Genomic DNA, 115,343 nt, shown 5'->3' with positions numbered 1-115,343 from the left:
AAGTGCTGGCGCCCCTGAACGTCGTCGGTGACAAGGAAGGCTGCCGGTTGGAAAACGGCGTTGTCTACACCCCCACCGGGTTCAAGGATGCGTTCGAGCAGGTGAAAGAGGGCGGCTGGCCCGGTCTGGACATGCCCGAAGAGTTCGGCGGCCAGAACATGCCTTACGTCATCGGCACTGCCGTGGGCGAGATGTTCTCGTCCGCCAACATGGCCTTCACTATGTACCAGGGCCTGACCCATGGTGCGGCCTCGGCCATTCTGGCGCACGGCAGCCAAGCCCAGAAGGAAACCTATCTGCCCAAGATGGTGTCCTGCGAATGGACCGGCACCATGAACCTGACCGAGCCGCATTGCGGCACGGACCTGGGCCTGATGCGCACCAAGGCCGAACCGCAAGACGACGGCAGCTACAAAATCTCCGGCCAGAAGATCTTTATCTCTGCCGGTGAGCACGACATGGCCGACAACATCATCCACCTGGTGCTGGCGAAAATCGTTGGCGGCCCCGAGGGGATCAAAGGCGTGTCGCTCTTCATCGTGCCCAAGTTCCTCGTGAACGAAGACGGCTCGCTGGGTGCCCGCAACGGTGTCGCTGTTGGCAACATCGAAGAGAAGATGGGCATTCACGGCAACTCCACCTGCGTGATGAACTATGACGGGGCCGTGGGCTACCTGATTGGCGAAGAGCACAAGGGGATGCGCGCCATGTTCACCATGATGAACGAAGCGCGTCTGGGTGTGGGCATGCAAGGCCTGTCCCAGGCCGAGGTCGCCTATCAGAACGCCGTTGAGTACGCCAACGACCGTCTGCAGGGGCGCGACGTGACAGGTGCCAAGGCCCCTGAAAAGCCCGCCGACCCGCTGATCGTGCACCCCGACATCCGCCGCTCGCTGATGGACCAGAAGTCCTTTGCCGAAGGCGCACGCGCGTTCATCCTGTGGGGCGCGACAATGATCGACGCCGCCCACCGGGCTGGTGACAAGGACGCCGACGGCCTCGTGTCGCTGCTGACCCCGATCATCAAGGGTTTCCTGACGGATGTTGGCTACGACAACACCATCAAGGCCCAGCAGGTTTATGGCGGTCATGGCTACATCGAGGAATGGGGCATGTCGCAATACACCCGCGACGCCCGCATCGCGATGATCTACGAAGGGGCCAACGGCGTGCAGGCGCTGGACCTCGTGGGCCGCAAGCTGGCGCAAGACGGTGGCAAGCATGTGATGGCGTTCTTTGATCTGGTCAAAGGCTTTATCAAGGACAACTCCGGTCAGGACGAGGCCTACGACAACGAGTTCCTGGAACCGCTGAAAGCAGCCTCCAAGGACCTGCAGGCCGCGGGCATGTACTTCATGCAGAACGGCATGACGAACCCGAATAACGCGCTGTCCGGGTCCTACGACTTCATGCATATGTTCGGCCATGTCTGCCTAGGCCTGATGTGGGCCAAGATGGGCAAGGCGTCGCGTGAGGCACTGGCGGGTGGAACGTCCGACCCGGAATTCTTTGAGACCAAGCTGGCAACGGGCCGCTACTACATGGCACGCCAACTGCCCGCCACAGCGTTGCACCTGACACGCATCCAGACCGGTGCCGACACTGTGATGGCGCTGGAAGCGGCAAACTTCTAAAGTTGGTAAGGCGGGGGTATCCCCCGCCTTACTTTTTTTGCAGGACCGCTTATGCCCAAACGCTTTCGCCTCACCCGCCGCTTTCCCGTCGCGATGACCGAAGACGGGTATCGCCGCCTCAAGCGGTTTGCCGCCGAAGCGGGTCTGGACGAGGGCGAGGCCCTGTCGTTCCTGTTCGAGAATTTCGATAGCGTGATGAACGAGGAAAACCTGACAGCCCGCCTGCGGCTGTTCAATTCCGAGTTGGAGGCGCGCAAAAGATAATGCAGGCCGTCACACGCTGGATCATTGGCCTTGGGCTGGTGCCGATGGCCTTGGTACTGCTCCACTTTGGAGCAACATGGGCTGTTGGCAAAGTAGCGGGATGCGGACGAGTTACGGCAGCTGCAGAACCCGATTGCTCAGTCTTGGGAGTTCAAGTCGGAGGTTTCGTGTACTCAGGAATTGCCTCAGGTTATTTTATGGGGCTCTCCTTTCTGTTGTTCGTTTTGAGTTTTGTGGTGTGTGTTGTGGCTTTTTTGTTCAATTCACTTCTGGGAGGAAACAAGTGAAAGATATGGCTGCCGGTCCGTCTACGTGGATGACCGAGGAACACCAGATGATCGCCGACATGACGGCGCAATTCATCACAAATGAGTGGGCGCCCCATTTCGAACGCTGGCGCAAGCAGGGCGAAATGGACCGCTCAACCTGGGCACAAGCGGGCGAGTTGGGCCTGCTCTGCCCGTCGATCCCTGAAGAATACGGTGGAGCCGGAGGCGACTTCGGCCACGAAGCCGCTATCCTTGTCGAAGCATCCCGCGCCAACCTGGCGGCCTGGGGCCACGGCATTCACTCCGGCATCGTCGCGCACTACGTTCTGGCATACGGTACCGAGGATCAGAAACAGCGCTGGCTGCCCAAGCTGGTGACGGGCGAGTTGGTCGGCGCGTTGGCAATGACCGAACCCTCCACCGGCTCTGACGTACAAGCAATCAAGACCCGCGCCATCAAAGACGGCAACGCCTACAAGCTGAACGGCTCCAAGACCTTCATCACTAATGGTCAGCACGCCAACCTGATCGTTGTCGCGGCCAAGACCGATCCGACCGAAGGCTCCAAAGGCGTGTCGCTGGTGGTGCTCGAAACCGACGGCGCCGAAGGGTTCCAGCGCGGCCGCAACCTCGACAAGATCGGTATGCACGCGTCGGACACATCCGAGCTGTTTTTCGACAACGTCGAGATCGCTCCCGAAAACATCCTTGGCGGCAGCGAAGGCCAGGGGTTCTACCAGCTGATGCAGCAACTCCCGCAGGAACGCATGGTCATCGCCTGTGCTGCTGTCGGAGCCATGGAAGGCGCGGTCGAGCGCACCCTAGCCTACTGCAAGGAACGCGAGGCCTTCGGCGGCAACCTCCTGCAATTCCAGAACACCCGCTTCAAACTGGCCGAGGCCAAGACCAAAACTATGGTCAGCCGGTCTTTCTTTGACGAATGCATGGCCGAACACATCCGCGGCGAGTTGACCGTAGATAAAGCCGCCATGTGCAAATACTGGACCACGGACACCCAAGCCTGGGTGCTGGACGAGTGCTTGCAACTCCATGGCGGCTACGGTTTCACCAACGATTACGACATCGGCGGCATGTGGACCGACGCGCGGGTACAACGCATCTATGGTGGCACCAATGAGATCATGAAAGAGCTGATTGCGAGGGCGTTTTGATGCGAAACGCATTGGCGCTTGCCGCCAGCCGGCCCTCCGGGGGCGGTTTACCTGGCGAAATGAAGGTGGGGTCCACCCTGCTTTCCGCGGGCGGCGTCCACCGAGGCCGGGAAAGCAGGGTTTCACTTCGCACATGGCTCAGCTCCGCAGCCTGCCATACCTTCTCATCTTCGGGGCATTAACCTTAATGTGGCGTAAACGGGATCATCTTCATTTCGCCAGATAAACCGCACGGGGGGTCCGGGGGGTGTGAAACCCACCGGTCTTGCCCTCCCAAATCTCAAGACCGGAAAGGCCCGCACCAATGACCCTCAAACTGCACTGCTTCGGCGAAAGCGGGAACTCCTACAAGGCAGCCCTCGCTCTGCAACTCTCCGGTCTCGATTGGGAGCCCGTCTTCGTTGATTTCTTCGGCGGCGCCGCGCGCACAGACGAATACCGCGCCCTCAACCCGATGGGCGAGGCGCCTTTGCTGGTGGATGGGGACCGCAAGATCAGCCAGTCGGGCGTCATCCAGAAATACGTCTCCGACAAGACCGGTAAATTCGGCGGTGAAGGTGACGACAAATACGAAGTGCTGCGCTGGGTCCTCTGGGACAACCACAAGCTCAGCTCCATGTGCGGCGTCACCCGGTTCCTGATGAACTTCTTGCCCGAAGACAAGCAACCCAAAGAGGTCATCGCCTTCAACCAGGGCCGTCTCAAGGCCGCCTACAACGTCCTCGACGCCCACCTCGAAGGTCGCGATTGGATCGTCGGCGACAGCCTGACCAATGCCGATTTGTCGTGCTGCGGCTACCTCTACTACCCCGAACCGTTCGGGTTCGACCGCGCCGACTGGCCCAATATCGACCGCTGGTTGACGAACATCTCGAACACGCCCGGCTGGAAGGCCCCGTACGACCTCATGCCCGGCTCGCCTGCCGACCGCGCGTAAGTTTACGTAAAGCGCCGCAACGTCACCCTTGATTAGACCATCCGGTCTACCCCACTTGAAGACAAAGACACGCCATTGGCAGGAGGACCAATCCGATGACCGAAGCCTATATCTACGACGCAATCCGCACCCCGCGCGGCAAGGGCCGCAAGGACGGTGCGCTGCACGAGGTGACCTCGCTGCGCCTTTCGACCCTGACCCTGAACGCCCTGAAAGAGCGCAACAACATCGATGGCCACGTGGTCGAGGATGTGATCTGGGGCAACGTCACCCAAGTCATGGAACAGGGCGGCAACCTCGCCCGGACCGCTGTTCTGGCCTCCGACCTTGATGAGGCCATCCCCGGCATCGCCATCAACCGCTTCTGCGCCTCCGGGCTTGAAGCCGTGAACATCGCCGCCAACCAAGTGCGCGGCGGGGCCGGTGACGGCTACATCGCCGGCGGGGTCGAAATGATGGGCCGTGTCGCCATGGGGTCCGACGGGGCGGCCATTGCTGCGGATCCTTCCATCGCCATGGAAAGCTACTTTGCCCCCCAAGGCATCGGCGCCGACCTGATCGCCACCGAATACGGGTTCTCCCGCGATGACGTCGATCAGTACTCGGTCGAAAGCCAGCGTCGCGCGAAAGAGGCTTGGGATGACAAGCGCTTTGCCAAGTCGATCATCCCGGTCATGGACCAGAACGGCCTCCCGATCCTGGATCATGACGAATACATGCGCCCGCAGACGGACATGCAGTCGCTGGGCAGCCTCAACGCAGCCTTTGAAGCCATGGGAAAGGTCATGCCCGGTTTCGACAAGGTCGCGCTGATGAAATACCCCCACCTCGAACGCATCAACCACGTGCACCACGCAGGCAACTCGTCGGGCATCGTTGACGGCGCCGCAGCCCTGCTGATCGGCAACGAGGAACTGGGCGAGAAGCTTGGCCTCAAGCCCCGCGCGCGCATCAAGTCCACCGCAAAGATCGGCACTGATCCCACCATCAACCTGACCGGCCCCGTGCCCGTCACCGAAAAGATCCTGCGCGACAACGGCATGAACATCGGTGACATAGACCTGTTCGAAGTGAACGAAGCCTTCGCCGCCGTCGTCCTACGCTTCCTGCAGGCATTCGACGTCGACCACGGCAAGGTGAACGTCAACGGCGGCGCCATCGCCATGGGCCACCCGCTGGGCGCCACCGGTGCCATGATCCTCGGCACGCTGCTGGACGAGATGGAGCGGACCGACAAGGAAACCGGTCTTGCCACACTCTGCGTCGCCTCCGGTATGGGTGCCGCCACAATCATCGAACGCGTGTAAGGGGAGAAGAGAACAATGGCTGACTTTACACTGACCAAAGACGCCGACGGCATCGCCACCATCACATGGGATGTCGAAGGCAAGACCATGAACGTCATGTCCCTCGAAGGGCTGGCGCAACTCAACGACCACATCGACGACGTGCTCGCCGATGACGCGGTCAAGGGCGTGGTGATCACCTCCGGCAAGGACACATTCGCCGGCGGCATGGACCTGAACCTGCTCGCCAAGATGAAGGAAGAGGCAGGCGACAACCCTGCCAAGGGCCTGTTCGAAGGCACGATGAAAATGCACGGTCTGCTGCGCAAGATCGAACGCGCGGGCATGGATCCCAAGACCAACAAGGGCGGCAAGCCGATTGCCGCCGCCCTGCCCGGCACCGCCGCTGGCATCGGTCTGGAGCTGCCGCTGGCCACGCACCGCACTTTCATCGCGGACAACCCGAAGGCCAAAGTCGGCCTGCCCGAAATCCTCGTCGGCATCTTCCCCGGTGCGGGTGGCACGACCCGTCTGGCGCGCAAGCTGGGCGCGATGGACGCCTCGCCCTTCCTGCTCGAAGGCAAGATGGTGTCGCCCGCCAAAGCCAAGGGCAAGCTGGTGGATGAAGTCGTCGCTGATCCCGTTGCCGCTGCCCGCGAATGGGTGCTGAACGCCACTGACGCGGACCTTGTGAAACCCTGGGACCAGAAGGGCTACAAAATGCCCGGCGGTGCCCCCTATCACCCTGCGGGCTTCATGACCTTTGTTGGTGCGGCCGCCATGGTGAACGGCAAGACCCAAGGCGTCTATCCCGCCGCCAAGGCGCTGCTGAGTGCCGTCTATGAAGGCGCGCTTGTGCCATTCGATACCGCGCTGAAGATCGAAGCGCGCTGGTTCACCAATGTCCTTTTGAACCCCTCGTCGGGTGCCATGATCCGATCGCTGTTCTTGAACAAGGAAGCGCTTGAAAAAGGGGCCGTGCGCCCCGCAGGCATCGAAGATCAGCGGGTCAAGAAACTTGGCGTGCTGGGTGCGGGCCTGATGGGCGCGGGCATTGCGCTTGTCTCCGCTCAGGCGGGCATGGAAGTGGTGCTGATCGACCGCGATCAGGAAAGCGCGGATCGGGGCAAGAACTACTCCGAGAAATATGTCGAAGGCGGCATCAAGCGCGGCAAGACCACGCAGGAAAAGGGCGACGCGCTCCTGTCCCGCATCACCGCCACGCCTGACTTGGACGCCCTCAAAGGCTGCGACCTGATCATCGAAGCCGTGTTCGAAGACCCCAAGGTCAAGGCCGAGATCACCCAAAAGGTCGAGGCGATCATCCCCGACGACTGCATCTTTGCCTCCAACACCTCGACCCTGCCGATCTCCGAACTGGCGAAGGCCAGCAAAAACCAGGACCAGTTCATCGGCATCCACTTCTTCTCGCCCGTCGAAAAGATGCTGTTGGTCGAGATCATCAAGGGCGCCAACACCGGCGACCGGGCCGTGGCCAAGGCGCTCGACTACGTGCGCCAGATCCGCAAAACGCCCATCGTGGTCAACGACGCGCGCTTCTTCTACGCCAACCGCTGCATCATCCCTTACATCAACGAAGGGACGCGGATGGTCACCGAAGGGGTCGAGCCTGCGCTGATCGAAAACGCCGCCAAGATGGTCGGCATGCCCTTGGGTCCGCTGCAATTGACGGATGAGACGGCCATCGATCTGGGTGCCAAGATCGCCCGCGCGACCAAGGCCGCCATGGGCGACGACTATCCCGACAGCCCCTCCGACGACCTGATTTTCTGGTTGGAAGAGCTGGGCCGCCTGGGCCGCAAGGCGAACGCAGGCTTCTATGACTACGATGAGAAGGGCAAACGTCAGGGCATCTGGCGCGGCGTGCACGACAAGTATCCGCTGCTCGACGAGCAGCCCGAACTGGGTGAGGTGCAACACCGCCTGCTGTTCTCCCAAGTCCTCGAAGCCGTTCGCGCGCTGGAAGAAGGCGTGCTGATGGACATCCGCGAAGGCGACGTGGGCGCGATCCTCGGCTGGGGCTTTGCCCCGTGGTCCGGTGGCCCGCTCAGCTGGCTCGACATCATCGGTGCACCCTACGCCGCCGAACGGTGCGACCAACTCGAAGCCAAATATGGCGAACGGTTCAAGTGCCCCGCCCTGCTGCGCGAGATGGCAGAGAAGAACCAGAGCTTCTATGGCCGCTTCGGTCCAAAGGAAGCCGCGGCAGCCTGATCGGCACCCAAAGGCAATCATTCAAGGGGCTGCGTTCTGCGCGGCCCCTTTTGCTTTGAAGCAATTGCTTCGAACGTTACCAACTCAATTTCAAACGGTACAAAAGAGCGTCCTCTGACGTACCATGGTCTCTTATGGCATCCGGTAGCACGCCGAACTGTACGTACCCCTGACGTTCGTAGAATGCGATCGCTCGGGTGTTTGCCGGGGCCACACTCAGTTCGATCTGCTCCACCCCACCCTCCTTCGCTTCGTCCAGAACGCCACGCATCATCGCCTGCGCCGCACCCGTACCCTGAAAGTCCGGGGTCACATAGAACGGCCCAAGCTCAGCGCGATGCCGCGTGCGCTCCATGCTTTGCGGGCGATACCCGCAAAAACCGATCAGAACATCCTCGTCGAACACCCCGCGCAGTCCGCCATAAGCCAGAACCTTGCTGGCGGTCTCGACAGTCATCGCGCGGCTTTCAGCCTCGGTCACCAAAAACCCACTGGGCGCGACAGCGGCACCTTCATGGCGCAGAGCAAGCCACGCCGCCGCATCTTCGATCCCAAGCTTGCGATATAAAAACAATGGTTTACGCCCCGGTTTATGCCGTGTGTCGCGACCATAGGACCTGTTTTGTCGCAGCGCACCGCACCGCTTGGCAAAGCGCCTGAACCAGCGAACATCGGCCTTCCTTGGCACGGCATGACAGCGTCTCATGGTTTCGCCTGTGGACGCGGTCGGACCCGCGGGCATACTGCAAACGCGACAATGGGGGAAGCATGCACATGGATCAGATCACGGCCGCCGGTTGCGTCTGCGGTGCCGTGCGCCTAGTGGCCACGGGACAGCCCGACAGGGTGGGCATCTGCCATTGCCTGGACTGCCGCAAGCACCACGGCGCCCTGTTCTTTGCCGCAGCCATCTTCCCACGCGAAGCCGTTGAAATCACGGGGGAAACGCTGGGTCATGCCGGGCGGCACACCTGCACCACCTGCGGTTCCTCCGTTTTTGCCATCAGCGATGGTGAGGTCGAAATCCACCTGGGTGCGCTCGACGAACCCGGGCAATTCACCCCAACCTACGAACTATGGACAATCCGCCGGGAACCCTGGCTACTCACCTTCCCCGGCATGACCCAATACGCGCGTGGGCGCGACACCTCGACATCGGAGAAGACATAATGGACCCGACCCTGCTCATCGCCTTCATCACCACGACATTGCTGTTCGTTGCAGCCCCCGGCCCCTCGGTGGCATTCGCCACCGCGCAGGGGCTGAAACACGGGCGTCGCGGTCTGTTCATCACGGTCGCCGGGGATGGACTGGGCACAATCGTTCACATCACCATTGCGGCCAGTTCACTGGCCACACTGCTGGCGCTGTCCGACGTAATCCTGCCGCCGTTGCAAATTGCAGGGGGGATCTTCATCGTCTGGATGGGACTGCAATCCTTTACCGCCATGCGCAATGGCACCACGTTTCGGGCAACAGCGGCAAACAAGGTGACGTTCTGGGCAGGCTTCTTTGCCTGCGTCTCGAACCCGAAAGCCATCGTGTTTTTCGTGGCGCTGTTTCCGGCCTTCATCTCGGCTGATCACAGCGTGTTGATGCAAACCCTGATCTACGGGGCGATCTTTCTTGTGCTCGATGCCCTGTCGATCATCGGTTACGCCTTGCTGACAATGCACACGGTCAACCGCGCGGCCTCACGCTGGCTCAACCCTCATGTGCTGACCGGGACCGGGCTGACGGGCGTGGGCCTGACAATGATTGTCAAAGGCTACCGGGCGCTGCCCGGCACCTGAGCCCCCCCGGATCAGGCCACAATCCCGTAGCGTGCGTCTTCGACCTTCATGCATTCGACCAGGAAAGCCGCATCGCGGGCCGGGATCACATCGTAGCCCGGCACCGCGGCGCACAGTTCATCAAGGTGCATCATATGCCGGGGGCAATGAACGAGAGCACCCCCTTCGGCATACACAACCTGTTCCCCGGCAAAAACCAGAGTGATGATTTCGATTTGCGTCCGCGGCGCCATGCGACGGACACCCCGATACCCTTCCAGCGACTTGGCCGACAGAACTGCAAACGGATCGCCAAAGGCATCGCAAGCTGCGTCACTTTCCACCAGCACACCCTGATCAGGCAACAGCTCAAGATCAGCGCTGTTGCCAAGTGTCCCCGCGGGGACAAGGACCGAATGATAGGCGGAAGGCACCGACGCATCTGCGGTCCAGAAAATGTCGCGCCGCACCTCGACCAGGGGCTGCAAACCTGCGTCGAATGTCAGAACCAGATCGCCCGCGGCCAACGCATCCACCGCCCGCCACCCCATCGACGTTGCCACCCGCGTGCCTGCCAACAGCCCCCGCGTTGTCATGACCCCACCATCCCAAGCTGCCGTCGATTCCGGCATACGGCGTGGCGCTTGCGTCTTTGCCCATCCAAACATCTTTTCCATCCCCATGGTGCGGCGCTGGCAGCGCGCCGGTTTTGTTCTGATGTCGCCAATTGCAGTGATTCCCAAGGCCAAGACGGGCCGCAATCTGGGCGGGAATGAGGCACTGTCGCCCCAAACGGCTCCAGTGACCCAGCCACTGCCTCGTTGTTTACAAATTAAGGACAGTTTTCAGCGCATGCGGGTAAATGGGGTGTCATTCGAAGGAATAACCGAATCTTTCGATGTCCTCGGCGCAAGCTTCGGCGACGGCATCACGTGCATCATCCGAGTAATAACCGCGGTAATCTGCAACCCTGTCCGATGCGTTGACGCGTGGGGGCAATTGCAGGCGAAACCCCAAGTGATCCCAAAGCGGTTCAGCATCCGCGTCAAAATGCTCAAGCCGTATGTAAAGATCGCAACGCTCCCGCCCGGCAGCATCGGTCATGTAGCGACGCGCCGGGTTTGCCTGCATCGACGACCGCGTATGGGACGCACAGGCAAAATCGCAAAACTCCATTTGACCGGCCAGCGCGACGGCAGGATGGTCAAAGCTCTGCTCCCGCAACCAATGATAATAGCTGACCATCCGATCCCAGGGATTGCGGACAAGGGTAAAGGCAAAAAGACCGTCAAGGCTGGGCACCAACCCCTCGATATCCGCCAGTGTTGAATGCTTCCACAAACGCCCGCGCGTCTTGACGCCCTCCAACCGCCGTCGCCGTTTCAAAGCCTTGGGCGTGTCGCCCAGCATGATGTCGTCCTTCATCGCCCGCGCCTCAAGCGCTTGGGCCATGGCCGTGCCTCCGGTCTTGGGGGCGTGGACAAAGATGTATTTGCGGCCAGTGCTCAGGATCATGACGCAAGCTTAGCCGCCCTTTCCCGGCTGCGCACTGCGATGATGAACCCGGCCGCCACGATCAATGCAATTCCGGCACCTTGCAGCCAAGTGACGGGCTGACCCAGCAATATCCAGCCAAAGAAAGGCCCGAAGATCATGATCGAGTATTCGAAGACTGCCACATGGCTGGCCTCGCCGATCTGGTAGGCGCGATTCAACAGGCCAACGCCCAGCACGGACCCAAACACCTGCACCAGCAGATAGGGCCATGCCGCGTCAATGGGCCAGACCCAACCGCGCGTCAGAAAGGCCATGCCTCCTGCGCCGACCGGAGGATCAAGAACGGTGATGAGCGCAAGCACGACCGTCCCGAGTGCGCCCTGCGCGACAAAGATACCGAACAGCAAAGTCAGCGTGCTTTCTCCATCGCACAGCGCCCGCGTCGCGACGACGCCCGAGGCGTAGAGGATCCCGCCCACCACTGGCAGCGCTGCGACCCACCCCAGGGTGCCCCCGGATGGGCCAAGGACAACGAGGATGCCCGCAAAGCCAACAGCCACGGCAATGATCCGCCATGGACCTATCCGCTGCCTGAGAACGAAGGCCGTCAGTAGCAGAACGAAGATAGGCGAGGTGAAAAGTCCCGCCAGTGCCATTGCGATGGGCATGAAGGCAAGCGCCCCGAAGTAGCAGAACATGCCGGTTGCGATAAGCATGGACCGAAACGCCACGGCGCCGACCCTGCGGGGACGCAAGGTCCCAAAGCCCAAGGCTGACAGGGCAAACACGATGGGGGCCGCGAGCAGCAGCCGCATGATCAGGAACTGCCACACCGAAATCGTCTCGGCAATCACGGCGACATAGATATCGATGGCACCGATCACGCACATTGCCCCCACCATGTTCAGCGCAGCGGCTGTCGGGTGGCGGCTCTGATATGTCGTCATGGGACTTTCCATTGCTTGCGCCCCTCGCCATAACGACGCAACATCGCTGCGCAAGACGATACGGGGAGGACCGATATGGGTTGGATGGCAGATGAAACAGGCCTCGGCAAGACGGCTGCGAACTATGTGCCCCTGACACCGCTGTCGCATCTGCGGCGGGCGGCTTCGGTCTTTGCGGACCGGGTGGCGGTGATCTATGGATCGCACCGCGTGACCTACGCGCAGTACTACGAGAGATGTACACGCCTTGCGTCCGCGCTGGTCTCCAAGGGCGTGGCCGCGGGCGATGTCGTGGCGACCCTGATTCCAAACCTGCCCGCCCAGGCAGAAGCACATTTCGGCGTGCCTGCATGCGGCGCCGTTCTGAACACGATCAACACCCGTCTCGACGTGGATACGGTTGCCTATATCTTTGATCATGGCGGCGCGAAGGTCGTGCTGGTGGATTCCCAGTTCCTGGAGCTGGCGGAGGCTGCATCACAGCAGATGGACGGCTCGGCGCCTGTTCTGATCGAATGCCCGGACCCCCATGCCGGGTTCCCCGCGTCGGGACGGCATCAGACCTATGAGGATCTGCTTGCAACGGGCGATCCTGCCTTTGGCTGGATCATGCCAGAGGACGAATGGGAGAGCCTTGCGCTCAACTATACCTCGGGCACAACCGGACGGCCCAAGGGTGTCGTCTATCATCACCGCGGAGCTTACCTGATGACCATGGGCACGGTCGTGTCATGGCGCATGGTTCTGCATCCGGTGTTCATGGCCATCGTACCCCTGTTTCATTGCAATGGCTGGAACCACACGTGGATGATGCCGATGCTGGGCGGCACCTTGGTGTGCTGCCGCGATGTGACGGCCACGGCCATCTACAATGCGATCCACTACGAAGGCGTGACCCATTTCGGCGGTGCACCCATTGTCCTGAACATGATCGTGAACGCGCTGGATGAAGATCGGAGGACCTTTGATCACGTGGTCGAGGTCTTTACAGCCGGTGCGCCCCCGGCCCCGGCCACGCTCGCCAAGATCGAGGCGTTAGGGTTCAACGTGACGCAAGTCTATGGCCTCACGGAAACCTATGGCCACGTGACGGAATGCCTGTGGAACAGTGATTGGGACGGAGCCGAGGACACGGCAGCGATCAAGGCCCGGCAGGGCGTGGCCTTTCCCATGATGGAGCATATCACGGTCATGGACGCCGATATGGCTCAGGTGCCGATGGATGGGGCCGCGCAGGGTGAGATCATGATCCGTGGGAACTCGGTCATGAAAGGGTATCTAAAAAACCCGGATGCGACGGCAGAGGCATTCGAGGGCGGGTATTTCCATTCGGGCGACATCGCGATCCAACATCCTGACGGCTACATCCAGATCGCGGATCGCGCCAAAGACATCATCATCTCGGGTGGGGAGAACATCAGTTCCGTCGAGGTGGAGGGTGTGCTGATGGGGCATCCGGACGTGAACCTTGCCGCTGTGGTGGCGAAACCGGATGACAAATGGGGCGAGGTGCCCTGTGCCTTTGTGGAATTGAAGCCCGGCACCAACCCGAGCGAGGCGGATTTGATCGCGTTTTCGCGTGAGACTTTGGCCGGGTTCAAAGCCCCGAAGCAGGTTGTGTTTCAGGAGTTGCCAAAGACCTCGACCGGGAAGATCCAGAAGTTCGAATTGCGGAAAACAGCTGCGGATTTGTGAGGGTTTTTGCACCAAATTGAGCGCGAACATCCGTCCCCGTGGGGTTTGTCCCCGCGGGGACAACCTGTTCTGCGGGTTTGCGCGATCTTTAGGGTTTTGTGATTTGCGCCTGTTTTCAAGGCCCTCACCCACCGAGCTGTTGTTTCAGTCAAATTTAACCAAGAAATTTCAAGCTGGCGGCCGAGAGGCCGCAGTCATTCAAAATGCCCTGCCCCTCTTGGTGGTTTGACCTTGTGCGCCCATGTAGGGTGAACGCTTAGGGGGACCTGCCATGAGCCTTGACGACCTGCCCGGACCTGAGGGCTACAGCATCGACGTTGAGCCACTGACGCACCCGGTGCGGATCTGGCACGACGACGTATTGCTGGCCGATACCACGCGCGCCCGCGCGATGTATGAGACACGGTTGCCTACGGCGATCTACGTTCCGCGTGAGGATATTCTGGTCGACCTTGGCCCCAAGACCGACCTGCAAACCTTCTGCCCGTTCAAGGGCACAGCGAGCTATCATAATGTTTTGCTGGAGAGCGAAACGATCCTGAACGGGGTGTGGAGTTATGTGTCCGCATTGCCCGAGAGCAAGGGTATTCAAGGCTATGTCGGCTTCATGCCCAATGCTGCCACGCGCGTCGAATTGGGCGAAAACCAGTTGCAGACCGAGCGCGATGGCAACATCACCGGGCCGCTGGTCGACTGGCTGATGCGCGAGGCGGGTACGCTGCCCGACCCGGAGGCTTTTACACGCGCCCTGGCCACCAAGATGCGTGAGAACGGGATCGCCGTATCACGCCTTGCCGTTCTGATCTGGTCGCTGCATCCAATGATTGCGGGCAAGAACTATATCTGGCGCGCAGATACGGATGACGTGCAGACCTTTGCCCCATCCTATGACATTCACAGCTATCCGGGCTTTGTGAACAGCCCATTGCAGCATGTGTCCAAGGGTCTGGGCGGCGTGCGACAGCGGTTGGGGGATACGGACGAGGCGTCACGCTTTCCCATTATGGACGATCTGCGGGCCGAGGGGGCGACCGATTATGTGGCCATGCCCCTGCCCTTTTCCGATGGGCGCACGAATGTGCTGACCCTGACCACGAACCACCCCGACGGTTTCACGACCGAGAACCTGGGGCTGGTGTTTGAATGTGCGACCGTCATCAGCCGGTACTACGAAGTGTTCATGCAGCGCGAGAATGCGCAGGCGCTGCTGGAGACTTACGTGGGCAAGCGGTCCGGCGCGCGGGTGCTGGGCGGAGAGATCCGGCGCGGCGATGGGGACGAGATCGATGCGGCGATCATGTTCTGTGACCTGCGTGGATCGACCCGGTTGGAGCAGGAGCTGCCGCGGGATGAGTATATTGCACTTCTGAACGCGTTTTTGGACATCACTTCGACCATCGTGGACGCGCATGGCGGCGAGGTTCTGAAATTCATTGGCGACGCTGTGCTGGCAGTCTTCCCCGCGGGTGAGGATGCGGCGACGGCCTGCGCCTCGGCCCTTGAGGCGGCGCGGGAGGTGGTTGCCAAGGTGGCAGAGGATGAGGTGACAGCGCAGACGTCTTGCGCCATCGGGATCGCCTTTGGTCGCGTCACTTATGGCAATATCGGGTCAAGCACGCGGTTGGATTTCACCGTGATCGGCCTGGCTGCCAATGTGGCAGCGCGCCTGTGCGATGCGGGCAAGCGCCAGGGCCACGCGATCATGGTCACGGACGAGGTGGCGGCGGGCCAGACCGGATTGTCCGATCTGGGCCCTTTGGAGTTGCGCGGTGTCAGCGCAGCGGTTCACGCGTTTGGCGATATGTCGTAAGGCGGAGGTGCCCTCCGCCCCGCCCGTCACCCCTTGGCGTAGCCGATGGTTTGCAGCGCGTCCTTGATCTCGTCCAGAATGGCGGGATCGTCGATGGTGGCAGGCATCTTGAAGTCCTGATTGTCCGCGATCTTGACCACTGTACCGCGCAAGATTTTCCCGGAGCGGGTTTTGGGCAAGCGATCCACGACCACCGCCTGTTTGAAGGCGGCCACTGGACCGATCTGGTCGCGCACCCGCTTCACGCATTCGCTGACGATCTCGTCATGCGCCCGGTTCACGCCGTTGGTCAGGCACAACAGACCGACAGGTGACTGCCCCTTGAGTTGGTCCGAGACGCCCACGACCGCGCACTCGGCCACATCCGGGTGGCCGGCCAGCACCTCTTCCATAGCACCGGTGGACAGGCGGTGGCCTGCGACGTTGATGACATCATCGGTGCGCGCCATGATGTAGAGGTAGCCGTCTTCGTCCATCATCCCCGCGTCACCCGTTTCGTAGTAACCGGGGAACGTGTGGAGGTAGGATTTGATGAACCGATCCTCTGCATTCCAGAGGGTCGGCAGAGTGCCTGGGGGCAGCGGCAGCTTGACCGCGATGGCGCCAAGTTCGCCGGGCGCGACGGGGTGCCCCGCATCATCCAGAATCTGTACATCATAACCAGGCATGGCGACGGTGGGTGAACCCACCTTGACCGGCAATGCTTCGAGCCCAGCGGGATTGCCCGCGATGGTGTAGCCGGTTTCGGTTTGCCACCAGTGATCGTAGACCGGAACGTCCAGCAGGTCCTTGGCCCATTCGATGGTGTCCGGGTCCGCCCGTTCACCTGCCAGATAGAGCGCGCGCAGGCAGCTGAGGTCGTATTTTGCGCGATATTCGCCTTTGGGATCCTCGCGCTTCACGGCCCGAATGGCGGTGGGGGCGGTGAAGAAGGATTTGACGTCATGTTCTTCGATCACGCGCCAGAAGGTGCCCGCATCGGGGGTGCCGATGGGCTTGCCCTCGAACACGATGGTGGTGTTGCCGTGGATCAGCGGGGCGTAGCAGATATAAGAGTGACCGACGACCCAGCCCACATCGGAGGCGGCCCAGAACACCTCGCCCGGGTTCATCTGGTAGATGTTCTTCATCGTCCAGTTCAGCGCCACGAGGTGGCCTGCCGTGGCCCGCACGACGCCCTTGGGCGCGCCGGTGGTGCCGGACGTGTAGAGGATATAGGCGGGATGGGTCCCGGCAACGGGTGTGCAGGGTGCGGGGTCTACCCCCTCTTGCACCGCATGCCAGTCGACATCGCGAGGGCCAAGGTCGCAAGGGCTTTGTTCGCGTTGCAGGATCACGCAGAAGTCGGGCGTATGGTCCGCCTCTTCGATCGCGCCGTCGAGCAGCGGTTTGTACGCAACGATCCGCCCCGGTTCGAGGCCACAAGAGGCGGCGATGATCGCCTTGGGGGTGCAATCGTCAATGCGCACAGCCAGTTCGTGGGCAGCAAAGCCACCGAACACAACCGAATGGACCGCCCCGATCCGTGCACATGCCAGCATGGCCACCAGCGCCTCGGCGACCATGGGCATGTAGATGATGACCCGATCCCCCACCGTGACGCCCTTGGCAGCCAGCGCACCGGCGAGCGACGCGACCTGCGTCCGCAGCTGGGCATAGGTTGTCTTGGATTTGGCCCCGGTGATTGGGCTGTCATAGATGATGGCCACCTGGTCGCCACGCCCCGCTTCGACATGCCGGTCGACGGCGTTCCAGCAGGTGTTCACTTGCGCGTCTGCAAACCAGTCATAGAGGTGTTCGCCGCGTTGGCTCAGCGCCTTGGTTGGGGCCTTGACCCAGTCGATGGCTTCCGCCGCCTGCATCCACCACCCCTCCGGGTCCGCTTTCCAACTGTCATACTCCGCCCGATAGCCCATGGCCCATACTCCTCCGTCATAGTCGCCTGCAGGGTTACGCGGCGACAACTGTCGGGGGCAAGGGCTGAGAGCGCCAACTGTGGCAGAATATCACGTGGACAGGCGCAAATATCAGTCGTTGCTGTCCATACGCTCGTAGGAAATGGCCGCGCGGCAATCGAGATCGTCGGTCGCGGAACAGCTGACACGTCGGGGGCCGTCGTAAATGACACGCTTGGTGAAGGTCCGGCCGTTCGCGGAATAGTCACGCGTCACAGCGCGGAGCGTATCGCCACGGTATTCGAACGTGCCCTCGCGTTCGGCAGTGATCTCGGTACAGGCCGCGGCTGTGAGCAGCATCAGAACGGAAGCAATCATTCGCATCAATGTCTCCTTTCGGAAGGGTGGCAGGTTGGGCGGCGTCAGGGTTCTCCGTCGCGGTCCCGGTTGACTGTGTCGATCAGTGCCGTGCGGCAGTCGCGTCTGTCACCGGTGATACAGGTCACGCGCTCGGCCCCCGAGATGATCGTGGTCCGAGAATAGGTGCTGCCATCGTCGTTCTGATAGACCCGCGTCACCGATGGGTATGTGCGCCCGAACTCGGTATAGGTGCCGCGGGTTTCGCTGACCACCTCGGCGCAGCCCGCAGCTGCCAATAGAGCCAGCACAAGAATTGCACGCATGATGATCACCCCGGTCTGTCCACTCGGATACAGATAGGGTGCAAGACGCCAAAATACACCTGCGGGTTGTGCCGATTTTTCAGGCTGGGTTGGCTATTCTTTAGCCGTAATGCGCCACCGGCGTGCCAGCCACGGCTGACATGTTCAACAATCCACGCGCCGTGATGGACGGCGACACGATATGGGCACGGTTGCCCATGCCCATCAGGATCGGGCCAACCTCCAACCCGCCCCCTTTCATCTTGAGAATGTTGCGGACACCCGAAGCAGCGTCGGCGTGGGCGAAGATCAGCACGTTGGCGGCCCCTTCCAACCGGCTGCCCGGGAACAGACGCTGGCGCAGCTCGGGATCAAGCGCCGTGTCGATGTTCATTTCGCCCTCGTAACAGAAATCATGGTTCTGTGCGTCGAGCATCCGGATCGCTTCGCGCAGGCGCCAGCCGGAGCCGTCGCCCTGGTTGCCGAACTGGCTTTGCGAGCAGAAGGCGATTTTCGGTTCGATGCCGAAGCGGCGCACGTGGCGCGCGGCACCGATGGCGATTTCTGCGATCTCGTCTGGATTGGGATGCAGATGCACCTGCGTATCCGCCACGAAAAGCGGCCCGTCTTCGAGGATCATCATGCTGAGCGCACCCACGGGGTGATAGGAGTCGCGGCCAAGCACGTGCTGCACGTAATTGAGATGCCAGCGGAATTCGCCGAACGTGCCGCAGATCATGCTATCGGCTTCCTCACGGTGGACCATGACCGCACCGATGGCAGTGGAATTGGTGCGCATGATGGCGCGGGCAAGATCGGGTGTGACGCCGCGACGGCACATGAGCTCGTGATAAGTGCCCCAATAGTCGCGGTAGCGCGGGTCATTCTCGGGGTTCACGAGGTCGACCGTATCGCCGATCTTGATCGTGAGGCCTGCGCGGGCAATCCGTGCCTCGATCACCTCTGGCCGCCCGATCAGAATTGGGCGTTCTGTCGTTTCCTCGACCATCGCCTGGGCGGCCCGCAGCACGCGTTCTTCTTCACCTTCTGCGAACACGATGCGGCGCGAGGTAACGCGGGCCGCTTCGAACACGGGGCGCATGAGAAGGGCGGATTTGAAAACAGACCCGTCAAGCGAGGTCTTGTAGGCATCGAGGTCCTCGATGGGTCTGGTGGCAACGCCCGTCTCCATCGCCGCTTTGGCAACGGCGGAACTGACGATGCCCACAAGGCGCGGGTCGAAGGGTTTGGGGATCAGGTAATCTACGCCGAAGTTGAGCTGTTCGCCCTGGTAGGCCGCTGCCGCCTCTGCGCTGGTGGTGGCGCGGGCGAGTGCCGCGATACCGTCGATGCAGGCCAGCTGCATCTCGTCATTGATCGTGGTGGCCCCCACGTCGAGCGCGCCGCGGAAGATGAAGGGGAAGCACAGGACGTTGTTGACCTGGTTGGGAAAATCGCTGCGGCCCGTGGCGATGATCGCGTCGGGGGCAACGCTGCGGGCATCTTCGGGCAGGATTTCGGGGGTTGGGTTGGCCAGGGCAAAAATGATGGGCTGTTTCGCCATTTTCTGGACGTGTTCGGGTTTCAGGACACCGGGGCCGGAGAGGCCAAGGAACAGGTCCGCGTCGTCGACCACGTCATCGAGCGTGCGCTTGTCGGTCTTTTGGGCAAAGGCGGCTTTGGCCGGGTTCATGTCTTCGGTCCGGCCTTCGTAGACGAGGCCGTGGATGTCGCAGAGCCAGATGTTTTTGCGTTTGACGCCCAGTTTCAGGAGCATGTTGAGGCAGGCAATACCCGCTGCACCGCCGCCTGTGCTGACGATCTTGATGTCTTCGAAGTTTTTACCGGCTACGTGCAGCGCGTTCTTGGCGGCCGCGCCCACAACGATGGCAGTGCCGTGCTGGTCGTCGTGAAAGACCGGAATGTTCATGCGCTCGCGGCACAGTTTTTCAACGACAAAGCATTCGGGCGCCTTGATATCTTCGAGGTTGATGGCGCCAAAGGTGGGTTCGAGCGCGCAGACAATGTCGGCGAGCTTTTCGGGGTCGCTTTCATTCACCTCGATATCGAAGCAGTCGATGGAGGCGAATTTCTTGAAGAGGACCGCCTTGCCCTCCATCACCGGTTTCGAGGCCAGAGCACCGATATTGCCGAGGCCCAGCACTGCTGAACCATTCGACACCACGGCCACGAGGTTGCCGCGTGCGGTGTAGCGGGCGGCGTTGGCGGCATCGTCCTTGATTTCCAGACAGGCCTCGGCCACGCCCGGGGAATAGGCGCGCGCGAGGTCGCGACCGTTTGCCATTGGCTTGGTCGCGCGGATTTCGAGTTTTCCGGGTTTGGGGAATTCGTGGTAGGCAAGTGCCGCGTCGCGCAGGTTCGGTGTATCGGACATGGAATCCCCTTGGGTGTTCGGATTTGGTTTAGCGTTAAACTATTTTTTCGAAGTCGCCAATTAACGTTTGGTCACGTCAAGCCATCGTGACCCAAATGAGCGCTGCGCGCACGACTTTTTTCAGGGGCTCTGCCCCCATTGCATTCGCAATTCCCCCGAAGTTTATTTGGCAAAGTGAAGGGGATTGAAATGGCTGAGATACGCGCCGAGATACGGTTGCCGACGCAGGAATTGCGGGATGACATTCCGTTTTTCACCAAAGTGTTGGGCATGCGGATGGACATGATCTATCCCGCTGATGATCCTTCGGTGGCCGTGTTTTCCGGTCATGGGCTGCGGGTGCGGATTGAAGCGGGCGCGCAAGAGCCGCCCGGGACGCTGCGCATTCTGACCGATGACCCGGACCGGTTTGCAGATGGTCAGCGCGTCCTGACAGCCCCCAATGGCACACGCGTCGAGATTGACAAGCTGAACCCGCCTTTGGTCATGCCCGAGACCGCGCACAGCTTTGTGGTGCGACGCCTGACCGATCAGGCCCCCTGGATCATCGGGCGAGCCGGTATGCACTATCGCGATCTGATCCCGGACCGGCTGGGCGGGTCTATCATTGCAAGCCACATCCGCATTCCCGATGGCGGGCCGGTGCCGGACATGGTGCACTATCATACCGTCGGGTTTCAGCTGATCTATTGTTATCGCGGCTGGGTGGACCTTGTGTACGAGGATCAGGGGGAGCCGTTTCGCTTGGCGGAGGGATGCTGTGTGATCCAGCCGCCCGAGATCCGGCACCGTGTGCTGTATGCGAGCGAAAATATCGAGGTGATCGAGATCGGTGTGCCTGCAGAGCATGTCACGACCATTGATCACGAAATGGAGCTTCCGAACGGTCCAGCGAACCCGGATCGGCGGTTCCAGGGACAGTCCTTTGTGCACCACAAGGTCGAGGATGCAGCGTGGGGGCCGTTTCGCCTACCAGGATTTGAGGCCTGCGACACTGGTATTGCAGCGGGCACCGTTGGTGTTGCTGGCGTTCAGGTGGCGCGGAAGGGACATGGCAACACTGCGTGGACCCGGCATGATAGCGACATCCTGTTCACCTTTGTGCTTGAAGGCGCGATGACCCTTGAGGGCGAAGGGCGCGGTCCGCAAGTGCTCGAGGCGGGGGATGCCTTTGTTATTCCACCGGATATGGCCACGCGGTACACCAACCTGTCTGATGACATCGAGTTGCTTGAGGTATCGTTGCCGGGGGCGTTCGGAACGCGCACCGACTAGGATGTCGTGTTTGGCGATGACGGGCTGTGTCTCGTGATCCTTGCCCATCTGAAAGCGGTAGCCAACGCTGGAACGCTTGGTTAGTGTCGGGGCTCCGATACGAGGATACATATGGACGAGTTGAAGCAGGCGGCGTTGGCCGTGCGAGAAAACGCACATGCGCCGTATTCGAATTTCAAGGTGGGTGCAGCCCTGCGTGCGGCAGATGGCACTGTGTTTGTGGGCTGCAATGTCGAGAATGTCGCCTATCCCGAGGGGACCTGTGCCGAGGCCGGAGCCATCGCGGCCATGGTGGCCGCCGGTCAGGGCAAAATCACCGAAGCCTATGTTGTTGCGGGCAGCCCGATGCCGGTCACGCCCTGCGGCGGATGCCGTCAGAAGCTGGCAGAATTCGGTTCGGGCGATGTGCGCGTGACCATGGCCACCACCGGAGGCGTGGAACAGGTCACCACGTTGGCCGAATTGCTGCCTGGCGCCTTTGTTGCCGCCCATATGGATGGCGATGCATGAGTGACGCACGATCCATCATTGCCAAACTTCGCCAACGTCAAACCCCATCGCGTGAGGAACTGAGCTGGTTTGCCGAAGGGCTGGCCGATGGCACAGTTACCGATGCGCAGGCCGGGGCTTTTGCCATGGCCGTCTGCTTGAACGGCCTGGGCGATGTGGGCCGGGTCGCGTTGACCATGGCGATGCGCGACAGTGGGCAGGTTCTGGACTGGGATCTGGATGGTCCTGTCCTAGACAAGCATTCGACGGGCGGAGTTGGCGATTGCGTGAGCCTTGTGCTGGCCCCTGCCCTTGCGGCCTGTGGGGCCTACGTTCCGATGATCTCGGGGCGCGGGTTGGGTCACACAGGCGGTACTTTGGACAAATTGGACGCCATCCCGGGCGTATCCACCGAGCTGAGCGAGCAGCGGTTGCGGGACGTGTTGACCAAGGCAGGTTGCGCCATCGTTGGTGCAACGGCCAAGGTCGCCCCTGCAGACAAACGTCTTTACGCGGTGCGCGATGTGACCGCCACGGTCGAAAGCATGGACCTGATCACCGCGTCCATTCTGTCGAAAAAACTCGCCGCTGGCCTTGATGGGCTTGTGCTGGACGTCAAGGTGGGGTCCGGCGCCTTTATGAAAGATGCGGAAGCTGCGCGCGCCCTTGCGGATGCGCTCGTGAAGACTGCCAATGCCGCCGGGTGCAAGACAACGGCGCTGATCACGGACATGTCGCAGCCCCTTGCCCCGGCCCTTGGCAACGCCCTTGAGGTGGCAGAGGCCATGCGCACCCTGACCGGCCCGGCACAGGGGCCGCTGGTCGAGATTTCAGCCGCGTTGGGTGGTGTACTTCTGACCAATGGCGGCTTGGCCAACGACGTGCAGGCGGGCGCAGATGCCATTGTCGCCGCTATTTCAGATGGGCGTGCGGCGGAACGGTTTGGGACCATGATCGCCGCGATGGGCGGACCGCTGCAGTTTGTCGAGAACTGGTCGAGGTTCCTGCCGGAAGCGACCGTCATTCGTGAAATCAACGCGCGGGCCCCGGGACATGTCTGCGCCATTGATGGCGAGGCGCTGGGATTGGCCGTTGTCGATCTAGGCGGTGGGCGCAAGGCCGAAGGGGACGTGATCAACCCGGCCGTTGGCCTGTCTGACGTGGCCCGGTTGGGCAGCAAACTGTCCAAGGGGCAGCCTCTGTGCGTCATCCATGCGGCGCGTCCGGCGGATGCGGATCGGGCCGAGGCTGCGGTGCGCAGGGCCATCACTATCGGCAGGCAAGCGCGGGATGTGCCGGACCTGATCGCAGAGCGGATCGGCTGATGCCGCGCGCGTTCCTCATCGTCATGGACTCCGTCGGGATTGGCGGGGCACCTGACGCGGCTGCATATTTCAATGGGGATGTGCCGGACGCGGGCGCCAATACGGTTGGTCATATTGCCGAAGCCTGTGCCGCAGGGCGTGCGGAAGATGGCCGCAGCGGACCGCTGGATGTGCCACATCTGCGGGCGCTTGGGTTGTTTGAGGCCGCCGCCCTTGCCAATGATCAAGATGGCACTGCGGGGCCTTGGGGTGCCGCGACAGAGGTGTCGCAGGGCAAGGATACGCCTTCGGGCCATTGGGAATTGGCGGGCGTGCCGGTGCCTTGGGAGTGGCACTACTTTCCTGACACACGCCCGGCCTTTCCGGACGAGGTGGTTGAGGCCGTTTGTGCTGCTGCCGGTGTTGACGGGATACTGGGCAATTGCCACGCGTCGGGCACTGCCATCATTGCCGAGCATGGTGCCGAACATATCCGATCTGGCAAACCGATCTGCTATACATCTGCCGACAGCGTGTTCCAGATTGCCGCACATGAAGAGCATTTCGGGCTGGACCGACTTTTGGACCTGTGCCAAGCCGTGGCGCCCGTACTGCATAAGATGCGCGTAGGCCGCGTGATTGCCCGCCCCTTTGTCGGTGTGGAGGGCGCATTTGAGCGAACGGTCAATCGTCGGGATTATGCCATCACACCGCCCGCCCCCATTCTGACGAATTGGGTGCAGGATGCGGGGCACCGGGTCTACGGCGTTGGGAAAGTTGGCGATATCTTTTCGATGCAGGGCTTTGACGAGGTGCGCAAGGGCGCGGATGCCGACCTGATGGGTCATTTGGCTGATCTGGTTGCCTCGGCTGAGGATGGCAGCCTGATCTTTGCGAACTTTGTCGAGTTCGACAGCCTGTATGGGCATCGCCGGGATGTTTCGGGGTATGCCCGTCATCTGGAGTGGTTTGATGCCGAGATTGGTCGTCTTCTGCCGCAATTGCGCGCGGATGACTTGCTGGTCCTGACGGCGGATCATGGCAACGACCCCACATGGGTGGGCACCGACCACACGCGCGAGCGGGTGCCTGTTCTGGTGCATGGCGGGGATGGCGCGCCGCTGGGGTTGATTGGCTTTCAGGATGTTGCGCATTTGGTGGCGCGGCACTTGGGTGTTTCACCGAAATGAGCGCCTGACGGCCCGCGCGATTTTCATGGCGCTGACGCGCGTTGGGGCGCTGCCCCAAACCCCGTGGTATTTCAGGTCAGAAGAAACTGGGGATTGTCGTTGCACGTTCGACACGGCAGAAGAGGGCATCATCAAGGAGCTGCCCCATGCCCGAACATCTGACCGTCGTTGATCACCCGCTTGTCCAGCACAAGCTGACCATCATGCGTGACAAGGGCACGCCGACGGCCGTGTTTCGGCAGCTTTTGCGGGAGATTTCGCAACTTCTTGCTTATGAGGTGACGCGCGGGCTGCCGATGACCACCAAGCGTATCGAGACCCCGATGCAGGCGATGGATGCACCGACGCTGGATGGCAAGAAGCTGGCCCTGATTTCGATCCTGCGGGCGGGCAATGGGTTGCTGGACGGGGTGCTGGAATTGATCCCATCGGCCCGGGTCGGGTTTGTGGGTCTTTACCGGGATGAAGAGACGCTGAAACCCGTCGAATACTATTTCAAGGTGCCGGAATCATTGGAAGATCGTCTGGTCATTGCGGTTGATCCGATGCTGGCCACGGGCAATTCATCCGCCGCGGCCATCGACAAGTTGAAAGAGGCCGGGGCGACCAATATCCGCTTTCTGTGCCTGTTGGCTGCCCCGGAAGGCATCGCACGCATGAAGGAAGCGCATCCGGACGTGCCCATCGTGACGGCTGCCGTCGATGATCAGTTGAACGACGTGGGATACATCGTTCCGGGACTTGGCGATGCAGGCGATCGCATGTTTGGCACCAAATAGCAGGTATCGCCGCTTTACTCACGCCGGGTGTTGAGGCATCGTATTTCCCATATCTTGTGGGGGATATAATGAAAGTAACTAGAATTGCAGCTTGGGCTGTTATCGCGGCGGCGTTGTCTATCGGGTTTGGCCACGCCCAATCCTTACGAAACGCGCAAGCTCCGGCCGAGTTTCCACCCGCGTCCTTTAAAGGGACACAATATGTCGACAGCCAGGGCTGTGTCTTTGTCCGTGCGGGCATTGATGGCAATGTAACTTGGGTCCCTCGGGTCAATCGACAGCGCCAGTTGATTTGCGGGCAAACACCCAGCCTGTCGTCCGCGGCTGCCGCTGCGGCGCGTGTCACGCCGAACCAATCGGCGGGGGCAGCACCAGAGCAGATTACAATCGCGCCTTCTGCCTCGGGCACGGCAACTGCAGTACAGTCAACACCGGCACCGCGCCCGACTGTGCGGACGACACAAGCCGCACCGGCAGCGCCCGCGCAACCAACCCGGCGGGTGATCGTGCGTCGGTCCGTACCTGCAGCAACGGCGCCTCAACAAGCTGCTACACGTACCGCAGCCCCCACCCGCGTGCAGGTGCCTGCGGCACAGAGGACCGTCCCGTCTGTCGCACAAGCCAGAGTGGTGCCGAACACGACTGTCCGTCGGGTACCGGTCGCATCAATCAACAATTCCGCGCAACCGAAAGCGGTTGATCCCGAAACACGGGTTGTTCCGCTTCACGTGTATGACAACCGGATTGCGCAGCGCCCCGCACCGATACCTGAGGGGTACCAACCAGTTTGGGAGGATGACCGCCTGAACCGGAGACGTGCGGAGCAGTCGTTGAATGGCATTGCGCAAACCCGACTTGCCTGGACACGCACTGTGCCACGGCGCCTGATCGATCGTCGCACTGGTCGTGATGTTACAGCGACCGTTCCACTCGTGTACCCATACGTGGATGTCGCAACGCAAGAGCGTGACCTTGGCACTGTGACCTTGGTGAAGCGCGACGGGCAGCTCATGAAACGGGTGCAGCGCAAGACGCGCAAAAAAGCGCGGCAACCTGTCATTTCAACGCGGTCCGCTGAAAAGCCCGTCGTGAAAACTGCCGCGCGTGCGGTCCCCAAGGCGTCGACGCAAGTTTTCAAAAGCCGGTATGTTCAAGTGGGAACGTATGGTGTGCCGGCCAATGCGAAGGCTGCGGCACAACGCATTGCACGGTCTGGTCTGCCTGCACGCATTGGCAAGCTCAAGCGCGGCGGCAAATCATATCAGGTTGTCCTGGCCGGACCGTTCGGGTCGTTTGCTGACCTGTCAAACGGGCTGACGCGCAGCCGGGCGTTGGGTTTTTCCGACGCCTTTGTCAGGAAGTAGTGGTCAGCTTTCACAGATCGCCTGCAGTTGAAGCCAATCCCGGTCCTGCATAATGGGGACCGGGTCTTGACCTGACATCGGGTCAGCTTCGATCAGCCGCAAGGTCGCCTCGCCCGAGATGTCGCGCGCCCGCGCGTACGGCGTGCTGCGAACCTCTGCTGCTGCAAAAGCTGGCAAAAGGGTTTCGGCTGGCATTTCAACAACGGCTTTGGCCAACTGGTCCTCCGCAAACGCTTCGAGCGCGCTGGATGGAAGCGATCCGGTTGTCAACAAGGTGCCCGTGGCGCGCGGACCAGCATGTTCCAGCAAGGCGCGCAGAGGTGGTGTTTCGGCGCTGCGTGTCTGTTCGACAAGGATGTACCCCGCCGCGACATCCGGTTCTTCGTAGTCTTCAACCAGCGTCCGGTTCACCAACACTGTACCACCGGGCAAGGCCAGTGCCTCTCGGACACCCGCTGGCAATACGACGACACGTGCCACCCCGGTGCGCCCTGCCAGCGCAACAAGACCGGGGCGTGCCTCGATACTTTTGCAGGGTTGACCGGACACGCGTTCGATCCGGGCCAGTAAGGCCGCACCGATCTCGGCCTCTTTGACCGGGGGGACCACACGCATGGCATGGTCCACCAGTGCGCCCGGCAACCAGAAAACCGCGAGTGCGGCCACGGCAGATACAGAAACCGCTGCGCCGACCCAACGCAGCCGGCCCTGCTTGGGCCGTGCGCGTGCAACGGCGCGGCGCAACGTATCAATGGCGTCGATCATCGCCGCCTCGTCCGCACCCAGTTCCAGAACTTCGTCCGGGTCTCCATCTGGATGAAAAGCCGCGCCTCCTTTGTCGGAGGCAGGTGCCTTTTCGACGGCAGCCAGTGACCAATGGGTGATGGCGCGATCATTCAGATCGGAGATGATCAAGGTTGCATCCCCAATGGACACGATAACTTCGCGCCGTTGCGCATCCGCCGTGTCACGCCACAGGCCCGTTGCTTCGAGCCGATCATATTTGCTGAGTGCTGTCATACCTGTACTTCGGCGGGCGGGTTCATTGCCTCTGTCTTTGGACGTCAGGATAACAGAGCCGTAGCCAAGCGCCAAGCGATCACAAAACGGTCGAAACCAAAAGCGTGATTTGACCGGATTGGTTACAACTGTCAGCGTAAAAAAACAGTTGAACAGGAAAGGCCGTATCATGCGATCACTCATTCTGAGCGCGCTTGCTGCGATGAGCTTACCGCTGGCGGGACATGCTGCGGAAGGCACACGTATTCAGGTGACAGGGGAGATTATTGACACCTGGTGTTATTACTCTGGTGTTATGGGCAGTCCCGATGCGGTGGTGGGGTCGGCACACCACACCTGCGCCTTGTGGTGCAGTGCGGGCGGTATCCCCGTTGGCCTGCTTGCCGAAGACGGCACCGTCTACATGGTGCTCAAGGTGGGTGAGGATGACCAGACGGCCGGTGGAGACACGACCCTCAAACTGGCGGCACATACCGTCGAGGCCGACGGCATGCTCTATGAGCGTGACGGCCTGAATTACCTTGTTGTGTCCGACGTGGTGTCCGACCTCGATATCACCAACCAGAACCACGACGACTATGGCAACGTGCCCCCTTTCTCGATCCCGGATCCGAACAAATGAAGAAACTGATTGCTCTTCTGGCCATGATGGCCAGCCCGCTCGCCGCGCAGGACTTCTCGGAAGGGTCCGAGGCGCGCAGTTGGAACCTGTATGCCGAAGTGCCGGCCAAGTTCGAAGCGACCGTCGTTGACCTTCTGTGCACCTTCACGGGCGATTGCCCTGCAGATTGCGGTGCGGGCAAGCGTCAGTTAGGCCTGTTGCGCACGGCCGATGACACGCTGATCCTGCCAATGAAAAACAGCCAGCCAGCCTTTACCGGCGCGGCGGTGGAACTGCAGCCCTTCTGCAACCAGACCATCACCGTGGACGGGCTGATGATTGATGACCCCGAGCTTGGGGCCAACAATGTCTATCTGGTGCAAACCATTGTGCCGCCGGGTGGTGGCGACAAGATCAAGGCGAACAAGTGGACCAAGAACTGGGCCGCCGAGCATCCCGAAGCGAAAGGTAAGGGACCGTGGTTCCGGCGGGATCCGCGCATCAAATCCATCATCGCTGAAGAAGGATATCTTGGCTTGGGAGTTGAACTCGATGAGGCCTGGATTGCGGACAACTTCTGAGGTGGTGCGCGCAGCTTTGATGGCAATCACGCTTGTGGCGGGGATGCCCGCCGCAAGCCAAAGCCCGTTTCCGGTGGATATTGGTGGGCCCTATGCGCTGTTGGATCAGAACGGCCAGACACGCACACAAGCTGATCCGGACGGCAAGCACCAGTTGTTGTTCTTTGGCTATGCCAATTGCCTGAACATCTGTTCAGCTGCCCTGCCGTTGATGGCGCAGGTGGTGGATGAGTTGGCCGCCGACGGGATCGATGTGACGCCGGTGATGATCACGGTCGCGCCGGATCAGGATCAGGTCGATACGATGGGCGCGCCGCTTGCGGAGATTCATCCGGATTTCATCGGTTTGACTGGTGAAGAGGATGCTTTGCAGGTGGCCTACGATGCCTTCAAGGTCGAGATTGAGCCGCTGTTCCAGGACCCGGAATACGGCTGGATCTACTCCCATGGCAGCTTCGTGCATCTTCTGGATGGCGATGGTGAGCTGTTAACCCTGTTGCCGCCCATTCTGGACGTGGCGCAGGCCACGAAAATCGCCAGAGGCTACATCACGCCACAGGGCTAATCAGTTGAACTGTTCGGAAATGAGCCGCTCTTCGAGCCCGTGACCGGGGTCGAAGAGGATGCGGTGCACGACAGTCGGCTCCGACTGAATTTCCACCGCGGCAATGTCGCGGAAAGACCGCGAGTCCGCCTCGGCCATGACCGGGCGCTTGTCGCCCTCGAGCACGTCAATTCTGACATTGGCCGTTTTTGGTAGCAATGCCCCCCGCCAGCGGCGTGGACGGAACGCGGCAACAGCAGTAAGGGCCAGCACGTCCGATCCGATGGGCAGGACAGGCCCGTGTGCTGAATAGTTGTAGGCGGTTGAACCTGCGGGCGTGGCCACCAACGCACCGTCACAAACCAGTTCGTCCATACGCAGGCGGCCATCCACTGTGATCCGCAACTTTGCAGCCTGCGGGCCCGCGCGCAGCATAGACACCTCGTTGATGGCAAGCGCATGATGACTTTTGCCTTCGGTATCCAAAGCCGTCATGGACAGCGGGTTCAATTCCGCTTCCTCGGCCGCTTCGAGGCGTGCTTCCAAATCGGTCTCGCCATACTCGTTCATCAGAAAGCCGATTGTCCCACGGTTCATGCCGTAGACAGGTACGTTCAAATGTTGTGAGGCGTGCAAGGTTTGCAACATGAACCCATCGCCGCCCAGCGCGACGATGACGTCCGCCGCTTCGGTGGACACATCACCATAGCGCCCGATCAATGTCGCCCGCGCTGTTTGCGCAACCGGCGCGCGGCTGGCCGCAAAGGCGATCTTGAGAGACATCGGTGTTTCCTATGGCGTTCGTTCTGCGCCGAAAGAACCATATCTTTTCGCGCCTTACCAGTACTGAGCGCGCTTTGTCGCTGGTAGTGCGCAAATGGTCGGGATACATCCTTTGCTCAAAGGGCCAGTTTCCGATAGGAAACGGCAAATCAAATCGACTCAGTCCACGCAGGAGAGTTCCCATGAATGCGCCCCACCGCACAGATGGTTTTTTCACCCAGAGCCTTGCCGATCGTGACCCCGAGCTGTTCGGCTCAATCCGCGATGAACTTGGTCGTCAACGGGACGAGATCGAACTGATCGCGTCAGAAAACATCGTGTCCGCCGCAGTGCTTGAGGCGCAGGGTTCGGTGATGACGAACAAATATGCCGAAGGCTATCCCGGACGCCGCTACTATGGTGGGTGCCAGTTCGTAGACGTGGCCGAGAACCTCGCCATCGAACGTGCCAAACAGCTTTTTGATTGCGGCTTTGCCAATGTGCAGCCGAATTCAGGTTCCCAAGCGAACCAGGGTGTGTTCCAGGCGCTGCTACAGCCCGGTGACACCATCCTTGGCATGTCGCTGGACGCCGGTGGTCACCTGACCCACGGTGCCCGCCCCAACCAGTCGGGCAAGTGGTTCAATGCCGTGCAATATGGCGTGCGTCGCGACACGCTGGACATCGACTATGACCAGATCGAAGCGCTGGCGCTTGAGCACAAGCCGCAGATGATCATTGCCGGTGGCTCGGCCATTCCGCGTGTCATCGACTTTGCACGCATTCGCGAGATTGCAGACAAGGTGGGCGCATATGTGCTGGCAGACGTTGCGCACTTTGCCGGTCTGATCGCGGCTGGAGAGTACCCTTCACCCTTCCCGCACGTGCATGTGGCGACGACCACCACGCACAAGACCCTGCGCGGCCCGCGCGGAGGCATGATCCTGACCAATGACGAGGCGCTGGCCAAGAAGTTCAACTCGGCCATCTTCCCCGGCATTCAGGGCGGCCCGCTGATGCACGTCATCGCCGCCAAGGCCGTTGCCTTTGGCGAGGCGCTGGACCCGTCCTTCAAAACCTACCAGCAGCAGGTGATTAAGAACGCGCAAGCGCTGGCTGATCAACTGCACAAGGGCGGTCTGGACACTGTCACCCACGGCACCGACACCCACGTGATGCTGGTGGACTTGCGCCCCAAGGGCGTCAAAGGCAACGCGACCGAGAAGGCCTTGGGCCGGGCGCATATCACCTGCAACAAGAACGGCGTGCCCTTCGATGACGAAAAGCCGACAATCACGTCTGGTATCCGCCTCGGGTCCCCCGCAGGCACCACGCGCGGGTTTGGCGAAACCGAGTTCCGTCAGATCGGTGACTGGATCATCGAGGTTGTTGATGGGCTGGCTGCAAACGGCGAGGATGGTAACGCGGCTGTTGAGGCCAAGGTGAAAGCAGAAGTGGCCGCGCTGTGCGCCCGCTTCCCACTTTATCCGAACCTATAAATCACAAAGCCCCCTGCATCGCGAGGGGGGCTTTCAAAACACGCTGTGCTCTCCGCGCTCGACAGTGGTTTCGCCGTTGATGACGGCGGCATAGTAGTCAAACAGTGTATCCTGACCGGTTGAAGGCGTCGCCGCGCGGTCGTAGCGGCCTGTTTCGGGGTCAAGTACAAGCATGGACTCCGTCGCGTAGTACAGCCCGATCCGTGCAAACTCAGCCTTTGCAGACAGCGATGGCACCAAGCGGCTTGCCGCGCCCAGTGCCCCTGCAATGCCGCGCATCATGCCAACCGGGAAATATTTGAACCTGGGCCTACGTCCAAGCAACGAGAACAGGTATTCGCCTTGCGCGTGCGGGGTCAGCGCTGGTCCGGGCCCACCGATGGGCAGGATATGGTTTCGTAGCCCCGGATCGGCGAGGCATGATACAAGGTATTCCCCTAGGTCCCGGTCACTGATTGGCGTACATGCCGTGAGTTCACCGTCCCCGAACAACAGGTACGGTTTGCCCCTCTGCAGCCGCGCGATCTGGCCGGAGAGTGACTTGAAATAGGCCGTCGGACGCACAATCGAAAAGGTCAGACCCGAGGCAACGAGCGCCTGTTCCGCCGCAAGCTTGGCATGTTGAAAGGCAAGGCGCGGCTTCTGCACACAGATCGCCGACAGCAGCACAAAATGCGCAACCCCTTCCGCCTTCGCCGCCTCGATTGCCCGGACTGTGGCGTGATGATCGATGGCCACGGCATCCTTGGGTGCACCGTTGCGAGATGCAAGACACGAAATCACCGCATCGAATGAGGCATTGGCGAATACGGTGCTGCGCAAGCCGTCGGAATCCGTGATATCTGCCTCAACAATCTCTGCGCCGTGCAGATTGATCTGCAGGTCCGTTGTACCAGAACCTGGTCGCACAACGCAGGTCACGTTATACCCGTTGCGCAGCAGTGCCACTGTGGTCGCGCGACCGATTGTACCGGTCGCCCCCAAAACGACTATGCGATGGTGTTGCTTGGTCAAATCCTGATTGTAATTCAAAGCCATGGCGGACAAAGCCTTGTCACACCCTGCTGCAAACATCCAGCATCGACTAAAGCCGACCGGTCCACCACATCCAGACAATCACTGCTGTGAACACCATCAGAATGTTGAAGGCGACAGCGGCTGCGATCCCCAGCCACATCCCCTTGCGACGGTCGGCCCGGTCTATCCCACTCAAAAAGCCGACAATCCGGTCTTCGGCCAAAGACAGCGCTGCGCCATCTACCTGCCGCATCAGGCGGGGGTGCGCTCCGAACGATTGTGCCGCGACGATCTTCTTCGCCTCGGCGTGCAGGCGTTTGGGCAATCGACGACCGGTGCGGCGCAGGGCAACCTCCAGCGACTTGGCGCGCACGCCAAATGCTGCGGCCAGTGCGCCCTGAACGCGGGCTGCGCGGGCCTGAATGCTGTCCTGCGTTTCCATACCGTTTTCTAACCTCGTGTCCCCCAGCGCTCAATCCCTCTGGTGGCGCCTGCCCAACATGGCTAAGTCTGCCCTTATGCTTAGCTATTCCGAACACGGCAACATCGATGGCACACCTGTCCTGATCGCCCACGGTCTGTATGGATCGGGCCGCAATTGGGGGGTGATTGCAAAGCGCCTATCTGACACGCGGCGCGTCATAACGGTGGACATGCGCAACCACGGGCAGAGCTTTTGGTCGGATGATCATGGCTATGCCGATATGGCGGGCGATTTGGCACAGGTGATTGACACGTTGGGTGGGCCGATGGATGTCGTTGGGCATTCCATGGGGGGCAAAGCCGCCATGATGCTGGCGCTGAACCGCCCAGACACTGTGCACAGGCTCGTGGTCGGCGATATTGCGCCGGTGGGCTATGGCCACAGCCAGATGCAATACATCGACGCAATGCGAGCTGTTGATCTAACCAAAGTCACTCGACGATCCGAGGCAAACGACCAACTTGCAGCCCTGGGAGTCGAGCCCGCTTTGTGCAGCTTTCTGACCCAATCGCTGGACGTGGCCGAAGCGCGGTGGCGCCTGAACCTGGATGCATTGGCAGAAAACATGCCTGCAATTCTTGATTTTCCCAAAATGAACACGTCGTTCGAGGGCCCCGCGCTCTTCCTCTCGGGCGGGGCAAGCGACTATGTCACGCGTGAACACCGGCCAATCATCCGCACCCTTTTTCCCAGAACGCGTTTCGTGAAGATACCCAATGCGGGGCATTGGCTGCACGCAGATGATCCACGCGCATTTGAAGGTACCGTGAGGGCGTATCTGGACGCAGAAGCGCCCTAACACTTGACGTAACCCCAACAGCCACCCCAATTTTAGTATCGGAGTGCTTTTTTTGGGGGAGTGCGATCATGTGGGACACACTGCTTGACCGTTTTCTGACAGGCATGATGGTGGAGGACCGTCTTAGCCTGACCTATCCGGATGGAACGACGCGGGACTATGGGCCAGACACCGGGGCATCGGCTCACCTTGAGATTTCCGATGAGGCAACCCTGCGCGCGCTGGTTCTGAATCCGGATCTGGGCCTTGGCGAAGGGTATATGGAAGAAAAAATCACGCCGAGGAACTGCACGCTGGATGACGCATTGACGCTTATCATCCGCAACCGGTTCAAGGGGACCATTCCGCCCTGGATGCTGATGGCCAATCGTGCCCGGTTTCACATGCGTCGTTTCATTCAAAACAATACGCCCAACACATCGCGCAAGAACGTCGCACATCACTATGACATTTCGGACGATCTGTACCGGCTCTTTCTGGATCAGGACATGCAGTATTCCTGTGCGTACTTCCGGGATGACGAGATGACACTGGAGCAGGCCCAAGCCGCAAAGAAGGCGCATATAGCGGGCAAACTGTGTCTGGAGCCGGGCATGCATGTGCTGGATATAGGGTGTGGCTGGGGCGGCATGGCGTTAACCCTTGCGCAGGACTATGGATGCCGCGTGACCGGTATCACCCTAAGCGAAAACCAGTTGGCAACCGCCCGGCAGCGGGCAGATGCAGCGGGGTTGTCGGATCGGATCGAATTCCGATTACAGGACTACCGACATACAAAGGGCACTTTTGATCGCATTGTATCGGTCGGGATGCTGGAACACGTCGGCGTCCCCAACTTCGATACGTATTTCGGCCGCGTGGCCGAATTGCTGGATCCTGATGGTGTGGCCTTGATCCACACGATTGGCCGGTCGGCGCCGCCGATCGCGCATTCATCATGGATCAACAAATACATCTTTCCCGGCGGCTATGTCCCCTCTCTTTCCGAGTTGGCGCCCGCGATGGAACGGTCAGGTCTGTGGCAGACCGATATTGAGGTTTGGCGCTTGCACTATGCCAAGACCATCCGACACTGGCGTGATCGTTTTGATGCACATCTGGACGAGATTACAGCGACCTATGATGAGCGCTTTGTCCGGATGTTCCGCTACTATCTGACGGTTTGCATTCTGGCCTTTGAGCATCAGATGCAGGGCGTTTATCACCTGCAATTGGCGCACAAGCGCGCGGCTGTACCGTTGACGCGAGACTATCTCTATGATGCTTCCGCCCCCATAGCGAGCGGGCGCCAACCGAAAAGAGTCTCTGCCTGACCGCAGATTCCGCATTCTGCATGCCTTGCCCCTCTTGCACCTTCTTGCGCCATCCCTATAACGCAGGACAATTTGCTCGCGCCCTGACGGTGCGGACTGAATCACTGCCGGGGGGCCAAGATGCCAAAGCGTACCGACATCAAGTCGATCATGATTATCGGCGCGGGTCCCATTGTGATTGGCCAAGCCTGCGAGTTTGACTACTCGGGCGCGCAGGCCTGCAAGGCGCTGCGGGAAGAAGGGTACCGGGTCATCCTGGTCAACTCGAACCCCGCGACCATCATGACCGACCCGGGCCTGGCCGACGCCACGTATATCGAGCCGATCACGCCCGAGGTGGTTGCCAAGATCATTGAGAAGGAACGCCCCGACGCATTACTGCCGACGATGGGTGGACAGACCGGCCTGAACACATCCCTTGCGCTTGAAGAAATGGGCGTGCTGGACAAGTTCGGCGTCGAGATGATCGGCGCCAAGCGCGATGCCATCGAGATGGCCGAAGACCGCAAATTGTTCCGCGAGGCGATGGACCGGCTGGGAATCGAGAATCCGCGCGCCACCATCGTGACGGCCCCCAAGGACGAGAATGGCAACAAGGACCTTGCTGCTGGTGTTGCCATTGCACTTGAGACACTGGAAGACATTGGTCTGCCTGCCATCATCCGCCCGGCCTTTACCCTTGGCGGCACGGGCGGCGGAGTTGCGTACAACCGCGACGACTATATGGCGATTTGTCACTCTGGCATGGACGCGTCGCCCGTGGGCCAGATCCTTGTGGACGAAAGCCTGCTGGGTTGGAAGGAATACGAGATGGAGGTGGTGCGTGACACCGCCGACAACGCCATCATCGTCTGTTCCATCGAAAACGTTGACCCGATGGGCGTGCACACCGGCGACAGCATCACCGTGGCCCCTGCCCTGACGCTGACGGACAAAGAATATCAGATCATGCGCAACCATTCGATCGCAGTGCTGCGCGAGATCGGTGTGGAAACGGGCGGGTCCAACGTACAGTGGGCGATCAACCCTGATGACGGGCGCATGGTGGTGATCGAGATGAACCCGCGTGTGTCGCGGTCTTCAGCGCTGGCTTCGAAGGCGACAGGCTTTCCGATTGCCAAGATCGCAGCCAAGCTGGCGGTTGGCTACACGCTGGATGAGTTGGACAATGACATCACCAAGGTCACGCCGGCCTCGTTCGAACCGACCATCGACTATGTCGTCACCAAAATCCCGAAATTCGCGTTCGAGAAATTCCCTGGTTCCGAGGCATCCCTGACCACAGCGATGAAATCCGTAGGCGAAGTGATGGCCATCGGTCGCACGTTCCATGAAAGCCTGCAAAAGGCGATGGCATCCATGGAATCCGGCCTGACCGGTCTGGACGACATCGATATCCCCGGCGCGCCAGACAAGGCCGCAGTGGTCAAGGCCATTTCGGCCCAGACTCCGGACCGGCTGCGCCTTATTGCGCAAGCCATGCGGCACGGGTTGAGCGATGACGACATCTTTGGTGCGACCAAGTTCGATCCATGGTTCCTGGCCCGTATTCGGGAAATCGTGGACACCGAAGACAAGGTCCGCAGTGCAGGCTTGCCCGCGACCGAAGAGGGGCTGCGTGCGCTCAAGATGATGGGCTTCACCGATGCGCGTTTGGGCCAGTTGACGGATAGCGACGAAGACCAGGTACGCCGCGTACGCGAGGATCTGGGTGTCCGCGCCGTTTTCAAACGGATTGACACCTGTGCTGCCGAATTCGAAGCCCAAACGCCTTATATGTACTCGACCTACGAAACGCCTGTCTTCGGCGAGGTTGAATGCGAGGCCCGCCCGTCGGACCGTAAGAAGGTCGTGATCCTTGGGGGTGGTCCAAACCGGATCGGTCAGGGGATCGAGTTTGACTATTGCTGCTGTCACGCCTGTTTTGCCCTGACGGCGGCGGGCTATGAAACCATCATGGTCAACTGCAATCCCGAAACGGTATCGACGGACTACGATACGTCGGATCGCCTCTATTTCGAGCCGCTGACCTTTGAGCATGTCATGGAAATCCTGCGGGTTGAGCAGGAGAATGGCCTGCTACACGGGGTGATCGTGCAATTCGGCGGGCAGACACCTTTGAAGCTGGCCAACGCACTGAATGAAGCTGGCATTCCGATCCTTGGGACGACGCCAGACGCCATCGATTTGGCCGAAGATCGCGAACGGTTCCAGGCACTTGTGAACGATCTTGGCTTGAAACAACCCAAGAACGGTATCGCGCATTCAGACGCCGAGGCGCTGGAGATTGCCGGTGAGATCGGGTTCCCGTTGGTGATCCGCCCATCCTATGTCCTGGGTGGGCGTGCGATGGAGATTGTGCGCGACCAGGCCAACCTTGAGCGCTATATTTCCGAAGCCGTGGTGGTTTCCGGTGATAGCCCTGTGTTGCTTGACAGCTACCTCGCAGGTGCCGTCGAGCTGGATGTAGACGCTCTGTGCGATGGCACAGACGTACATGTTGCTGGCATCATGCAGCACATTGAGGAAGCAGGCGTGCACTCCGGCGATAGCGCCTGTTCACTGCCCCCATACTCACTGTCTGCTGATGTCATTGCCGAGATTGAAATTCAGACACACGCACTGGCAAAGGCGCTGAATGTCGTAGGATTGATGAACGTCCAGTTTGCCATTCAGGGCAACGACATTTTCCTGATCGAGGTCAACCCGCGCGCCTCTCGGACCGTGCCGTTCGTGGCAAAGTCTACGGACAGTGCGATTGCGTCCATCGCGGCGCGTATCATGGCAGGTGAGCCGCTCTCGAATTTCCCGCAACGCCCCGCATATGATGCTGATGCAAGCTACGACAGTGTGCTTCCACTGGCAGATCCAATGACTTTGGCCGACCCGAATATGCCGTGGTTCTCGGTCAAGGAAGCTGTTCTGCCGTTTGCACGGTTCCCGGGCGTAGACACCATTCTGGGACCGGAAATGCGCTCGACCGGAGAGGTCATGGGATGGGATCGCACTTTTGCGCGCGCATTCCTCAAGGCACAGATGGGAGCGGGCATGGTTCTGCCAGATGCGGGATGCACGTTCATCTCCATCAAGGACATGGACAAGACGCCACAAATGCTGGAGGCTGCGCAGATCCTGCACGGGTTGGGTTTTACAACGGTTGCAACGCGCGGCACGGCAAGCTGGCTGGAAGAGAACGGTGTGCCTTGCGGTACGGTCAACAAGGTCTACGAAGGACGTCCTGACGTCACCGATATGATGAAAGACCATGGCATTCAGTTGGTCTTTAACACGACCGAGGGCGCACAGGCGGTTGAGGACAGCAAATCAATCCGGTCGATCGCTTTGTATGACAAGATTCCCTATTTCACGACGGCTGCCGGGGCCTATGCGGCGGCATTGGCGATCCGTGAACAGTCACAAGGAGATGTGGGGGTGAAAGCCCTGCAGGCATAGACCCTACAGGTCGAGAAACCGGTCAGAAATCTGATCAAGGTTGTTCAATATCGCGTCCCCTAGGACCGAGGCCAACTGCACGTCGCGCGGATCTATTGGACCACCCGAGGCCGCCGCGGACAGGATAGGTTGCAAGGTGTTCCACTTGGCAGCAACTTTTCCCAGCGTAATCTTGATGTGAATGTTTGGCGCAGCCTCCAGACCAGTCGCCCGGTCGCCGGACACCAGAGCGTCAAGGGACGCTTTGAAGTAGGCAATGCGCTCAATCATCGCGCGCTCAGCGCCTGCTGACGCCAGGCCCGTGAGGAACAGGCACAAATCCCGTTGAAAGGCCTGCGAAACGACACGCAGTTCGTGCAGTACTGCATAAGAGTTTTGGTACTTGCTTGCTACCTCGGAGGCCGCCCGATAGCGCATCTGACTGTAGCGGGATGCGAGCGTCGGGTTGGTCTTTATCAGCAAGGTCACGGGAACGGTGTGCCGATCCCCTGCAACAATCTGTTGTGCGGATTTTGTCAGGGTTGCAACCTCATCTACTAGGCCGATATCTGCGCCGGGTTGCGCGGCGATAGCTGACGACAAACTGTTGAGCTCCCTCACTGATGCAGCCACATCTTCCGCGTGCACGGGGGTTTGTGCCCCGACAAAGAGCAGACACACGGATTTGGTTATGCGGTGAACCAACACGGCCTGATCCGCCAAGCCACGGACGGTTGTTTGTTCCCCTGCCGCCGCGTGTGTCGCGCAACATGAGACGAGGATGGCTGTCAGAAGCAATTTCACCAAGGCTGTCACATCATTTTTAAACCATATTCAGTAGGCATCTAGATCATCGAGTTTAAGGTGGACTTAACTGCTCCAACTCTTGATCTTGTCCCCTTGCCCTGCGGTGCACATAAAGTATAACCCCCGCCATCAGGCCGCTGTAGCTCAGCTGGTAGAGCACGTCATTCGTAATGATGGGGTCGGGGGTTCGAGTCCCTTCAGCGGCACCAGGTACCTTCAAAAAACACTGTTTTTGCGCGTGGCGCTGTTGTTCACCTCAACAAGGCTGCTGCGAGAAAGAGCGTTAGGTTGGCGCCATCACTGCCATCCGGGTCGGCGACATCTGCTGTTTGTGGGATGACCGTAGCATCGCTCGGCCCCTCCCAATTTGGTTCAAGCCGTCCCAACCCGCCTTGTTCGACGAGATCGCGAACAAGCGAAAAGGCTGCGGCCGGACGATGGAGACGGATGAAATCCGAGGTCGGTAATCCCATGCCATCACGTTGGGCGATGCCCATGCGAGCCGCCATTGAGATCACCCGTTGCGCGCGCACCTTTGCACTATGGCCTTGCGCGATGGTCTGATCGACAGTCACGCTACGAGGCCCGCGGCCACCGCGCACATTCACGGCCAGCCGTGTGGTGTCCGGTAAGGCAGGCGTTGCAGCACCGGGGCTGGTTCTGGAGATCCCAATGCCCTGTCGGTTACCGGTGAAGAAGTGGGCACCTATGGCAAGATCACCACTGCCTTGGTTGATCACTGCAACATCGAAATCACCGGTAACGCCATTCGACCCGTCAAGCCCGATCAGCAGGTTCTCAACACCCGCATTGACCGCAAAGTCGTCGGCTCCGTTTGGTGCAAAGAAGATGCGGATTTCAGGCAGGTAGAGCCCGGTCCATGCTTCATCAAACCCGAATTGGGAGAGGATTTCCGGCGGCGTGTAGCCGTCCGACAGATCAAGGTAAGCTGAGCGAAATCCAAACCCGACAACGCGGCCCGGCCCTATGAAGGCGTGGCTTGGCTCCATCGTAACCAGCTCAGCTGCGGCCAGTGCACCCGGATCATCCAGACCCGTTGCACCGAGCGACACCAGACATACCTGCACCTGCGCGTTGGCATCTGATCCCTGTGTCACGCGCAGTTTGATCTTGGGCAGATGAAATACGACGCCCGTGCGTTTCGTGTGCGGAATCAGCAAACCATCTGACCGCATCTCTGCCGGTCGCAGGAAAGGTGGCCATAATTCGATCCCGGCTAGGATCAGATCCAGCGTGAACCCCGTATTGGGATAGTCCGACGGTGGTGGATGGATAGGCGGCGTGTCCAGCGCATCAAGAACATCACGCATCGGCTGAAAGTCAGCGTCACCCCCTGGAACTGTCGCGACCCCGTTCGCGATGATTGCGCCCGCGACGCGCGGTACGGTCATGAAAAACTCAACCCGAGTGTCCGTGATGTCGAGCCATGGTTCAGACCGATCAGGTTGGTTTCGAGGGTGCCCTTCCGCGTTTGCAGCGCCGGCAGTGAGCGTGCCTGTGGTGGGATCAAAGCTAGGGAGATCGACATCACCGGAAAACCGCGCCACGCTGCGAATGACGGTTCCCCCCGGCACCGTCGCCGTTTCGTAGCTTTCAACGTAGATGATGGAGAGGACTGCATGCCAAGTTGTCGCCTCGTCCCGAAGAATGTAGAGTCGGAACAAATCCACCCAAGCAAGATCGAAAGGCATTGGCCGAAGACCCTCGAAAAATATCTTTGTGAAAAGAGGCGATAAAAGAAATAAACCCACAAAATTTCAACTACTGATGGGTTTTTCTGTCAAACGCGATAAGCGTAGTTCCGCCGCCATCAAAGCGTCAATCGATCCGCCCACCGGGAAAACTATCCAGAGCCCGAGCACCTTTGCGTCAGCAGCATAACACCGATGGCTGACATCAATTTCGATCGGGTTTTGCAAACCCAAAATATCAGTTTTGCAGGAACTTAGACATGGCATGCGGTTGCCTCGACAGAGGGCATAAGGAGTTGCAGACAATTATTCGGCCTACCTGCACCAGAGTGGTATTCGAACCAAACGGCAAGTGCATTGCTATCGGAACGTGCCAACTAGGTAGTTTGTGAAGTTACCTGTCGACCATCCGATCCCCATCGCTACGAACGGCTTCAGTTCCCGCATCACGCGCACCAAGCCGAGAACGAACCGCCCAGATATCGCGGTCACAATGTGGCGTCTGCGCTATGCCTGAAGCATTGAAATAGCGGCGCGAACAGAGTCGGCCAAAGCAGGTTTAACCCGGTCATAACGTGAGCTTGGGACGGGAACTGATACTGCGAAAATGTCACCCGTCTGGTCCGCCACAGCAAATCCCATCGCGCAAATACCATCCGTGTGTTCGTTCTCATCACATGCCAGTTCACCCTCTCGGATAGCATCGATACCGTCGATGATGTCCGACAATGGCGGTGCATATGGGCCACGTGACCTATGTTCGGCGCGGATCAGGGCAAGCGCCCGCTCAGGGCGCATGCAAGCCAGCGCTGCGCGCCCATTGGCGGTCGTGGTCAGGGGAAAATACTCTCCGATCCGCGACACGGTGCGCAGGCGATGGCTGCCTTCGATTTGATCGACGAACAACATTTGTGCGCCTTCAAGAACTGCCAAATCAACCGTCTCGCCCGTTTCGTCCGACAGCCGTTCCATGACGGGGCGCAGGCGCGTCCGCATGTCCGATGACACCGCCTGGGCCAGGCTTTGAATTTCGCGGCCAAGCCTGATTCCTCCATCTCCACGCTCGGTGGATACAAATCCTTCAGTCACAAGCGCCGCAATAATGCGCTGTACCGTAGAGCGGGGCAGCTGAACCCGCTTGGCAATCTGGCCAAGGCTCAACCCGCCTGTCTCACGGCCCAACAAGCGCAGAATGTCAGCCGCACGCGAAATGACCTGAATACCCTGATTTTTCGACATCTTTTTACCTTGCAGCGAACTCTTGTATCGATTGCATTTTGACCAGACAGCAGCAAAACGCTTGTTTCCTATGTTCCGTCAAATCAAACGTTGACCGCTATGTGATACATACGCACCATAATACGGGACAGCAATACGAAGCTTTGGGAGGAGCCGATGGTCGTCAACATTCGCGGGATCGATTTCCAAGAAAACGACAACAACGACATGGGCCTCGAGTTCGTGAACCTGAGCCACCGGTATGGTTTCCAATGCCCAAACTGGCCGTATTTCAAAGATGTACAGATCGATCGCAAGCACTACATGGCGAAGTCCGGAGTGCTGAGCCAGACGATCACAACGACGATGCACGTCACCACTCACATCGACGCACCCGCCCATGTGGTCCAGGGAACCCCTTTCATTGATGAGGTGCCCCTGCCCCATTTCTTCGGCTCTGGCCTCGTTGTCAGCATCCCAAAGAAGAAATGGGAACAGATCACCGGTGATGATCTTGAAAAGGCTTGCGGCCACGCGATCCGTAGGAATGACGTGCTCATCATCAATACGGGCTGGCACAAGCAATACGAAGATGGTGATTACTTTGCTTACTGCCCTGGTCTTGTGCCATCTGCCGCCGATTGGATGGTTGAAAGGGGCGTAAAGGTCGTGGGCCACGATACGCAAGCCAACGATCACCCGTTGGCCACCGCGATCGGCCCACAGCGCAATGGCCCGATCCTGCCGCACCTTGAGAAAGAGTACCTCGAATGGTCTGGCGGCACTCCGTGGGAGGTTGATTTCCCGGAATGGGAACCCGTGCACCAGAAACTCTTTACCAATGGTATTCTGGGCATCGAGAACGTTGGCGGCGACCTTGACCGCGTTACAGGCAAGCGGGTCACCTTTGCTTTCTTCCCCTGGAACTGGGACCGAGGCGACGGTTGCATCATCCGCCTTGTTGCCATGATGGACAAATCCCAAGGTTATCGCATCGAGGCGGGCGAGGATTTCTGATGCTTGTAAAGCGCTTCGCCGATGCTCAACCCTATGACGCCCCAAACCATTGGGGTGTCACTGGCCTGCGCCTTCAGGGGTTCGAGGACGGTGGACCGGAAAACCAATGGGTCGGATATTCGCAGTTCCTTCCCGGCGGCGGTGCCGGGCCCGATGCGACGCCATTTGAAAAGATCTATGTCGTGCTGGATGGGGAAATGACCGTGACCGTTGACGGCGCGGACACAGTGCTTGGTCCCATGGACAGTTGCACGATCCCGCCAGGTGAAGTGCGCAAAATCGAAAACCGCAGCAATCACGTTTGCAAAATGCTTGTTGTGATCCCCTATCCCACTGGAGAACAGCCATGAGCCTCGACGATCCGCTGTCCTTCTTTGATGTCTCCGGCGAGGTCGCCCTGATCACTGGTGCCTCCGGTGCGTTTGGAGCAGTTGCGGCCCGTTGTTTGTCTGGCGCCGGTGCCAAGGTTGTTCTTGCCGCAGGAAATGCCGGCGCGATGGCAGACGTCGCAAACACGTGCACCGGAGACACCCACCAGATCAACGCACGCCCCGATACTGAAATCGCCTGCGACGCTTTGGTGTCAGAAACGGTCAAGACGTTCGGACGGTTGGACATTCTTGTTGTGGCCTCGGGCATGAACAAGGTGGCCAAGATCGCTGACATGGCCCCTGACACATTCGAAGGCGTCATGAACGCCAACGTCACCCAAAGCTGGCTGATGGCCCGCGCCGCAAGTGCGCAAATGCAGGCGCAGGGCGACGGTGGCAAGATCATCCTTATGTCTTCTGCCCGCGGCCTTTTGGGACACCCGGCGGGTTACACCGCCTACTGCGCTTCAAAGGCGGCAGTTGACGGGATCACCAAGGCATTGGGATGCGAACTCGGCCCAACCGGGATCACCGTAAACGCTATTGCGCCCACTGTCTTCCGATCCCCGCTCACGGCGTGGATGTTCGAAGACACCGACGATGCCAAAGCCGTGCGCGAAGGGTTCCTGACACGCGTGCCCAAGGGGCGCCTTGGCGAGCCAGAGGATCTGGCAGGACCGCTCCTGTTCCTGTCGTCCCGCGCCTCAGACTTCTACACCGGCCACATACTTTATGCCGATGGCGGCTACACGGCGGGGTGAGGCATGAATAAGAACCAACAAATTGCGGTGATCGGCGGAGGGTTGATGGGGCACGGAATTGCCCTGACCTTTGCGCGTGCAGGTCACTACGTCGCCGTACACGATCCGGCACAGGAAACGCTGCAAAGCCTGCCACAACGCGTGTCCGACAGCCTGCGGCTGCTAGATACATCCGACAATGACATCGCAAGGATGCTCAAACGGATCGAGCTGTGCGATGGGATCAAAGCAGCAGTGAGCGATGCAGCTGTCATCTTCGAAGCCGCACCCGAAAAGCTGGAATTGAAACAAGCGATTTTTGCCGAGGTCGAGGCACACGCGCCTCGCGACGCCATTCTCGCCTCGAACACGTCGGTTATCCAGATCACCAAGATCATGGAGCACCTTAAACTTCGCCAACGCGCGCTTGGCACCCATTGGTGGAACCCGCCTCACATGATCCCGCTGGTCGAGGTGGTAAAAACAGAATGGACTGATCCCGAAGTCGCGGACAAGATGATTGACCTGCTGGCGGACTCAGGCAAAACCCCAGCACTTGTCGAAAAGGACGTGCCCGGCTTTATCGGCAATCGGTTGCAACACGCGCTGTGGCGCGAGGCGATCAGCCTTGTTGAAAATGGGATCTGTTCTGCCAAGACTGTTGATGACGTGGTGAAAGCCAGTTTCGGCCGTCGTCTCGCTGTTCTTGGGCCGCTCGAAAACGCCGATCTTGTCGGGTTGGAACTCACTCAGGACATACACCGTCAAGTTCTGTTCGACCTCGATGCGCGGCCTGATCCGTCTCCCTTACTCCAAGCGCTGTTGGATGAAGATCGAACCGGTATGGCTTCGGGTTATGGGTTTCGCAAATGGACCCAAGACGATTTTGAACGGACGAAAACGCGAGTCGCACTTCACTTAAGCGCACTTGAAGGGATGTTACAAAACACTGCCGAGTCATAACGCAGAGTTATAAATGACCATTCAAATCGGATCAGGATCATCTTTTGCATGTGATAGGTCTGGAGAGCGAGACTGCGCCAAGCCATGCCAAAAATGGTCCGCGCAACCGGATCGGCGAATACCCGAACCGCATCTTTGGGAGGAAAAACATGAGAACTTATATCACACGCCGCCGTATGTTGGCTGGGCTGGGCGCGAGCGTTGCGGCCCCGGCAATCTTGCGTTCCACGCGGGCCTACGCTGCCAATCCGACCATAAAGGTGGGGTTCGTGACACCGTCTACTGGCCCGCTTGCCGGCTTCGCGGAAGCCGATGATTACATCCTCGAAGGTTTGCGTGCCCACTTCGCAAGTGGCGTGACCAACAACGGCAAGTCTTACAACATCGAGATCATCAAGAAGGACAGTCAGTCCAACCCCAACCGGGCCGCTGAAGTGGCCGCCGAACTGATCCTGTCGGATGAAGTGGACATCATCACCGCGGCCGCGACCCCTGACACAACGAACCCAGTGGCAGATCAGGCCGAGATCAATGAAGTGCCCTGCATCACGACAGACGCACCTTGGCAGCCCTATTTCTTTGGCCGTGGCGGCAACCCTGCGGAAGCTTTCCAATACACCTACCATTTCTTCTGGGGACTTGAGGATGTCATCGCCAATTTCACCAGCCTTTGGGACGGCAGCGGTGTTGCCAAGAAAGTGGGCGGCCTATTCCCGAATGACGCAGACGGTAACGCATGGGGTGACGCGGAACTGGGCCTGCCCAAACCACTTGCTGCACAAGGGTTCGAATTGGTTGATCCCGGTCGTTTCCAACCTCTGACGGACGATTTCTCGAACTACATCTCCGCCTTCAAGGATGCAGGCTGCGAAATCATCACCGGCGTGATGATCCCGCCGGATTTCGGCACCTTCTGGGCGCAAGCCGCACAACAGGGCTTCAACCCCAAGGTCGCGACCATCGGCAAGGCGCTGCTGTTCCCCTCGGCCATTGAGGCCTTGGGTGATCGCGGTATTGGTCTGACGACCGAAATCTGGTGGTCCCCAAACCACCCGTTCAACTCGTCTCTGACCGGCATTTCGGCAGGTGATCTGGCAAACGGTTTCACTGCTGCTACAGGCCGTCCGTGGACGCAGCCCATCGGCTTCAAGCACGCGCTGTTCGAAGTGGTGGCAGATGTCATCTCCCGGTCCGAGGACCTTGATGACTTCGAGGCCAACGCCGCCGCCATCGCGGGCACCAACATCTCGACCATCGTGGGCGACGTGAACTGGTCAAACGGCCCTGTGCCGAATGTGTCCAAAACACCGCTGGTGTCGGGGCAATGGCAGAAAGGAGGCGATGAAGTCGAGCTGGTCATCACAAACAACAGCCACGCACCACAGATTCCGGTGGGCGGCGACCTGCAACTCTTGGGCTAAAGCACCGCGATGTCTGCCCTTTTGTCTATTAGCGGCCTGCAAAAGTCGTTCGGCGCCGTCAAGGTCGCCGACGACTCAAGCTTCGAGATCGCCCAAGGCGACGCCGTGGGCATCCTTGGGCCCAATGGCGCGGGCAAGACATCGCTTTTCAATCTGATCACCGGCGCGCTCAGCCCTGATGCGGGCCGGATCATCTTTCAAGGGGCAGACATTACTGCCACCTCCGCTGCCAAACGCTGCAAGATTGGCATTGCCCGGTCCTTCCAGGTGCCCCAGCCCTTTGGCGGGATGACAGTCTATGAAAACGCGCTTGTCGGGGCTATGCAGGGCGCGGGCCTCTCGGGTCGCGAAGCTGAAAACCATGCGCTGCAGGTCCTGACGGACACTGGGCTTTTGCCAAAGGCAAACCAACGTGCAGGCACACTCACTCTGCTAGACCGCAAGCGGCTTGAGATGGCGCGTGCGTTGTCGGCGCAACCCAAACTCCTCCTTCTCGATGAGATCGCAGGTGGGCTGACAGAAGCCGAATGCACTGCGCTTATCGACACGATCAAGGCTGTACATGCCAAGGGCACTACAATCATCTGGATTGAACATGTGGTCCACGCGCTGCTGGCTGTGGTGAACCGGCTGATCGTGATCGACTTCGGCAAGAAGATCGCCGAGGGCGCACCGAAGGAGATTATGGACAGCCCAGAGGTCAAGGAAATCTATCTGGGAGTGGACCCTGATGTCTGACCCTATCCTGTCGCTCAGTGGCCTTGATGCGCACTACGGCGACTTCCAGGCGCTCTACGGCATAGACATGGATATCCACGCGGGCGAGGTCGTCGCGATCATCGGCGCCAATGGCGCGGGCAAGACCACGCTTATGCGCTCCATTTCCGGGCTGATGTCCAACGCGCCGGAACAGGTGCGGTTCAAGACCGAGGGCATAGGCACCCTACGCGCGGACGAGGTCGCCTATCGCGGCATTGCCTTGGTGCCCGAAGGACGCCAGCTGTTCCCATCACTCTCGGTCGAGGAAAACCTGCTGCTCGGTGGCAAGGTTGCCCGCCCCGGCCCATGGTCGCTCGGCAAGGTCTACGAGCTTTTCCCGGTTCTCAAGGAACGGCGCAGCCAAGCCTCAACATCCCTCTCGGGCGGTCAACAACAAATGGTCGCCATCGGCCGGGCCCTCATGGCCAACCCCGAAGTGATCCTGTTCGACGAAATCAGCCTCGGTCTCGCCCCCGTCATCATCAAAACGATCTATGACGCCCTGCCGGGCATCATCGGCGGCGGCATGACAGCGCTGGTGGTCGAACAGGATATCAGCAAAGCGCTCGAGGTCTCCTCTCGCGTGTTCTGCCTGCAAGAAGGGCGCGTGTCCCTGAGCGGGGCTACGGGTGACGTCACCCGAGACCAAATCACCGCCGCTTATTTCGGAGTTGCCGCATGATCGAGTGGATTGGCGTAATCGTACAGGGCGTTCTGCTGGGCGGTCTCTATGCCCTTTTCGCCGCCGGATTGTCGCTGATCTTTGGCGTGATGCGACTGGTGAACATCGCGCATGGAGATCTCATTATCCTCGCCGCCTATCTCGGGCTTAGCACCACAATGACATTCGGCGTCCACCCTTTTGCCGCCGCCCTTCTGGTGCTGCCCGTGATGGCGGTGATCGGTTACGTCTTGCAACGCGGCATCTTGAACCAGACGTTGGGGCCGGACATCCTGCCACCACTGCTGGTCACCTTTGGCTTGTCTGTGATTATCCAGAACGCGCTGCTTGAAGGCTATTCCGCCGATCCGCAGAAACTGTCCGCCGGGGCCATCGAGACGGCCAGCGTCAATCTGGGCAGCCTGACAGTTGGCATCCTGCCCCTGCTGACTTTTGCCATCGCTGTCGGCGTTATCGCCGGGCTGCAATGGATGTTCTACGCCACCGCCCTTGGTCGTGGTTTTCGCGCCGTGTCCGACAACCAGGACATCGCGCAATTGATGGGCCTGAACAAGGCGCATGTCTTTGGCCTCGCCATGGCGATGGCCCTTGCCGTCACCGGCATCGCGGGCATCCTGCTGGGCATCCGCACCAGCTTTGATCCTTCTATCGGCGGTGGGCGCCTGATCTTCGGGTTCGAAGCTGTGATAATCGGTGGCCTTGGGAACCTGTGGGGCACGCTCGCCGGCGGCGTGATCCTAGGCGTCGCCCAAACTATCGGGGCCAAGATCGATCCAGGCTGGCAAGTCCTCGCGGGTCACATCGCCTTCCTTGTCGTTTTGGCCGTGCGTCCGAACGGCTTGTTCCCACGGGTCCAGCACTGATGGGCATCCCAACCGTATACCGCGCTACCCGTGCCAGCCGCATCGCAATGATCGTTGCCGTGTTGGCCCTGATCGTCTTGGCTGCAGCCCCGTGGTGGGCGGGCCGCGCAGATCTGCGCCTGATGGGCGAGATTTTCCTCTACCTGTCCCTCGCCTGCCTGTGGAACCTGATGGCGGGCTACGCGGGTCTCGTGTCCGTCGGCCAGCAGGCGTTCGTGGGCTTTGGCGGCTACATGCTGTTCGCGTTGACGATCTTTGGCGGGTTGCATCCGATCACGGCGATCCTGATGGCCGGCATGCTGGCTGCCGTCCTGTCGGTCCCAATTGCAGCCCTCATCTTCCGACTTAAAGGCGCCTATTTTGCTATCGGCACTTGGGTGGTTGCCGAAGTTTTTCGCCTGACCTTCGCGCAGATCTCTGCGTTGGGCGGCGGGTCCGGAAGCTCCCTGCCGGTGGGCATCGTCCGTTCGCTAGCTGACGGGCGCTCGGCGCGCGAAGCGCTCAGCTACTGGCTCGCGCTGGGTGCCGCAATCCTCGTGATCACGGCTGTTTACCTATTCCTGCGTTCGCGTCGTGGTCTTGCGCTGACAGCCATCCGTGACAGTGAAGTGGCGGCCAGCGGCCTCGGCATCGACATCTGGCGCACGAAGCTGGAGGTTTATGTTGTCACATCCGCCTTCACAGCGATTATCGGTGGCCTCCTGTTTCTGCAAAAACTACGCATCTCGCCCGATGCAGCCTTCTCGGTCAACGACTGGACGGCCTTTGTCATCTTCATCGTCGTGATCGGCGGCATCGGCACGCTTGAGGGACCGATCATCGGCACGCTCCTGTTCTTCCTTTTGCGTGAAACACTGGCCGATTTCGGCACCATCTACTTGATGGTACTCGGCGCGGTCGCCATCGTGGTGATGCTGAAGGCACCCAAAGGCGTCTGGGGGCTGATCCGCGACCGTTACGATCTTGAGCTTTTTCCCCTGAGCTACCGCATCAAACTGAACGATCCAAAGGACACGTGACCATGGCCAAGCAAAAAACGATCATCACCTGCGCGGTCACTGGGGCCATTCACACCCCAACCATGTCCGACCACTTGCCCATCACACACAATGACATCGCGGAACAGGCCATTGCGGCGGCGGAAGCAGGTGCATCAATTCTGCACCTGCACACCCGCGACCCTGAAGATGGCCGCCCATCAGTTGAGCCAGAGCACTACGTGGGCATTCTCGGCCGTGTGAAGCAATCGACAGACGCGGTGTTGAACATCACCACCGGTGGTGCGCCGACCATGCTTATCAAGGATCGGATCAAGGCCGCGGTCCGATTCAGCCCCGAGATGTGCTCGCTCAACATGGGATCGATGAATTTTGCCTTTCACCCGTTGGCCGACCGCTACGACACGTGGAAGCACGATTGGGAGAAGGAATACATCGCGGGATCAGAAGCCAACATCTTCCGCAACACCTTTGCAGACATCAAGCAGGCAGCAACGGAACTGGCACCGCACGACATCAAGTTCGAACATGAGTGCTATGACGTCGGCCACCTGTACAATCTGAAATTCTGTATGGATATCGGCCTCTTCAAGGCACCAGTTTTCCTACAATTCGTGTTCGGCGTTCTGGGCGGCATCGGGCCCGAGGTTGATAACCTGATCTTCATGAAACGCACCGCCGACCGGCTCTTTGGCGACGACTACCGATGGTCGGTGCTCGGGGCTGGCGCTGCGCAGATGCCCCTTGCCACCACAGCCAGCCAAATGGGCGGCAATGTGCGGGTCGGGTTGGAAGACAGCCTGTTTATCACACGTGGACGGCTCGCGCAGTCGAATGCCGAACAAGTCACCAAAATCCGGCGTATCGTCGAAGACTTGGGCTGCGAGGTTGCAAGCCCAGATGAAGCCCGGGACATTCTGGACCTCAAAGGTGGCGATCGCGTCGCGTTCTAGGTCGTCTCATCATCGTCCAACAGGATGCGCTGGGCATCACCTTCGGGATCAGAATACTGATCGCTCTTCATCGTCCAGACGAAGGCCACCAGTGCACCAAGCCCAAGGATGAGCGAACACGGAACCAGGATAACAAGAACATTCATGGCTATGCCTTTGTTCTCAGAGCGTTCAAGGTAACAGTGATGGAACTGGTGGACATTGCAAGCGCTGCCATCAGCGGTGATGCGAAACCAGCAAGGGACAGCGGGATCGCCACAGCGTTGTAACAGGCCGCCAGCGCAAAATTCTCAAGAATGCGCCGCCTTGCACTGCGCGCGATGCCAATTGCCGCTGGAATACCGGACAGATGCTGACCCAAAAGGACAACATCTGCCGCGTTCTGACTGGCCTCCAAGGCAGTGCCCGGCGCAATGGACGCCCAAGCCCGCGTCAGGGCCAGCGTGTCGTTCAGGCCGTCGCCGACCATGACGACCTTGCGGCCTTCGGTCTGCAACTGCTCGATCAGGTCCTGCTTGGCCTCCGGGTCCACCTCGGCGTGCACATGGGTGACGCCCAATTCTGCAGCGACACGTGTCGCGTTCCGCTCGCTGTCACCGGTCAGCATATGCACATCAAAGCTCATCTCTCGAAGGCGCTCGACAGTATCGGCGGCATCCGTAAAAATTTGTTCACGCCTTTCAAGAGGGTAAATCATATCGCCGACTTGCAGGACGGTGCCCTGACCAGCTCCGATCCAGACGGCATTGCCAAAACGCACCGTCTGATCGTTCCAAAGCCCGGAAACGCCGTTGCCGCGGTGCTCGGATATGCCTTCAAGATCAGCGACCCTGACATCCTTTAGCAGAGGCAGAACGGAGCGGCTCAGTGGGTGTGCCGAAGCCTGCGCCAACGCTTTAAGTATCTCGCGTGCCTCAACCGGCATCTCTTGGGATGGTACAAGCGCTGCCGCAGACAGTGTGCCGGTCTTGTCAAAAACAACCGTATCCACCTCTGCCAAACGCTCCAGCGCCGTCTCGGATTTGACCAGCAAGCCCATGCGGAACAATCGCCCGGTTGCAACGGTCGCCACCGCCGGGACAGCAAGACCCAAGGCGCAGGGGCATGTGATAATCAGCGTGGCAATGGCGATCTTGAGGGCGTGATACATGTCACCCGTCGCCATGGACCAGCCTATGAATGCAGCAAAAGACAGACCATGGACGAGCGGTGCATAGACGCCCGCAGCCCGGTCGGCAAGGCTGGTATAGCGGCTTTTGGAGCTTTCGGCATGGGCCGCGATCTGGATCAGTCGGCGCAGGGTCGATCCCTTGGCGGCAACGGTTGTGCGCATTGTGACCGGGCCGGTCAGAACGATTTCTCCCGCCGTCAGGGCAGCACCACGCGCCACTGCAATCTCGTCACTTTCCCCAGTGAGCGCGCTGCGATCCACCTGCGCTGCATCGCTGTTCAGCACACCATCCACTGGCACGCGCGCCCCGGCAGCCAGCCAAAGCGTGTCACCCTCGGCCACATCATCGACAGGGACACTCACCCGGGTTTCACCGTCGATGCGCGTCACGCGCAAAGGTTCAAGTGCCGCGAGATCAGCGGCCGCCGAACGCGCAGCTTGCCGCATGCGCTTTTCCAGCACACGGCCACCAAGCAAGAAAAACGTCAGTGACAACGCCGCGTCGAAATACGCGTGCTCTCCACCCTGAGACGTCTCGTAAAGAGACAGGCCACAGGCCAGGATGATGGCAAGTGAAATCGGTACATCCATGTTCAGCCGCATGCCACGCAGGGCAGACACTGCCGAACGGAAGAACGGCTGCGCACAATAAATTGCGGCAGGCAATGAAATCGCTGCTGATATCCAGTGGAAGAAATCGCGCGTGGCATCGGTCGCGCCAGACCACACGGCCACCGACAGCAGCATGACATTCATCATCGCAAAACCGGCGATGCCAAGGCGCATGGTCAGTCCATCGTCTTGGCCGCGATTGCCAGCATCGCGGGCCTCGTGCGCCTCGAACCCGATATCGGTCAGGGCCTCGATCCATGGCGCGGGATCAATCCCCGGTTCCGCTGTGATTGCCACTCGCTTGCGGCTAAGGTTCACGCGCGCAGCCGCGATATCAGGGCGGGCATTCAGCAAGCCTTCAACCGATCGGATGCAGGCAACGCAGTGAACGCCCGGCACTATCAGCTCATGCGTCGGAAGACCCGCATCGCGGCCCACCGTTTCAGCGACCTCACCAGCGGCTATGCAGCCTGGGCAGGAGGCAACACTCATCGCTGCACCCGAAGGACAATACGCTGGCGGAAGTCTGTTCCGTCTGGCGCAACCGCAGTCAGACGCAGGTTCCAGTTTCCAGACGCCAGCTCGGGAATGTCAGCCACAAACCGGGCACCATCGTGGCGAAAGGTCGGAGTTAGATCTTCACCCACATGGGTGGCACGCCCCAGAGTCGCAGATGTGATCGTGGCAACCACTGGACCAATTTCATCATCAATGTGTAGAGCCAGTGTTCCGTCTTCCGCATCTGCCGACACCTGCCAGCCTAACGCTTCCTGAGCGGCACGGTCCTCTTCAAAGGCTTGGCTGACAACATAAGAATTCTTGGTCTCAAGCCCCGGAAAAGTGTGCACGGCCTGGAAAGCAAGCGTAAGGTTTACACTGATGATGATGGTAAACGCCGTCCCGAAGATGGCCAATACGTGCCAGCCGGTGAGTTCCTTGATCTGCATCCTTAGCCCTTTCCGTTGAAGATGGTGGCGACGCCTGCACGGTCGTCTGTTTCCACATCCTCGACCCACAAACGTAGATCGGTGGTTTCGGCATCAGCCGCTGCATCCTGCGGGCGGGCAATGACATAGACGCGCGCCTGCAGTGTTTCATTGGCGGGAACGGTGACGTGGTTGGCGACCGCCCCATCACTTTCGACATCGATGCGCAGGATCTCCTCTGATGTCAGCATGACCCGGAAGTCGCGATCCTCTGCCGTCAGGTTGCGAATACGCAAGGTGTAGGTGTTACGCACCGCTCCATCCGACAGTGTTACGAACTGCGGGTTGCGCACAGGTTCGACCGTCAGGTCGATGTCCGAACGAATGAACAAGGCATAGACCAGTGCCACACCGATCAGCGACCACATCGCTGTGTACAGGATGGTACGCGGGCGCAGCACATGCTGCCAGATCGGGCGCGGCTGCGCGCCCTGGGTTTCGGCCTCTTCATCCGACAGGGCCAGATAGTCAATCAAACCGCGTGGCTTGCCGATCCGCTCCATCACCTCGTCACAGGCGTCGATGCACAGCGCACAAGTGATGCACTCCATCTGCTGCCCGTCGCGGATGTCGATACCAGCAGGGCAAACGTTCACGCAGGCCATGCAGTCGATGCAATCGCCAAGCTGGTCCGCCCCTTCCGCCTTGATGTGTTTGCCGCGCGGCTCGCCCCGCCAGTGACGATAGGCAACGGTCAGCGTGTCATTGTCCATCATGGCCGCCTGGATGCGCGGCCAGGGGCACATGTAATTGCAGACCTGCTCGCGCATGAAGCCGCCAAAGACAAAGGTGGTCGCAGCGAGGATCAGAATGGTGGAATAGGCGACCAAGGGTGCGCTGAACGTCATTAAATCAGCAGCCAAGGTTGGAGCATCCGCGAAGTAAAAAACCCAGGCGCCACCTGTCGCCATTGCGATCAGGAACCACACTATCCATTTCGTGACGCGAAGGCGGACCTTGCGCAACGACCAGTCAGCGTTCCAGAGGCGGACACGGGCATTGCGATCGCCCTCAATCCAGCGCTCCACCAGAATGAAAAGGTCGGTCCACACGGTTTGAGGGCATGTATAACCGCACCAAACGCGGCCCAAAGCAGATGTGAAAAGGAACAGGCCAAGCCCAGCCATGATCAGCAGGCCCGCGACGAAGTAGAACTCGTGCGGCCAAATCTCGATCCAGAAGAAGTAAAAACGACGCCCGGCCAAATCGACAAGAACGGCCTGATCAGGAAGGTTCGGACCACGGTCCCAGCGGATCCATGGGGTCAGGTAGTAGATCGCAAGCGTCACGCCCATGATCCACCATTTGAGCGTACGGAACTTGCCTTTCACCCGACGGGGAAAGATCGGTTCACGCGCGACATAAAGAGACGGCGGAGAGGCCGGAGATTGTGTCATTGTCAATTGTCCTGTTCGTAGGTTCAAACTGCATGGCCCACACGGCCAACACCTTGATCTGGATCAAGCATGGGGAGAAATCCCGGTCCCCGCTTGGTACGAACAGGACAGAGACCGGGAGCGCCGCGTATCCCTCCTGGATGGGCCCGAGCCCGATACGCAGCATGGAGCGATACGGCGAGGGTTACTCGCCGCCGCCCAACTGGTGCAGATACAAGGTGACTGCCTTGATCTCTTCTTCGTCCAAACGCTGACCCCAAGCTGGCATCACACCAAAGCGTGAATAGGTCACCGTCTCGATCAGGGTTTCGCGATCCCCGCCATAAAGCCAAATCGCATCGTTCAGAGTAGGCGCGCCGAGTTCCCGGATGCCTTCACCGTTGTCGCCGTGACAAGCAGAGCACTGCTCTTGGAACCAAACCATGCCCTGTTCAGCCATGGCTGCATCATGGTCCTGGCCAGATAGGGACAGGACGTACTCAACGGTTTGGCCGATCTCCTCGTCTGACATGATGTCGCCGAACGCTGGCATCTCAGACCACCGCGCATCTGGGTCGGTCTCGTTCCGAATACCATGCCTCACGGTGTACTCAATGTCTTCCAGCGTGCCACCCCACAGCCAGGCATCATCCAGCAGGTTGGGATAGCCTGCCGCCTGAACGCCTGCAGCACCGGACCCATGGCACTGCGAACAATGAGCAAGAAAGACCGAAGCACCGCCTGCAACACCGAACCGGTGCGCAGGATCGTCAGGCGCAAGTGTCGCCAAATCCGCAGACGCCAGACGTTCAGTCAATTCCGCGTTCTGCGCATCCACTTCTGCAATCCGTTCGGCAACTTCTGCGCGCGTGGAGTATCCCAATAAGCCCGTCGTGGCCGAATTGATCAGCGGCCACGCAGGATAGGCAATGGTGTATGCCAACCCCCAGACAACCGTGCCGTAAAAGGTCCACAACCACCACCGCGGCAGCGGGTTGTTCAGTTCCTTGATGCCGTCCCATTCGTGTCCGGTGGTATCGGTCCCGGTGACATCATCAATTTCTTGTTTGTCAGCCATATTAGTCGGCCTCCGGTTCTTGCGCTGCAAGATGCGCATCAGTGTCGTTTCGCAGTGGAATACCGGCCGCCTCTTCATTGGCCGCACGCGCCGAGGGACGGAAGGCCCAAAGGCAGGCGGTGATGTAGAAGATCACCATCGCCAAAAGCACCCAGCTGTCAGCCAACTCTCGCAGGAAGGAATACGTGTCCATCAAAACCTCCTATCGGCTTGGATCAGGCGTGAAGGTCGAGAAATCGACCAAGGTGCCCAGCATCTGCAGGTAAGCAATCAGCGCATCCATCTCGGTCAGCTCAGGCTGGCCGTCAAAGTTGGACACGACCGCGCCGGGGTAGCGCTCGACCAGACCATCCCAATCGCCGTCGGGATCGGCCTGAACCCGAAAATCGTCGGCAGCGGCTGCGACCATCTCATCGGTATAGGGCACGCCCACAAAGCGGTGGGTCTTGACCAGATCCTCGATGTGCTCGCCATCTATCACCGCATCCGCGAGGAAGGCGTATTTCGGCATGATCGATTCAGGCACAACCGATTGCGGGTCCATCAGGTGATCGACATGCCACGCATCCGAGTACCGTCCACCCACACGGGCCAAATCGGGCCCGGTCCGCTTCGATCCCCATTGATGCGGATGATCGTACATCGATTCAGCCGCCAGGGAGTAGTGCCCGTAGCGTTCAACCTCGTCCCGCATGGGGCGGATCATCTGGCTGTGGCAGACATAGCAGCCTTCGCGAACGTAGATGTCTCGCCCGGCCAATTCCAGCGGGCTGTAGGGTCGCACCCCTTCCACCTCTTCAATCGTGTTTTCGAGGTAAAAAAGCGGTGCGATCTCCACAATGCCGCCGACCGATACAGTGAGCAGCGAGAAGACGAACAGAAGCGTCGGGCTGCGTTCCAGAACCTGGTGTCGCTTGAGAAAAGCCATGTTTCGGTCTCCCTTATGCGGCTTGTACAGGTTGAGCGGCAGCAACAGGTGCCGCGGGCGGGGCCACCCGGACGGGCTGGCCGCCCCGGATGGTCATCCACATGTTCCAGACCATGATGCAGGCACCGGTCAGGTACAGGACCCCACCCAATCCACGCACCACATACATCGGGAACTTCGCGCTCACGGTGTCGGCGAACGAGTTCACCAGGAACCCTTGGGCATCGACTTCGCGCCACATCAGGCCCTCCATGATGCCGGTCACCCACATCGATGCCGCGTAAAGCACGATACCGATGGTCGCGAGCCAGAAGTGCCAGTCGATGGCAGCCATCGAATACATCTGCTTGCGGCCCCACAGGCGCGGCGTCAGGAAGTAGAGCGCACCAAAGGTGATCATGCCGTTCCAGCCAAGTGCGCCGGAATGCACGTGACCAATGGTCCAGTCGGTATAGTGGCTGAGCGAGTTAACGGCCTTGATGGACATCATCGGTCCTTCGAAGGTGGACATGCCGTAGAAGGCCAGCGAAATCACCATCATCCGAATGATCGGATCAGTCCGCAACTTGTCCCATGCGCCTTGCAGCGTCATCAGGCCGTTGATCATGCCCCCCCAGCTCGGCATCCACAGGATGATTGAGAACACCATGCCCAAGGTCGATGCCCAGTCAGGCAATGCGGTGTAGTGCAAGTGGTGCGGACCCGCCCAGATGTACAGGAAGATCAGCGCCCAGAAGTGGATGATGGACAGCTTGTAGCTGTAGACCGGACGACCCGCCTGTTTCGGCACGAAGTAGTACATCATGCCCAGGAACCCGGCAGTCAGGAAGAAGCCCACTGCGTTGTGGCCATACCACCACTGCGTCATGGCATCCTGTACACCCGAGAAGACCTGCACGGACTTGGAGCCCAGCAGCGAAACCGGAATGCTCAGGTTGTTGACGATATGCAGCATCGCTACGGTGATGATGAAGGCGAGAAGGAACCAGTTGGCGACATAGATGTGCTTTTCTTGCCGCTTGAAGATCGTGCCCATGTAGACAACCAGAAACGCGACCCAAACGATGGTCAGCCAGATGTCCACATACCACTCAGGTTCGGCGTATTCCTTGGACTGCGTCGCCCCCAGCAGGTAGCCGGTCGCAGCCATCACGATGAACAGCTGGTAGCCCCAGAAAACGAACCAGGCGGTGTTACCGCCCCAGAGCCGTGCCCCGCAGGTGCGTTGAACGATGTAAAAGGACGACATGATGAGGGCGTTGCCCCCAAACGCAAAAATCACCGCAGAGGTGTGCAGTGGGCGTAGACGACCAAAATTTGTAAAAGGTTGGCCCCAATCAAAATTCAGGCCGGGAAAAGCAAGCTGAAAGGCGATGAACACCCCCGCCAGAAATCCGACGACACCCCAGAAGCCGGTGGCGATTACACCCGCACGAACAACGTTGTCCATGTAACCGGTGTCATCAACGACAGCGCGCGTTTCGCCGATCTGGCGCAATTGCCAGATGAACATGCCACCGGCGATCAACATGATCAGCGCGGCATGCAGTTTATAGGCCAGATCGTGGCCCCAATCCGCTGCAATTGCAGCGACCAGAGCAACCAGACCCAGCAAGATCAATTTAACATAGTCCCACATGGTTCGTCCTTCGCGGTTGCGTGCTGTCCCCGCGGGGACAACAGACCTGTTCGTATGTTGGCTGATTAGATGCGCCCGCGTCGGGCCGCGTTGATCTGGATCAAGAGAGGCCGATTTACCGAATTACATGCACCGCACACTTCGCGTGACGCGTGACCCACGCTGCTGTCGACCCCAGCAGGATATCGGACAAAGCAGGCTGGTGGGACGCAATGACGATCAGATCGACACCGTTTTGTTCGGCGTAGTCGGTGATACTGCGACCGGTTGCGCCTTCAATCACGGCGCTTTGCCCGTTTGGCAATTCACTGGCCATCATCTTCAACCGCGTTGCAATCCGCTCCCGATTGCCCGCCACCGTATCCGCCGGCACGTATTCAGCGGCGTACATGGGCAACTGTTCCATCACGTGCAGCAACGTTATGCGCGCGCCCTCAGATGCAAGATGCTTGGCGACGGCCACAGCCTGCGGATGATCGCGTCCCTCGCCGAACAAGACGGGGATCAGGATGTTGGAATACATGTGCAAGCCCTCCTTTGGCCTTTCGGTCAGAAGGGATAGCGAAGGCGTCGCACCGCCGCGTTGATTTGGATCAAGCCAACGTCAGATCAGGGGCCCACCATCTGAATCGTCACCGCTTTCCAGCAACAGCGTCTCAAGGTCAGGAATGCGCACACTCCGGTTGCCATCCAGCTCGATCACACCGTCCTTGCGCAAGCCGGTAAACTGGCGGCTGACTGTCTCGATAGTGAGGCCCAGAAAGTTTGCCATCGCCTCGCGGCTGATCGGCAATTCGATACGCGACAGGTCCCCCAGAACCCGTCCATCCGGGTGAACGGTGCGCTTGGCAATGAGCATAAGGAAACTTGCGATCTTCTCACGCGCTGTCTTGCGGCCTAACAAGAGCATCCAGTCGCGAGCGGCGTCCAGTTCATCCAAGGCCATCTCCAGCAACCGTTCTTGAACATGGGGAATACGGATCAACAACGCCTCAAAGGGCTTACGTTGGAAACAGCACAGCGTGACATCTGTCACAGCCGTAACATCATATTGCAACGTGTCGCGCCCGGGCCGGCCGATGAAGTCTGACGGCAGCAACAAGCCAACCAATTGGGTCCGACCATCTTCGATTGCGCGTTCCAGTGTTGCCGTACCTGCAACGACTGAAGCCACCACATCCAGCGCATCCCCTCGCATGGCGATCGTCTGGCCTGCGGCATATGTCTTATAAAACTTGATCTGGTTCAGCTGTTCCAGTTCGTCATCATCGCAACGCGCGCACACGGCGCGGTGACGGATCGGGCAGCTTGCACAGCTTTCCATGATGGGCAGCACTTTGTTCACCACACCCTCCGTTGATCTGTGTCAATGCGTGGTGCCGACAGATCACTCAGCTTAAGAGCATGAAACACGTATCAGACCTCCGCCGTCATGGGCTTTTTGACGCCAAGGTGCCACGCTTTACCAGCTACCCGCCCGCGAATTGGTTCAGCGATGCTGTCGGTGAGGAATGCGTGCGCACTTGGCAATCCACTGCTCCCGAGGATGCAGAGATTTCCCTTTATGTCCACATTCCCTTTTGCCGCAGACTTTGCTGGTTCTGCGCTTGTCGAACCCAAGGCACGAGAAACGATGCCCCGTTGGCACCGTATGTTGAGCGGATTTTAGCCGAGGCACAGTCGGCCCGTGACAGCTTCGCCAACAGGGTACGTCCAAGGCGCCTGCATCTGGGCGGCGGGACACCAACGATTCTGTCGTCTTCCCTGCTGGATCACCTGTTAACCGGTCTGAACGACATCTGGGAACTTGACCAACTTGAGGAATTTTCCGTCGAGGTGGACCCCACGGATGTTGGCCCAAAGCGGCTGGCGATGCTGAAAAAGCACGGCATGTCACGGGTCAGTCTGGGTATTCAGGATTTTGACCCTCAAGTGCAAAAAGCAATTGGTCGACATCAATCCCGCGACCTCACAGCCGACGTCGTTGAGCAACTCCGTGGTTTGGACATCAACGCACTGAATTTCGATCTGCTCTATGGTTTGCCCTTCCAGACAGAGAAGACGCTGTCGGCAACCCTCGAAGCAGCGCTGGAGATGGATCCCGGGCGGATTGCGCTTTTTGGATATGCCCACGTGCCTTGGATGTCCAAACGCCAATCATTGATACCCAGTGATGCACTGCCCAAACCTGAACAACGCCTTGCCCTGTTTGACCTGGCCCGCAGGACCCTTCTGGGCCAAGGCTATGTTCAGATCGGCATCGACCACTTCGCACGGCCTGACGATGCGTTGGCGCAAGCCTATTTCGACAAACGCCTGACACGTTCGTTCCAGGGATACACCGACGACAGGGCGCCCTACCTGATCGGGTTGGGCGCTTCGGCCATTTCAACCTATCCGCAGGGATTTGCGCAGAACATTCCAGTCACCGGCAAATACGCCGCGCAGGTCGAAGCGGGGCAATCCGCTTTGTGGCGTGGTTATGAATTGAGCGACACGGACCATCTGAAAGCCGATCTGGTCGAACAGCTGATGTGCTACCATACCGCAACACTGTCCGACGCGCAGTTGGCAGAGCAAATCATCCTGACCGCCATTCTGCACATTGTCGAACGCTTTGGCGACGCCGTGACCTGGAACGGCAGGACGCTCAGCATTGCGCGGTGGGCTCACCCACTGGTTCGGATGATCGCTGGCACTTTGACCACCGATCAGAACGAAAAATCCGATGATCGCACTTACAGCGCTGCAATCTGACGTTTAGTCGAATGTCAGGGCTTGCGGCACGCCTCCTTCATAGGAGGCTTGCGCCGCGTCGGCCATCACTTGTGCCTTGTATCCATCAACGCCACTTGGATTTGGCGAAGTACCAGCTGTAACGACCTCGACGAAATGCTGCATCTCTGCGGTATATGCGGCTGCGTACCGTTCAAGGAAGAACGGCTCGGTCGGGGCACGGGTGAAGCCCTGCGCGTCGGACACTTCAACGGTCGAGGTCAGAACGTTATCCGCCCGAAGCATCCCTCTTTCTCCATGCACTTCGATCCGCTGGTCATAGCCATAGGTCGCGCGACGGGAATTCGATATCTGGCAGAGCTTGCCCGATGCTGTGCGCAAGCTGACCATCGCAGTGTCCACATCCCCAGCCTGCCCAATTTCTGGGTCCACAAGGCACGAACCATGGGCAAAAATCTCCACCGGGTCTTCACCCAACATGAAGCGCGCCATATCAAGATCGTGGATCATCATATCGCGGAAGAGACCACCGGATGTCTTGATGTATCCGATGGGCGGCGGCGACGGGTCGCGCGACAGGATCGTCACCATCTCAACTTTCCCGATGCGGCCCTCATCGATTTGCCCTTTGAGGGTCCGGAAATTCGGGTCGAAACGGCGGTTGAAAGCGATGAAGAAAGGCACGCCGTGCTGCTCGACCACAGCAAGACAATCTCGAATGCGCCCCGCGTTCAGGTCGATGGGCTTTTCGCAGAAGATCGCCTTGCCCGCCCGCGCAGCCCCATGGATCAAGTCGTAATGCGTGGTCGTCGGTGTCCCGATCACCACCGCGTCGATGTCCGACGCCGCGAGAATGTCTTCGACCCCCATGACCTGAGCGCCGGTTCGCGCAGCAAGCGCATTGGCAGCTTCTGGCATGGCGTCGGCGACAGCGGCGACTTGGGCACCTTCCAGCCCCATCAGGCTGCGCGCATGGACCTGCCCAATACGGCCACAGCCCAAAAGTGCGATGTTAATCATGGGCTTAGCCTCTCATTGTCTGCAAGACGGTGCGCGTCGCTGCGACCACCGGATCATGCGTATCTTTCAAGATTTGCACACGATCGAACCGGTCGGGGTCTCTGTTCACGGCATCGCGGAGCGCGTTGCCAAAAGCTTGGCGCAGCTCAGTCCCGATATTGAACTTACAAATATTCGTTTGGGTCGCCAGCTTGCGGCGCTGTGCGGCGGGCACGCCAGACCCACCGTGAATAACCAAAGGCACATCGGTGACCGCCTGGATGGCCGCGATACGGTCCTCGTCCAAGCCGCCTGATTGATCGGTTTGCAAGTGCACGTTGCCAACCGAAATCGCCATGGCATCCACGCCCGTCTCGCGGGAGAATAACGCAGCCTCGTCCGGATCCGTGCCCGCCGAAGCCTCACCGTTGTCATAGCCGACGAACCCGATCTCACCTTCGCAGGAAATACCCGCCTTGTGTGCCATCTCGGCAATAGCCGCCGTCTCGGCAATGTTCTCGGCCAGCGGCTTGCGCGAGCCATCAAACATGAGCGACGTGAAGCCGCTATCGAGCGCCTCTTTGCACTCGTCGAAGGTGTACCCATGGTCAAGATGCGCCACGACTGGCACGCTTGCACCTTCGGCCAGATGCCGGAACATCTTGCCAAGCACCCGCAGTGGCGTGTGTTCCCGGCAGGACGGTCCGGCTTGCAGGATAACAGGGCATGCCTCCGCCTCCGCCGCCGCGACGTAGGCCCGCATGTCTTCCCAGCCCAGCGTGACCAGACCAGCCACAGCGTGGCCTTGGGCCTTGGCCGGGCCCAGCACCTCTGCCAGTGTTGCAAGGGTCATTTGAACTTCGCGATCATGTCCTTGATGCCTGGGATCGTCTCAATCTGGTAGGCATGGGTGGGTTGGAAATACTGCACCAGGCTGCGCTGGCTCAGACCACCGAGGATGGTAAAGTAATACATCTCGTAGCCCGGCAGCACCGCGCAGGGGTGGTATCCGTTGTCGAGGCAGATCGTGGAGCCATCCACGATGTGATAGGCGTCGCCCGCCGTATTGTCGTTCCGTTGCAGCATCTGCACGCCCGAGCCGTGGTTGGGACGGAAGCGGAAGTTGTAGGTCTCGTCGTGGCGCGTCTCAATGATCTCACCGCCTTCGGACCGGTCGGTGTCGTGCTTGTGGCTGGGGAAGCCGGACCAACCACCCTGCCCGACCGTGAACAGTTCGGACACCAGCAGGCGGCCGACCTTGTCATGGTATTTGGTGCCCAGGATATGCTTGATCTTGCGGTGCGTTTTGGTGTCGTCAGAGCCGTATTGCACCAGATCCAGTTCGTCATTGCGTACGGCAAAGGCGTCGAGCACCTTGTCGTATTTGGCACCCGCCACGAAAACCTCAGCCTCGTCCGAAGTGCACACCATCTCGGCCTTGGCCGCTGTGGGCACGTAGACGCCTTCGGGTTCGCCATCCCACACATCTACGCCGCGCCCGCCCAAGGCATCCGCCTTGAACCCTTCGACATTCACATCGACGGTGCCGGTCGCGGGCACGATGCATGTCTCGTAGCCGGGTACGGCATATTCAAATGCCTCGCCCTTTTTCAGCTTCACGATATTGAAGTAGTTGAGAGGGACAGTGGCATCGTCGGCATCCACGATCGGTTTGTTCTGGTTGTCGTAAGGCGCGATATGCATCGGCGTGCCTCCTTTTACGTTGGTGTCGGACCGGGATGGTTGGTCAGGAAATCATCAAGCAGGTCGGGGGTGGGCATCGCGGGCGCGCAACCCGGTTGCGAGACGGTGATTGAGGCGCAAGCCGACCCACGAAGGATTGCAGTTCTCAGATCGCGCCCATCGGCCATTCCGGTCATGAGACCCGCCATGAACGCGTCTCCTGCACCGTTTGGTTTGACCGCCGTAACCGGGTAGATGCCAGTGGCAATCTCTTCACCGCCCGCATAGGTGACAGCCCCGTTCTCACCCATCTTGTAGATCACGATTTCAGCAGTCGTCTCTGACAAGGCTCTGGCCTTGGCCAGTCCCTTGTCCATGCCGCCCGCCATGAATCCAAACTCTTCGTCATTGCCCACAATCATGTCCGAGGCTTCGGCTGCGCGGCTGAGAACATCGGCCGCAACCTCTGCTGAGGGCCAAGAGTACGGGCGGTAGTCAACGTCGAAGATGATCGGCAAGCCTGCCGTCTTGGCCAGGTCAAAGGCGCGGAAGGTGGCGGTCCGCGACGGCTCAGCCGCAAACACAGTCCCCGCAGTGATCAGTGCGCCAAACTTGGAGTAGTCCACTGCTTCGACATCTTGCATGGTCATCTGAAAATCAGCCGCGCCGTTGCGGTAGATGACGTTCCGGTGCCCCTCCAGCACGCTTTCATAGAAAGCCAGCGAGTTGCGGAACTCTCCACCCACACGCTGCACATGATCCGTGTTCACGCCGTAGTGCTGCAAGCGGTTCACACAGTAGCTGCCCACCGAGTCGTCTGACACCGATGTCACCAGAGCCGCCTTGCCTCCCAGCTTGCAGATGCCCGCGCCGATATTCGCCGCCGACCCCCCAAGATCCACGGTCAGGCGTTCCGCATCCTCGGCGCGCACACCAACATCTGTGAAGAAATCGATCCCTGCCCGGCCCACGATGACAAAGTCATTGGCCTTTATGCCCTCCAGAAGCCCGCTCACTTGATCCCCTCAGCATTCACAGCATCAGCATCATCCAGAATTTCCGGGTATTTGTAATTGAAACCCAGAAGCTGCCGCATCTCGGGGCTGGCTGCATCAAGGAAGGATTGTGGCAGAGCCCCCGGCATATCCTCCAGCGGTTTGACAAATTTCGGGATGTAATTGATCAGCAATGCGTTGCGGTCGTGATCGGCGTTGTTTGGCATGGCACAATGCCACGCCGCGCCAAAAAAGATCACTGTGTCCCCGGGCTCGCCCGTCATGCGAGCGCAGTTGTCGTAGAAATGGTCGCGATCCTCTGCCGTGGGATAGCGCATGTCCTTTTGCGACCCGGGCAGATAGGCGGTCGCGCCGCTTTCCTCGGTGAAGGGATCAAGCGCGATGGTCACCTGTGCGTTCATGGGAAAACTGGCGTTCAGGCCCATCGGATGCGTGTCGGGTTGGTGAAAATCCCAATAGGGAAAGTCAATATGGGGCTCTTGCCCCGGCCCACCCGGTAACAGGCGGTTCGCCGCAATCGACCCCATGATGAACTCTGACCCCAACCAGCGACGCAGCACCGCCATAATGACAGGGTGCGTGGCCATGTCCGAGAATACATCGCCCTTGGCCAGCAGGTTCCAGACACGGCGCTGCAGGTTGGCGCGGCCCTCCTCAATCGCCGCGCCTTGGAAGTGAGTGACCTTCTCACCCTCTCCGTTCGAATGCGCCATGATGCGCGCCCGCGCATCGGCGATCTGCTCAGGCAAGAACAGACCTTTGATGCGCACCGCGCCGGAACCATTCAGCAACTCTTCGCAAATCGCAACGGGATCAGCCGTTTCAGCCGTGAAGCTTTGCATCACACGCCCTTCCGCTGTTTCGGACGTGACGATTCCCAATCTTCATGGGCAGCAGCAACCTTTTCATTGTCTGTCACATGTGGCGTGCCCACTTCCCACCAGGCATGGCCCTCGGTAGTCCACCCCTCATAGGCGTCGACCTTCATGCAAATGACATAGGTCGTCTCGCTGGCCTTCGCCCGCTTGAACGCCTCGCCCAGTTCAGCAGGATTTTCAACTGTCTCGGCCGATGCTCCCATGCTGGCAGCATGTGCTTCAAAGTCCACGGCAAAGGCTTGCGGGATCGTCGGCGCATCACTCAGCAGGTTGTTGAAGCTCTCGTTGCCGGTGTTGTTCTGCAGCTTGTTGATGACCGCAAAGCCACCATTGTCGAGGACAAGCACAATCATCTTCTTCCGCGACAGAACCGACGAATAGATGTCCGAGTTCATCAGCAGGTATGACCCATCCCCAACAAAGGTGATCACATCCTGATCTGGCTCTCTCTCGGCCTGCGCAATCCGCGCGCCCCATGCCCCCGCAATCTCATAGCCCATACAGGAAAAGCCGAACTCCACATCCACGGTCCCGATGTCCAGGGTGCGCCAGTTGGCGGTCACTTCAGCAGGAAGCCCACCGGCTGCTGCGACCACCCGGTCGCGCCGATCACAGCTGGCATTCACGACGCCAATCGCCTGCGCGTAGGAATTGGGACGGTTCCCATGAGCTACGTTGTCCGCGACATAGGCGACCCATTTGCTACGCTCACCCTTGGCAAAGTCGACCCAACCGGATGGCGTCGTGTAACCCGTCATCGCCGCTCCCAGTGTATCAAGCCCCAGCTTGGCATCTCCTACGACGGGCAACGACCGATGTTTGCCCGCGTCATGCCGGCCGGCATTCAGACCGATGATTTGGGCATCAGGTGCAAAGGCGGTCCAGGATCCGGTTGTGAAGTCCTGCAACCGGCAGCCGACCGAGAGGATCACATCTGCTTTTTCGGCCACTGCATTGGCGCTGTCCGATCCCGTCACGCCAATGGGCCCGCAATTCAATGGATGCGTGTCGATCATGTTGGCACGGCCCGCGATGGTTTCGACCACAGGGATGTTGTGTGCCTCCGCAAAGGATGTAAGTTCTTCCACTGCCCGCGAATACTGCACGCCGCCGCCCGCGATGATCACGGGCCGCTTGGCTGCTTTCAGTGCCGCGGCGGCATCCGCCACCTCTGCGGCATCCGGGAACTGGCGCCGAATGCGGTGCACCTTTTCCTCGAACATCACGGTTGGGTAGTCATAGGCCCAGCCCTGCACATCCTGCGGCAACCCGAGGAAGGCTGGCCCACAATCGGCAGGGTCCAGCATCGTCGCAATCGCATTGGGCAGTGACTGGATGATCTGTGCGGGATGCGTGATGCGATCCCAGTATCGTGTGACAGCCTTGAACGCGTCATTCACCCCAAAGGTAGGATCGCCAAAATGCTCAAGCTGCTGCAGAACCGGATCCGGCAAGCGGGTGATAAACGTATCTCCGCAGAGCATCAGCATCGGAAGCCGGTTGGCATGAGCCAGGGCCGAGGCCGTAAGCAGGTTCGCCGTGCCAGGTCCGGCAGAGGCGGTGCAGAACATAAACCGCTGGCGCAACCACGTCTTGGCATAGCCTGCCGCCGCGAATCCCATGCTCTGCTCGTTCTGCCCGCGATACAGTGGCAGCACGTCCTTGTGGTCATAGAGCGCCTCGCCAAGGCACGTCACGTTGCCATGGCCAAAGATGCCAAAGCCACCACCACAAAGGCGCCATTCTTGCCCGTCGATCTCGATGTACTGTGCCGCAAGATAGCGGATGATCGCCTGCGCTGTCGTTAGACGCACCGTGTCGCTGCCCGCCATTCTATCCTCCCATGGCTGCGCGATTTCATTTATCGACGATTCTGTATTGACCCGTCTGTCGCAATGACGATACCGGTATTGCAACCGGTTGCAAACACTTTTTGGAGGGGCCCGGATGGCGGAGATCGGGATTGGCATTGTCGGCGGAGGCTATATGGGCAAAGCCCACGCGGTGGCGTTTGGCGCTGTAGCCGCAGTGTTCGACACCGCCTTGCGTCCAAGACTGGAAATGGTGTGCGCCACATCGCAAACGTCCGCTGAGAAGTACCGCGCGACCTATGGCTTCGCGCGCGCGACGGATGATTGGCGCGTGTTGGTCGATGATCCGAAAGTCGATGCCATCGTTATCGCTTCGCCTCAAGACACGCACCGCGACATTGCACTCGCAGCCTTTGCAGCGGGCAAGCCTGTTCTGTGCGAAAAACCGTTAGCTGAGACACCGGATCATGCACGCGAGATGGTCGCTGCCGCCAGGGCGGCGGGCGTCGCCAACATGGTGGGTTTCAACTACGCCAAGACACCGGCGACACAATATGCTCGTAAACTGGTGGCCGAGGGACGCATCGGGCAGGTCACGTCCTTCAGGGGCGAGATGACCGAAGATTTCTTTGCCGACCCAAACGACCCCGGCACGTGGCGGGCGCAGGGTGACGCCAATGGCTGCATGGGCGATCTGGCCCCCCACCCCATCAACTGCGCGCAGGCGCTCATGGGCCCGATTGAGGCGCTCTTTGCGCGGGTCGAAACTGTGCATCCCGAGCGGGGTGGCGTGCAGGTCACCAATGACGATCAGGCCTACCTGACCCTGCGCTTTGCCTCCGGCATCAACGGCAGCCTCTTCATCAGCCGCGTAGCAACTGGGCGCAAGATGGGCTACGCCTATGACATCTACGGCACGGGCGGTGCCATTCGCTTCGATGGCGAGGACCAGAACTCGCTCTGGCTCTACACCGCGGACGGGCCAGAGGCCGAGCGCGGATTTCGCAAGATCCTGACCGGCCCCGCGCATCCCGACTACCTGCCCTTCTGTCAGGGCCCCGGTCACGGCACCGGCTATCAGGACCAGATCATCATCGAAGCCAAGGACTTTCTGACGGCCATCCATACGGGCGATCCCGTCTGGCCCACATTCGAAGAAGGTCTGCGGGTCAATCAAGTTGTGGCTGCGGCCCTTGCGTCCTCTCGGAAAGAGGCCTGGGTCAACGTGGCGGATTTCTGAACAAAGGCAAACACCATGATCAAGATCGGCAATGCCCCCTGTTCCTGGGGCGTGGAATTTGCGGACGACCCGCGCAACCCCGCATGGCGCAAGGTACTGCAAGAGAACGCGGATGCAGGCTATACCGGGATCGAATTGGGGCCTGTTGGCTTCATGCCAGAAGACCCTGCCACCTTGGGCGACGCGCTTGAGGAGTTCGGGCAGGAATTGGTGGGCGGTGTTGTCTTCCGTCCCTTCCATGATCCGGATGCGTGGGATGACGTCATGGACGGCGCGGTGCGCACCTGCAAAGCGCTCAAGGCCCATGGCGCGCAGCATCTGGTGTTGATCGACAGCATCTCAGACCGCCGTGCCCCCACCGCGGGGCGCGCGGATGAGGCCGAGCAGATGGACAAGGCGGAGTGGACCGCCTTCCGTGACCGCATCGCGACAGTCGCCAAGATGGGGGCAGAGGAATACGGGCTGACGGTCGGCATGCACGCCCATGCAGCTGGGTTCATTGACTTTGAACCTGAGTTGGAGCGCCTGCTAGACGAGGTTGATGAGAGCATCCTGAAAATCTGCTTTGACACCGGGCACCACTCCTATGCGGGCTTTGACCCGGTGGCCTTCATGAAACGTCATATCGACCGCATCAGCTACATGCATTTCAAGGACATCGACCCGAAGGTGAAGGCCGACGTCATCACCAAACGCACCGGCTTTTACGACGCCTGCGGTCAGGGCATTTTCTGCAATTTAGGCGACGGGGATGTGGACTTCCCTGCGGCTAGGCAAGTGCTTTTGGACAACGGGTTCGACGGCTGGTGCACGGTTGAACAGGATTGCGACCCGGCGGGCGACACGTCACCAATCGACGACGCGAAACTGAACCGCGCCTATCTGCAATCCATCGGATTTGAAGGAGCCTGAGCCATGGCAAAGCTGCAATGGGGCATGATCGGCGGCGGTGAAGGCAGCCAGATCGGACCGGCTCACCGGCTCGGAGCCGGGCTGGACGGGCTTTTCGACTTCACCGCGGGCGCGCTCGATCACCGGCCTGAAGAAGGACGTGATTACGGCAAGCGTCTAGGCTTGGGCGACCGCGCCTACGGCTCGTGGCAAGAGATGTTGGAAGGCGAGCAAAAGCGCGACGACCGCATCGACCTTGTCACCGTCGCCACGCCCAACGCCACCCACTACGAGATCACCAAAGCCTTCCTCGAAGGCGGTTTCCACGTGCTCTGCGAAAAGCCGATGACCATGACCGTCGAGGAAGGGCAAGAGATCGTCGAAATCGCCCAGAAAACCGGCAACATCTGCGCCGTGAACTACGGCTACACCGGCTACTCCCTTGTCCGGCACATGCGGGCCATGATCGCACGCGGCGACATCGGCAAGGTGCGGCTGGTGGTTGCTGAATTCGCTCATGGTCACCATGCTGACGCGACGGACGCGGACAACCCCCGCGTCCGATGGCGCTATGACCCGGCACAGGCGGGGGTGTCCGCGCAGTTTGCCGATTGCGGCATCCATGCGCTGCACATGGCCTCCTTCGTCACAGGGCAAGACGTCGAGAAACTGAGCGCCGATACGGTGTCCTGCATCGACGTGCGCACGCTGGAAGATGACGCCATGGTCAACTTCCGCATGGACGGCGGGGCCGTTGGACGACTTTGGACCTCCTCCGTGGCCATCGGGCGCCAGCATGGGTTAGGCATTCAAGTCTTTGGGGAAACAGGCGGTCTGAGGTGGAGCCAGGAGCAACCAAACCAGCTTTACTATATGCCGCTGAATGAACGCCTGCGGGTGATCGAACGGGGCGAGGCGAACCTGTCACCAGAGGCAGATCGCACAACCCGTGTCACCATCGGCCATGCCGAGGGAATGCCGCTTGCGTTTGCCAATATCTATACCGATCTGGCCGAAGCAATCTGCGCACGCAAAGAGGGTCGGTTGATGGACCCGGCAGCGAACCTTTACCCGCGCGCTGAGGACGGGCTGCGGTCAATGGCTGCCGTGTTCGCGGTGGCTGAAAGTGGCAAGCAGGACGGCGCGTGGCTGGATGCGCGGCCACCGATGTTTCGATAGGCTGAACAGTCGGCATGCGGTTACCCCTGGGGTGACCGCAACACATTGCCTACCAAAGTGAATCTGTCTCCACCTCACAGTGGACACCGTGCCGGACCCAGTGCAGGCGATGCTTGGGCGCATGGAGAGATGCCTTAGCGGCGTAGCTTGTCTTTTGCCCGGTGATAAAGGTTCCGGTTGGCATCAACGAACTGTCTGATGAAGGGCGCAAACAAACGTCTTTCACGCCCCTTGAGATAAAAATACCCACTGACGGCGCCGATGATCGCCCCGATGCCATTTACAATAAGATCGCCCATCGTGTCGTCGAGGCCACTTTTCTGCATGTTGAGACCAAAGATCGAGTCCATCGCATACTCGAAAATCTCCCACAGACTGCCGACCGTCACGGCAAGGCAGAAGGACAGAAACGCGATGGCGACCGGCGGCGCAGCATAGCGATCACCTTCGAACAACATGAAAATGAACAAGAAACCAATCAAACCGAACCCGATGGCCGAGGACCCATGCAGAGCTAGGTCCCACCACCAGACACGCTCATAGAAGCCAAACGCCTCACCCATGAAAATGGAACCACTGATGAAGAGTGTCGTGGCAATCAGAAAGGGAAAAGGCACGGTAATGGAGTATCGGGAAGCCAGAAAAAGTGGTGCCATACAGAGCCCAAGCGTCAACAGAGCGACAAATGCCAGTTCCCAAAAGCCGACGACAAGAGCAACAAGGGACGCCGCAAGCAGGACACCCCATAGGATCAACAAGATAGGGTTTTGGTTTCTGAGCCGGTCCATGGGCCTATTCTTTTTCAAATATCACTACATACGTAAGCACCATGGCCGAGCTTAGCATCCCCCCGACACTGCGTTTTGCCAGTTATAATATTCGCAAGGCGCGCGGACTGGATGGCCAACGAAATCCGGGCCGCATCCTAGACGTTCTGAACGAGCTGGGCGCTGACGTCATAGCATTGCAGGAAGCTGACAGAAGGCTGGGCGATAGACCCGCAGCGTTGCCGTTCCGCATGATCGAGACAGACACCGACTTTGAGGTTCTGCCAACTGCGCAAAACGACGTCAGCCTAGGCTGGCACGGGAATGCCATTCTCTTACGCAAGGGGATTGAGGCGGCTGGTGTAAAACGGATCGACCTGCCCGGGCTCGAGCCGCGTGGTGCGGTCTATTTTGAAGTTGATCTCGGCCCCTTGTCGGTTGCCGTCATGGGTGCCCATCTTGGCCTCATGCGTCGGCACCGGCGGCTTCAACTCGAGAGATTGGCCACGCAAGTTCAGGACGTCGATGACGCGATTATCCTGGGCGATTTCAACGAATGGTCCGCCCGGAGGGGGCTAGAACCGTTGACGCCGAAATTTACCGTTCTAAGCCCCGGCCAGTCTTTTCACGCAGCACGTCCGGTCGCTGCGTTGGATCGCATCGCGCATTCCAGCGCCATCAAGGTAGCCGACGCGGGTGTCGACCAAGGGAAACTGGCAAAGCTCGCGTCGGATCACCTGCCCATCTGGGCAGATCTAATGCTGCCAAGGCCGTCGTTGTCCGCGAAGGCCTGACCGGGTAAGCCGCTTTGTACCCGACGCAATCGGCCAGACAGCCACTTCATCGGGTCGTTCGCTCAGTCAGGTCAAAACCGGGCGCAAGGTGCCACGCTCAACCACATGGCAATCGAAGGTCAGGGATTGTGCCACGGTTTCCGCGCCATCCAGCATCGCTTCGACCAGATCGACAGAAGTGCGAACGATGTCGTCAATCGGGTTGTGAATCGTCGTGAGGTCAATCAACTCCCACGCAGCCATTTCCATGTTGTTGAGGCCAAGGATACCGACGTCATCCGGAACAGACAGCCCAGCATCTTTGATCGCCGACAATGCGCCGATGGACAGCACATCGTCGCCACAGAAGTATGCCTCGGCTGGCCCCATGGAGAGAAGGCGCGCCATCTCATCCCTGCCCGCACTAAACGAGTAGGCAGCAGCATAGCTGACCGAAAGCGACATCTCGGGGTGGCGCCCCAGCTCCTCAACGAAACCGGTGTGGCGGTCGCGGGTTGAGGTGGCACTGAGGGGTCCGGCCAAGAACCCGACCCGCCTGTAACCGCGCCTGATCAACTCTCGCGCAGCGATCCGACCAGCCTCAATATTGTCGATGCCAAGTACGTTTATCTTCGGCGCGTCCGTGAGGCGGCCAAAGGAATGAACCACACGCATGCCCGCTTCGTGAAAGCTTTCAGCAAAGCTGACGGGCAGCGTAGAGGACGCCACGATCACCGCGTCCACAGAGTATTGCTGAAGAAGGCGGACAGAGTTCGACGGGTCGGTTTCGTCCGAAAGATTGACCAACAAAGGTCGCAGGCCGCGCTTCTGCAATTCGCGCGTAACGAGATCGAACACTTCCAAGAAGATCGGGTTGTGGAAGTTGTTGGAGATCACGCCGACCAGCTTGGTCCGGCCCGTTGTGAGGGATGAGGCCAGAGCATTGGGACTATAGCCCAACTCAGCCGCGGCCTTTTCAACCTTTTCCCGCGTTTTGCCACTGATCGACGCGCCAGGTGTGAAACAGCGGGACACAGCAGAGCGAGACACACCTGCCCGTTGGGCCACATCCTTAAGCGTCACAGCCATAGATCAGACCCTCGCACCGACTTGGTCGCCGTCCGGGCCGCACCCAAGGTCGCACACCTCTTCAGGCCGCGTCCTCGTACCCTTCCTGCGTCTTGGCGCCGGTGATGTAGGCGACCACGTCTTGGCCATCAGTGTCTTCCTTGCGTAGGTTCGCGCAAATGCGTCCGCGCCGGAAAACCACGATCCGGTCCACCAAGTCAAACACCTGCCGCATGTTGTGACTGACCAGGATCAGCGGTTCGCCCGCTTCTTTCAGCGTTCGGATGATGTTTTCAACCTGCGCCGTTTCCTGCACGCCCAGCGCCGCAGTTGGTTCATCCATGATGGTGAGCCGCGAGTGGAAGGTGGCCGTCCGCGCAATCGCTACGCATTGCCGCTGTCCACCAGACATGTTGCGGATGGTGTTGCGGATATTGGGAATTTTCACAGCCGTCTTTTCGAGCCCGTCCATCGTGGCTTGCCGCATCGCCTTGTAGTCGAGCAGGCGAAAAGGTCCGAGCCAATCCAGTTTGGTCTTTTCGCGACCTAGGAACAGATTGTCGGGTACGTCCAGGTCGTCCGCCAGGGCAAGCGTTTGGAACACTGTTTCAATGCCTGCCTTACGGGCATCAAGTGGGCCGTCGAATTCTACCGGTTCGCCGTAGAACAGAATATCACCCCGCGTGCGTTGTTCTACCCCGGTGATCTGGCGGACAAAGGTAGACTTGCCCGCTCCGTTGTCGCCCATGATCGCCACGTGCTCCCCCTTTTTCAGGGTGAAGTTCGCGTCGTTGAGTGCGTGCACCCCACCATAGTGTTTGGTAAGACTCCGCGTTTCGAGAACTATGTCGTCGTTCATGGTGCTTCCCCTCAACTTCGCGATGCCGCGCGTTCCTGCCGGACCTTGTCCAGCACGACCGCGCCAATGATGATCCCACCCATTGCCATTAACTGGTAGAAGGCGTCGAGCTTGATGTAAGTGAACCCTGACTGGATGACCCCGAACACCATGGCGCCCAGCACGGTGCCGATGATGGACCCACGCCCGCCCGTCAGGCTAACGCCGCCGATCACAGCCATGGCAATGGCGTAGAGTTCGTAGAAAATGCCCATGCCAGACTGCGCCGTCAGGTTCTTTGAACTCAGCACGATGGCAGCAAAGGCCGCAAGCATCGAAGCGATCATATAGACCATCACCTTGTGCCGTTTGACGTTGATGCCCGACATCCGAGCGGCATCCTCATTCGAGCCTATGGCGTAGGTGTGTTTGCCGTAGACGGTGTATTTCAGGATGAAATGGAACAGTATGGCCAATGCAATAAACAGATACACCGGCATCATACCCTTGCCGATCAGTGCGTAGCTCTCGGTGGGGAAAGACACCGGCTGCCCGCGTGTCCAAGCCTGTGCGATGCCACGGCAGATTAGGAACATACCCAGTGTCGCGATAAAGGGCGGGATGCGGGTGTACGCGATCAGACTGCCGTTTATGGCCCCGATAAAGGCCCCGAAACTGAGCCCGACAATCAATGGGATGATAAGCGGCAAGTCAAAGGCCCAGTCGCCAAACACCGCCTTGGGATTTGGACCGCCATTGACCAACTCTGTCTGTGCAAAGGACATCACGATCATAGCCGTTGCCCCGACAAGGGGGCCGGAGCTGAGGTCGATGCCGCCTGAGATGATCACTTGCGTCACCCCCAACGCGATGATCCCGATGATCGCAACTTGAAGAATGATGATGCGCAGCCGCGCTTCGTTGAAAATACTGTCGAAGCGGTCGCGTGTATCGAACAGAAAGCTTTGCCCGTTCATGTAGGGCAGCAACTGGCCCGCCGCCTCGAACGCGAAGATGATCAGGATCAGCGCAAAAAAGATATTGAGTTCGTTCGGCCAGGCGCGCTTTCTGGCGTCAAATGTCAGCCCGCCGGTGCCCTGCGTTGCGTCGGCCATGGATGCCTCCAGTTTGAGCGGTCCATCGGGCCGCTTCTTTTGTCAGGGTAAGTCTGTCAGGCGGCACATGAGTACCGCCTGACCTGTTCACTAGCTTAGTTCAGGAAATCGGACACGTTGTCAGGTGTGACCAGCTTGAAGGGGATGAAGACTGTTTTATCAACATCGTCTCCGGCCGCCAGTTTGATGGCCGTATCGATCGAGCCTGCGCCTTGACCAGCAAGATCTTGGAACACCGTTACGTCCATATCACCCGCCTGCATCGAAACCAGGGCGTCTGGGGTGGCGTCCACCCCGCCCACTTCAACGTCGTCCATCGAGATGCCCGAGGCTTTCATCGCCTGGATCGCGCCGATTGCCATTTCGTCGTTGTTGGCGAAAACAGCGTCAAACGGCTCGCCCGAAGAAATCCAGTTGGTCATCAAGTCTTGCGCCTGATCGCGCGACCAGTTTGCGGTTTGCTTGTCGATAAGGGTGATGAAGTTGCACATGTCCATACCCAGAACGTCCTCTACGTCCTTGGAACGCTGAACGGCGGCCTGGTTCGAAAGCTGGCCCATCAGCATGTATGCTGTTGCACCACCTGACTTACCTGCTGCGCGCAGGTTCTTGCAGATTTCAAAGGCCTTCAGCGTACCGGATTCGATCTCGTTCGACGCCACAAAAGCCTGGCCTTCGGGCAACGTGTCCATGTTAACGGGCTGACGGTTCACATAGACCATCGGCACACCTGCGGCTGCAGCGGCTTGGCTCATCGCCTCGGTCGCGTTGGTGTCGACCGCATTCACGATGATCGCATCCACGCCTGACGCAATGAAGTTGTTGATCTGATCAAGTTGGCGCGCAACGTCGTCCTGCGCGTCTTCCATGATCAGTTCAACACCGTCCAGCGTTTCAATATGATCGGTCATACCATTGCGCATAATCGTCAGGCCGTTATCGTCAAAACGGGCCACCGACACGCCAATGGTTTCGGCCATCGCCGTGCCACCCATCAGCATCGCCAGCGCGCCTACTGTCACAAATTTCTTCATGGTTTCCTCCCAAGTTGCGTGTCCGGATCACGCCATTTTTGCCGGACCGCCGACCGAAAACCGTCTCTCCTCGGACTGAGTCCCCGGCTGGCAACGACCGCGATGATAGGCGAGTCGCTGCATTTTGCAACCGGTTGCATTCAAAATTTGGATGAAGGGCAATCCCCGCAAATACGAGGCTAACCGCAACTGGTGGCAAGGATGCGGCTGATTTCTTTCAATGAACGCCCCGATTGGTCCACCCAGGCGTTCATTGCTTCCTGAACCGCCTTCATCGCCGATTTTGAGGTCGGCGGCTTGTCAATCACGCCTTCAGCGATCAAGCGCGCAGTGACATCGCGCGACAGAATGTAACCGTCCACGCCCATAAATCGGAGAAAGTATTGCCCTGTTGTTCCGCCCAGCCGCGATCCTTCTTTCTTGAGGAGATCCAAAAGGCCTGCAAAATCGTCTGAAGGCCAGTGGCCGACCATTTTGCCAAAGTTGCCATGGATCGTAGCTTGTTCCTGAATAAAGACAGCGTTCTGCTGTACAGACCGGATTTTTTGCGGGTAACGAATAATGGCTTTGTTTGCACAAAGCTCATCAAACCAATCCTCGCTCATCATGGCGCAGCGTCCCACATCGAAACCATAAAAAGCCTCTTCGAAGCCGGGCCACATACGCTCCACGACCTTCCAGTTGAACCCTGCCTGAAAAATGGAGCGTGTCATTTCGTCAAGCCAACGGTGATCAGGGATCTCCGATAGGACATCCGGTTCAACCGGCGGCTCAAAACCGGCAAACACAATATCTTCACTGCCTTTGCGATCTGCGCTGATGGCAAGAATGTCGTCCAGGGTGCGCATAAACCATCTCCTTTTTCATTGTGCAGCCCAAAGATAAACGCCGGTGCAAATTGCCGGGTAGACGTAATTCCGCTTTGGGGTGGTGCGCAAATGAATGCACTAGGCACACACCGCAGCCAGGCAGTTTGCGCGCGCAAAGTTTTTTTTCTATCGTTCATCTGACGTGAGTCCGACGCATTGTCTGGCAGGGCGTAGGACGGAGTGCGAAATGGGCGAACGCAAGATCAGGAACATGGAAGAGTTCGCCTCGGTCAGCGGCATCTCTCGTCCGACTGTGTCCAAGTACTTCAACGACCCGACCAGCGTTCGCGCATCCACGCGTGCACGGATTGAGGCGGCCATCGAACAATACGACTATCGCCCGAATATCTACGCGATGAATCAGAACCGGCAATTGACCAAGAATATCGGTATTGTTGTGCCATACCTTGCCGACCCGTTCTTTGGCGAGATCGTTCGTGTCATCGAAATGCGGTGTATCGAAGCTGGGTTTTCTCCCTCTCTTTTCAGCTCACACGGTGAGCCGGAGCAAGAAAAGGATATTCTGGATACGCTGCGGTCTCTCAAACCTGCTGGCGTGTTATTGGCGCCTCTCGGGCGACTATCGGACAAATCCGCGATCGAAACTTTTTGCCGCGATGTGCCTACGGTCTTGTTTGACAGCAACATTGATGGGATGGGCGAAGCATTTGTAGGGTCCGACAACTACAGCTTCGTTTCGCAAACCGTGGAATATCTAAGCCGAACAGGCGAACCGCCGTGCTTTTTTGAAATGAAGCACCCGGCCAACCCGAACGCAAACAAACGCCGTCGTGCCTATCTGGATATGATGGAACGACTGCAACTGGAGCCACATGTGATGCAGGTGGATGGCTCCGGCTGGGCGTTTGAAGAGATCGGACGCAAAGGAGCACATGATATTCTCAACAGGCAAGCGCTGCCCACCAACACGGTTCTGTGCAGCAATGATCGTCTGGCCATCGGATTTCTGTCGGCCTGTTTCGAGATCGGTTACAAGGTCGGACGCAGCACCGGTGACGACCTGCGCGTTGCGTCGCACGACGATCATCCGTTCTCACGTTACACCTGCCCGTCCCTTACGACAGCAGCGCATGATTACGGCAGCGTGTCGGGCCATGCGGTAGAGACATTGTTCCGTCTGATCGAATCAGGAGGACGGTTCCAAAGGCGGGAAGAAACGCTGTTCTCGGCGCGCTTGATCATGCGGGACTCTGCCTAAAGCCTTGGTTTCCAGCGCTTTGACTGAAATCTTTACGCGCGTAAAAAATAAATTGACGCGGCGATAAGTCTGCGGATAGCGTTTGCTGTGTAACATCCAATAATAGGGAGGAGTCGGATGTACTTGAAGAACGCACTGCGTGCGGCGACAGCATTGTCGCTTGTCACGGCAACGGGCGCACTGGCAGACGGCCATGCAAAGTCGCTCACCATCGCGATCGTGAACAACGGTCACATGATTAACATGCAGAAAGTTGCGGAAGCCTACACCGAAGAAACGGGCGTCGCACTTGAATGGGTTTCGCTGGAGGAGGGCGTGCTGCGCGAGCAGGTCACATCCGACACAGCAACCGGTGGCGGCCAGTACGACATCATCAACATTGGCATGCAGGAAGCACCAATCTGGGGTCAAGCCGGCTGGATCGAGCCGTTGGACTTCAGCGACGCATACGATGTCGATGACATCTTGCCCGCAATGCGCGAAGGCCTGAGCTACGACGGGCAGCTCTATGCCGCACCGTTCTATGGCGAAAGCTCGATGGTGATGTACCGCAAGGACCTGGCCGATGCGGCTGGCGTCACGATTGCGGACAACGACAGCTGGGAAAACGTGAAAGCTGCTGCTGCTGCGATGCACGACCCCGACAATGGCATCTACGGTGCATGTTTGCGCGGCAAGCCGGGTTGGGGCGATAACGCCGCCTTTATCACGACTGTTGCCAACTCGTTCGGCGCGCGCTGGTTCGACGCAGACTACAAACCGCAGCTCGACTCGCCCGAGTGGAACGCGGCTGTCAGCTTCTATGTTGACCTGCTCAGCAACTACGGCCCTCCCGGTTCGGAAGGCAACTCGTTCAACGAAATCCTCGCCCTCTATAACGAAGATAAGTGTGGCCTGTGGATCGACGCGACAATCGCGGCTTCTTTCCTAGAGAACCCGAATGTCGCTTACGCACAGTCGCCAAATGCCGGTAACCCGGTTGGTGCGAATTGGCTGTGGGCATGGGCGATGGCTGTACCCGCCGGAACTGAAAATGCAGAAGAGGCAAAAGCCTTCATCGAGTGGGCTACTTCCAAAGACTACGTGAAGGCCGTTGGCACCCACCCAGACTTCGGCTGGGACAAGGTTCCGACAGGTCAGCGCGCATCGACCTACGAGATCCCTGAATTCCAGGCCGTGGCGAAGTTTGCAGCAGCCGAGATGGCCGCAATCGACTCCGCCGCCCCCGGTGCAACCGATCTGAAGCCCTACGTTGGCGTCCAGTTCGTTGCGATCCCGGAATTCCCGGAAATCGGTAGCGCCTTTGGCCAAGAAATGTCGGCCGCACTGTCGGGCGCCAAGTCGGTCGAAGACGCATTGGCTGCGGCACAAGAAGTCGCAGACTCGGTCATGCGCGAAGCAGGTTACTACTAGGTCTTCCCAGACTTAGCGGGGGCCCGCCCAACCGGGCCCCCCAGCTAACCCGGCCTATGGTCCATCGGGGTTACTCAAGCCCCACAATCGCCTAGGCTGGCACTCGTAAATTGCAATCAACATCCAACGGAATCGCTGAACACGCGCGATGCTAGGGACTAGGGTTATGTCTGACAGAAAGCTTCCCCGCCTCCTTCAAACACCGGCTGTCGTGCTGTTGTTGATCTGGATGCTGGTTCCCCTGAGCTTAACGCTCTACTTCTCTTTCATCCGCTACGTTCTGAACAACCTGCGTCGGCCGGAGTGGACCACACCAAGCTTCAGCAACTGGCGTGGCTTCGGTAACTACGAATTTGTTCTGAATTCCAAGGACTTCCTGTTTGCAATTCAGAACAGCCTGCTGATCGTCGGAAGTATCTTGTTCCTGACCGTTATCCTGGGCGTGCTCATCGCCGTCATGATCAACCGGGCTTTTCCTGGCCAAGGGATTGTAAGGGTTCTGCTGATCTCGCCCTTCTTCGTAATGCCCGCCGTGAATGCCGTTTTGTGGATCAACATGATCCTTGATCCGGTACTGGGTTTGCAGGGTCTTGCCGTGAACGGCATCAATGACCTGATCGCGTCATTGCAAGGGGCACCGGGTATCGGCTGGTTCTTCTCACTATGGCCTGACGTTGCACCCATCTCTTTCCGGGCCACTCAGACATCGGCCTACGCTGTAATCATTATGGTGACGTGGCAGTGGACACCCTTTGCGGTCCTGATTTTCATGACCTCACTGCAATCCGAAGATCAGCAGCAGAAGGAGGCCGCCGTTCTTGATGGCGCTGGCGCGCTCTCTCAGTTTCGCTTTCTCACCCTGCCCCACCTTGCGCGGCCCATCGCAATCGTGGTGATGATCCAAGCAATTTTTCATCTGTCGCTTTACGCCGAGATCGAGATCGTAAGCCGCGGCAACGGCAACAAGAACCTGCCCTATCTGATTGGCGAGTTCGCCAACAACAACATCGGTGCGGCCAGCGCTACCGGTATCTTTGCCGTCATCCTTGCCAACATTGTTGCCATCTTCCTGCTGCGGATGATCGGCAAGACATTGATGGAGTAAATCCCATGGCCATTGTTGCAACCAGCACCAAATTCAGCATCTATGGACGGCCCGTTCTGGCCTGGATCGTGGGTCTGATCTTCTTCTTCCCGATCTTCTGGCTGGTACTCACAAGCTTCAAGACGGACGCGGACGCGGTGAAGCCCGAGTTCCTGATCTTCTTCACGCCGACGCTCGATAACTATCTAAACATGACAGAGAACTATGACTATTGGCGCTTTGCGACCAACTCGGTCATCACATCGGTCTTTGCTACAGTCTTTGCACTGGCCGTCGGCATTCCCTGTGCCTATGCCATGGCGTTCAATCCATCGCGGGCAACCAAAGACGTCCTGATGTGGATGCTGTCGACCAAGATGCTACCCGCCGCCGCGGTGCTGTATCCAATGACGTTCCTGACCAAGAGCTTGGGCCTGTTTGACACGCATTTCATGGTGATCGTAGTGCTGATGCTGATCAACCTGCCCATCGTGGTCTGGATGCTGTTCACCTACTTCAAGGAGATTCCCAAGGACATCATTGAAGCAGGCCAGATGGATGGTGTGAACACCTGGGGCGAGGTCAAGGAAATCCTGATCCCACTGGCTTGGGGTGGCATCGCCTCAACCGCGCTGCTTTGTTTCATCTTCTGCTGGAACGAAGCGTACTGGACGGTTCGCCTGACGACGACCGAGGCTGCCACCCTGTCCAAACTCATCGAAGGCAACCGCGCACCCGAAGGTCTGTTCTTCGGCCGGTTGTCTGCCGTATCCGCCGCCGCAGTTGGCCCGATCATCGTGCTGGGCTGGTTCTGTCAAAAACAACTGGTCCAAGGGCTCACCTTTGGCGCCGTGAAATAGGAACGCCCGCGCTCAAGTAGCAAAGCGGTAGCGCATGAGAGGAAAACCAATGGGACGTATCGTACTTGAAAACGTGACCAAGAGCTTTGGGGATGCCCAGGTGATCCCCCCCTTGGACCTGGCCATCGAGGATGGCGAGTTCGCGGTATTTGTTGGCCCCTCGGGCTGTGGCAAGTCTACACTCCTGCGCCTGATCGCGGGCTTGGAGGAGACGACATCGGGTAAGATCCAGATTGATGGCGAAGACGCAACGCAGGTGCCGCCATCAAAGCGCGGGCTGGCGATGGTGTTCCAGTCCTACGCCCTGTATCCGCACATGACAGTGCGCAAGAACATCGCCTTTCCCCTGCGGATGGCAAAGATGGACCAGGCCGAAATCGACAAGAAAGTCGAAGGGGCCGCCAAGATCCTGAACCTTGTTGATTATCTCGAGCAGAAGCCGGGGCAACTCTCTGGCGGGCAACGCCAGCGGGTTGCCATCGGCCGTGCCATCGTGCGTGAACCGGCGGCGTTCCTGTTTGATGAACCCCTGTCAAACCTGGATGCGGCGCTGCGCGTCGGTATGCGGTTGGAAATCTCAGAACTGCACAACCGTCTGAACACAACGATGATCTACGTGACCCACGACCAGGTCGAAGCCATGACCATGGCCGACAAGATCGTGGTACTGCGCGCAGGTAACATCGAACAGGTCGGCTCGCCGCTAGATCTCTATCATACTCCGCGCAACGTCTTTGTGGCCGGTTTCATCGGTTCGCCCAAGATGAACATTATCGATGGCCCCGAAGCGGAAAAACTGGGGGCGACCTCGATCGGGTTCCGGCCTGAACACACGGATGTCAGCACCACCGAAGGCAAGTGGAAAGGCCGGGTCGGCGTGGCCGAGCATCTGGGGTCCGACACGTTCATCCACGTGCACGACACCGGGCTCGCTGACATGATCACTGTGCGCATCGCCGGAGACATCGCGGTGACGCATGGCGATGACATCTATCTCACGCCGCAGATGGACAAGCTGCACAAGTTCGGCGCTGATGGATTGCGCATGGCATGACACGATTGGCGGGTAAATCGGCACTGATCACCGGGGCCGCGCGTGGCATTGGTCGCGCCTTTGCCGAAGCGTATTTGCGCGAGGGCGCGCGTGTGGTCATCGCCGATATCGACACCGAACGGGCGGCCGAAACGGCATCTCAACTGGGGAATGGTGCGTTTTCGGTACATTTGGACGTGACGGATCAGGCCAGCATTGATGCAGGCCTTGCCGCTGCTATCGAACATGTTGGTGTTATCGACATTCTGATCAACAACGCGGCCATCTTCTCTGCCGCTCCGATTACTGAAATCACGCGCGACGACTATCAGCGCGTGTTCGACATCAATGTCACGGGCACGTTATTCACTCTACAGGCCATAGCACGCCACATGATCGACACGGGGACCAAAGGGGCGATCATCAACATGGCAAGCCAGGCCGGGCGGCGGGGGGAACCTTTGGTTGCGGTTTACTGCGCGACCAAGGCCGCCGTTATCTCGCTGACCCAATCTGCCGGGCTGAACCTGATCCAGCACGGCATCAACGTGAACGCCATAGCGCCGGGTGTGGTGGATGGCGAACACTGGGATGGGGTCGATGCGTTCTTTGCCAAATACGAGGGCAAAGCACCGGGGCAAAAGAAGAAGGAAGTGGGCGACGCCGTTCCCTATGGCCGTATGGGGACAGCCAAGGATCTGACCGGCATGGCCGTGTTCCTTGCCAGCGACGAGGCCGAATACATCGTCGCCCAATGCTACAACGTTGATGGCGGACAATGGATGAGCTGATGGCAGATGGTTCAGAAAGACGGCACGCCGTACCACTCACGGACGCGGCGCTTGCAATGCTGCCCAGCGGCGTCCTGAGCCCGACATACGACCGGTCGATGCTGCGGCCCGGCATTGTCCACATAGGCGTTGGCAATTTTCATCGGGCGCACCAGGCGTGGTATCTGCACCGGCTCATGCAGGCCGGTTTAGCGCAGGACTGGGCAATCATTGGCGCAGGTGTGCGCCCAGGTGATGCTATCATGCGGGAAAAGCTGCTGGCGCAAGACTGTCTGACAACGTTGGTTGAGCTTGACCCAAGTGGGACCTCTGCCGAGGTGGTCGGATCCATGATCGACTTCCTGCCGGTTGAACCTGACAACGCCAATCTGATTGCGGCGATGTCCAACCCGAATGTCCGGATCGTCGCCATGACCGTCACCGAGGGTGGCTACTATGTCGATCCCAAGACTGGCGGACTCGACCTCACGCATCCGGACATCGTGCACGACGTTGCTCACCCGGATTCCCCCTGCACTGCGTTTGGCGCGATTGTTGCAGCGCTGTCAAAACGCAAGGCCGCCGGCCATGGGCCATTCACCAGCCAAAGTTGTGACAACCTTCAGGGGAATGGCGATATCCTTCGAACGATTGTCGTATCACTGGCCCGCGCAACGGACGAGGATTTGGCGGACTGGCTCGAAACCCATGCCACATTCCCCAACTCAATGGTGGATTGCATCGTGCCTGCCACTGGCGCTGACGAAATTGCGCTCGCCGCCCAGCTTGGTATCAATGACGCAGCGCCCGTGACCCATGAAAACTTCCGACAGTGGGTGATCGAAGATGCATTCTGTGCGGGTCGTCCGGAGTGGGACAAGGCTGGTGCCATCTTTACGGACCAGGTTCATGCATACGAAGCAATGAAGATCCGCATCCTTAACGCAGGTCATCAGGTGCTGGCCAATGCAGGTGAGTTGTTGGGACTGGCAACCATCGCCGATTGCATGGCCCACCCGACCCTGCGCAGGTTTTTCCGCAAGGTGCAGATGGACGAAATAGTGCCTCATGTCGCCGAAGTGCCCGGGTTTACGCCAGCGGCTTACGTTGACCTAATTGAACCGCGGTTTGCCAACAATGCCATCCGGGACACCACACGCCGCGTAGCCTTTGACGGCTCATCCCGCCACACCGGCTTTGTCTTGCCGATCCTACGGGATGCCATTCAGGCAAACGGCGCCATTGCCGGGCTCAGCCTTGTCGAGGCGCTTTGGGCCCGCATGTGCGCCGGCACACGCGAAGACGGAAGTGCAATTGAAAGCAATGATCCGCATTGGGAAACCCTGACCATTGCCGCCCAAAAGGCAAAGACCAACCCCCAAGCATGGCTGGCACAAACCCAATACTATCAGGAGCTGGCTCAGGTCCCCGATTTCAGCCAGCAGTTTGAGACATGGTTGCGCCTGATCTGGTCAGACGGGGTCGAGGCGGCGCTCAACGCATACACTGCGTAAAGCGCCTGACCGTTCCTATTTTAGCAAGGCCTGCGCCGCATCTGCGGTAAGCGGCTCGGGCCTTTCACAAGTGGTGGTCAGCGTAACCATTTCGCCGCGTTCCCCGGCCTCAAGGATCGAGGTCATCACATCCACGGCGTGCAGGGCCAGTTCTAGCGAGCAGCGATGTGGTCGATCCGCATTCATCGCCGCAGCCATGTCGGCCAGCCCGGCAGTGCGGTAATTGGCCTTTGCAACGCCGTTGTTTTCTTGATTGGGAATTCCGAATGGGTGCGTCTCCGTTTCAAGAGCGGTCGTCTCGCCCTCGGCACTCACGATCTCAACTTCCCCCGAAAACCAGTTGGGATCAGGCAGGAACATGCTGCCCGACGTTCCATAAAGCTCCATATGCCCATGCCGGTGCGCCCAAACATCCCACGACGTCGACAAAGTGATGCTTGCCCCGGAATGGAAGTCCAGCAATGCATGGATGTTGGTCGGTGTCTTGACCGGAATCACTTCGCCACGGCGCGGTTCGGACAGGATGGTTCTTGTGTCTGCAGGTGTTGTGGTCAGCGCACCGACCCGACGCACCGGACCAAGCAACTGGATCAGGTTGGTCACATAGTATGGGCCGATATCCAGCATTGGCCCGGCACCCGGCAGGAAGAAGAAGTCCGGGTTCGGATGCCAATGCTCCATCCCATGGCTCATCACATGTGCTGTGCCCGCGACCACATCCCCAATCTGGCCCGCATCCAATGCCGCTCGCGCCGTCTGATGAGCTCCGCCCAGGAATGTGTCCGGCGCAGAGCCGATGCGCAGGTTCTGCGCTGCTGCCAACGTACGAAGTTCCTCGCCCTGCGCTTGGGTCAGCACGATCGGCTTCTCTGAATAGGCGTGCTTACCTGCCTGCAGGATCGCACGCGTCACCTCGAAATGCGCGTCGGGGATTGTGAGGTTCACAACGATGTCGATGTCGTCCGCCGCCAAAAGATCCTCTACAGTGTGCGCGCGAACATCGAATGCTACTGCCTGCGCATTGGCCGCTTCGATGTTGAGGTCCGCAACCGCACGCACCTCCAGCCCTTTGAACAGGGGCGCGAGCGTCAGATAGGCGGTCGAGATGTTACCACATCCAATGATTCCAATGCCTTGCATCGAAGTCTCCCTTAAAATGTCTGTGTGGCGTCGAACGCACGTTGCGCAAAACGGCGGTGGTCGCTGGGGTTGTCGTGTTCCATCACGAAATGTCGCGTGCCTGCAGCTCGCAGCGATTGGAAGAGCGATGACCAATCCATGATCCCATGCCCCACATCGGCCCAGCCATCTTCGTCTTGGGCCTCACCGTCAGGCGCAATGTCTTTGAGATGCGCAATCGCGATCCGCGATCCGTACTTTGCAACGGGGATCATTGGATCGGCACCCGCGCGCACGGCCCATGCGACGTCATACTCAAACAACACGGTGGGCGCGCTTTCGAGGATCAGGTCCATTGGCAGCGGCCCGTCGGCAAGTGGTACGAATTCGAAATCATGGTTGTGATAGGCAAGTTTCAAACCGGACTTCGACAGCTCCTGCGCGACCGCAGCCAGCCGCTGCCCAAAGGCGCGCCACCCGTCAGCCGTAGTCGGGCGGTCATCCGGCTGAATGTATGGAATGACGATCGTTTCGATCCCGAAACGCGACGCGAGCTGCGCCACGGCACCGGGATCTTTTTCACACATATCAAGACCAACATGGCAACTGGGCATCGCCAGCCCGTGTGCTTGCAACCCACGTTCAAGCGCATCGACTCCTGCACTGTCCGCGAGTAACGCGCTGTAGCCTTCAACATGCGCATATCCGATCTCGGCCAGCATCTTGAGCGTATCCTCAAGCGGCGGAAACAGGCGGGAACTGTAGAGCTGGTAAGACAATGCGGTCATGTCGGTAGCCTTTCATATATGGTGAGTGGCGGAATGAAGATCACGGATTGTGAATTCCGTGGTGACGCTCGGGTCAGCCGGCGTGAACTCTATGGTGACAGGTCGGCCCGGCAGCAGATCAAAGGCGTTGTCGCTGAAACGTCCAGGCATGTCCGCCTCGACGGCAACGTACAGGGCAAGCGCGGCGGACGTCAGCGTGACGGCATATTGGCCGTCCTGTTCAGTAATTTCGGTCGAGATACTGGCGGGTCCGAGCTTATACGCCTTGTAAGGGCGCGCCGCGAAGTGATCGGATTGACGCGGCCTGTCATTCGCGGCCCAATCAAACATCAGTATCTCGTCATCGTTCAGAGCGGCTCGCGGAACAACAAGTGCTGAAATGGCGGTGTCGACGCAGGCTTCGACAGATGCTGTCCCTACGTTCCGCATCCGACCATCCATGGACACAGCAAAGGCTTCGACCTCTACCTGCGCGGCGTCGGGCTGATCGTTTACGACAAGCAGTTCCACACCGTCTGCGGTGGGAACGGCCGACACAATGACATCGGCATAGAAACGACGCGCGACGTGGTGCAGCAGTTTCCAACCCCCGCCGTGATCCAGACTGGACCACGAACACACAGGCCAGGTGTCATTCAGCTGCCAGTACAGTGCGCCCATGCAATGCGGCTTTAGGCTGCGCCAATGGGTTACTGCAGTCTTGATCGCGAGCGCCTGCTGGACCTGGCTGAGATAGACGAAGTTCTCGAAACCAACCGGAAAACGGAAATAGCGGAACATCGTCTCGGCAATCCGCGCGTTGCCGCCTGCGTTCTTCTGATGGCTCTCCATCACTGGGGCGGCAATGTTGAAATCAGCGGGACCGGCAAAGCGCCGGATCACGTCCATGGATGGATAGGATTGGAACCCGAATTCGGAACAAAACCTTGGCGACACATCACGGTAGTGATCAAAGTCCCGCCCTTCGTGCCAAACGGACCAGAAATGCATGTCGCCGGACCGGTCATCATGCCACGCGTCACCAAAGCTCATCGGGCCCGGCGATGGGCTGGACGGCCACCAGATGGCATGCGGTGCGGTCTCTCGCAGAGCTTTCTCAAGTGTTCTGTTCAACCGGTCGTATGCAACGAGATAGCGATCACGATCTTGCCGGCTTTCTTCGTACCAGTTCAACGCACCCAGCAATTCGTTGTCGCCACACCACAATGCAATGCAGGCATGGTGGTTCAGACGCGCAACCTGTTCGCGCACCTCGGCGTCTACAGCTGCCAGAAAGTCATCAGTCGCCGGGTAGAGGTGGCACGCAAACATGAAGTCGTGCCAGACCAGCAGGCCCAACTCATCGCACAGGTCATAAAACCAGTCAGGCTCGTACCGGCCACCACCCCAAACCCGGATCATGTTCATGTTGGCATCAACGGCCGACTGAAGCAGATCACGGCAGATGTCAGGCGTGATCGCAGATCCAAGAGCATCCGCCGGTATCCAGTTCGCCCCTTTCACAAAAACGGGGCGCCCATTCACATGCAGAGCAAAACCTGTGCCCGTCTCGTCCTTGGCGGTCACAAGCTGAACATCTCGAAAACCGATGCGGCGCGTTGCAGTCAGGTCGCCAACAGCCACTGTCAGCACATGCAGTGCCTGCTTGCCATGGCCAGCAGGCCACCAAAGCTCGGCGCTATCAAATTTCAGCGACACTGTTGCAGTGTTGGATATGACCGGTGCGCAGGCCTCCTGCCCACACAACGACACCCGCAGGTCTGCACCGTCGTCAATCCCTTCGGTCTGGACAGTCGCGGTGACCGTTGCCCCGGTCGCGTTATGATCTTGAGCAACCGCGATGGCGGAAATACGCGGCCCGTGCTGTTCCAACCGGATATCTCCGTACATGCCGAAGGGTGCGAGCGCAATGTTCCAGTCCCAGCCAAAATCGCACTCCGGTTTGCGCAGCATGTTGCCATGAGGGATAGGGCAATTGTCAGCCTGAAACGGCACTGGAAACGGTTGCGCATCGGCAAGCGCCTTGGCCGCGCGTGGCGCAGATCGAAAATGTAGCGTGATCACGTTTTCGCCCAGGATCAACGCTTCAGAGACGTCCACGCGATGTGTACGGAACATACTGTTGGCTTGCAGAACTGTCTGCCCGTTCAATGACACGTCAACAACCGTGTCCAGCATCGACAGGACCAGTGTCACGTTTCGTCCAGTGGCCTGGAACGTCCGGGTCAGCAGCCAGTCGCGGTCCGAAATCCAGCGCAGGTCATATTCATTCTGCCCCCAATAAGGATCGGGAATAATGCCCGCGGCCCGCAATGCACTGATCCCGTCGCCGGGCAGCGACATTGGCGCAGAATACTGACCCGTCTCGTCCGACAGGTGCCATTGGCCACTGAGGTCAAGCATGAAGCGTCAGAGCCTTTCCTCGGTCGACTTGTCGAACATGGACGCGCGCGCAGGATCGAAACCGATCAGGATGCGATCGCCCGTTGAAACGGCGGCTTGCCCATCCATACGGATCCGCAAAGGCACTCCGGCCAAGGTGGCCCATGCCAACGTGTCCGACCCCATCGGTTCAACGATGTCCACTGTCACTTCAGCCGTCACAGGCAAGTCTTTGGCGGCATCTCCGGACAGGATGTGCTCGGGCCTGATACCCAACCAGGCAGAGCCTCCTGTCGCGGCACCTTGGAACGCATAACCATCCAATGAAAACCGCTCTCCGCCGGTGGCGAAAGCACCTTGTTCAACCTCACCTTCGAAGAAATTGATCTCAGGACTCCCAATAAACCCGGCCACGTACTTGTTCCGCGGACGATTGTAGATCTCGGTCGGTGTATCCAATTGCTGGATGATCCCACCCTTCATGATTGCGATCCGGTCAGCGAGTGTCATCGCCTCGACCTGATCATGGGTCACATAGATCATGGTGTTTTTCAGGTTGTGGTGCAGGCGTTTGATTTCGACCCGCAGATCGGCACGGAGCTTGGCATCAAGGTTCGACAATGGCTCATCGAACAGGAACACGTCCACGTCACGAACCAAGGCCCGCCCAATGGCGACACGCTGACGCTGTCCCCCGGACAGAGCGGCTGGCTTGCGATGCAAAAGCGGCTCGATTTGCAACACCTCGGCAGCACGCGCGACACGCTTTTTGATCTCGGCCTTGGCCATTCGCGCGTTTTTGAGGCCAAAGGACAGGTTCCCCTCGACCGTCATCTGCGGATAGAGCGCATAGGACTGGAACACCATGCCGATGCCTCGGCCTGACGGTTCCTCCCATGTGACATTGCGGTCGTTTATGTGGATTTCGCCATCGGTAGGATCCAGCAGCCCCGCAATGCAGTTCAACAAGGTGGATTTCCCGCAGCCCGACGCGCCCAGCAGCACAAGGAACTCGCCCTCGGGAATGTCGATGTTGAGGTTGTCCAGCACCGTCAGCGCGCCGAATTTCAGGGTCAGGTCTTTGACAAGTACAGAAGTCATGGATCAGCCTTTCACCGCGCCAGCGGCGATGCCCCGAACAAACAGCTTGCCGGAAGCGAAGTAGATGATGAGGGGGACAAGACCGGTCAGCAGAGTGGCGGCCATGTTGACGTTGTATTCCTTAACGCCCTGCACCGAGTTGACGATGTTGTTGAGTTGCACGGTCATCGGATAATCGGCGGGTTTGGTATAGATCACGCCGAACAGGAAATCGTTCCAGATGCCCGTGACCTGCAGGATGATTGCCACCACGAAGATAGGCAGGGACATGGGAAGCATGATGCGGAAGTAAATCCCCCAGAACCCGGCCCCATCGACGCGGGCGGCTTTGAACAGCTCCTCCGGCACCGAGGTGAAGTAGTTGCGGAACAAAAGCGTCAGGATGGGCATACCGAATACCGTGTGCACCATCACCAGCCCCCAGATGTTTCCGTACAGCCCCATCTCACGCAGGATGATCACAATCGGGTAGATCATCACCTGATAGGGGATGAAGGCCCCTAGGATCAGGATGGTGAAGAACACCTCGGACCCTTTGAACTTCCAATTTGCCAGCGCGTAGCCGTTCACGGATGCAATCGCGATGGACAGGATCACAGAGGGGATCAGGATCTGGACCGAATTCCAAAAGCCGCGGCTCAGCCCCTCGCAATTGATGCCCGTACAGGCTTCGGACCACGCCTTCACCCACGGCTGGTATGTGACCTCGACCGGTGGGGCAAAGATGTTGCCGATGCGGATTTCCGGCATGCCTTTCAGCGACGTGACAATCATCACATACAGCGGCAGAGCGTAGTACGCAGCGACCACGATCAGGGTGCCGTAAAGCATGATATTGGTTCGGGAAAAGCGGGGGCGGGGTTTTGGTCCGCGTGGGATCACAGCGTCAACCACGTTTCTTCCCTCCAAATTCTAAGTAGGCCCACGGGATCAGAATGACGATCACACTGACCAGCATCATGGTCGAGGCGGCAAAGCCCTGACCCAGATTCTGGGCGCGGAACATGTAGTTGATCACGTATTTTGCCGGCACTTCGGACGCGATGCCGGGACCGCCATTGGTCTGGGCGACGACCAGATCATAGATTTTGATGATGCCAGAGGCGATCAAGACCAGCGCCGTCACAAACACGGGGCGCATCATTGGAATGATGACGCGAATATAGGTTTTGACGGTACCGATGCCGTCAACGCGGGCGGCTTTCCAAATGTCTTCATCAATCCCGCGCAGACCGGCCAGCATAATCACCATGATCAGGCCTGTTCCCTGCCACAATCCCGCAATCAGGATGCCATAGATCACGATGTCGGGGTCATTCAGTGGATTGAAGGTGAAGCTTTCCCAACCCAGCGACCGCACGACACTCTGAACCCCCAGATCAGGGTTGAGGATCCATTGCCACGCCAATCCCGTGACCACAAAACTAAGGGCGAAAGGATAGAGGAAAATGGTGCGAAACACGTTTTCACCCCTGATCTTGCGATCCAGCAAAGCGGCCAGCGTAAACCCGATCACCAACGTGAAGATCATCGAGAAGAAACCGTAGACGGCCAGGTTTTCGATCGAGATCAACCAGCGCCGCGTGCTCCACAGCCGTTCATACTGGTCCAACCCGACAAAATTCATCTTGGGCAGCAGCTTGGACGACGTGAAAGAGTACAACACCGTCCACGCTGTCCCGCCGACAAAAACGACCAACGCCGTCAGGACCATCGGCACCGATGCAATCTTGGCCGACAGGTTGCGGAACAACCCGGAGGGCTTCCGCGCATTCGAAGAAGAAGACATGACACACCCCGTTACATGCAAATGTGCACCTGCCCGGAAACCCGGGCAGGTGGCTGGGAGGTGCGCCCTTACTCTGCGGACGCGATGATATCGGCGTAACGCTCCTGCGCGTCATCCGCCGACATGTCGGAGGTCCAGAATTCGGCCATCAGATCCTCGATCTGCGTTTGCGTGTCGGCCGTCAGGTTCATATCGCCCGAGGGCATGATCCCACCCGCCTTGAGGATATCGAGACCCTTTTGCATGCAGTCATTCGCAGCACTCAGATCCACATCGCCACGCACGGGCAGCGAACCTTTCTTAAGGTTAAAGGCCACCTGCACTTCGGGCGAGATCAGGGTGGAGGCCAGCGCCATCTGCGCTGCTTTCGTATCCTCGTTGTCGATGACAGGGAAATAGAACGCGTCGCCACCGGTATCGAGAATTTCGTTCACACCAAGACCCGGCAGGCACGTGTAATCCTCACCGGCAACTTTACCAGCCATCTGGAATTCACCCTGCGCCCAGTCGCCCATGATCTGAGCCCCGGCTTTGCCGGTGATCACCATGTTCGTCGCCAGATTCCAATCCTGTACGTTTGAGTTGGCGGCGAAGTTGCGCGCGTCGACTGCCGCTTCGAACACAGCAGCGTATTCCGGTCCGCGGGCGGCATCCGCATCCTTGTCGACCACAACTTTGCGCCATGCATCCAGACCCGCAATCGCAATGGTCATCACACCAAAGGCACCATTCTGCTGCCAGCCCTGCTGGCCCATGGCGAGAGGCACGATACCCGCCTCTTCCAGCTTGGGCGCGGCGGCGGCAAACTCGCTCCAGTCAGAGGGCACGGGTGTGTCGATCTTGGCAAAGGCGTCATGGCTCAACCAGATCCACTGCCACGAATGGATGTTCACGGGAACGCAATAGATGCGCCCTTCAAAGGTGCAGGCATCCAGGAGTGAGGACGGATTGACCAGATCCTTCCAACCTTCTGCCTCGGCCAGTTCTGTAAGATCGGTCATCAGACCAGCCTCGATCAATTCTTCGGCTTGGCGACCATGGTTCAGCTGCGTGGCCCCCATCGGGTCACCGCCCAGAATGCGGCTGATGATGATCGGACGGGCTGTGCCGCCAGACCCGGCAATTGCACCGTCAACCCACGTGTTGCCGGTCGCGTCAAACGCTTTTGCGAACTCGGCAACGGCCGCAGCTTCGCCACCCGATGTCCACCAGTGCGTCACTTCAAGTTCGCCGGCATGCGCCATGGACGCCGTGCACAGTGCAGCGGACGCCATCAGTTTTGCGATTATTTTCATATTGAGTCCTCCCTGACTTCTAAATCGTTATAGTAATTGCTACAACGATTTAGATTTTTCGATCAAGCTAGAATTTTGCTATGGCTCGAATTAATCATCGACGAATATGTAACGGGTTGATTCCGTTATGATTGAACGTGAGGCGACACAGGTCAGAATCGCGTTTGCGTACCGTAAGGGGGCCGGAATGAGCAAATCAGGCACATCGGAGACACCCAAAAAAATTGAACTTGCACCAGGTGAGCGACCGACGTTGAAAACAATTGCGCGGCTGTCTGGCCTTGCCGTTCCAACCGTGTCACGAGCCCTCGCCGATGCCCCCGATATCCGGCAAGATACAAAGACACGCATCCGCGACATCGCGAACCAGATCGGCTATCGCCCCAACCGCGCCGGCGTGCGCCTGCGCACCGGACGCACCAACGTGATCTCGCTCGTGATGTCGACCGAACACGACGCGATGAACAACACCGGGCGCCTGATTTCAGCTGTCACATCCGCCTTACGAGGCACGCCATATCACGTGATCATCACGCCCTACTTTCCCGATGAGGATCCGATGGTTCCCATCCGCTACATCGTCGAAACCGGATCGGCGGACGGGCTCATCATCAACCAGACCGAACCGGACGATGCCCGCGTGCGTTACATGTTGGAAAACAGATTTCCTTTTGTATCACACGGACGGACGGCCCTGTCCGAGCAGCATGCCTATTTCGACTATGACAACACCGCCTTTGGCTCATTGGCCATCAAAGCGTTGGCGGAACGGGGGCGGAAACATATTGCGATGCTGGCACCACCACAAACCCAAGGTTATGCACAGAACATGATAGAAGGCGCGCGTGCCGCCGCCTCGGATGAAGGTGTGCAGTTCTCTGTCATCGAAGGGGCAACATCACATAGCACCGTCCCGATTGTGGAACAGGCGATGACAACCTTGTTCCATCAAGCTGACCGGCCCGATGCCCTTATTGCACCCAGCATAGGTGGTTGTGTCACAATGGTTTCCGCGCTTGAAAGACTGGGGCTGGTGCTGGAACAGGACTTCGACATTGCCGCGAAAGAGGCAGTGAGTTTCCTACGCCGATTTCGGCCGGGCATTCTGGTGCTCGAGGAAAACGTGGACGAGGCCGGAGATTTCTTGGCCCGCGCACTCATGCACAGGATCAGCCATCCCGACGAGCCTCCCATGCAACGGTTGGTCTATCCAGACAACAGTGCATGGAAGGTAGACCGCTAGGCGTCAGTTCCGAATGCGCCCAAACGTCGAGAGGCGGTTGATCTCATCCAGCCGTTCAAGATTGACGACTGTCGACAGCATCAATCTATCCTGGCTCCAATCCCCTGGCCTTTGAATGGCCATGGCCGTCAGCATGATGGCTGCGATCAGGGGCAACAATGTCGCCAGAAACAACAAGCGAGGGTGGCGCAAATGGCGCATATCAAGAAGCGAGGTGATCCGCCGTTCAAGGAACGTCATACGCCCATCGCGCAGGGCCGACCGATCAGCGGTGACTAATGTGACCTTTGGCACGGCGACCACAAACATGCGGTCGCGTCTAAGGGTCTGCTGACAAACAGACAGCAACGTATCGCAATATGCACGTACATCGATCCGGCCGCGCGTCAGCACTTCTGTATCACAGGCAAACTCGCGCAGGTTTTCCACCTGTCGCTTCCAGGCATGATAGGCAGGGTTGAGAAAGAAGAAAGGCTTCAGCGCTTCCAGCACAATCTCCCATTCGATATCGCCCTGACGCAAGTGCTGTAACTCGTGCGCCAACGTCACACTTAGTTCCTTAGGCTGGCCAAGCATGTGCGATGGAATGACAACGTAGTAGCACCAGAGGCCTCGTGTCGAAAACGGAACCAACGTCTTGTCGGACAAACGCAGTCGAACACGCCCGAACCTGCGCCATGCGTAGCTGGCGGACACGATGCGAAACAGGCAGAACATCGAAAACACCAAGCGCACCGTTCCGACAATCAGACCAATAAAGAACGCTGCAATGACCGTCCAGGCCCCCCATCCAACAGCATTGGTTACATTGCTCAGGAACGTGTCCCGCATATTCACGAGCTTCTCGAACTCGGTCGCCTGCATGCTGAACCCACCGTTCAGATAATAGGCCACAACCATATCCGACAGGTTGACGTTCACGGCCTTGGCATAGCCATTCGACTGCAGGGTCGTGAACAAAAGAATAAGGAACGGAGAGAAAACGATGGCCAGAAAAACACTGTTCAGCAGCCGCAATTGCGTTGCGTAGCTGTGCGTCAAACCCAACCGGTAAAACAGGAAGCGTGCGGCGTACCAAAGGCCGTAGGCCACAACAAAAAGAATATTGGCATTAATGAATGCGTCGAGCAGCGCGTCACCCGGAATCATTTTTCAACCTCCGATCCACAAGCGCCCGGATTTGCCCCAATGCTTCCTCTGTCAGTGCATCATCGTTGACCAATCGCGCGACCAAAGACGCGGGTGTATCGTCAAACAACTTCATCGACAGATCCTTGAGTGAGCGGGTCTGGTACGCATCCTTGCCCAGCGTCGGCTTGAAGACATGGCGCTTGCCATCCTTGCGGCTGGTGACAAATTCCTTTTGCTCCAGAATGCGCAGAATGGTCGCGGCCGAGGTGTAGGCCAGGTTCCGGTCTTCCGGCAGCTTGTCCAGAACGTCCCGTACAGTGCCCTCACCCAGATCCCAAAGTTCGGTCATGAACTCCAGTTCAACCTCGGTCAGCAGTTCGCTTTTCTTCTTTTGTCTCATACCGTCCTATCCAAGACGTATCGCTCACTCATTACGCCGGGTGAGTAAATACGAACTCTTTCGTTTTACAAAACGCTTTCTCACACCTTCCAGAAACAGAAGACACCCCACACGATTGCAAGGCCAAGCGGAATCCACAGCGGTTGGCCCATCAGCCCAAGCCACAACAGAAAGATATACGCCGATCCCAAAAGAGAGATGAACAGCCGATCGCCCAAGGTGGTCGTCAACCCAAGGATACCCCGCCGCTCAATCCCGTCGCGATACTTGACCACCTCAAGTACGCCAATGATCGCAATGGCGCTAAATATACCGCAGAACAGGGCGAAGGTCGCAGGTGTCCACGCCATCCAGAACGCCGGCCACAGCGGATCGGTCCAGGAAAACCCCTTTTCTTCTTGCTGGTTGGCAACATTGCCCCAACCCTGCGCGACAGCCGACGTCGGAAGCAGCGCAGCAAGATACATCAATCGTTTCATCACACCCTCCCCAGGGCAAAGCCCTTGGCGATGTAGTTGCGGACAAAGTAGATCACGATGGCACCGGGGATGATCGTCAATGTCCCGGCAGCAGCCAGCAAGCCCAGCTCATACCCCGCGGACGACGCCGTCTTGGTCATCTCTGCAGCAATGGGTTTGGCCTGCACCGCCGTCAATGTCTTGGCGAGCAGAAGCTCAACCCAAGAGAACATGAAGCAGAAGAACGCGGCCACCCCGACCCCAGCCTTGATTGTCGGCAGGAAAATCACGATAAAAAACCGGGGGAAGGAATAGCCATCAACATAGGCCGTTTCATCCAACTCCTTGGGCACGCCGCCCATGAAGCCTTCGAGGATCCAGACCGCGAGCGGGATGTTGAACAGGCAATGCGCCAGCGCCACCGCGATATGCGTGTCGAATAGCCCCACAGAGGAATATAACTGGAAGAACGGCAATGCGAACACCGCAGCCGGGGCCATGCGGTTGGTCAGCAGCCAAAAGAACAACTGCTTGTCGCCAAGGAAGCGGTACCGCGAGAATGCGTAGGCCGCAGGCAGGGCAACAGCGACCGAGATCACCGTGTTCAGCGATACATAGATGATCGAGTTGATATAGCCCCAGTACCAGCTCGGGTCGGTGAAGATCACCTTGTAGTTGTCGAGCGTAAAGGTCTGCGGAAACAGGCTGAAGCCCGACAGGATCTCGTTCGTTGTCTTGAACGACATCGCCACCAGCCAATAGATCGGCAACATCAGGAAGGCGATGTAGAGGATCGGGATAAGCGAGCGCTTCTTCATGTTCGCACCTCATGCGCAATCGTGCCGCCCGGCATGGCCGGGCTGCCCCCGACCGACCCCCGGGGCGGGGGCTTCACCCCCACCCGCGGTCGGGGACAGCCCTCTGTTTCCAGGCGCAGTGTATGATGGAATACGGGCGACATCATTGCGCGTCATCCTTCGTCATCAGAGTATAGAACAGCCACGACACCAGCAGCGTGATCGCGAAATAGATCAGGCTCATCGCCGCCGCAGGGCCAAGGTCAAACTGCCCAAGTGCGATCTTCACCAGGTCGATCGACAAGAGCGTCGTCGAGTTGCCCGGCCCCCCGCCAGTCAAAACGAACGGTTCTGTATAGATGTTGAAACTGTCCATGAACCGCAGCAGGATCGCGATGGTCAGCACGGTCTTCATCTTCGGCAACTGGATATAGCGGAACACTTTCCAAGGGCTCGCTCCATCAATCTTGGCCGCCTGATAATAGGCATCCGGGATCGATACGAGGCCCGCATAGCTCAGCAGCACCACCAATGACGTCCAGTGCCACACATCCATGACAATGATTGTCACCCAAGCGGCAAAGGGGTTCTGGGTCATGTCATAGGCAATGCCCAAAACGTCGTTCAAGAAATACCCAAGCAACCCGATCTTCGGCAGGGTAAAGATGTTCCACATCGCCCCCACCACGTTCCATGGGATCAGCATGGGCAGCGCCATAAGCACAAGGCACACGGGCACCCACATGCCTTTCTTCGGCATGGACAGCGCGATGATAATGCCAAGCGGAATCTCGATGATCAGGATCAGGAAAGTAAACAGGAACTGCCGCCCCAAAGCGGCTTGGAACCGGTCAGACCGCAGGATTTGCTCAAACCAATCCAGCCCCTGCCAGAAAAACACGTTGTTCCCGAATGTCTCCTGCACCGAATAATTGACCACCGTCATGATCGGCACCAGCGCGTTGAACGCGACCAGAAACAGGACCGGCAGAACAAAGAACCACGCCTTTTGATTTTCGGTCTTCATGTCTGTGCCTCCGTCGACAACCACCCGTCGCGATACAGACGCGTATGGTCAGGCCGGAAGGCGAGATGTATTTCTGCACCCTGCTCCGGCAGTTCACCCTCCACGATGGCTTTGACTGCGGTGTCGCCTACCATCGCCTCGACAACGGCATGGCGGCCAACGTCAGACACCTTGTTTACACGGGCAGGCAGGCCTGCATCGGTCAGCGACACAAACTCGGGGCGCACGCCAATTTGCGTAATCCCCCCCTGCCCGGTCACTGCGCCTTCCAGCGCGACTTGGCGTCCCTGAAACCGCACCGCGCCATCACTTTCTTCGGCAGGCAGAACGTTCATGCCGGGTGACCCGATGAAGTGGCCCACAAACGTATGCTGCGGCCGCTCGAACAGCTCGACCGGGGTGCCAATCTGAACGATCTCACCGTCCTGCATGACCACCACCTGATCGGCAAAGGTCAGCGCCTCGGTCTGGTCATGGGTCACATAGATCATTGTCGCGCGCACCCGCTGGTGCAGCTCTTTCAGCTTCGACCGCAACTTCCATTTCAGATGCGGGTCAATGACGGTCAGCGGTTCGTCAAACATGACGACGTTCACGTCATCACGCACAAGGCCACGCCCCATGGAAATCTTTTGCTTGTTGTCAGGGCTGAGGTGTGACGCTCGGATGTCGAGCATCTCCTCGACCTCCAGCATCTGCGCGATCTCTGCCACACGCTCCGCAATGCGTCCTTCATCCACCCCGCGATTGCGCAAAGGAAAGGCAAGGTTGTCCCGCACCGTCATCGTGTCGTAGATCACCGGGAACTGGAACACCTGCGCGATGTTGCGTTGATCCGGCGGCAGGTCCGTCACATCCCTATCATCGAACAGGATGCGACCCTCGGACGGGGTGAGCAGGCCCGAAATGATATTCAGCAGCGTGGACTTCCCGCAACCCGATGGTCCCAGCAACGCATATGCACCGCCGTCCTGCCAATCGAGGTCGATTTCCTTGAGTGCATAGTCCGCCGGTCCGCTTGGGGAAGGCAGATAGGAATGGCGCAGGTTCGAAAGCGTAATCTTTGCCATTACAGAGCATCCAGTTCTTGGCACAAATAGGTGTCGCCTTTCGCGTTCGAGCGAACAGCGAGAGGCAGCGAAAGGCGAAGCATTTTGAATTGGATGCGCGTCACGCCACGAGCCTCCCATCTTCTGCAAAGTAGAAGGCCTGAGATGCATCCATGTAGAACTCATGCCGCTCCCCCACTTCGTAGGGGTGCACGCCATGAGCCAAAGAAACCCATCCGTCATCGCCGATCTGAAAGTGCGCGCTGGACTCTGACCCGGACAATTCGGTCACCAGAACAGTGCCATCCAACTTAACATAATCTGTCCCCGTGGGGACAGGCGTCACGTGGTGGGGCCGGATGGCCAGCGTATAGACCCCGTCGGCGATTTCCGCCGCTGGCCCAGAAAGCGCCCAGCTTGCCCCTGTCTCCATCTGAGCGGTCTCACCCGACTTGGTGATCCGCGCGGCATTGATGGGCGGATCGGAAAAGACCCGTGCCGCCGTCAGATTGTCCGGCTTGCGATAGATCTGAGCCGTCGTGCCAAACTGGGTGACGACACCATCGTCCATCAGCGCCGTCTTGCCCCCCAGCAACAGCGCCTCTTCTGGCTCGGACGTGGCATATACCACAACCGCACCGCGACCGGCGAACAACTCCGGCAGTTGCTCCCGCAGTTCTTCGCGCAGCTTGTAGTCGAGATTGGCGAGGGGTTCATCGAGGAACACCGCCCGACTTTCCTTAGCGATTGCGCGGGCCAGCGCGCACCGTTGCTGCTGGCCACCTGACAATTCCTGCGGGCGACGGTGCAGCATCGGACGCAATTGCAGGATGTCAGCTGCTTCTTCGACCCGCCCCTGAATTTCGGACTTCGCCATGCCTGCAACCCGCAGCGGGGAGGCGATGTTATCGAAAACCGTCATATGCGGATAGTTCACGAAAAACTGGTGCACGAGGCTGATGTTGCGTTTCTGCGTCGACAGTCGCGACACGTTCTGTCCGTCCATCCAGACCTCGCCATCGGCCAGTGGATCGAGGCCAGCCATCAGCTTGATCAAAGATGTTTTGCCCGATGCGGTCTGCCCCAGCAGGACATTAAAATGTCCAGGCTCCATCACCAGCGATGTGGGCTTGATATGGGTGATGCCGCGCACGCGCTTGGTGGCGTCTTTCAGCTCGAGTGTCATTGTTCCTACCCGCAAAGAATGAGGCCGAAGCACGCGCGCGTGCTTCGACCGGGTGTCAGCCCCCCATGTTGGGAAAGGGGACCGACGGGGAGTTTACTGCTGCCAGCGGGCAACCAGGTCGTCGTAGTTCACGGTCTCGCCTTGCGGCTTCTCGTTCTCTAGCTTCGGCTTGGCGCCGCCGTTGGCGAACCAGTATTCGGCGTCCTGCTCTTCGTTCAGACGTGGGCCACAGCCGCCATAGACACCAGCCGCTTCGTCCGCCTGCTGCATCCGGGCCATGGTGATGTCCATTTCCTCGGCCAGACGATCCATCGCCTGCTGCGGTGTGAAGGCACCCGAGTTCACGTCACCAATCTGCTGCCACCAGATCTGGGCCAGCTTCGGGTAGTCAGGCACGTTGATGCCGGTCGGCGACCATGCAACGCGGTCAGGCGAGCGGTAGAATTCCACCAGACCACCCAGCTTGGGCGCACGTTCCGTGAACGACTCGTGGTTGACCGAGCTGTCGCGGATGAAGGTCAGACCCACATGGGACTTCTTCACGTCGACCGTCTTGGACGTCACGAACTGGGCATAGAGCCAAGCCGCCTGTGCGCGCTCGGAAGGCGTGGATTTGAGGAAGGTCCACGACCCCACATCCTGATAGCCAACCTTCTGCCCTTCGGTCCAGTATGGGCCATGCGGGCTGGGCGCCATCCGCCACAGCGGGTTGCCCTCGTCATCCACGGTGTTGTTGCCTTCGGACTTCGGCTTGACCATGTCGGCGGTAAAGGCGGTGTACCAGAAGATCTGCTGCGCCACGTTGCCTTGTGCCAATGCGGGCAGCGACTGGTAGAAGTCATAGGAAGCCGCGCCGGGTGGTGCGTAGTTGCGCAGCCATTCATCCCATTTACGGATCGCGTAAACCGCCGCAGGACCGTTGGCCGCACCACCACGGGTCACACTTGCGCCCGCCGGGTTGCACGAACCGGCTTCCATGCGGATGCCCCATTCGTCGATGGGCACACCGTTTGGCTCACCTACCGAACCGGTGCCTGCCATGGACAGCCACGCATCGGTCATGCGCCAACCAAGGTCGGGCGCACGCTTGCCGTAGTCCATGTGCCCGTAGATCGCCACGCCATCGATTTCCTTGACGTCGTTCGAGAAGAACTCGGCGATGTCTTCGTAGGCCGACCAGTTGACCGGCACGCCCAGCTCATAGCCGTACTTTGCTTGGAACGCCGCCTTGTTGTCTTCGTCATCGAACCAGTCCTTGCGGAACCAGTAGAGGTTCGCGAACTGCTGATCCGGCAACTGGTACAGGTTACCGTCGGGACCAGTGGTAAACTGGATACCCATGAAGTCTTCCAGGTCCAGCGTCGGGCTGGTTGTGCCCGCCCAGTCACCCGCCATCTGTTCAGTCAGGTTGTAGGCCAATTGCAGACGCGAGTGCGTCCCGATCAGGTCGGAGTCGTTGACATAACCGTCATAGAGGTTCCGCTGGGTCTGCATCTGCGTTTGAACAGCCTGCACAACCTCGCCTTCACCAAGGATCTGATGGTTCACCTTGATGCCGGTGATTTCCTCGAACGCCTTGGTCAGCACCTCGGACTCGTAGCCGTGGGTCGGAATACCCTCGGACAGCACGTTAATTTCCATGCCCGAGAAGGGTTCAGCCGCCTGGATAAACCACTCCATCTCCGACATCTGCTCATCCTTGCTGAGCGTGGATGGCTGGAATTCCTGATCAATCCATTTCTGGGCTGCCGCCGTATCGGCAAAAGCAGTCCCATGCCCCGCAATGACTGCAGCTACAGCCGTCGCGGAGAGAAGATACTTGCGCATCTTGTGTCCTCCCAAATTTCTATGTGAGCCGGATTTCGCCGACTGTGCTTACGATAGGCGCAAAGTAAATTTTCTGTCAAACTAAAAAGTTAGTAGAAATAAAACATTTATAATCAATATCTTAAAGTCATCAAAGCCCTTTGAAACACTTCTATGGGCCACATTCTTTGACGACCTGAATCATTCAAGCGTGACGAGGATCAACCACGACTGCGGCAGAAAAAGGCGACATCTGTTTTCAATTCCAAGACCGCCCCAGGCAGTCTGGTGAACGATACGCCCGGTCAGTCGAACCTGTATACACCGCATATCCAACAAGGCACTGCTTCCTCCCAGCGATATTGTTTTGCACTGGACGCGCCCTTGCTGACCGTGGTCCATGGCCATTACGCGCGGTGTGGTTTTCATCTGATCCCCCTGCGTTCGAGCCACTGACGAACAGAACACCGGAGCCCTTTAGATGACGCTTCCCAAAACAATGAACGCAATGGTCACGATCGGTCACGGCGATCTGGATCAAATGGTCTGGCACGCCGAATGGCCGCGCCCGGACCCTGCTGAAGGCGAGGTTCTGGTCAAAGTTGGTGCCTGCGGGTTGAACAACACCGACGTGAACACCCGCTCCGGCTGGTACTCCAAAACCGTGACCGAGGCGACGACAGGCGGCGCGTTTGAAGAGGTCGGCGAAGAGGACCCAAGCTGGGGCGGTGCACCTATCAGTTTTCCCCGCGTTCAGGGCGCGGATGTGTGCGGCACCATCGTTGCCGTCGGCGATGGCATTGATCCGGCGCGCATTGGCGAACGGGTGATCACAGACAACTGGCTGCGTGACCCGACGGACCTGAACAACAAGAACAAGACGGGCTACTTCGGATCGGAACGCGATGGCGGTTTTGCCGAATACACAACCATACCCTCCCGCAATGCTGTGGCGGTCAAATCCGATCTGTCGGATGCCGAATTGGCGACGTTTTCCTGTTCCTATTCTACCGCAGAAGGCATGCTGACCCGTGCCCGTGTGACAGATCAGGACACGGTGTTGATCCCCGGAGCGTCGGGCGGTGTCGGCGGCGCTTTGGTGCAGCTTGCCAAGCGACGTGGGGCACGTGTCATTGCCCTGGCGTCAGAGGTCAAGCATGCCGATGTTCAAGCTTTGGGTGCCGATGTCGTGCTGCCCCGCGCGCCAATGAACCTGAAGACCGCTTTGAGCGGCGAAGCTGTCACCGTGCTGGCGGATGTTGTTGGTGGTGATTACTGGCCCACGATGGTCGACGTGCTGGAGCGCGGAGGCCGCTATACATGTTCCGGTGCCATTGCTGGCCCCATTGTCGAGATGGATCTGCGCACATTCTACCTGCGGGATCTGACCTTCACAGGTTCGACCGTCATTGACCTTGAGGTTATGCCAAACCTTGTCCGGTACATTGAGCGGGGTGAAATCCAACCCGCTCTGGCAGCCACCTACCCCTTGTCCGAGCTGCATGCCGCACAAACGGCATTCATCGCCAAACAGCACACCGGGAACATCGTTGTCGTGCCATAACGTCGGCACAGCACCCGCTTTGCGATGACATCGATGTCTAGACCGAGACAGCGCTCAACAACTCAGAGCGCTCAATCTCGGCCCGTTTTCCTTCAAGCTTGACCGCACCACGCTCAAGCACCGTGAAACGGTCGCCAAGACCGAAGGCAAAGTCGAAGTACTGCTCGACCAGCACAATGGCCATCTGCCCCCGCTCCCGCAGGGTCGAGATCACCTCGCCGATCTGCTTGATGATGTTAGGCTGAATGCCCTCTGTCGGTTCATCCAACAGCAAAAGCTTGGGTTCGGTGACCAGCGCACGGGCGATGGCAAGCTGCTGTTGCTGGCCGCCCGAAAGGTCTCCACCACGACGATGCAGAAAGTCTTTCAGGATCGGGAACAGGTCAAAAATCTCATCTGGAATTCTGTGTTTGCTACGTGGCAGGCAGGCAAACCCGGTCTCAAGATTTTCTTGCACCGTCAGAAACGGAAAAATCTCGCGCCCCTGCGGCACATAGGCGACGCCCTTCTGAGCGAGGGCGTGGGCACTGGATTTACCGATCTCTTCGGCATCCAACCGATAAACACCATCGCTGCGGACATGTGTGCCCGAGATAGCCTTGAGCAGGCTGGTCTTGCCGACACCGTTGGTGCCCATCACGCAAGTGACTTCGCCGCGGCGCGCCGTCAGGTCGATGCTGCGCAGGATTTCGCTGCCGCCATAGTGCAGCGTCAGCCCTTCGATTTCGAGCAGGTTATCGGCCAAGGTACACCTCGATGACGGCTTCGTTGGATGTGACGTGATCAATCGATCCTTCGGCCAGAACCGAGCCTTCGTGCAGGACCGTGACCTTACAGTCGAGACGGCGAACGAATTCCATGTCGTGCTCGACCACCACAACCGCGCGAGTCTTGGCCGCCTCCACCAGTATTTCGGTCGTGTGTTCGCGTTCTGCCGGGGTCATGCCCGCTGCCGGTTCATCGACCAACAGCAGTCGTGGCTCCTGCGCCAGCAGCATGCCAATCTCAAGCCACTGTTTTTGACCGTGGCTCAATTCACCCGCCTTGCGGGCGAGTGCGGCGACCAGTCCGATCTCACCGGCCAATTCTTCGACCCGTTCCTGATCTGCGCGTGACGCGCGGAAGTTCAGAACGGCAAAGGGGGATCGTTTCTTTTTCAACGCCAGCATCAGGTTTTCGGCAACCGTCTGGTCTTCGAACACCGTTGGGCGCTGGAACTTCCGCCCGACCCCCGCCTGCGCGATCTGGCTTTCTGACATCGACAGAAGCGATTGCGATTTTTCGCCCCACAGCACGCGGCCCTCATCCGGTCGCGTCTTGCCTGTGACGATATCCATGAAGGTGGTTTTTCCAGCCCCGTTCGGTCCGATCACCGCCCGCATCTCGGCCTCGCCGATCTGGAAGGTCAGGTTGTTGATGGCCTTGAACCCGTCGAACGAGACGGACACACCGGACACTTCAAGAAGTGTGCTCATGTCTCGGCCTCCTTTTCGCGCAACGCACCCGCGTCGGGGCCAAGGTCAGCGCCGTGGCGGCTGGGTGATCTTTTACTCGCAATAAAATCAAACAGTCCACCTAGCCCTTTGGGCGCGAACAGAGTGACCACGACGAATGACAGTCCCAACAGGACTGTCCACCAGTTGACCCATTGGATCGTATAGAATCCAAGGTTGATGTCTGGCGCCTGACCGCCCGTGAAGTAGGTCGAGAGAAGCGAAACGAAAGCCGCGCCAATCACCGCACCGTACAGCCGACCACGCCCGCCGATAGCGACCCAGACCGCAAGATATATGGAGGCGATCGGCGCAATCTCGGCCGGGTTGATGATCCCTGCCTGTGGGTAATAGAGCGCGCCGGCAATGCCTGCGATGACCGCGGTGAGCGTGAAGATGAAAAGTTTGTAGGCTTCGACAGGGTAACCAAGGAACCGCACGCGGCTCTCGTCGTCGCGGATCGCACGAACGACCGAGCCGAACTTGCCCGACACCACCCAGACACACAGCAGGTAGCCCAGCCCAAGCGCCAGTGCCGATGCCCAGAAGAACCAGATCGACACGGTGGATTGCGGCACATCCCCAAGCCCCGGCAGGTTCTGTAGCCCGGACAGCCCATTGTTACCGCGCAACCCGCTGTCATTCTGGAAGAGGTAAAGCGACAGGGCGAGCGTCATCGCCTGTGTCAGGATCGACAGGTAGACGCCTGTCACCCGGCTGCGAAACGCGAGCCACCCAAAGACCAAAGCCAGCAGCCCGGGCACCAGCACCACGGCCGCCAATTGTAAGGGCAGCGAATGGGCCACAGCCCAGATGGGCGGGAACTCGGACGCGCCCACAACACCAAAGATTTGCGCTGCGATCCCGTCCGAGATTTCCTGAGCCGTTGGTGGCAATGGGGCGGCTGACAGGCTTTGTACTACGATAATCTCGGTACGGGCGTACATCAACCACATGCCGATGGCGTAGCCACCGATGCCGAAGAACGCCATGTGCCCGAGGCTCAGGATGCCGCAATAGCCCCAGACCAAATCCATAGCGAGCGCGACAAGGCATAGGCAGAGTGTCTTACCGAGTGTCTTGACGAAGCTGGTCGAGACCACACCGATGCCAAACCCTTCGGCCAGCACCGTCACGCCCAGAGTGAACAAGGCAAGGCAAGCCAGGAAAATCAGGACCGACGGGTTGTTCACCAGCAGAAACGTTGGCTTGCGTGCGGGCGCGGTATCAAGTGCGACGTTTGTCATGGCTCAAGCCTCCGCCGCGCGACCTTTGAGGGCGATGATGCCCTTGGGTCGGAACTGAATGAACAAGATGATGAACAGGATCATGTAGGTCTGGGCCGCAAGGGTGTTGGACGGGTTCAACCACTCGATCCCCTTTTGCATCGTGCCCACCATCGTGGCACCCAGCAGCGTGCCCCAGATGTTGCCTACCCCGCCGACCACAACGGTCATGAAGGACTGCACGATGTAGTCGCTGCCCATTTCCGACGTGACCTTGGCATAGAGGCCGATAGCAACACCGGCGATCCCGGCAATGCCGGAGCCAAAGCCAAAGGTCAGCATGTTGATCCGATCCGGGTTGATGCCCATGGAGGCCGCCATGCGCGGGTTCTGGGTGACGGCGCGCACTTCCAGACCCAACCGGGTGCGGTTCATCACGATCAGGAACAGGGCCAGAAACAGGAGTGCCAGAACAAAGATAGCGATGCGGATATAGCTGATCGACACAATGTCGTTGAACACCAGTGACCCGTCCAGCCAGCCGGGTGCGGTCAAGGGCCGGGCCTGCGTGCCAAAGATGTTCTTGGCCAGCTGCTGAAGCGCGATCGAGATACCGAAGGTCGCCAGAAGCGTCTCAAGCGGGCGATGATAGAGCCACCGGATCACCAACCGCTCCATCGCGACCCCTGCGCCAAAGGTCACTGCAAAGGCCAACGGGATGGCGACCATGATACTGAGCGTGTAGTCCGGGATAAAGAGCTGGACCACATAGCCGGTATAGGCGCCCATCATGATAAACTCGCCATGGGCCATGTTGATCACGCCCATGACGCCAAAGGTGATGGCAAGGCCGATGGCTGCAAGGAAATAGATCGACGCCAGCGACAGCGCGTCTAGCCCCAGATCGATTGTCTGGTTCAAGGCGACCTTGTTCTCGATCCCGGACAGCACCGCCTGTGCGGCAAGTGCAACGGTCGGCGCGGCGGCGGAATACCGTTCAAAAAACACATAGGCATCTACCGTCTGTGTCACATCGGTGACCGTTGCTGCATTTTCGACACGACCCTGCCGCACCAATTCGTCATAGGCAGCGTCACGCCTCGCTTCGGTATTCAGTGATGCAACCTGAATTCCGCCGACGGAGGTGCCATCTATGTTGGCAATCAACGCAGCCTTTTGAGCAGCGCGCGAAATGAGCGGGGGCGCCAGCTCCTTGGCGACAAGGATTCCATAGGCCTCAGCCTCGCTAAGCACCTCTGAACCGGGCACCACCTGCCTCGCCACATCGGCATCGTTCGGCAGGTCCGTACCGGCATCCATCATTGTAACGACAAGTGGATTGAGAGCCGCGCGCACATCGACACCCAGATCACCCTCAAAGCTCTGGATTGCGGCAACGCGCTCTGCGTCATCCTCTGCAAAGCGGATGGTCAGAATCCGTTCAAGGCGATCGATGCGTGCGCTCAAGCGCGGGTTCTCTTCGGTGTCTCGCACAGCGCGCAAGGCGGCAAGGTGGCTTTCATCCGCATCGCGTTCGATGGCGATCAGGGCCGCGGCGCGCGCGACCGGATTGGGATCATTCAACTGAAACCTCACCAACGCTGCGCCAATCAGGCCGCGGATGCCGCTGTTGGGTTTGAGCTGTTTGAACCCATTGTCTTCGAACTCCCCCAACTCGGCACCGTTGGCAAAATCGAAGGTGCGGATGGTGCGGCGGTCAATCTCTTCAGCGTAGATAAACAGACCGGTATCCTTGTCGAACCACATCTCCTTGGCCCGCCAGCGTTCCAGCACCGCCTGCGCCTCGGGCAAACCACTGTCAGCGAGCGCATCGATGGCAGGACCGATGGTGCGGCGTGAGCTTTTTGCAATGATCTCGCCGTGCTCTTGCAGCAAGCGCTGAATGGGCGCGTCGGCGTCCTGCGCAGCCAATGGGGCTGCAAACGCGATAAACAGCACCGACAAAAGCGCTGCGCAGAACTGGCGGAAAACCGGCATCCAATTGTTATCCTTGAAGAAGTGTCGGGGGCAGTTGCCTGCCCCCGTAATGTCACATCAGTAGTTGGACTTGATCTGCACGCAGGTGGACGTGTCGGTGTTGTACATCCCGCAGCCCAGCTCTTTCCAATCCGAAACCAGGACGGCCGATTCCGGCAGGAAGTCGGTCCAGGCGTCGCCAGGCACTTCTTCGGTCTGGCTGATGATGTCGAACTGGCCGTCTTCCAGGATCTCACCAATCAGGACCGGCTTGGCCAGGTGATGGTTCGGCAGCATGACCGCGGTCCCGCCTGTGAGGTTCGGGAACTCCTGACCATACATCGCGGTGCGCACGGCATCCACGTCGGTGGTTCCTGCCGCAGTCGCCGCGTTCACCCACATGTTGAAGCCGATGTAGTGGGCTTCCATCGGGTCGTTGGTCACACGCTCGTCACCCATGCGGGCTTTCCATGCATCGATCCATGCTTCATTGGCTTCGGTGTCTGCCGACTGGAAATAGTTCCACGCCGCGAGGTGACCCACGAGGTTGGATGTGTCGAGACCCGACAGCTCTTCTTCCCCAACCGAGAAGGCTACAACCGGAATGTCATCCGCCGAGATGCCAGCAGCGGCCAGTTCCTTGTAGAAACCCACATTGGCATCACCGTTGATGGTCGAGATTACGCCAACTTTCTTGCCATCTGCGCCCAGCGCGACAACGTCCGCCACAATCTTGGACCAGTCGGAGTGACCGAAGGGTGTGTAGTTCACAAAGATGTCTTCAGCAGCAATGCCTTTTTGCTGAAGGTATGATTCAAGGATGTTGTTTGTTGTGCGCGGGTACACATAGTCGGTTCCCAACAGTGCAAATTTCTCGACTTCCAGCTCTTCAAGGAAATAGTCGGTGGCCGGGATGGCTTGCTGGTTCGGCGCGGCGCCTGTGTAGAACACGTTTTTCGAGCTTTCCTCGCCCTCGTATTGCACAGGGTAGAACAGCAGACCGTTCAACTCTTCGATCACGGGCAGAACGGACTTGCGGCTCACGGACGTCCAGTTGCCAAAAATAACGTCAACCTCATGAACGGTCAGCAGCTCACGCGCTTTTTCAGCGAACAGCGGCCAGTCGGATGCCGGGTCAACCACGACGGCTTCAAGCTGACAGCCCAGCACGCCACCAGCGGCATTTTGCTGCTCAACGAGCATTTCCATGGTGTCCTTCAGCGTCGTTTCCGAGATCGCCATTGTCCCAGACAGCGAGTGCAGAACGCCCACTTTTATTGGGCAATCCTGCGCGACGGCTGGCAGAGCCGCCATGGTTGTCAGTGTCGCTGTTGTTGCGAGTAGTTTCTTGTACATTGCCATTCCCTTTGCGTGTCGCGCAGGGACGTTGTGTTCTGCAGGCAAAACACCCATATCACCCCCCACGCATATGATGCGGAGTGCGGTGGTGTTTGGTTTCCTAGGCCGGCACCATCGCACGTTCTTGGGTTTTGAAACCCGCGCCAAGTGGTAGCTCCAAGACTGCGCAGTGCACGCCGCATGGCTGAAAAATGAGCCGTCATCCGAGATTTTGCATATTTTTTGGACGAAATACCCGATTTCGCCGAAAAGATAGGCAGGTGAATCTGAGTAGTGCTGCATTTGACAGCACGGCAACGGTGTCTCAGCAGCAAACACCACACCCGACGAATGGCGATCAGCCTCGCTTACACCGGTCACCCAGTTAACGGCGCAAATGGCTGGCAACCGTGCAAGATGGCGTCCTATCACCGTGCTGGGCCATTGACCGGCGCAATGCATCAACGGGTCGTCCAACGCACGATCAGTCAACCGCACCCGAGCATCCCGTTCTGCGGTGCAGCGCACCCACTGACACCCAAGATGCTGGGAATTGAGCGGGTTATCGCAAGTTTCCCAACGATTCCGGTTGCCTGAACACACCGGAATGCCATCTATCTTGTTGGATAGATTCGAACTAACCTTACTGGGCCCGACATTGTCACTCTTCTTTATCGTTGCACTCCCCTTCCTGGGCGCGCTTCTCCCCGGACTAATGAATGCTGCTGGCCGCGCGGCCTGCGCAGGCGTGACGTTCACGGTTTCCCTCGCCGCCTTTGTGGGCCTGCTGACGAATCTACCGCAGGTCCTGCGCGGTGAGCTGGTCACGGCGCGCGTGAATTGGATGCCGGAACTGGGCCTGAACTTCACGTTGATGCTGGACGGGCTGGGGTTCTTCTTTGCGCTTCTGATCCTGGGCATCGGCCTGCTGATCATCGCCTATGCGCGACATTACCTAAGCCGCAACGACAATATGGGCGAGTTTTTCACCTATCTGTTGCTGTTCCAGGGCGCGATGGTCGGGATTGTGCTCAGCGACAACATCTTGCTTTTGCTGGTGTTCTGGGAGCTGACGTCGCTGTCTTCCTTCCTGCTGATCGGATATTGGAAGCACCTGCCCGCAGGGCGTCAGGGCGCGCGCATGGCGCTGACGGTGACTGGTATGGGCGGTCTGGCCATGATCGCTGGCATGCTGATCCTTGGCCAAATCGCGGGCAGCTATGACCTGAGCGTCATCCTCCAAAACCGGGAGCTGATCCAGGCCGATCCCCTGTACCTCCCTGCCCTGATCCTGATCCTTCTAGGATGCTTCACCAAATCCGCACAGTTTCCGTTCCACTTCTGGCTGCCGCACGCAATGGCCGCGCCTACGCCCGTCTCGGCCTATCTGCACTCTGCCACGATGGTGAAGGCGGGCATCTTCTTGATGGCGCGCATGTGGCCGGTTCTGTCGGGCACGCCCGAATGGTTTGCTATTGTCACGACCGCAGGGCTTGTGACCATGGTGCTGGGTGCAGTGATCGCGCTGTTCAAGCACGATCTGAAGGCATTGCTCGCCTTCTCAACCGTCAGTCATCTTGGGCTGATCACGATGCTGTTGGGCACGGGCACCGCGTTCGGCGCAATGGCGGCCGTGTTCCACATCCTGAACCACGCCACGTTCAAGGCCGCCCTCTTCATGTCCGCGGGCATCGTGGATCACGAGGCACACACGCGCGACATTCGACGCTTGGGCGGGCTGCGCACACTCATGCCAGTGACTTTCGTCATCGCCACACTCGCGGCGCTCTCGATGGCAGGCATTCCGCTGCTCAACGGGTTCCTGTCGAAAGAGATGATGCTGGAGGAAGCCACCCACACCGTGCTGTTCAACACCCCATGGCTGGTGCCTGTGCTGGCGACGGTCGGCTCGCTCTTCTCCGCCGCATATTGCTTCCGGCTTATTGGCCACACCTTCCTTGGCAAGGTGCGTGACGACTACCCGTCGAAACCGCACGACCCCAACCCGGGCATGTGGTTGCCACCGGCCATTCTCGTTGTGCTGGTCGTCGTGATCGGCGTCGCGCCGTTTTTGGCCGAACCTTTCGTGAAAACCGTGACAGCATCCCTGCTGGGTGAGGCCGCGGAAGTGCCCAAGGCGTATTTCAAGATCTGGCACGGCCTTGTGCCCGCGCTGTTCATGTCGATTGCTGCCGTGGTCGGCGGTCTGATCCTGATGGTCATCTTCAAACCACTGTCCAATGCATGGGAAGCTGCACCACGCCCCGAAGCGAAGGTCATATTCGAAGGCATCATCGAAGCCGCAGCATCGGCGGCGCGCACGTTTACCCACACCCTGCACAATGGCGCTTTCAGCCGGTACGCAATGATTTCCTTCGTTGCGATCGTCGCCATCGGCTACCACGCATGGGTGACCGGCACGATTGGGGATGCGACCCGCGCCGTGCAGGCTGCCGGACCGGTCCCCATCGCGGGCTGGGCTATGCTGGTCGCCGCAACCGGCGCACTGGTCTTCATGCACCGCAATCGGTTCCTGGCCCTCATCTTGATCGGAATTGTCGGGCTGATGGTGTCCGTCGGGTTCGTCTACCTGAGCGCACCGGACCTTGCCATGACCCAGTTCACGGTCGAAGTTGTGACCATCATTCTTCTTTTGCTGGCCCTGAACTTCCTGCCGAAAACGACGCCATCCGAAAGCACCATTCTACGCAGAGCACGCGATACAGGCGTGGCGATTGCTGGTGGGCTTGCCGCCTTTGCACTCGCCTATCACTACATGCTGCGGGACGCGGTCGCGACGCCGATTTCAGAATTCCATCTGGCCAATTCGTACAAGGGCGGCGGCGGCACCAACGTGGTGAACGTGATCCTTGTCGACTTCCGTGGCTTTGACACCTACGGCGAGATCATCGTGCTGGGGATCGCGGCCCTCCTGATCTACGCGCTCACCGAAGCGTTGCTGCGCGGACCCGTGCGTGCGCGCCTTCTGAACCGCATTCCCGATCAGCCACGCGCGGGCGACATGCACCCGATGATGATGGTCGTGCTGACACGCGTCATCATGCCGGTTGTTCTGTTGGTTGGTTTCTACATCTTCCTGCGTGGCCACAACGAACCCGGAGGCGGTTTCATTGCCGGTCTGGTCGTGTCGATCGGGGTTGTCATGCAGTACATGGCCAGTGGTTTCACATGGACCTCGGCCCGATTGAAGTACCCCTATCATGGTGTAATCGGTGCTGGCGTTCTGGTGGCTGGCTTCACGGGCATCGGGTCGTGGTTCGTGACCAAACCCTTCCTGACATCGGACTTCACCTATGTTCGCATTCCGCCCTTCGACAAATTCGAGCTGGCCACAGCCGCCCTGTTCGACGTGGGCGTGTTCTTGGCCGTTGTCGGGGCGGTCATGCTGTCGCTCGAAAGCTTCTCGCGGCTGGCACGGCGTGCAAATGCGGACGAAACCGAACACCCCATGGACATCAATCCAGCAAGGGCCGAAGGATCATCCGATCCAATTGCGCCTGTGAAGGAGGGTGGCTGACATGGAATTGCTTGTTGCCTCCGCCATTGGCGTGATGACCGCCGGTGGTATCTACCTCGTGCTGCGGCTCAGAACCTTTCCGGTGATCCTCGGTATCTCGCTTTTGACCTATGCTGTGAACGTGTTCCTGTTCTCATCCGGGCGGCTGACCATTGGTGCGCCTCCGGTGCTGAGTGATGACGTGACCAGATACACCGACCCACTGCCGCAGGCACTGGTGCTGACCGCTATTGTGATTTCATTCGGGATGACGGCCGTTGCGGTGATGATCGGGCTTGGTGCCTTCCTTGGATCTGACGACGATCATATCGATGATCAGCCAGAGCCGCGCGAAACGGAGGGCCAGCCATGACCCACTGGATCGTTGCCCCCATCATCCTGCCCGCCCTTCTGGCCCCGCTGATCGTGCTGGCCGCCCGCTACCACATTGGCATCCAGCGGGTCTTTTCCGTCGCGGGTGTGGTCGCGCTGATCGGCCTTGCTGCCGGGCTTGCCTGGCAGGTTTCGGACGGGTCCGTCATCTACTATCGCTTGGGCGACTGGGCCGCACCGTTTGGCATTGTCATTGTCGGTGACCGACTTTCCACGCTGATGATACTGCTGACCTCGGTGCTGGCACTTTTTGTACT

General features: G+C 59.0%; 107 protein-coding genes and 1 tRNA gene (2 of these 108 only partly in view). 51 read left to right on the top strand and 57 right to left on the bottom strand.

Annotation, left to right across the window (positions count from 1 at the left end):
• The 6 genes from Q1A51_RS04985 to Q1A51_RS04960 all read left to right on the top strand — a co-directional run.
• Positions 1–1,634 carry the 3' portion of an acyl-CoA dehydrogenase C-terminal domain-containing protein gene (locus Q1A51_RS04985; protein ID WP_299599270.1) on the top strand. The gene continues 148 nt to the left of window position 1, outside the view, so only the last 1,634 of its 1,782 coding nucleotides appear in the window; the start codon falls outside the window, past its left edge; its stop codon occupies positions 1,632–1,634.
• A 51-nt stretch (positions 1,635–1,685) separates the two neighbouring features.
• Positions 1,686–1,898 (top strand): hypothetical protein, encoded by a 213-nt coding sequence (locus Q1A51_RS04980; RefSeq protein WP_299201830.1) that lies wholly within the window; start codon positions 1,686–1,688, stop codon positions 1,896–1,898.
• A gap of 292 nt (positions 1,899–2,190) precedes the next feature.
• Complete coding sequence (locus Q1A51_RS04975) at positions 2,191–3,339, top strand: acyl-CoA dehydrogenase family protein (protein WP_299599685.1); 1,149 nt, start codon at positions 2,191–2,193, stop codon at positions 3,337–3,339.
• 304 nt (positions 3,340–3,643) lie between these two features.
• Positions 3,644–4,276 carry a glutathione S-transferase gene (locus Q1A51_RS04970; RefSeq protein ID WP_299599272.1) on the top strand — a complete coding sequence of 211 codons (633 nt, stop codon included), beginning with the start codon at positions 3,644–3,646 and terminating at the stop codon, positions 4,274–4,276.
• Between the two features lie 95 nt (positions 4,277–4,371).
• Positions 4,372–5,583 (top strand): acetyl-CoA C-acetyltransferase, encoded by a 1,212-nt coding sequence (locus tag Q1A51_RS04965; RefSeq protein ID WP_299599274.1) that lies wholly within the window; start codon positions 4,372–4,374, stop codon positions 5,581–5,583.
• Between the two features lie 15 nt (positions 5,584–5,598).
• A complete protein-coding gene (locus Q1A51_RS04960) occupies positions 5,599–7,797 on the top strand; it encodes a 3-hydroxyacyl-CoA dehydrogenase NAD-binding domain-containing protein (protein ID WP_299599276.1) in 2,199 nt (732 codons plus the stop codon).
• A 76-nt stretch (positions 7,798–7,873) separates the two neighbouring features.
• Here Q1A51_RS04960 and Q1A51_RS04955 read toward each other — a convergent pair whose 3' ends face one another.
• Complete coding sequence (locus Q1A51_RS04955) at positions 7,874–8,371, bottom strand: GNAT family N-acetyltransferase (RefSeq protein ID WP_299599278.1); 498 nt, start codon at positions 8,369–8,371, stop codon at positions 7,874–7,876.
• Positions 8,372–8,571: 200 nt separating this feature from the next.
• Between Q1A51_RS04955 and Q1A51_RS04950 the strand changes: the two genes are divergently transcribed.
• The gene (locus Q1A51_RS04950) at positions 8,572–8,967 is read left to right on the top strand and encodes a GFA family protein (RefSeq protein ID WP_299599280.1); all 396 of its coding nucleotides are present in this window, start codon (positions 8,572–8,574) and stop codon (positions 8,965–8,967) included.
• Positions 8,967–9,590 carry a LysE family translocator gene (locus Q1A51_RS04945; protein WP_299599281.1) on the top strand — a complete coding sequence of 208 codons (624 nt, stop codon included), beginning with the start codon at positions 8,967–8,969 and terminating at the stop codon, positions 9,588–9,590. The genes Q1A51_RS04950 and Q1A51_RS04945 overlap by 1 nt, the downstream gene beginning before the upstream one ends.
• Positions 9,591–9,601: 11 nt before the next feature.
• On the opposite strand, the gene Q1A51_RS04940 is transcribed toward Q1A51_RS04945, so the two are convergent.
• The 3 genes from Q1A51_RS04940 to Q1A51_RS04930 form a co-directional block, all read right to left on the bottom strand.
• On the bottom strand, positions 9,602–10,237 hold the full coding sequence (locus Q1A51_RS04940) for a Hint domain-containing protein (protein ID WP_299201806.1): 636 nt from the start codon (positions 10,235–10,237) through the stop codon (positions 9,602–9,604).
• A gap of 202 nt (positions 10,238–10,439) precedes the next feature.
• On the bottom strand, positions 10,440–11,084 hold the full coding sequence (locus Q1A51_RS04935) for a sulfotransferase family 2 domain-containing protein (RefSeq protein ID WP_299599282.1): 645 nt from the start codon (positions 11,082–11,084) through the stop codon (positions 10,440–10,442).
• The gene (locus Q1A51_RS04930) at positions 11,081–12,013 is read right to left on the bottom strand and encodes a DMT family transporter (protein WP_299599283.1); all 933 of its coding nucleotides are present in this window, start codon (positions 12,011–12,013) and stop codon (positions 11,081–11,083) included. Before Q1A51_RS04930 ends, Q1A51_RS04935 begins: the two co-directional genes overlap by 4 nt.
• A gap of 75 nt (positions 12,014–12,088) precedes the next feature.
• Here Q1A51_RS04930 and Q1A51_RS04925 point away from each other — a divergent pair, with 75 nt between their 5' ends.
• Both Q1A51_RS04925 and Q1A51_RS04920 read left to right on the top strand, forming a co-directional pair.
• Positions 12,089–13,708: an AMP-binding protein gene (locus tag Q1A51_RS04925; RefSeq protein WP_299599285.1), complete on the top strand. Its 1,620-nt coding sequence runs from the start codon at positions 12,089–12,091 to the stop codon at positions 13,706–13,708.
• 271 nt (positions 13,709–13,979) lie between these two features.
• On the top strand, positions 13,980–15,518 hold the full coding sequence (locus Q1A51_RS04920) for a DUF427 domain-containing protein (protein ID WP_299599286.1): 1,539 nt from the start codon (positions 13,980–13,982) through the stop codon (positions 15,516–15,518).
• 26 nt (positions 15,519–15,544) lie between these two features.
• Here Q1A51_RS04920 and Q1A51_RS04915 read toward each other — a convergent pair whose 3' ends face one another.
• The 4 genes from Q1A51_RS04915 to Q1A51_RS04900 form a co-directional block, all read right to left on the bottom strand.
• A complete protein-coding gene (locus Q1A51_RS04915; RefSeq protein WP_299599287.1) occupies positions 15,545–17,434 on the bottom strand; it encodes an AMP-binding protein in 1,890 nt (629 codons plus the stop codon).
• Positions 17,435–17,545: 111 nt separating this feature from the next.
• Positions 17,546–17,797, bottom strand: coding sequence for a hypothetical protein (locus Q1A51_RS04910; protein WP_299599288.1), 252 nt, complete (start codon positions 17,795–17,797; stop codon positions 17,546–17,548).
• 38 nt (positions 17,798–17,835) lie between these two features.
• The gene (locus tag Q1A51_RS04905) at positions 17,836–18,096 is read right to left on the bottom strand and encodes a hypothetical protein (protein ID WP_299599289.1); all 261 of its coding nucleotides are present in this window, start codon (positions 18,094–18,096) and stop codon (positions 17,836–17,838) included.
• Positions 18,097–18,196: 100 nt separating this feature from the next.
• Complete coding sequence (locus Q1A51_RS04900) at positions 18,197–20,470, bottom strand: NADP-dependent malic enzyme (RefSeq protein WP_299599290.1); 2,274 nt, start codon at positions 20,468–20,470, stop codon at positions 18,197–18,199.
• A 189-nt stretch (positions 20,471–20,659) separates the two neighbouring features.
• On the opposite strand from Q1A51_RS04900, the gene Q1A51_RS04895 reads away from it, so the two are divergent.
• From Q1A51_RS04895 to Q1A51_RS04870, 6 genes are all read left to right on the top strand, one after another.
• Positions 20,660–21,745, top strand: coding sequence for a cupin domain-containing protein (locus Q1A51_RS04895; protein WP_299599292.1), 1,086 nt, complete (start codon positions 20,660–20,662; stop codon positions 21,743–21,745).
• A gap of 111 nt (positions 21,746–21,856) precedes the next feature.
• A complete protein-coding gene (locus Q1A51_RS04890) occupies positions 21,857–22,255 on the top strand; it encodes a cytidine deaminase (RefSeq protein WP_299599294.1) in 399 nt (132 codons plus the stop codon).
• Positions 22,252–23,559, top strand: a complete 1,308-nt coding sequence (locus Q1A51_RS04885) for a thymidine phosphorylase (protein WP_299599296.1) — start codon at positions 22,252–22,254, stop codon at positions 23,557–23,559. Before Q1A51_RS04890 ends, Q1A51_RS04885 begins: the two co-directional genes overlap by 4 nt.
• Positions 23,559–24,728 (top strand): phosphopentomutase, encoded by a 1,170-nt coding sequence (locus Q1A51_RS04880; protein WP_299599298.1) that lies wholly within the window; start codon positions 23,559–23,561, stop codon positions 24,726–24,728. Before Q1A51_RS04885 ends, Q1A51_RS04880 begins: the two co-directional genes overlap by 1 nt.
• A 146-nt stretch (positions 24,729–24,874) precedes the next feature.
• The gene (upp, locus tag Q1A51_RS04875; RefSeq protein ID WP_299599300.1) at positions 24,875–25,507 is read left to right on the top strand and encodes a uracil phosphoribosyltransferase; all 633 of its coding nucleotides are present in this window, start codon (positions 24,875–24,877) and stop codon (positions 25,505–25,507) included.
• Positions 25,508–25,575: 68 nt separating this feature from the next.
• Positions 25,576–26,871 carry an SPOR domain-containing protein gene (locus Q1A51_RS04870; protein ID WP_299599302.1) on the top strand — a complete coding sequence of 432 codons (1,296 nt, stop codon included), beginning with the start codon at positions 25,576–25,578 and terminating at the stop codon, positions 26,869–26,871.
• A 3-nt stretch (positions 26,872–26,874) separates the two neighbouring features.
• Here Q1A51_RS04870 and Q1A51_RS04865 read toward each other — a convergent pair whose 3' ends face one another.
• The gene (locus Q1A51_RS04865; protein ID WP_366869745.1) at positions 26,875–28,062 is read right to left on the bottom strand and encodes a hypothetical protein; all 1,188 of its coding nucleotides are present in this window, start codon (positions 28,060–28,062) and stop codon (positions 26,875–26,877) included.
• Here Q1A51_RS04865 and Q1A51_RS04860 point away from each other — a divergent pair.
• From Q1A51_RS04860 to Q1A51_RS04850, 3 genes are read left to right on the top strand one after another with little or no spacing between them, the layout of a single operon-like run.
• Positions 28,061–28,513 carry a hypothetical protein gene (locus Q1A51_RS04860; protein ID WP_299599304.1) on the top strand — a complete coding sequence of 151 codons (453 nt, stop codon included), beginning with the start codon at positions 28,061–28,063 and terminating at the stop codon, positions 28,511–28,513. The two genes, Q1A51_RS04865 and Q1A51_RS04860, sit on opposite strands and share 2 nt — an antisense overlap.
• Complete coding sequence (locus Q1A51_RS04855) at positions 28,510–29,073, top strand: hypothetical protein (RefSeq protein WP_299599306.1); 564 nt, start codon at positions 28,510–28,512, stop codon at positions 29,071–29,073. Before Q1A51_RS04860 ends, Q1A51_RS04855 begins: the two co-directional genes overlap by 4 nt.
• A 19-nt stretch (positions 29,074–29,092) precedes the next feature.
• Positions 29,093–29,638, top strand: coding sequence for an SCO family protein (locus Q1A51_RS04850; protein WP_299599308.1), 546 nt, complete (start codon positions 29,093–29,095; stop codon positions 29,636–29,638).
• Here Q1A51_RS04850 and Q1A51_RS04845 read toward each other — a convergent pair whose 3' ends face one another.
• Complete coding sequence (locus tag Q1A51_RS04845) at positions 29,639–30,400, bottom strand: NAD kinase (RefSeq protein WP_299599310.1); 762 nt, start codon at positions 30,398–30,400, stop codon at positions 29,639–29,641.
• A gap of 182 nt (positions 30,401–30,582) precedes the next feature.
• On the opposite strand from Q1A51_RS04845, the gene glyA reads away from it, so the two are divergent.
• Positions 30,583–31,878, top strand: a complete 1,296-nt coding sequence (glyA, locus tag Q1A51_RS04840; protein WP_299599312.1) for a serine hydroxymethyltransferase — start codon at positions 30,583–30,585, stop codon at positions 31,876–31,878.
• Positions 31,879–31,911: 33 nt separating this feature from the next.
• Here the strand turns inward: glyA and Q1A51_RS04835 are convergent, their stop codons facing one another.
• Together Q1A51_RS04835 and Q1A51_RS04830 are read right to left on the bottom strand one after the other, a co-directional pair.
• The gene (locus Q1A51_RS04835) at positions 31,912–32,916 is read right to left on the bottom strand and encodes an NAD(P)H-binding protein (protein WP_299599314.1); all 1,005 of its coding nucleotides are present in this window, start codon (positions 32,914–32,916) and stop codon (positions 31,912–31,914) included.
• A 46-nt stretch (positions 32,917–32,962) separates the two neighbouring features.
• Positions 32,963–33,337 (bottom strand): hypothetical protein, encoded by a 375-nt coding sequence (locus Q1A51_RS04830; protein WP_299599316.1) that lies wholly within the window; start codon positions 33,335–33,337, stop codon positions 32,963–32,965.
• A 76-nt stretch (positions 33,338–33,413) separates the two neighbouring features.
• Between Q1A51_RS04830 and Q1A51_RS04825 the strand changes: the two genes are divergently transcribed.
• The 3 genes from Q1A51_RS04825 (at position 33,414) to carB (ending at position 38,944) form a co-directional block, all read left to right on the top strand.
• Complete coding sequence (locus Q1A51_RS04825; protein ID WP_299599318.1) at positions 33,414–34,178, top strand: alpha/beta fold hydrolase; 765 nt, start codon at positions 33,414–33,416, stop codon at positions 34,176–34,178.
• Between the two features lie 68 nt (positions 34,179–34,246).
• A complete protein-coding gene (locus Q1A51_RS04820) occupies positions 34,247–35,491 on the top strand; it encodes a cyclopropane-fatty-acyl-phospholipid synthase family protein (RefSeq protein WP_299599319.1) in 1,245 nt (414 codons plus the stop codon).
• Positions 35,492–35,611: 120 nt separating this feature from the next.
• Positions 35,612–38,944, top strand: a complete 3,333-nt coding sequence (gene carB / locus Q1A51_RS04815; RefSeq protein WP_299599321.1) for a carbamoyl-phosphate synthase large subunit — start codon at positions 35,612–35,614, stop codon at positions 38,942–38,944.
• Between the two features lie 3 nt (positions 38,945–38,947).
• Here carB and Q1A51_RS04810 read toward each other — a convergent pair whose 3' ends face one another.
• On the bottom strand, positions 38,948–39,727 hold the full coding sequence (locus tag Q1A51_RS04810) for a hypothetical protein (protein WP_299671184.1): 780 nt from the start codon (positions 39,725–39,727) through the stop codon (positions 38,948–38,950).
• 136 nt (positions 39,728–39,863) lie between these two features.
• On the opposite strand from Q1A51_RS04810, the gene Q1A51_RS04805 reads away from it, so the two are divergent.
• Positions 39,864–39,939 (top strand) — tRNA-Thr (locus tag Q1A51_RS04805).
• A 42-nt stretch (positions 39,940–39,981) separates the two neighbouring features.
• Here the strand turns inward: Q1A51_RS04805 and Q1A51_RS04800 are convergent.
• Both Q1A51_RS04800 and Q1A51_RS04795 read right to left on the bottom strand, forming a co-directional pair.
• Positions 39,982–41,442 (bottom strand): hypothetical protein, encoded by a 1,461-nt coding sequence (locus Q1A51_RS04800; protein WP_299599325.1) that lies wholly within the window; start codon positions 41,440–41,442, stop codon positions 39,982–39,984.
• 507 nt (positions 41,443–41,949) lie between these two features.
• On the bottom strand, positions 41,950–42,681 hold the full coding sequence (locus tag Q1A51_RS04795) for an IclR family transcriptional regulator (protein ID WP_299599327.1): 732 nt from the start codon (positions 42,679–42,681) through the stop codon (positions 41,950–41,952).
• A gap of 156 nt (positions 42,682–42,837) precedes the next feature.
• Here Q1A51_RS04795 and Q1A51_RS04790 point away from each other — a divergent pair, with 156 nt between their 5' ends.
• The 10 genes from Q1A51_RS04790 to Q1A51_RS04745 all read left to right on the top strand — a co-directional run bounded on the left by Q1A51_RS04790 (position 42,838) and on the right by Q1A51_RS04745 (position 51,427).
• On the top strand, positions 42,838–43,677 hold the full coding sequence (locus tag Q1A51_RS04790) for a cyclase family protein (protein ID WP_299599329.1): 840 nt from the start codon (positions 42,838–42,840) through the stop codon (positions 43,675–43,677).
• On the top strand, positions 43,677–44,027 hold the full coding sequence (locus Q1A51_RS04785; RefSeq protein WP_299599331.1) for a cupin domain-containing protein: 351 nt from the start codon (positions 43,677–43,679) through the stop codon (positions 44,025–44,027). The genes Q1A51_RS04790 and Q1A51_RS04785 overlap by 1 nt, the downstream gene beginning before the upstream one ends.
• Positions 44,024–44,809, top strand: coding sequence for an SDR family oxidoreductase (locus tag Q1A51_RS04780; protein WP_299599333.1), 786 nt, complete (start codon positions 44,024–44,026; stop codon positions 44,807–44,809). Before Q1A51_RS04785 ends, Q1A51_RS04780 begins: the two co-directional genes overlap by 4 nt.
• Before the next feature lie 3 nt (positions 44,810–44,812).
• Complete coding sequence (locus tag Q1A51_RS04775) at positions 44,813–45,751, top strand: 3-hydroxyacyl-CoA dehydrogenase family protein (protein ID WP_299599335.1); 939 nt, start codon at positions 44,813–44,815, stop codon at positions 45,749–45,751.
• A gap of 149 nt (positions 45,752–45,900) precedes the next feature.
• Entirely contained in the window at positions 45,901–47,172 is a 1,272-nt protein-coding gene (locus tag Q1A51_RS04770; RefSeq protein WP_299599337.1) for an ABC transporter substrate-binding protein, read from the top strand.
• A gap of 9 nt (positions 47,173–47,181) precedes the next feature.
• Positions 47,182–47,910 (top strand): ABC transporter ATP-binding protein, encoded by a 729-nt coding sequence (locus Q1A51_RS04765; RefSeq protein WP_299599339.1) that lies wholly within the window; start codon positions 47,182–47,184, stop codon positions 47,908–47,910.
• The gene (locus Q1A51_RS04760; protein ID WP_299599341.1) at positions 47,903–48,613 is read left to right on the top strand and encodes an ABC transporter ATP-binding protein; all 711 of its coding nucleotides are present in this window, start codon (positions 47,903–47,905) and stop codon (positions 48,611–48,613) included. The genes Q1A51_RS04765 and Q1A51_RS04760 overlap by 8 nt, the downstream gene beginning before the upstream one ends.
• Positions 48,610–49,476 carry a branched-chain amino acid ABC transporter permease gene (locus tag Q1A51_RS04755; protein ID WP_366869744.1) on the top strand — a complete coding sequence of 289 codons (867 nt, stop codon included), beginning with the start codon at positions 48,610–48,612 and terminating at the stop codon, positions 49,474–49,476. Before Q1A51_RS04760 ends, Q1A51_RS04755 begins: the two co-directional genes overlap by 4 nt.
• Positions 49,476–50,495 carry a branched-chain amino acid ABC transporter permease gene (locus tag Q1A51_RS04750; protein WP_299599343.1) on the top strand — a complete coding sequence of 340 codons (1,020 nt, stop codon included), beginning with the start codon at positions 49,476–49,478 and terminating at the stop codon, positions 50,493–50,495. The genes Q1A51_RS04755 and Q1A51_RS04750 overlap by 1 nt, the downstream gene beginning before the upstream one ends.
• A 2-nt stretch (positions 50,496–50,497) precedes the next feature.
• Positions 50,498–51,427, top strand: a complete 930-nt coding sequence (locus tag Q1A51_RS04745; protein ID WP_299599345.1) for a 3-keto-5-aminohexanoate cleavage protein — start codon at positions 50,498–50,500, stop codon at positions 51,425–51,427.
• Here Q1A51_RS04745 and ccoS read toward each other — a convergent pair.
• From ccoS to fnrL, 10 genes are all read right to left on the bottom strand, one after another.
• A complete protein-coding gene (gene ccoS / locus Q1A51_RS04740; RefSeq protein ID WP_299201691.1) occupies positions 51,424–51,573 on the bottom strand; it encodes a cbb3-type cytochrome oxidase assembly protein CcoS in 150 nt (49 codons plus the stop codon). The genes Q1A51_RS04745 and ccoS overlap by 4 nt on opposite strands.
• Positions 51,574–51,575: 2 nt before the next feature.
• Entirely contained in the window at positions 51,576–53,702 is a 2,127-nt protein-coding gene (locus Q1A51_RS04735; protein WP_299599348.1) for a heavy metal translocating P-type ATPase, read from the bottom strand.
• Positions 53,699–54,157, bottom strand: a complete 459-nt coding sequence (locus tag Q1A51_RS04730; RefSeq protein WP_299599350.1) for a FixH family protein — start codon at positions 54,155–54,157, stop codon at positions 53,699–53,701. The genes Q1A51_RS04735 and Q1A51_RS04730 overlap by 4 nt, the downstream gene beginning before the upstream one ends.
• A gap of 2 nt (positions 54,158–54,159) precedes the next feature.
• Positions 54,160–55,593: a cytochrome c oxidase accessory protein CcoG gene (gene ccoG, locus Q1A51_RS04725; RefSeq protein ID WP_299599353.1), complete on the bottom strand. Its 1,434-nt coding sequence runs from the start codon at positions 55,591–55,593 to the stop codon at positions 54,160–54,162.
• Positions 55,594–55,777: 184 nt separating this feature from the next.
• Positions 55,778–56,650: a cytochrome-c oxidase, cbb3-type subunit III gene (ccoP, locus tag Q1A51_RS04720; RefSeq protein WP_299599355.1), complete on the bottom strand. Its 873-nt coding sequence runs from the start codon at positions 56,648–56,650 to the stop codon at positions 55,778–55,780.
• Between the two features lies 1 nt (position 56,651).
• A complete protein-coding gene (locus Q1A51_RS04715; RefSeq protein WP_299201676.1) occupies positions 56,652–56,843 on the bottom strand; it encodes a cbb3-type cytochrome c oxidase subunit 3 in 192 nt (63 codons plus the stop codon).
• A gap of 9 nt (positions 56,844–56,852) precedes the next feature.
• Complete coding sequence (gene ccoO, locus Q1A51_RS04710; RefSeq protein WP_299599357.1) at positions 56,853–57,578, bottom strand: cytochrome-c oxidase, cbb3-type subunit II; 726 nt, start codon at positions 57,576–57,578, stop codon at positions 56,853–56,855.
• 13 nt (positions 57,579–57,591) lie between these two features.
• The gene (gene ccoN, locus Q1A51_RS04705; protein WP_299201670.1) at positions 57,592–59,217 is read right to left on the bottom strand and encodes a cytochrome-c oxidase, cbb3-type subunit I; all 1,626 of its coding nucleotides are present in this window, start codon (positions 59,215–59,217) and stop codon (positions 57,592–57,594) included.
• A 115-nt stretch (positions 59,218–59,332) separates the two neighbouring features.
• On the bottom strand, positions 59,333–59,740 hold the full coding sequence (locus Q1A51_RS04700) for a universal stress protein (RefSeq protein WP_299201667.1): 408 nt from the start codon (positions 59,738–59,740) through the stop codon (positions 59,333–59,335).
• Between the two features lie 81 nt (positions 59,741–59,821).
• A complete protein-coding gene (fnrL, locus tag Q1A51_RS04695; RefSeq protein WP_299202531.1) occupies positions 59,822–60,541 on the bottom strand; it encodes a transcriptional regulator FnrL in 720 nt (239 codons plus the stop codon).
• A gap of 80 nt (positions 60,542–60,621) precedes the next feature.
• Between fnrL and hemN the strand changes: the two genes are divergently transcribed.
• Entirely contained in the window at positions 60,622–61,974 is a 1,353-nt protein-coding gene (gene hemN, locus Q1A51_RS04690; RefSeq protein WP_299599360.1) for an oxygen-independent coproporphyrinogen III oxidase, read from the top strand.
• A gap of 3 nt (positions 61,975–61,977) precedes the next feature.
• Here hemN and iolG read toward each other — a convergent pair whose 3' ends face one another.
• Genes iolG through iolD form a run of 6 tightly spaced genes read right to left on the bottom strand, consistent with a single transcriptional unit; the run spans position 61,978 to position 68,361 of the window.
• A complete protein-coding gene (gene iolG, locus Q1A51_RS04685) occupies positions 61,978–62,973 on the bottom strand; it encodes an inositol 2-dehydrogenase (protein WP_299599362.1) in 996 nt (331 codons plus the stop codon).
• Between the two features lie 4 nt (positions 62,974–62,977).
• Positions 62,978–63,805, bottom strand: a complete 828-nt coding sequence (locus Q1A51_RS04680; RefSeq protein ID WP_299599364.1) for a class II fructose-bisphosphate aldolase — start codon at positions 63,803–63,805, stop codon at positions 62,978–62,980.
• The gene (locus Q1A51_RS04675) at positions 63,802–64,656 is read right to left on the bottom strand and encodes a 5-deoxy-glucuronate isomerase (protein ID WP_299599366.1); all 855 of its coding nucleotides are present in this window, start codon (positions 64,654–64,656) and stop codon (positions 63,802–63,804) included. Before Q1A51_RS04675 ends, Q1A51_RS04680 begins: the two co-directional genes overlap by 4 nt.
• Positions 64,657–64,670: 14 nt before the next feature.
• Positions 64,671–65,651: a 5-dehydro-2-deoxygluconokinase gene (iolC, locus tag Q1A51_RS04670; protein ID WP_299599368.1), complete on the bottom strand. Its 981-nt coding sequence runs from the start codon at positions 65,649–65,651 to the stop codon at positions 64,671–64,673.
• A complete protein-coding gene (locus Q1A51_RS04665; protein ID WP_299599370.1) occupies positions 65,648–66,493 on the bottom strand; it encodes a phytanoyl-CoA dioxygenase family protein in 846 nt (281 codons plus the stop codon). The genes iolC and Q1A51_RS04665 overlap by 4 nt, the downstream gene beginning before the upstream one ends.
• Positions 66,493–68,361 carry a 3D-(3,5/4)-trihydroxycyclohexane-1,2-dione acylhydrolase (decyclizing) gene (gene iolD / locus Q1A51_RS04660; protein WP_299599372.1) on the bottom strand — a complete coding sequence of 623 codons (1,869 nt, stop codon included), beginning with the start codon at positions 68,359–68,361 and terminating at the stop codon, positions 66,493–66,495. Before iolD ends, Q1A51_RS04665 begins: the two co-directional genes overlap by 1 nt.
• 115 nt (positions 68,362–68,476) lie before the next feature.
• On the opposite strand from iolD, the gene Q1A51_RS04655 reads away from it, so the two are divergent.
• The 3 genes from Q1A51_RS04655 to Q1A51_RS04645 are packed head-to-tail and all read left to right on the top strand — an operon-like array spanning position 68,477 to position 71,650.
• Positions 68,477–69,580: a Gfo/Idh/MocA family oxidoreductase gene (locus tag Q1A51_RS04655; protein ID WP_299599374.1), complete on the top strand. Its 1,104-nt coding sequence runs from the start codon at positions 68,477–68,479 to the stop codon at positions 69,578–69,580.
• A gap of 15 nt (positions 69,581–69,595) precedes the next feature.
• Positions 69,596–70,492: a TIM barrel protein gene (locus Q1A51_RS04650; RefSeq protein WP_299599377.1), complete on the top strand. Its 897-nt coding sequence runs from the start codon at positions 69,596–69,598 to the stop codon at positions 70,490–70,492.
• Positions 70,493–70,495: 3 nt separating this feature from the next.
• Positions 70,496–71,650, top strand: coding sequence for a Gfo/Idh/MocA family oxidoreductase (locus tag Q1A51_RS04645; protein WP_299599379.1), 1,155 nt, complete (start codon positions 70,496–70,498; stop codon positions 71,648–71,650).
• Between the two features lie 134 nt (positions 71,651–71,784).
• On the opposite strand, the gene Q1A51_RS04640 is transcribed toward Q1A51_RS04645, so the two are convergent.
• The gene (locus tag Q1A51_RS04640; protein ID WP_299201635.1) at positions 71,785–72,438 is read right to left on the bottom strand and encodes a hypothetical protein; all 654 of its coding nucleotides are present in this window, start codon (positions 72,436–72,438) and stop codon (positions 71,785–71,787) included.
• 41 nt (positions 72,439–72,479) lie between these two features.
• On the opposite strand from Q1A51_RS04640, the gene Q1A51_RS04635 reads away from it, so the two are divergent.
• Complete coding sequence (locus tag Q1A51_RS04635; RefSeq protein ID WP_299599382.1) at positions 72,480–73,211, top strand: endonuclease/exonuclease/phosphatase family protein; 732 nt, start codon at positions 72,480–72,482, stop codon at positions 73,209–73,211.
• A 66-nt stretch (positions 73,212–73,277) separates the two neighbouring features.
• Here Q1A51_RS04635 and Q1A51_RS04630 read toward each other — a convergent pair whose 3' ends face one another.
• From Q1A51_RS04630 to Q1A51_RS04610, 5 genes are all read right to left on the bottom strand, one after another.
• Positions 73,278–74,279: a LacI family DNA-binding transcriptional regulator gene (locus tag Q1A51_RS04630; RefSeq protein ID WP_299599384.1), complete on the bottom strand. Its 1,002-nt coding sequence runs from the start codon at positions 74,277–74,279 to the stop codon at positions 73,278–73,280.
• Between the two features lie 61 nt (positions 74,280–74,340).
• Positions 74,341–75,117 (bottom strand): ATP-binding cassette domain-containing protein, encoded by a 777-nt coding sequence (locus tag Q1A51_RS04625; protein WP_299599386.1) that lies wholly within the window; start codon positions 75,115–75,117, stop codon positions 74,341–74,343.
• Positions 75,118–75,128: 11 nt separating this feature from the next.
• Positions 75,129–76,211, bottom strand: a complete 1,083-nt coding sequence (locus Q1A51_RS04620; RefSeq protein WP_299201619.1) for an ABC transporter permease — start codon at positions 76,209–76,211, stop codon at positions 75,129–75,131.
• 95 nt (positions 76,212–76,306) lie between these two features.
• A complete protein-coding gene (locus Q1A51_RS04615; RefSeq protein ID WP_299599389.1) occupies positions 76,307–77,245 on the bottom strand; it encodes a sugar ABC transporter substrate-binding protein in 939 nt (312 codons plus the stop codon).
• Positions 77,246–77,424: 179 nt separating this feature from the next.
• Positions 77,425–78,093: a DNA-3-methyladenine glycosylase I gene (locus tag Q1A51_RS04610; RefSeq protein ID WP_299599391.1), complete on the bottom strand. Its 669-nt coding sequence runs from the start codon at positions 78,091–78,093 to the stop codon at positions 77,425–77,427.
• Positions 78,094–78,301: 208 nt separating this feature from the next.
• On the opposite strand from Q1A51_RS04610, the gene Q1A51_RS04605 reads away from it, so the two are divergent.
• The 7 genes from Q1A51_RS04605 to Q1A51_RS04575 all read left to right on the top strand — a co-directional run bounded on the left by Q1A51_RS04605 (position 78,302) and on the right by Q1A51_RS04575 (position 86,007).
• The gene (locus tag Q1A51_RS04605) at positions 78,302–79,333 is read left to right on the top strand and encodes a LacI family DNA-binding transcriptional regulator (RefSeq protein WP_299599393.1); all 1,032 of its coding nucleotides are present in this window, start codon (positions 78,302–78,304) and stop codon (positions 79,331–79,333) included.
• 117 nt (positions 79,334–79,450) lie between these two features.
• Positions 79,451–80,746 (top strand): sugar ABC transporter substrate-binding protein, encoded by a 1,296-nt coding sequence (locus tag Q1A51_RS04600; RefSeq protein WP_299599395.1) that lies wholly within the window; start codon positions 79,451–79,453, stop codon positions 80,744–80,746.
• Between the two features lie 166 nt (positions 80,747–80,912).
• Complete coding sequence (locus Q1A51_RS04595) at positions 80,913–81,851, top strand: sugar ABC transporter permease (protein ID WP_299599396.1); 939 nt, start codon at positions 80,913–80,915, stop codon at positions 81,849–81,851.
• 5 nt (positions 81,852–81,856) lie between these two features.
• Positions 81,857–82,690, top strand: a complete 834-nt coding sequence (locus Q1A51_RS04590) for a carbohydrate ABC transporter permease (RefSeq protein ID WP_299201601.1) — start codon at positions 81,857–81,859, stop codon at positions 82,688–82,690.
• Between the two features lie 49 nt (positions 82,691–82,739).
• Entirely contained in the window at positions 82,740–83,744 is a 1,005-nt protein-coding gene (locus Q1A51_RS04585) for an ABC transporter ATP-binding protein (protein WP_299201599.1), read from the top strand.
• Positions 83,741–84,514: an L-iditol 2-dehydrogenase gene (locus tag Q1A51_RS04580; protein ID WP_299599397.1), complete on the top strand. Its 774-nt coding sequence runs from the start codon at positions 83,741–83,743 to the stop codon at positions 84,512–84,514. Before Q1A51_RS04585 ends, Q1A51_RS04580 begins: the two co-directional genes overlap by 4 nt.
• A complete protein-coding gene (locus Q1A51_RS04575) occupies positions 84,514–86,007 on the top strand; it encodes a mannitol dehydrogenase family protein (RefSeq protein ID WP_299599398.1) in 1,494 nt (497 codons plus the stop codon). Before Q1A51_RS04580 ends, Q1A51_RS04575 begins: the two co-directional genes overlap by 1 nt.
• 15 nt (positions 86,008–86,022) lie before the next feature.
• Here the strand turns inward: Q1A51_RS04575 and Q1A51_RS04570 are convergent, their stop codons facing one another.
• The 7 genes from Q1A51_RS04570 to Q1A51_RS04540 form a co-directional block, all read right to left on the bottom strand.
• Positions 86,023–87,147 (bottom strand): Gfo/Idh/MocA family oxidoreductase, encoded by a 1,125-nt coding sequence (locus Q1A51_RS04570; RefSeq protein ID WP_299599399.1) that lies wholly within the window; start codon positions 87,145–87,147, stop codon positions 86,023–86,025.
• 11 nt (positions 87,148–87,158) lie between these two features.
• A complete protein-coding gene (locus tag Q1A51_RS04565) occupies positions 87,159–87,914 on the bottom strand; it encodes a sugar phosphate isomerase/epimerase (RefSeq protein WP_299599400.1) in 756 nt (251 codons plus the stop codon).
• 12 nt (positions 87,915–87,926) lie between these two features.
• On the bottom strand, positions 87,927–90,317 hold the full coding sequence (locus tag Q1A51_RS04560; protein WP_299599401.1) for a glycoside hydrolase family 2 protein: 2,391 nt from the start codon (positions 90,315–90,317) through the stop codon (positions 87,927–87,929).
• Positions 90,318–90,323: 6 nt separating this feature from the next.
• Positions 90,324–91,397, bottom strand: a complete 1,074-nt coding sequence (locus Q1A51_RS04555) for an ABC transporter ATP-binding protein (protein ID WP_299599402.1) — start codon at positions 91,395–91,397, stop codon at positions 90,324–90,326.
• A gap of 3 nt (positions 91,398–91,400) precedes the next feature.
• Positions 91,401–92,228 (bottom strand): carbohydrate ABC transporter permease, encoded by an 828-nt coding sequence (locus Q1A51_RS04550; RefSeq protein ID WP_366141792.1) that lies wholly within the window; start codon positions 92,226–92,228, stop codon positions 91,401–91,403.
• Between the two features lie 55 nt (positions 92,229–92,283).
• On the bottom strand, positions 92,284–93,186 hold the full coding sequence (locus tag Q1A51_RS04545; RefSeq protein WP_299201576.1) for a sugar ABC transporter permease: 903 nt from the start codon (positions 93,184–93,186) through the stop codon (positions 92,284–92,286).
• Positions 93,187–93,254: 68 nt separating this feature from the next.
• Positions 93,255–94,481: an ABC transporter substrate-binding protein gene (locus Q1A51_RS04540; protein ID WP_299599403.1), complete on the bottom strand. Its 1,227-nt coding sequence runs from the start codon at positions 94,479–94,481 to the stop codon at positions 93,255–93,257.
• A gap of 187 nt (positions 94,482–94,668) precedes the next feature.
• Between Q1A51_RS04540 and Q1A51_RS04535 the strand changes: the two genes are divergently transcribed.
• A complete protein-coding gene (locus Q1A51_RS04535; RefSeq protein ID WP_299599404.1) occupies positions 94,669–95,724 on the top strand; it encodes a LacI family transcriptional regulator in 1,056 nt (351 codons plus the stop codon).
• Between the two features lie 3 nt (positions 95,725–95,727).
• Here the strand turns inward: Q1A51_RS04535 and Q1A51_RS04530 are convergent, their stop codons facing one another.
• The 8 genes from Q1A51_RS04530 to Q1A51_RS04495 all read right to left on the bottom strand — a co-directional run bounded on the left by Q1A51_RS04530 (position 95,728) and on the right by Q1A51_RS04495 (position 103,599).
• Positions 95,728–96,873 carry a M56 family metallopeptidase gene (locus Q1A51_RS04530; protein WP_299599406.1) on the bottom strand — a complete coding sequence of 382 codons (1,146 nt, stop codon included), beginning with the start codon at positions 96,871–96,873 and terminating at the stop codon, positions 95,728–95,730.
• Positions 96,860–97,255, bottom strand: coding sequence for a BlaI/MecI/CopY family transcriptional regulator (locus Q1A51_RS04525; RefSeq protein WP_189370976.1), 396 nt, complete (start codon positions 97,253–97,255; stop codon positions 96,860–96,862). Before Q1A51_RS04525 ends, Q1A51_RS04530 begins: the two co-directional genes overlap by 14 nt.
• Positions 97,256–97,335: 80 nt before the next feature.
• Positions 97,336–97,605, bottom strand: a complete 270-nt coding sequence (locus Q1A51_RS04520; protein WP_366869846.1) for a DUF2160 domain-containing protein — start codon at positions 97,603–97,605, stop codon at positions 97,336–97,338.
• Between the two features lie 128 nt (positions 97,606–97,733).
• On the bottom strand, positions 97,734–98,531 hold the full coding sequence (locus Q1A51_RS04515) for a carbohydrate ABC transporter permease (protein WP_299599410.1): 798 nt from the start codon (positions 98,529–98,531) through the stop codon (positions 97,734–97,736).
• A gap of 142 nt (positions 98,532–98,673) precedes the next feature.
• Entirely contained in the window at positions 98,674–99,537 is an 864-nt protein-coding gene (locus Q1A51_RS04510; protein WP_299599412.1) for a sugar ABC transporter permease, read from the bottom strand.
• Positions 99,534–100,607, bottom strand: coding sequence for an ABC transporter ATP-binding protein (locus tag Q1A51_RS04505; RefSeq protein ID WP_299599414.1), 1,074 nt, complete (start codon positions 100,605–100,607; stop codon positions 99,534–99,536). Before Q1A51_RS04505 ends, Q1A51_RS04510 begins: the two co-directional genes overlap by 4 nt.
• A 100-nt stretch (positions 100,608–100,707) precedes the next feature.
• Complete coding sequence (locus Q1A51_RS04500; RefSeq protein ID WP_299599416.1) at positions 100,708–101,772, bottom strand: ABC transporter ATP-binding protein; 1,065 nt, start codon at positions 101,770–101,772, stop codon at positions 100,708–100,710.
• 93 nt (positions 101,773–101,865) lie between these two features.
• Positions 101,866–103,599, bottom strand: coding sequence for an ABC transporter substrate-binding protein (locus tag Q1A51_RS04495; protein WP_299201548.1), 1,734 nt, complete (start codon positions 103,597–103,599; stop codon positions 101,866–101,868).
• A 460-nt stretch (positions 103,600–104,059) separates the two neighbouring features.
• Between Q1A51_RS04495 and Q1A51_RS04490 the strand changes: the two genes are divergently transcribed.
• Positions 104,060–105,142: an alcohol dehydrogenase family protein gene (locus Q1A51_RS04490; protein WP_299599418.1), complete on the top strand. Its 1,083-nt coding sequence runs from the start codon at positions 104,060–104,062 to the stop codon at positions 105,140–105,142.
• A 37-nt stretch (positions 105,143–105,179) separates the two neighbouring features.
• Here Q1A51_RS04490 and urtE read toward each other — a convergent pair whose 3' ends face one another.
• Genes urtE through urtA form a run of 5 tightly spaced genes read right to left on the bottom strand, consistent with a single transcriptional unit; the run spans position 105,180 to position 111,200 of the window.
• On the bottom strand, positions 105,180–105,875 hold the full coding sequence (gene urtE / locus Q1A51_RS04485) for an urea ABC transporter ATP-binding subunit UrtE (protein WP_299599691.1): 696 nt from the start codon (positions 105,873–105,875) through the stop codon (positions 105,180–105,182).
• A 1-nt stretch (position 105,876) separates the two neighbouring features.
• Positions 105,877–106,617, bottom strand: a complete 741-nt coding sequence (urtD, locus tag Q1A51_RS04480) for an urea ABC transporter ATP-binding protein UrtD (RefSeq protein WP_299201539.1) — start codon at positions 106,615–106,617, stop codon at positions 105,877–105,879.
• Positions 106,614–107,882, bottom strand: coding sequence for an urea ABC transporter permease subunit UrtC (gene urtC, locus Q1A51_RS04475; protein ID WP_299599420.1), 1,269 nt, complete (start codon positions 107,880–107,882; stop codon positions 106,614–106,616). Before urtC ends, urtD begins: the two co-directional genes overlap by 4 nt.
• A 3-nt stretch (positions 107,883–107,885) precedes the next feature.
• A complete protein-coding gene (gene urtB / locus Q1A51_RS04470; RefSeq protein ID WP_299599422.1) occupies positions 107,886–109,859 on the bottom strand; it encodes an urea ABC transporter permease subunit UrtB in 1,974 nt (657 codons plus the stop codon).
• A 57-nt stretch (positions 109,860–109,916) separates the two neighbouring features.
• Positions 109,917–111,200, bottom strand: coding sequence for an urea ABC transporter substrate-binding protein (gene urtA, locus Q1A51_RS04465; RefSeq protein ID WP_299599424.1), 1,284 nt, complete (start codon positions 111,198–111,200; stop codon positions 109,917–109,919).
• 634 nt (positions 111,201–111,834) lie between these two features.
• On the opposite strand from urtA, the gene Q1A51_RS04460 reads away from it, so the two are divergent.
• The 3 genes in view from Q1A51_RS04460 to Q1A51_RS04450 are tightly spaced (at most 1 nt apart) and all read left to right on the top strand, a layout consistent with a single transcriptional unit that may run on beyond the window.
• Positions 111,835–114,714 (top strand): monovalent cation/H+ antiporter subunit A, encoded by a 2,880-nt coding sequence (locus tag Q1A51_RS04460; RefSeq protein WP_299599693.1) that lies wholly within the window; start codon positions 111,835–111,837, stop codon positions 114,712–114,714.
• A gap of 1 nt (position 114,715) precedes the next feature.
• Positions 114,716–115,066, top strand: coding sequence for a Na+/H+ antiporter subunit C (locus Q1A51_RS04455; protein ID WP_299599426.1), 351 nt, complete (start codon positions 114,716–114,718; stop codon positions 115,064–115,066).
• On the top strand, positions 115,063–115,343 hold the beginning of the coding sequence (locus Q1A51_RS04450) for a monovalent cation/H+ antiporter subunit D (protein ID WP_299599428.1). The gene runs 1,264 nt beyond the window's last position; the window shows 281 of its 1,545 coding nt (coding positions 1–281); the start codon lies at positions 115,063–115,065; its stop codon lies off the right edge, out of view. The genes Q1A51_RS04455 and Q1A51_RS04450 overlap by 4 nt, the downstream gene beginning before the upstream one ends.

This window comes from uncultured Tateyamaria sp. (assembly GCF_947496075.1).
Classification (GTDB): Bacteria; Pseudomonadota; Alphaproteobacteria; order Rhodobacterales; family Rhodobacteraceae; genus Tateyamaria.
The sequence above is the reverse complement of the archived record's forward strand: the minus strand, read 5'-3'. Positions and strand labels throughout refer to the sequence as shown.

Bases quoted from the DNA above. Each gene is read 5' to 3' on its own strand.
- Q1A51_RS04980 (WP_299201830.1), top strand. From the start codon at position 1,686: ATGCCCAAACGCTTTCGCCTCACCCGCCGCTTTCCCGTCGCGATGACC.
- Q1A51_RS04975 (WP_299599685.1), top strand. From the start codon at position 2,191: ATGGCTGCCGGTCCGTCTACGTGGATGACCGAGGAACACCAGATGATC.
- Q1A51_RS04970 (WP_299599272.1), top strand. From the start codon at position 3,644: ATGACCCTCAAACTGCACTGCTTCGGCGAAAGCGGGAACTCCTACAAG.
- Q1A51_RS04965 (WP_299599274.1), top strand. From the start codon at position 4,372: ATGACCGAAGCCTATATCTACGACGCAATCCGCACCCCGCGCGGCAAG.
- Q1A51_RS04960 (WP_299599276.1), top strand. From the start codon at position 5,599: ATGGCTGACTTTACACTGACCAAAGACGCCGACGGCATCGCCACCATC.
- Q1A51_RS04950 (WP_299599280.1), top strand. From the start codon at position 8,572: ATGGATCAGATCACGGCCGCCGGTTGCGTCTGCGGTGCCGTGCGCCTA.
- Q1A51_RS04945 (WP_299599281.1), top strand. From the start codon at position 8,967: ATGGACCCGACCCTGCTCATCGCCTTCATCACCACGACATTGCTGTTC.
- Q1A51_RS04940 (WP_299201806.1), bottom strand. From the start codon at position 10,237: ATGTTTGGATGGGCAAAGACGCAAGCGCCACGCCGTATGCCGGAATCG.
- Q1A51_RS04935 (WP_299599282.1), bottom strand. From the start codon at position 11,084: ATGATCCTGAGCACTGGCCGCAAATACATCTTTGTCCACGCCCCCAAG.
- Q1A51_RS04930 (WP_299599283.1), bottom strand. From the start codon at position 12,013: ATGACGACATATCAGAGCCGCCACCCGACAGCCGCTGCGCTGAACATG.
- Q1A51_RS04925 (WP_299599285.1), top strand. From the start codon at position 12,089: ATGGGTTGGATGGCAGATGAAACAGGCCTCGGCAAGACGGCTGCGAAC.
- Q1A51_RS04920 (WP_299599286.1), top strand. From the start codon at position 13,980: ATGAGCCTTGACGACCTGCCCGGACCTGAGGGCTACAGCATCGACGTT.
- Q1A51_RS04915 (WP_299599287.1), bottom strand. From the start codon at position 17,434: ATGGGCTATCGGGCGGAGTATGACAGTTGGAAAGCGGACCCGGAGGGG.
- Q1A51_RS04910 (WP_299599288.1), bottom strand. From the start codon at position 17,797: ATGCGAATGATTGCTTCCGTTCTGATGCTGCTCACAGCCGCGGCCTGT.
- Q1A51_RS04905 (WP_299599289.1), bottom strand. From the start codon at position 18,096: ATGCGTGCAATTCTTGTGCTGGCTCTATTGGCAGCTGCGGGCTGCGCC.
- Q1A51_RS04900 (WP_299599290.1), bottom strand. From the start codon at position 20,470: ATGTCCGATACACCGAACCTGCGCGACGCGGCACTTGCCTACCACGAA.
- Q1A51_RS04895 (WP_299599292.1), top strand. From the start codon at position 20,660: ATGGCTGAGATACGCGCCGAGATACGGTTGCCGACGCAGGAATTGCGG.
- Q1A51_RS04890 (WP_299599294.1), top strand. From the start codon at position 21,857: ATGGACGAGTTGAAGCAGGCGGCGTTGGCCGTGCGAGAAAACGCACAT.
- Q1A51_RS04885 (WP_299599296.1), top strand. From the start codon at position 22,252: ATGAGTGACGCACGATCCATCATTGCCAAACTTCGCCAACGTCAAACC.
- Q1A51_RS04880 (WP_299599298.1), top strand. From the start codon at position 23,559: ATGCCGCGCGCGTTCCTCATCGTCATGGACTCCGTCGGGATTGGCGGG.
- upp (WP_299599300.1), top strand. From the start codon at position 24,875: ATGCCCGAACATCTGACCGTCGTTGATCACCCGCTTGTCCAGCACAAG.
- Q1A51_RS04870 (WP_299599302.1), top strand. From the start codon at position 25,576: ATGAAAGTAACTAGAATTGCAGCTTGGGCTGTTATCGCGGCGGCGTTG.
- Q1A51_RS04860 (WP_299599304.1), top strand. From the start codon at position 28,061: ATGCGATCACTCATTCTGAGCGCGCTTGCTGCGATGAGCTTACCGCTG.
- Q1A51_RS04865 (WP_366869745.1), bottom strand. From the start codon at position 28,062: ATGATACGGCCTTTCCTGTTCAACTGTTTTTTTACGCTGACAGTTGTA.
- Q1A51_RS04855 (WP_299599306.1), top strand. From the start codon at position 28,510: ATGAAGAAACTGATTGCTCTTCTGGCCATGATGGCCAGCCCGCTCGCC.
- Q1A51_RS04850 (WP_299599308.1), top strand. From the start codon at position 29,093: ATGGCAATCACGCTTGTGGCGGGGATGCCCGCCGCAAGCCAAAGCCCG.
- Q1A51_RS04845 (WP_299599310.1), bottom strand. From the start codon at position 30,400: ATGTCTCTCAAGATCGCCTTTGCGGCCAGCCGCGCGCCGGTTGCGCAA.
- glyA (WP_299599312.1), top strand. From the start codon at position 30,583: ATGAATGCGCCCCACCGCACAGATGGTTTTTTCACCCAGAGCCTTGCC.
- Q1A51_RS04835 (WP_299599314.1), bottom strand. From the start codon at position 32,916: ATGGCTTTGAATTACAATCAGGATTTGACCAAGCAACACCATCGCATA.
- Q1A51_RS04830 (WP_299599316.1), bottom strand. From the start codon at position 33,337: ATGGAAACGCAGGACAGCATTCAGGCCCGCGCAGCCCGCGTTCAGGGC.
- Q1A51_RS04825 (WP_299599318.1), top strand. From the start codon at position 33,414: ATGCTTAGCTATTCCGAACACGGCAACATCGATGGCACACCTGTCCTG.
- Q1A51_RS04820 (WP_299599319.1), top strand. From the start codon at position 34,247: ATGTGGGACACACTGCTTGACCGTTTTCTGACAGGCATGATGGTGGAG.
- carB (WP_299599321.1), top strand. From the start codon at position 35,612: ATGCCAAAGCGTACCGACATCAAGTCGATCATGATTATCGGCGCGGGT.
- Q1A51_RS04800 (WP_299599325.1), bottom strand. From the start codon at position 41,442: ATGCCTTTCGATCTTGCTTGGGTGGATTTGTTCCGACTCTACATTCTT.
- Q1A51_RS04795 (WP_299599327.1), bottom strand. From the start codon at position 42,681: ATGTCGAAAAATCAGGGTATTCAGGTCATTTCGCGTGCGGCTGACATT.
- Q1A51_RS04790 (WP_299599329.1), top strand. From the start codon at position 42,838: ATGGTCGTCAACATTCGCGGGATCGATTTCCAAGAAAACGACAACAAC.
- Q1A51_RS04785 (WP_299599331.1), top strand. From the start codon at position 43,677: ATGCTTGTAAAGCGCTTCGCCGATGCTCAACCCTATGACGCCCCAAAC.
- Q1A51_RS04780 (WP_299599333.1), top strand. From the start codon at position 44,024: ATGAGCCTCGACGATCCGCTGTCCTTCTTTGATGTCTCCGGCGAGGTC.
- Q1A51_RS04775 (WP_299599335.1), top strand. From the start codon at position 44,813: ATGAATAAGAACCAACAAATTGCGGTGATCGGCGGAGGGTTGATGGGG.
- Q1A51_RS04770 (WP_299599337.1), top strand. From the start codon at position 45,901: ATGAGAACTTATATCACACGCCGCCGTATGTTGGCTGGGCTGGGCGCG.
- Q1A51_RS04765 (WP_299599339.1), top strand. From the start codon at position 47,182: ATGTCTGCCCTTTTGTCTATTAGCGGCCTGCAAAAGTCGTTCGGCGCC.
- Q1A51_RS04760 (WP_299599341.1), top strand. From the start codon at position 47,903: ATGTCTGACCCTATCCTGTCGCTCAGTGGCCTTGATGCGCACTACGGC.
- Q1A51_RS04755 (WP_366869744.1), top strand. From the start codon at position 48,610: ATGATCGAGTGGATTGGCGTAATCGTACAGGGCGTTCTGCTGGGCGGT.
- Q1A51_RS04750 (WP_299599343.1), top strand. From the start codon at position 49,476: ATGGGCATCCCAACCGTATACCGCGCTACCCGTGCCAGCCGCATCGCA.
- Q1A51_RS04745 (WP_299599345.1), top strand. From the start codon at position 50,498: ATGGCCAAGCAAAAAACGATCATCACCTGCGCGGTCACTGGGGCCATT.
- ccoS (WP_299201691.1), bottom strand. From the start codon at position 51,573: ATGAATGTTCTTGTTATCCTGGTTCCGTGTTCGCTCATCCTTGGGCTT.
- Q1A51_RS04735 (WP_299599348.1), bottom strand. From the start codon at position 53,702: ATGAGTGTTGCCTCCTGCCCAGGCTGCATAGCCGCTGGTGAGGTCGCT.
- Q1A51_RS04730 (WP_299599350.1), bottom strand. From the start codon at position 54,157: ATGCAGATCAAGGAACTCACCGGCTGGCACGTATTGGCCATCTTCGGG.
- ccoG (WP_299599353.1), bottom strand. From the start codon at position 55,593: ATGACACAATCTCCGGCCTCTCCGCCGTCTCTTTATGTCGCGCGTGAA.
- ccoP (WP_299599355.1), bottom strand. From the start codon at position 56,650: ATGGCTGACAAACAAGAAATTGATGATGTCACCGGGACCGATACCACC.
- Q1A51_RS04715 (WP_299201676.1), bottom strand. From the start codon at position 56,843: ATGGACACGTATTCCTTCCTGCGAGAGTTGGCTGACAGCTGGGTGCTT.
- ccoO (WP_299599357.1), bottom strand. From the start codon at position 57,578: ATGGCTTTTCTCAAGCGACACCAGGTTCTGGAACGCAGCCCGACGCTT.
- ccoN (WP_299201670.1), bottom strand. From the start codon at position 59,217: ATGTGGGACTATGTTAAATTGATCTTGCTGGGTCTGGTTGCTCTGGTC.
- Q1A51_RS04700 (WP_299201667.1), bottom strand. From the start codon at position 59,740: ATGTATTCCAACATCCTGATCCCCGTCTTGTTCGGCGAGGGACGCGAT.
- fnrL (WP_299202531.1), bottom strand. From the start codon at position 60,541: ATGGAAAGCTGTGCAAGCTGCCCGATCCGTCACCGCGCCGTGTGCGCG.
- hemN (WP_299599360.1), top strand. From the start codon at position 60,622: ATGAAACACGTATCAGACCTCCGCCGTCATGGGCTTTTTGACGCCAAG.
- iolG (WP_299599362.1), bottom strand. From the start codon at position 62,973: ATGATTAACATCGCACTTTTGGGCTGTGGCCGTATTGGGCAGGTCCAT.
- Q1A51_RS04680 (WP_299599364.1), bottom strand. From the start codon at position 63,805: ATGACCCTTGCAACACTGGCAGAGGTGCTGGGCCCGGCCAAGGCCCAA.
- Q1A51_RS04675 (WP_299599366.1), bottom strand. From the start codon at position 64,656: ATGCATATCGCGCCTTACGACAACCAGAACAAACCGATCGTGGATGCC.
- Q1A51_RS04665 (WP_299599370.1), bottom strand. From the start codon at position 66,493: ATGCAAAGCTTCACGGCTGAAACGGCTGATCCCGTTGCGATTTGCGAA.
- iolD (WP_299599372.1), bottom strand. From the start codon at position 68,361: ATGGCGGGCAGCGACACGGTGCGTCTAACGACAGCGCAGGCGATCATC.
- Q1A51_RS04655 (WP_299599374.1), top strand. From the start codon at position 68,477: ATGGCGGAGATCGGGATTGGCATTGTCGGCGGAGGCTATATGGGCAAA.
- Q1A51_RS04650 (WP_299599377.1), top strand. From the start codon at position 69,596: ATGATCAAGATCGGCAATGCCCCCTGTTCCTGGGGCGTGGAATTTGCG.
- Q1A51_RS04645 (WP_299599379.1), top strand. From the start codon at position 70,496: ATGGCAAAGCTGCAATGGGGCATGATCGGCGGCGGTGAAGGCAGCCAG.
- Q1A51_RS04640 (WP_299201635.1), bottom strand. From the start codon at position 72,438: ATGGACCGGCTCAGAAACCAAAACCCTATCTTGTTGATCCTATGGGGT.
- Q1A51_RS04635 (WP_299599382.1), top strand. From the start codon at position 72,480: ATGGCCGAGCTTAGCATCCCCCCGACACTGCGTTTTGCCAGTTATAAT.
- Q1A51_RS04630 (WP_299599384.1), bottom strand. From the start codon at position 74,279: ATGGCTGTGACGCTTAAGGATGTGGCCCAACGGGCAGGTGTGTCTCGC.
- Q1A51_RS04625 (WP_299599386.1), bottom strand. From the start codon at position 75,117: ATGAACGACGACATAGTTCTCGAAACGCGGAGTCTTACCAAACACTAT.
- Q1A51_RS04620 (WP_299201619.1), bottom strand. From the start codon at position 76,211: ATGGCCGACGCAACGCAGGGCACCGGCGGGCTGACATTTGACGCCAGA.
- Q1A51_RS04615 (WP_299599389.1), bottom strand. From the start codon at position 77,245: ATGAAGAAATTTGTGACAGTAGGCGCGCTGGCGATGCTGATGGGTGGC.
- Q1A51_RS04610 (WP_299599391.1), bottom strand. From the start codon at position 78,093: ATGCGCACCCTGGACGACATTCTTGCCATCAGCGCAGATCGCAAAGGC.
- Q1A51_RS04605 (WP_299599393.1), top strand. From the start codon at position 78,302: ATGGGCGAACGCAAGATCAGGAACATGGAAGAGTTCGCCTCGGTCAGC.
- Q1A51_RS04600 (WP_299599395.1), top strand. From the start codon at position 79,451: ATGTACTTGAAGAACGCACTGCGTGCGGCGACAGCATTGTCGCTTGTC.
- Q1A51_RS04595 (WP_299599396.1), top strand. From the start codon at position 80,913: ATGTCTGACAGAAAGCTTCCCCGCCTCCTTCAAACACCGGCTGTCGTG.
- Q1A51_RS04590 (WP_299201601.1), top strand. From the start codon at position 81,857: ATGGCCATTGTTGCAACCAGCACCAAATTCAGCATCTATGGACGGCCC.
- Q1A51_RS04585 (WP_299201599.1), top strand. From the start codon at position 82,740: ATGGGACGTATCGTACTTGAAAACGTGACCAAGAGCTTTGGGGATGCC.
- Q1A51_RS04580 (WP_299599397.1), top strand. From the start codon at position 83,741: ATGACACGATTGGCGGGTAAATCGGCACTGATCACCGGGGCCGCGCGT.
- Q1A51_RS04575 (WP_299599398.1), top strand. From the start codon at position 84,514: ATGGCAGATGGTTCAGAAAGACGGCACGCCGTACCACTCACGGACGCG.
- Q1A51_RS04570 (WP_299599399.1), bottom strand. From the start codon at position 87,147: ATGCAAGGCATTGGAATCATTGGATGTGGTAACATCTCGACCGCCTAT.
- Q1A51_RS04565 (WP_299599400.1), bottom strand. From the start codon at position 87,914: ATGACCGCATTGTCTTACCAGCTCTACAGTTCCCGCCTGTTTCCGCCG.
- Q1A51_RS04560 (WP_299599401.1), bottom strand. From the start codon at position 90,317: ATGCTTGACCTCAGTGGCCAATGGCACCTGTCGGACGAGACGGGTCAG.
- Q1A51_RS04555 (WP_299599402.1), bottom strand. From the start codon at position 91,397: ATGACTTCTGTACTTGTCAAAGACCTGACCCTGAAATTCGGCGCGCTG.
- Q1A51_RS04550 (WP_366141792.1), bottom strand. From the start codon at position 92,228: ATGCTTTACGGCACCCTGATCGTGGTCGCTGCGTACTACGCTCTGCCG.
- Q1A51_RS04545 (WP_299201576.1), bottom strand. From the start codon at position 93,186: ATGTCTTCTTCTTCGAATGCGCGGAAGCCCTCCGGGTTGTTCCGCAAC.
- Q1A51_RS04540 (WP_299599403.1), bottom strand. From the start codon at position 94,481: ATGAAAATAATCGCAAAACTGATGGCGTCCGCTGCACTGTGCACGGCG.
- Q1A51_RS04535 (WP_299599404.1), top strand. From the start codon at position 94,669: ATGAGCAAATCAGGCACATCGGAGACACCCAAAAAAATTGAACTTGCA.
- Q1A51_RS04530 (WP_299599406.1), bottom strand. From the start codon at position 96,873: ATGATTCCGGGTGACGCGCTGCTCGACGCATTCATTAATGCCAATATT.
- Q1A51_RS04525 (WP_189370976.1), bottom strand. From the start codon at position 97,255: ATGAGACAAAAGAAGAAAAGCGAACTGCTGACCGAGGTTGAACTGGAG.
- Q1A51_RS04520 (WP_366869846.1), bottom strand. From the start codon at position 97,605: ATGGCGTGGACACCTGCGACCTTCGCCCTGTTCTGCGGTATATTTAGC.
- Q1A51_RS04515 (WP_299599410.1), bottom strand. From the start codon at position 98,531: ATGAAGAAGCGCTCGCTTATCCCGATCCTCTACATCGCCTTCCTGATG.
- Q1A51_RS04510 (WP_299599412.1), bottom strand. From the start codon at position 99,537: ATGAAGACCGAAAATCAAAAGGCGTGGTTCTTTGTTCTGCCGGTCCTG.
- Q1A51_RS04505 (WP_299599414.1), bottom strand. From the start codon at position 100,607: ATGGCAAAGATTACGCTTTCGAACCTGCGCCATTCCTATCTGCCTTCC.
- Q1A51_RS04500 (WP_299599416.1), bottom strand. From the start codon at position 101,772: ATGACACTCGAGCTGAAAGACGCCACCAAGCGCGTGCGCGGCATCACC.
- Q1A51_RS04495 (WP_299201548.1), bottom strand. From the start codon at position 103,599: ATGCGCAAGTATCTTCTCTCCGCGACGGCTGTAGCTGCAGTCATTGCG.
- Q1A51_RS04490 (WP_299599418.1), top strand. From the start codon at position 104,060: ATGACGCTTCCCAAAACAATGAACGCAATGGTCACGATCGGTCACGGC.
- urtD (WP_299201539.1), bottom strand. From the start codon at position 106,617: ATGAGCACACTTCTTGAAGTGTCCGGTGTGTCCGTCTCGTTCGACGGG.
- urtC (WP_299599420.1), bottom strand. From the start codon at position 107,882: ATGACAAACGTCGCACTTGATACCGCGCCCGCACGCAAGCCAACGTTT.
- urtB (WP_299599422.1), bottom strand. From the start codon at position 109,859: ATGCCGGTTTTCCGCCAGTTCTGCGCAGCGCTTTTGTCGGTGCTGTTT.
- urtA (WP_299599424.1), bottom strand. From the start codon at position 111,200: ATGGCAATGTACAAGAAACTACTCGCAACAACAGCGACACTGACAACC.
- Q1A51_RS04455 (WP_299599426.1), top strand. From the start codon at position 114,716: ATGGAATTGCTTGTTGCCTCCGCCATTGGCGTGATGACCGCCGGTGGT.